The 115,343-nt window shown below is 67.2% G+C and carries 97 protein-coding genes, 4 pseudogenes and 2 CRISPR repeat arrays; of the genes and pseudogenes, 45 read left to right on the top strand and 56 right to left on the bottom strand.

Features of this window, described 5'->3' with window-relative positions:
- The first annotated feature begins 55 nt into the window (after positions 1–55).
- From AB0B57_RS03215 to phnD (AB0B57_RS03195), 5 genes are all read left to right on the top strand, one after another.
- Positions 56–1,030, top strand: coding sequence for a hypothetical protein (locus AB0B57_RS03215; RefSeq protein ID WP_357064670.1), 975 nt, complete (start codon positions 56–58; stop codon positions 1,028–1,030).
- Between the two features lie 165 nt (positions 1,031–1,195).
- Entirely contained in the window at positions 1,196–2,245 is a 1,050-nt protein-coding gene (gene phnD / locus AB0B57_RS03210) for a phosphate/phosphite/phosphonate ABC transporter substrate-binding protein (RefSeq protein WP_357064668.1), read from the top strand.
- Positions 2,196–3,959 (top strand): phosphonate ABC transporter, permease protein PhnE, encoded by a 1,764-nt coding sequence (gene phnE / locus AB0B57_RS03205; protein WP_357064666.1) that lies wholly within the window; start codon positions 2,196–2,198, stop codon positions 3,957–3,959. Before phnD (AB0B57_RS03210) ends, phnE begins: the two co-directional genes overlap by 50 nt.
- Entirely contained in the window at positions 3,956–4,792 is an 837-nt protein-coding gene (gene phnC, locus AB0B57_RS03200; RefSeq protein WP_357064664.1) for a phosphonate ABC transporter ATP-binding protein, read from the top strand. The genes phnE and phnC overlap by 4 nt, the downstream gene beginning before the upstream one ends.
- Before the next feature lie 134 nt (positions 4,793–4,926).
- Positions 4,927–5,859, top strand: a complete 933-nt coding sequence (gene phnD, locus AB0B57_RS03195; protein ID WP_357064662.1) for a phosphate/phosphite/phosphonate ABC transporter substrate-binding protein — start codon at positions 4,927–4,929, stop codon at positions 5,857–5,859.
- Positions 5,860–5,888: 29 nt separating this feature from the next.
- Here phnD (AB0B57_RS03195) and AB0B57_RS03190 read toward each other — a convergent pair whose 3' ends face one another.
- The 5 genes from AB0B57_RS03190 to AB0B57_RS03170 form a co-directional block, all read right to left on the bottom strand.
- The gene (locus AB0B57_RS03190) at positions 5,889–7,118 is read right to left on the bottom strand and encodes a methyltransferase domain-containing protein (RefSeq protein ID WP_357064660.1); all 1,230 of its coding nucleotides are present in this window, start codon (positions 7,116–7,118) and stop codon (positions 5,889–5,891) included.
- A gap of 11 nt (positions 7,119–7,129) precedes the next feature.
- Positions 7,130–8,251, bottom strand: coding sequence for a GTP-binding protein (locus tag AB0B57_RS03185; protein ID WP_357064659.1), 1,122 nt, complete (start codon positions 8,249–8,251; stop codon positions 7,130–7,132).
- A gap of 29 nt (positions 8,252–8,280) precedes the next feature.
- Positions 8,281–9,162 carry an arsenite methyltransferase gene (gene arsM / locus AB0B57_RS03180; protein ID WP_357064657.1) on the bottom strand — a complete coding sequence of 294 codons (882 nt, stop codon included), beginning with the start codon at positions 9,160–9,162 and terminating at the stop codon, positions 8,281–8,283.
- Between the two features lie 29 nt (positions 9,163–9,191).
- Complete coding sequence (locus tag AB0B57_RS03175; RefSeq protein WP_357064656.1) at positions 9,192–10,055, bottom strand: ArsI/CadI family heavy metal resistance metalloenzyme; 864 nt, start codon at positions 10,053–10,055, stop codon at positions 9,192–9,194.
- Positions 10,056–10,121: 66 nt separating this feature from the next.
- A complete protein-coding gene (locus AB0B57_RS03170) occupies positions 10,122–11,192 on the bottom strand; it encodes an arsenic metallochaperone ArsD family protein (RefSeq protein WP_357064655.1) in 1,071 nt (356 codons plus the stop codon).
- 859 nt (positions 11,193–12,051) lie between these two features.
- Between AB0B57_RS03170 and AB0B57_RS03165 the strand changes: the two genes are divergently transcribed.
- Entirely contained in the window at positions 12,052–14,412 is a 2,361-nt protein-coding gene (locus AB0B57_RS03165) for a molybdopterin-dependent oxidoreductase (RefSeq protein WP_357064654.1), read from the top strand.
- Positions 14,413–14,541: 129 nt separating this feature from the next.
- Positions 14,542–14,898 carry a metalloregulator ArsR/SmtB family transcription factor gene (locus AB0B57_RS03160; protein ID WP_357064652.1) on the top strand — a complete coding sequence of 119 codons (357 nt, stop codon included), beginning with the start codon at positions 14,542–14,544 and terminating at the stop codon, positions 14,896–14,898.
- Positions 14,899–15,084: 186 nt separating this feature from the next.
- Here AB0B57_RS03160 and AB0B57_RS03155 read toward each other — a convergent pair whose 3' ends face one another.
- From AB0B57_RS03155 to AB0B57_RS03145, 3 genes are all read right to left on the bottom strand, one after another.
- On the bottom strand, positions 15,085–16,149 hold the full coding sequence (locus AB0B57_RS03155; protein WP_357064650.1) for an inorganic phosphate transporter: 1,065 nt from the start codon (positions 16,147–16,149) through the stop codon (positions 15,085–15,087).
- Between the two features lie 449 nt (positions 16,150–16,598).
- Positions 16,599–16,901, bottom strand: a complete 303-nt coding sequence (locus tag AB0B57_RS03150; protein WP_357064649.1) for a metalloregulator ArsR/SmtB family transcription factor — start codon at positions 16,899–16,901, stop codon at positions 16,599–16,601.
- Positions 16,902–17,206: 305 nt separating this feature from the next.
- On the bottom strand, positions 17,207–17,557 hold the full coding sequence (locus tag AB0B57_RS03145) for a metalloregulator ArsR/SmtB family transcription factor (protein WP_357064647.1): 351 nt from the start codon (positions 17,555–17,557) through the stop codon (positions 17,207–17,209).
- 121 nt (positions 17,558–17,678) lie between these two features.
- Here AB0B57_RS03145 and AB0B57_RS03140 point away from each other — a divergent pair, with 121 nt between their 5' ends.
- The 6 genes from AB0B57_RS03140 to AB0B57_RS03115 all read left to right on the top strand — a co-directional run bounded on the left by AB0B57_RS03140 (position 17,679) and on the right by AB0B57_RS03115 (position 22,516).
- Entirely contained in the window at positions 17,679–18,950 is a 1,272-nt protein-coding gene (locus AB0B57_RS03140; RefSeq protein ID WP_357064646.1) for a cysteine desulfurase, read from the top strand.
- A gap of 4 nt (positions 18,951–18,954) precedes the next feature.
- Positions 18,955–19,656, top strand: coding sequence for a hypothetical protein (locus tag AB0B57_RS03135; protein ID WP_357064644.1), 702 nt, complete (start codon positions 18,955–18,957; stop codon positions 19,654–19,656).
- A gap of 82 nt (positions 19,657–19,738) precedes the next feature.
- Positions 19,739–20,866, top strand: a complete 1,128-nt coding sequence (locus AB0B57_RS03130) for an LLM class flavin-dependent oxidoreductase (protein ID WP_357064643.1) — start codon at positions 19,739–19,741, stop codon at positions 20,864–20,866.
- Positions 20,867–20,875: 9 nt separating this feature from the next.
- Positions 20,876–21,460 (top strand): hypothetical protein, encoded by a 585-nt coding sequence (locus tag AB0B57_RS03125; protein ID WP_357064642.1) that lies wholly within the window; start codon positions 20,876–20,878, stop codon positions 21,458–21,460.
- Positions 21,461–21,502: 42 nt separating this feature from the next.
- A complete protein-coding gene (locus AB0B57_RS03120) occupies positions 21,503–21,994 on the top strand; it encodes a flavin reductase family protein (protein ID WP_357064640.1) in 492 nt (163 codons plus the stop codon).
- A gap of 207 nt (positions 21,995–22,201) precedes the next feature.
- Positions 22,202–22,516 (top strand): hypothetical protein, encoded by a 315-nt coding sequence (locus tag AB0B57_RS03115; protein ID WP_357064638.1) that lies wholly within the window; start codon positions 22,202–22,204, stop codon positions 22,514–22,516.
- 620 nt (positions 22,517–23,136) lie between these two features.
- Here AB0B57_RS03115 and AB0B57_RS03110 read toward each other — a convergent pair.
- Together AB0B57_RS03110 and AB0B57_RS03105 are read right to left on the bottom strand one after the other, a co-directional pair.
- Entirely contained in the window at positions 23,137–23,379 is a 243-nt protein-coding gene (locus AB0B57_RS03110) for a hypothetical protein (RefSeq protein WP_007075908.1), read from the bottom strand.
- A gap of 389 nt (positions 23,380–23,768) precedes the next feature.
- Positions 23,769–24,374 carry a TetR/AcrR family transcriptional regulator gene (locus AB0B57_RS03105; RefSeq protein WP_357064636.1) on the bottom strand — a complete coding sequence of 202 codons (606 nt, stop codon included), beginning with the start codon at positions 24,372–24,374 and terminating at the stop codon, positions 23,769–23,771.
- Between the two features lie 88 nt (positions 24,375–24,462).
- On the opposite strand from AB0B57_RS03105, the gene AB0B57_RS03100 reads away from it, so the two are divergent.
- From AB0B57_RS03100 to AB0B57_RS03080, 5 genes and pseudogenes are all read left to right on the top strand, one after another.
- Entirely contained in the window at positions 24,463–25,485 is a 1,023-nt protein-coding gene (locus AB0B57_RS03100) for an aldo/keto reductase (RefSeq protein WP_357064634.1), read from the top strand.
- A gap of 103 nt (positions 25,486–25,588) precedes the next feature.
- Positions 25,589–25,819, top strand: a pseudogene (locus AB0B57_RS03095) (GNAT family protein); the annotation flags it as partial.
- Between the two features lie 202 nt (positions 25,820–26,021).
- A complete protein-coding gene (locus tag AB0B57_RS03090; protein ID WP_357064632.1) occupies positions 26,022–26,255 on the top strand; it encodes a hypothetical protein in 234 nt (77 codons plus the stop codon).
- Positions 26,256–26,593: 338 nt separating this feature from the next.
- A pseudogene (locus AB0B57_RS03085) lies at positions 26,594–27,312 on the top strand (site-specific integrase); the annotation flags it as partial.
- A pseudogene (locus AB0B57_RS03080) lies at positions 27,311–27,508 on the top strand (DnaB-like helicase C-terminal domain-containing protein); the annotation flags it as partial. The pseudogenes AB0B57_RS03085 and AB0B57_RS03080, both read left to right, overlap by 2 nt.
- Before the next feature lie 773 nt (positions 27,509–28,281).
- On the opposite strand, the gene AB0B57_RS03075 reads toward AB0B57_RS03080, so the two are convergent.
- From AB0B57_RS03075 to uraD, 10 genes are all read right to left on the bottom strand, one after another.
- Positions 28,282–29,421 (bottom strand): XdhC/CoxI family protein, encoded by a 1,140-nt coding sequence (locus AB0B57_RS03075; protein WP_357064630.1) that lies wholly within the window; start codon positions 29,419–29,421, stop codon positions 28,282–28,284.
- Positions 29,414–30,004 (bottom strand): nucleotidyltransferase family protein, encoded by a 591-nt coding sequence (locus AB0B57_RS03070; protein WP_357064628.1) that lies wholly within the window; start codon positions 30,002–30,004, stop codon positions 29,414–29,416. Before AB0B57_RS03070 ends, AB0B57_RS03075 begins: the two co-directional genes overlap by 8 nt.
- Positions 30,001–31,002 (bottom strand): allantoicase, encoded by a 1,002-nt coding sequence (gene alc, locus AB0B57_RS03065; RefSeq protein ID WP_357064626.1) that lies wholly within the window; start codon positions 31,000–31,002, stop codon positions 30,001–30,003. The genes AB0B57_RS03070 and alc overlap by 4 nt, the downstream gene beginning before the upstream one ends.
- On the bottom strand, positions 30,999–32,315 hold the full coding sequence (gene allB / locus AB0B57_RS03060; RefSeq protein ID WP_357064625.1) for an allantoinase AllB: 1,317 nt from the start codon (positions 32,313–32,315) through the stop codon (positions 30,999–31,001). Before allB ends, alc begins: the two co-directional genes overlap by 4 nt.
- A complete protein-coding gene (locus AB0B57_RS03055) occupies positions 32,312–33,484 on the bottom strand; it encodes a hypothetical protein (protein WP_357064623.1) in 1,173 nt (390 codons plus the stop codon). The genes allB and AB0B57_RS03055 overlap by 4 nt, the downstream gene beginning before the upstream one ends.
- Positions 33,484–35,037 carry a malate synthase A gene (aceB, locus tag AB0B57_RS03050; protein WP_357064622.1) on the bottom strand — a complete coding sequence of 518 codons (1,554 nt, stop codon included), beginning with the start codon at positions 35,035–35,037 and terminating at the stop codon, positions 33,484–33,486. Before aceB ends, AB0B57_RS03055 begins: the two co-directional genes overlap by 1 nt.
- Positions 35,038–35,098: 61 nt before the next feature.
- Positions 35,099–36,478 (bottom strand): 8-oxoguanine deaminase, encoded by a 1,380-nt coding sequence (locus tag AB0B57_RS03045; protein ID WP_357064620.1) that lies wholly within the window; start codon positions 36,476–36,478, stop codon positions 35,099–35,101.
- The gene (pucL, locus tag AB0B57_RS03040; RefSeq protein ID WP_357064618.1) at positions 36,466–37,332 is read right to left on the bottom strand and encodes a factor-independent urate hydroxylase; all 867 of its coding nucleotides are present in this window, start codon (positions 37,330–37,332) and stop codon (positions 36,466–36,468) included. Before pucL ends, AB0B57_RS03045 begins: the two co-directional genes overlap by 13 nt.
- Positions 37,333–37,337: 5 nt before the next feature.
- The gene (uraH, locus tag AB0B57_RS03035) at positions 37,338–37,664 is read right to left on the bottom strand and encodes a hydroxyisourate hydrolase (protein ID WP_357064616.1); all 327 of its coding nucleotides are present in this window, start codon (positions 37,662–37,664) and stop codon (positions 37,338–37,340) included.
- The gene (gene uraD, locus AB0B57_RS03030; RefSeq protein ID WP_357064615.1) at positions 37,661–38,164 is read right to left on the bottom strand and encodes a 2-oxo-4-hydroxy-4-carboxy-5-ureidoimidazoline decarboxylase; all 504 of its coding nucleotides are present in this window, start codon (positions 38,162–38,164) and stop codon (positions 37,661–37,663) included. The genes uraH and uraD overlap by 4 nt, the downstream gene beginning before the upstream one ends.
- 135 nt (positions 38,165–38,299) lie before the next feature.
- Here uraD and AB0B57_RS03025 point away from each other — a divergent pair, with 135 nt between their 5' ends.
- The 3 genes from AB0B57_RS03025 to AB0B57_RS03015 all read left to right on the top strand — a co-directional run bounded on the left by AB0B57_RS03025 (position 38,300) and on the right by AB0B57_RS03015 (position 43,612).
- On the top strand, positions 38,300–39,859 hold the full coding sequence (locus AB0B57_RS03025; RefSeq protein WP_357064613.1) for a helix-turn-helix domain-containing protein: 1,560 nt from the start codon (positions 38,300–38,302) through the stop codon (positions 39,857–39,859).
- 154 nt (positions 39,860–40,013) lie between these two features.
- Positions 40,014–40,838 carry an FAD binding domain-containing protein gene (locus AB0B57_RS03020; protein ID WP_357064611.1) on the top strand — a complete coding sequence of 275 codons (825 nt, stop codon included), beginning with the start codon at positions 40,014–40,016 and terminating at the stop codon, positions 40,836–40,838.
- Complete coding sequence (locus tag AB0B57_RS03015) at positions 40,835–43,612, top strand: molybdopterin cofactor-binding domain-containing protein (RefSeq protein ID WP_357064610.1); 2,778 nt, start codon at positions 40,835–40,837, stop codon at positions 43,610–43,612. Before AB0B57_RS03020 ends, AB0B57_RS03015 begins: the two co-directional genes overlap by 4 nt.
- A 66-nt stretch (positions 43,613–43,678) precedes the next feature.
- Here the strand turns inward: AB0B57_RS03015 and AB0B57_RS03010 are convergent, their stop codons facing one another.
- Entirely contained in the window at positions 43,679–44,416 is a 738-nt protein-coding gene (locus tag AB0B57_RS03010; RefSeq protein ID WP_357064609.1) for a DinB family protein, read from the bottom strand.
- Between the two features lie 199 nt (positions 44,417–44,615).
- On the bottom strand, positions 44,616–44,804 hold the full coding sequence (locus AB0B57_RS03005; RefSeq protein ID WP_357064607.1) for a hypothetical protein: 189 nt from the start codon (positions 44,802–44,804) through the stop codon (positions 44,616–44,618).
- An 816-nt stretch (positions 44,805–45,620) separates the two neighbouring features.
- Between AB0B57_RS03005 and AB0B57_RS03000 the strand changes: the two are divergent.
- A pseudogene (locus tag AB0B57_RS03000) lies at positions 45,621–46,348 on the top strand (oxygenase MpaB family protein); the annotation flags it as partial.
- 164 nt (positions 46,349–46,512) lie between these two features.
- On the opposite strand, the gene AB0B57_RS02995 reads toward AB0B57_RS03000, so the two are convergent.
- Positions 46,513–50,208 carry a CHAT domain-containing tetratricopeptide repeat protein gene (locus tag AB0B57_RS02995; protein WP_357064605.1) on the bottom strand — a complete coding sequence of 1,232 codons (3,696 nt, stop codon included), beginning with the start codon at positions 50,206–50,208 and terminating at the stop codon, positions 46,513–46,515.
- Positions 50,209–50,393: 185 nt separating this feature from the next.
- Between AB0B57_RS02995 and AB0B57_RS02990 the strand changes: the two genes are divergently transcribed.
- Both AB0B57_RS02990 and AB0B57_RS02985 read left to right on the top strand, forming a co-directional pair.
- Positions 50,394–50,747, top strand: a complete 354-nt coding sequence (locus AB0B57_RS02990; RefSeq protein WP_357064603.1) for a CATRA system-associated protein — start codon at positions 50,394–50,396, stop codon at positions 50,745–50,747.
- A complete protein-coding gene (locus tag AB0B57_RS02985) occupies positions 50,725–52,581 on the top strand; it encodes a CATRA conflict system CASPASE/TPR repeat-associated protein (RefSeq protein WP_357064601.1) in 1,857 nt (618 codons plus the stop codon). Before AB0B57_RS02990 ends, AB0B57_RS02985 begins: the two co-directional genes overlap by 23 nt.
- A 93-nt stretch (positions 52,582–52,674) precedes the next feature.
- Here AB0B57_RS02985 and AB0B57_RS02980 read toward each other — a convergent pair whose 3' ends face one another.
- Positions 52,675–53,298, bottom strand: coding sequence for a macro domain-containing protein (locus AB0B57_RS02980; protein WP_357064599.1), 624 nt, complete (start codon positions 53,296–53,298; stop codon positions 52,675–52,677).
- A gap of 509 nt (positions 53,299–53,807) precedes the next feature.
- Between AB0B57_RS02980 and AB0B57_RS02975 the strand changes: the two genes are divergently transcribed.
- The 4 genes from AB0B57_RS02975 (at position 53,808) to AB0B57_RS02960 (ending at position 59,468) form a co-directional block, all read left to right on the top strand.
- Positions 53,808–54,539 carry an NUDIX domain-containing protein gene (locus tag AB0B57_RS02975; RefSeq protein ID WP_357064598.1) on the top strand — a complete coding sequence of 244 codons (732 nt, stop codon included), beginning with the start codon at positions 53,808–53,810 and terminating at the stop codon, positions 54,537–54,539.
- Between the two features lie 8 nt (positions 54,540–54,547).
- Positions 54,548–55,687 carry a 5'-methylthioadenosine/S-adenosylhomocysteine nucleosidase gene (locus AB0B57_RS02970; protein ID WP_357064596.1) on the top strand — a complete coding sequence of 380 codons (1,140 nt, stop codon included), beginning with the start codon at positions 54,548–54,550 and terminating at the stop codon, positions 55,685–55,687.
- On the top strand, positions 55,684–57,693 hold the full coding sequence (locus tag AB0B57_RS02965) for a hypothetical protein (RefSeq protein WP_357064595.1): 2,010 nt from the start codon (positions 55,684–55,686) through the stop codon (positions 57,691–57,693). The genes AB0B57_RS02970 and AB0B57_RS02965 overlap by 4 nt, the downstream gene beginning before the upstream one ends.
- A gap of 566 nt (positions 57,694–58,259) precedes the next feature.
- Entirely contained in the window at positions 58,260–59,468 is a 1,209-nt protein-coding gene (locus tag AB0B57_RS02960; RefSeq protein WP_357064593.1) for a tyrosine-type recombinase/integrase, read from the top strand.
- 877 nt (positions 59,469–60,345) lie between these two features.
- A CRISPR array of direct repeats spans positions 60,346–60,923; the repeat unit is 29 nt; unit sequence CCTGCTCCCCGCGCACGCGGGGGTGATCC.
- A gap of 303 nt (positions 60,924–61,226) precedes the next feature.
- Here AB0B57_RS02960 and AB0B57_RS02955 read toward each other — a convergent pair.
- Entirely contained in the window at positions 61,227–61,856 is a 630-nt protein-coding gene (locus AB0B57_RS02955) for an HNH endonuclease family protein (RefSeq protein ID WP_357064591.1), read from the bottom strand.
- 472 nt (positions 61,857–62,328) lie between these two features.
- Between AB0B57_RS02955 and AB0B57_RS02950 the strand changes: the two genes are divergently transcribed.
- Positions 62,329–63,231 (top strand): hypothetical protein, encoded by a 903-nt coding sequence (locus AB0B57_RS02950; RefSeq protein WP_357064590.1) that lies wholly within the window; start codon positions 62,329–62,331, stop codon positions 63,229–63,231.
- 1,666 nt (positions 63,232–64,897) lie between these two features.
- On the opposite strand, the gene cas2e is transcribed toward AB0B57_RS02950, so the two are convergent.
- From cas2e to AB0B57_RS02905, 9 genes are all read right to left on the bottom strand, one after another.
- A complete protein-coding gene (cas2e, locus tag AB0B57_RS02945) occupies positions 64,898–65,254 on the bottom strand; it encodes a type I-E CRISPR-associated endoribonuclease Cas2e (RefSeq protein ID WP_357064588.1) in 357 nt (118 codons plus the stop codon).
- Positions 65,254–66,204, bottom strand: a complete 951-nt coding sequence (cas1e, locus tag AB0B57_RS02940) for a type I-E CRISPR-associated endonuclease Cas1e (protein ID WP_357064586.1) — start codon at positions 66,202–66,204, stop codon at positions 65,254–65,256. Before cas1e ends, cas2e begins: the two co-directional genes overlap by 1 nt.
- 15 nt (positions 66,205–66,219) lie before the next feature.
- Positions 66,220–66,885 carry a type I-E CRISPR-associated protein Cas6/Cse3/CasE gene (gene cas6e / locus AB0B57_RS02935; protein WP_357064585.1) on the bottom strand — a complete coding sequence of 222 codons (666 nt, stop codon included), beginning with the start codon at positions 66,883–66,885 and terminating at the stop codon, positions 66,220–66,222.
- Positions 66,886–66,887: 2 nt separating this feature from the next.
- On the bottom strand, positions 66,888–67,589 hold the full coding sequence (gene cas5e / locus AB0B57_RS02930) for a type I-E CRISPR-associated protein Cas5/CasD (RefSeq protein ID WP_357064583.1): 702 nt from the start codon (positions 67,587–67,589) through the stop codon (positions 66,888–66,890).
- Positions 67,586–68,710: a type I-E CRISPR-associated protein Cas7/Cse4/CasC gene (gene cas7e / locus AB0B57_RS02925; RefSeq protein WP_357064581.1), complete on the bottom strand. Its 1,125-nt coding sequence runs from the start codon at positions 68,708–68,710 to the stop codon at positions 67,586–67,588. Before cas7e ends, cas5e begins: the two co-directional genes overlap by 4 nt.
- Entirely contained in the window at positions 68,707–69,381 is a 675-nt protein-coding gene (casB, locus tag AB0B57_RS02920; RefSeq protein WP_357064579.1) for a type I-E CRISPR-associated protein Cse2/CasB, read from the bottom strand. Before casB ends, cas7e begins: the two co-directional genes overlap by 4 nt.
- Positions 69,378–71,039 (bottom strand): type I-E CRISPR-associated protein Cse1/CasA, encoded by a 1,662-nt coding sequence (casA, locus tag AB0B57_RS02915; protein WP_357064578.1) that lies wholly within the window; start codon positions 71,037–71,039, stop codon positions 69,378–69,380. The genes casB and casA overlap by 4 nt, the downstream gene beginning before the upstream one ends.
- A gap of 164 nt (positions 71,040–71,203) precedes the next feature.
- Entirely contained in the window at positions 71,204–74,044 is a 2,841-nt protein-coding gene (gene cas3 / locus AB0B57_RS02910; protein ID WP_357064577.1) for a CRISPR-associated helicase Cas3', read from the bottom strand.
- Positions 74,041–76,146 (bottom strand): UvrD-helicase domain-containing protein, encoded by a 2,106-nt coding sequence (locus AB0B57_RS02905; protein WP_357064575.1) that lies wholly within the window; start codon positions 76,144–76,146, stop codon positions 74,041–74,043. The genes cas3 and AB0B57_RS02905 overlap by 4 nt, the downstream gene beginning before the upstream one ends.
- Before the next feature lie 215 nt (positions 76,147–76,361).
- Between AB0B57_RS02905 and AB0B57_RS02900 the strand changes: the two genes are divergently transcribed.
- Complete coding sequence (locus AB0B57_RS02900; protein WP_357064573.1) at positions 76,362–77,660, top strand: protein kinase; 1,299 nt, start codon at positions 76,362–76,364, stop codon at positions 77,658–77,660.
- Here the strand turns inward: AB0B57_RS02900 and AB0B57_RS02895 are convergent.
- Complete coding sequence (locus AB0B57_RS02895) at positions 77,599–78,306, bottom strand: hypothetical protein (protein WP_357064571.1); 708 nt, start codon at positions 78,304–78,306, stop codon at positions 77,599–77,601. The two genes, AB0B57_RS02900 and AB0B57_RS02895, sit on opposite strands and share 62 nt — an antisense overlap.
- A gap of 314 nt (positions 78,307–78,620) precedes the next feature.
- Between AB0B57_RS02895 and AB0B57_RS02890 the strand changes: the two genes are divergently transcribed.
- Both AB0B57_RS02890 and AB0B57_RS02885 read left to right on the top strand, forming a co-directional pair.
- Entirely contained in the window at positions 78,621–80,717 is a 2,097-nt protein-coding gene (locus tag AB0B57_RS02890) for an N-6 DNA methylase (RefSeq protein WP_357064569.1), read from the top strand.
- 291 nt (positions 80,718–81,008) lie between these two features.
- The gene (locus AB0B57_RS02885; protein WP_357064567.1) at positions 81,009–81,218 is read left to right on the top strand and encodes a hypothetical protein; all 210 of its coding nucleotides are present in this window, start codon (positions 81,009–81,011) and stop codon (positions 81,216–81,218) included.
- A gap of 2,065 nt (positions 81,219–83,283) precedes the next feature.
- Here the strand turns inward: AB0B57_RS02885 and AB0B57_RS02880 are convergent.
- The 3 genes from AB0B57_RS02880 to AB0B57_RS02870 all read right to left on the bottom strand — a co-directional run bounded on the left by AB0B57_RS02880 (position 83,284) and on the right by AB0B57_RS02870 (position 85,953).
- A complete protein-coding gene (locus AB0B57_RS02880; RefSeq protein WP_357064565.1) occupies positions 83,284–84,051 on the bottom strand; it encodes a thiopeptide-type bacteriocin biosynthesis protein in 768 nt (255 codons plus the stop codon).
- Between the two features lie 27 nt (positions 84,052–84,078).
- Positions 84,079–84,501, bottom strand: coding sequence for a lanthionine synthetase LanC family protein (locus AB0B57_RS02875; protein ID WP_357064969.1), 423 nt, complete (start codon positions 84,499–84,501; stop codon positions 84,079–84,081).
- Positions 84,502–84,909: 408 nt separating this feature from the next.
- A CRISPR array of direct repeats spans positions 84,910–85,677; the repeat unit is 22 nt; unit sequence GTGCTCCCCGCGCACGCGGGGG.
- Positions 85,678–85,707: 30 nt separating this feature from the next.
- On the bottom strand, positions 85,708–85,953 hold the full coding sequence (locus AB0B57_RS02870; RefSeq protein ID WP_357064563.1) for a helix-turn-helix domain-containing protein: 246 nt from the start codon (positions 85,951–85,953) through the stop codon (positions 85,708–85,710).
- Between the two features lie 609 nt (positions 85,954–86,562).
- On the opposite strand from AB0B57_RS02870, the gene AB0B57_RS02865 reads away from it, so the two are divergent.
- The 3 genes from AB0B57_RS02865 to AB0B57_RS02855 are packed head-to-tail and all read left to right on the top strand — an operon-like array spanning position 86,563 to position 88,333.
- Complete coding sequence (locus AB0B57_RS02865) at positions 86,563–87,216, top strand: YbaB/EbfC family nucleoid-associated protein (protein WP_357064561.1); 654 nt, start codon at positions 86,563–86,565, stop codon at positions 87,214–87,216.
- A gap of 9 nt (positions 87,217–87,225) precedes the next feature.
- Complete coding sequence (locus tag AB0B57_RS02860; RefSeq protein WP_357064560.1) at positions 87,226–87,543, top strand: hypothetical protein; 318 nt, start codon at positions 87,226–87,228, stop codon at positions 87,541–87,543.
- A gap of 40 nt (positions 87,544–87,583) precedes the next feature.
- The gene (locus AB0B57_RS02855; RefSeq protein ID WP_357064558.1) at positions 87,584–88,333 is read left to right on the top strand and encodes a hypothetical protein; all 750 of its coding nucleotides are present in this window, start codon (positions 87,584–87,586) and stop codon (positions 88,331–88,333) included.
- A 12-nt stretch (positions 88,334–88,345) separates the two neighbouring features.
- Here AB0B57_RS02855 and AB0B57_RS02850 read toward each other — a convergent pair whose 3' ends face one another.
- Positions 88,346–88,975: a hypothetical protein gene (locus AB0B57_RS02850; RefSeq protein WP_357064556.1), complete on the bottom strand. Its 630-nt coding sequence runs from the start codon at positions 88,973–88,975 to the stop codon at positions 88,346–88,348.
- 65 nt (positions 88,976–89,040) lie between these two features.
- Between AB0B57_RS02850 and AB0B57_RS02845 the strand changes: the two genes are divergently transcribed.
- The gene (locus AB0B57_RS02845) at positions 89,041–89,298 is read left to right on the top strand and encodes a transcriptional regulator (protein ID WP_357064554.1); all 258 of its coding nucleotides are present in this window, start codon (positions 89,041–89,043) and stop codon (positions 89,296–89,298) included.
- A gap of 240 nt (positions 89,299–89,538) precedes the next feature.
- Here the strand turns inward: AB0B57_RS02845 and AB0B57_RS02840 are convergent, their stop codons facing one another.
- From AB0B57_RS02840 to AB0B57_RS02830, 3 genes are read right to left on the bottom strand one after another with little or no spacing between them, the layout of a single operon-like run.
- Complete coding sequence (locus tag AB0B57_RS02840; RefSeq protein WP_357064553.1) at positions 89,539–90,897, bottom strand: hypothetical protein; 1,359 nt, start codon at positions 90,895–90,897, stop codon at positions 89,539–89,541.
- Position 90,898: 1 nt separating this feature from the next.
- A complete protein-coding gene (locus AB0B57_RS02835) occupies positions 90,899–91,492 on the bottom strand; it encodes a hypothetical protein (protein ID WP_357064551.1) in 594 nt (197 codons plus the stop codon).
- Between the two features lie 33 nt (positions 91,493–91,525).
- Positions 91,526–92,977, bottom strand: a complete 1,452-nt coding sequence (locus AB0B57_RS02830) for a S8 family serine peptidase (protein ID WP_357064550.1) — start codon at positions 92,975–92,977, stop codon at positions 91,526–91,528.
- Between the two features lie 570 nt (positions 92,978–93,547).
- Here AB0B57_RS02830 and AB0B57_RS02825 point away from each other — a divergent pair.
- The gene (locus AB0B57_RS02825) at positions 93,548–93,751 is read left to right on the top strand and encodes a hypothetical protein (RefSeq protein ID WP_357064549.1); all 204 of its coding nucleotides are present in this window, start codon (positions 93,548–93,550) and stop codon (positions 93,749–93,751) included.
- A gap of 12 nt (positions 93,752–93,763) precedes the next feature.
- Positions 93,764–94,258, top strand: a complete 495-nt coding sequence (locus tag AB0B57_RS02820; RefSeq protein ID WP_357064547.1) for a hypothetical protein — start codon at positions 93,764–93,766, stop codon at positions 94,256–94,258.
- A gap of 601 nt (positions 94,259–94,859) precedes the next feature.
- On the opposite strand, the gene AB0B57_RS02815 is transcribed toward AB0B57_RS02820, so the two are convergent.
- Positions 94,860–95,717, bottom strand: coding sequence for a DUF5753 domain-containing protein (locus AB0B57_RS02815; protein ID WP_357064545.1), 858 nt, complete (start codon positions 95,715–95,717; stop codon positions 94,860–94,862).
- Positions 95,718–96,058: 341 nt separating this feature from the next.
- On the opposite strand from AB0B57_RS02815, the gene AB0B57_RS02810 reads away from it, so the two are divergent.
- Complete coding sequence (locus AB0B57_RS02810) at positions 96,059–96,265, top strand: DUF397 domain-containing protein (RefSeq protein WP_357064543.1); 207 nt, start codon at positions 96,059–96,061, stop codon at positions 96,263–96,265.
- 667 nt (positions 96,266–96,932) lie between these two features.
- On the opposite strand, the gene AB0B57_RS02805 is transcribed toward AB0B57_RS02810, so the two are convergent.
- The 10 genes from AB0B57_RS02805 to AB0B57_RS02760 form a co-directional block, all read right to left on the bottom strand.
- Positions 96,933–97,118 (bottom strand): hypothetical protein, encoded by a 186-nt coding sequence (locus AB0B57_RS02805; RefSeq protein ID WP_357064541.1) that lies wholly within the window; start codon positions 97,116–97,118, stop codon positions 96,933–96,935.
- A gap of 102 nt (positions 97,119–97,220) precedes the next feature.
- Positions 97,221–97,919 (bottom strand): hypothetical protein, encoded by a 699-nt coding sequence (locus tag AB0B57_RS02800; protein ID WP_357064540.1) that lies wholly within the window; start codon positions 97,917–97,919, stop codon positions 97,221–97,223.
- 341 nt (positions 97,920–98,260) lie between these two features.
- Positions 98,261–98,500, bottom strand: coding sequence for a hypothetical protein (locus tag AB0B57_RS02795; RefSeq protein WP_357064538.1), 240 nt, complete (start codon positions 98,498–98,500; stop codon positions 98,261–98,263).
- Between the two features lie 37 nt (positions 98,501–98,537).
- Positions 98,538–98,792, bottom strand: a complete 255-nt coding sequence (locus AB0B57_RS02790) for a hypothetical protein (protein WP_357064536.1) — start codon at positions 98,790–98,792, stop codon at positions 98,538–98,540.
- A 41-nt stretch (positions 98,793–98,833) separates the two neighbouring features.
- Complete coding sequence (locus AB0B57_RS02785; protein WP_357064534.1) at positions 98,834–99,931, bottom strand: hypothetical protein; 1,098 nt, start codon at positions 99,929–99,931, stop codon at positions 98,834–98,836.
- A 28-nt stretch (positions 99,932–99,959) separates the two neighbouring features.
- Complete coding sequence (locus AB0B57_RS02780; RefSeq protein WP_357064532.1) at positions 99,960–100,571, bottom strand: hypothetical protein; 612 nt, start codon at positions 100,569–100,571, stop codon at positions 99,960–99,962.
- Positions 100,572–100,882: 311 nt separating this feature from the next.
- The gene (locus tag AB0B57_RS02775) at positions 100,883–101,575 is read right to left on the bottom strand and encodes an N-acetyltransferase (protein ID WP_357064530.1); all 693 of its coding nucleotides are present in this window, start codon (positions 101,573–101,575) and stop codon (positions 100,883–100,885) included.
- Positions 101,576–101,626: 51 nt separating this feature from the next.
- The gene (locus tag AB0B57_RS02770) at positions 101,627–102,313 is read right to left on the bottom strand and encodes a GPP34 family phosphoprotein (RefSeq protein WP_357064529.1); all 687 of its coding nucleotides are present in this window, start codon (positions 102,311–102,313) and stop codon (positions 101,627–101,629) included.
- 15 nt (positions 102,314–102,328) lie between these two features.
- Entirely contained in the window at positions 102,329–103,342 is a 1,014-nt protein-coding gene (locus AB0B57_RS02765; RefSeq protein ID WP_357064527.1) for an acetamidase/formamidase family protein, read from the bottom strand.
- A complete protein-coding gene (locus tag AB0B57_RS02760) occupies positions 103,339–104,766 on the bottom strand; it encodes an APC family permease (protein ID WP_357064524.1) in 1,428 nt (475 codons plus the stop codon). The genes AB0B57_RS02765 and AB0B57_RS02760 overlap by 4 nt, the downstream gene beginning before the upstream one ends.
- A 491-nt stretch (positions 104,767–105,257) precedes the next feature.
- Here AB0B57_RS02760 and AB0B57_RS02755 point away from each other — a divergent pair, with 491 nt between their 5' ends.
- Entirely contained in the window at positions 105,258–105,863 is a 606-nt protein-coding gene (locus tag AB0B57_RS02755; protein WP_357064523.1) for a hypothetical protein, read from the top strand.
- Here the strand turns inward: AB0B57_RS02755 and AB0B57_RS02750 are convergent.
- A complete protein-coding gene (locus AB0B57_RS02750; protein WP_357064521.1) occupies positions 105,853–106,299 on the bottom strand; it encodes a hypothetical protein in 447 nt (148 codons plus the stop codon). The two genes, AB0B57_RS02755 and AB0B57_RS02750, sit on opposite strands and share 11 nt — an antisense overlap.
- Positions 106,300–106,458: 159 nt before the next feature.
- Here AB0B57_RS02750 and AB0B57_RS02745 point away from each other — a divergent pair, with 159 nt between their 5' ends.
- From AB0B57_RS02745 to AB0B57_RS02725, 5 genes are read left to right on the top strand one after another with little or no spacing between them, the layout of a single operon-like run.
- Positions 106,459–106,923, top strand: coding sequence for a metal-dependent phosphohydrolase (locus tag AB0B57_RS02745; protein ID WP_357064519.1), 465 nt, complete (start codon positions 106,459–106,461; stop codon positions 106,921–106,923).
- Complete coding sequence (locus tag AB0B57_RS02740) at positions 106,920–107,900, top strand: aminoglycoside phosphotransferase (RefSeq protein ID WP_357064518.1); 981 nt, start codon at positions 106,920–106,922, stop codon at positions 107,898–107,900. The genes AB0B57_RS02745 and AB0B57_RS02740 overlap by 4 nt, the downstream gene beginning before the upstream one ends.
- Positions 107,897–109,000: a radical SAM protein gene (locus tag AB0B57_RS02735; RefSeq protein WP_357064517.1), complete on the top strand. Its 1,104-nt coding sequence runs from the start codon at positions 107,897–107,899 to the stop codon at positions 108,998–109,000. Before AB0B57_RS02740 ends, AB0B57_RS02735 begins: the two co-directional genes overlap by 4 nt.
- Complete coding sequence (tmk, locus tag AB0B57_RS02730) at positions 108,997–109,596, top strand: dTMP kinase (protein ID WP_357064515.1); 600 nt, start codon at positions 108,997–108,999, stop codon at positions 109,594–109,596. The genes AB0B57_RS02735 and tmk overlap by 4 nt, the downstream gene beginning before the upstream one ends.
- Before the next feature lie 15 nt (positions 109,597–109,611).
- A complete protein-coding gene (locus AB0B57_RS02725; RefSeq protein ID WP_357064514.1) occupies positions 109,612–110,406 on the top strand; it encodes an endonuclease/exonuclease/phosphatase family protein in 795 nt (264 codons plus the stop codon).
- A gap of 283 nt (positions 110,407–110,689) precedes the next feature.
- Here AB0B57_RS02725 and AB0B57_RS02720 read toward each other — a convergent pair whose 3' ends face one another.
- Positions 110,690–112,126: a hypothetical protein gene (locus AB0B57_RS02720; protein ID WP_357064512.1), complete on the bottom strand. Its 1,437-nt coding sequence runs from the start codon at positions 112,124–112,126 to the stop codon at positions 110,690–110,692.
- A gap of 366 nt (positions 112,127–112,492) precedes the next feature.
- Positions 112,493–114,925, bottom strand: coding sequence for a hypothetical protein (locus tag AB0B57_RS02715; RefSeq protein ID WP_357064510.1), 2,433 nt, complete (start codon positions 114,923–114,925; stop codon positions 112,493–112,495).
- Positions 114,926–115,343 lie beyond the last annotated feature (418 nt).

The raw sequence follows: 115,343 nt of genomic DNA, 5'->3' as shown, positions 1-115,343 counted from the left end.
TGACCGCGTTCGTAAATGGATCCGGTCGCAGTGGCACGGGGGAGGAACCGACGCCATGGCGTTCGACCCTGCACGCGTGGAACAGGAACTGGAATACCTGGTCGGCCGGCAGTTGCTCGCCCGTCGCGAACCCGATCAGGTGCTGTCTCTCATCGATGACGCGTACGTGTATGCCGAGGCCGTGGCCGCTGCGGATTCACTGCACATCCACGTGAAGGTCGACGACCTGGCCGACCTGCCGCATGCCGAACTCGGCGTACACGGTGAGCTTGAGCGCTGGAAGGCGCCCGGCTACGTCAAGTACCGCCTACCCGGAAGCATCAACGTCATCTTTTCCTCATTTCCAATCTCCCAGGACGATTTGATCAGGGGTGCGGTCACCCTGCCCCGACCGTTCGTGGACCACCTTGGTGTCGACCTGCGGCATGAGGACGCAGGCACCCGGAAGCGGTTTGATGGCATACCCACCCTTGGCACCCGGGACGGCTGGCGCACCGTACGCCAGGGCGGCCCGGGCCGGCCGGTCTACGGCGCGCACACCCAGGTCGCGGAGAAGCACTGGGCCTTCGGTCCGGACGGCGCGAGCGACTGGCGGCGCCCGGTCGAGTTCGCCTTCGGCCAACTCATCATCAATGAGGACTACCTGGGCTGCGACCACCGTCCGATCGATCCGACCCATCCGCTGGCCCTCCAGGCTCTTCCCTGGGAGGAAAGCCGCCGCTCGGCGCTTCCAGACGACATGGCGGGCATCGTGGTCTACGTCAAGAACGACGCCGAGGACCGTGCGGCGACCGCCGTCTTCGCCGGGCTGGCTGGCACCCCGATGCGGACCAAGCTGCTCACCGCCGAGTACCCCGAGGAATATCCGGACGTGGTGGTTGCCCTGTGGCGACTCAAGGACAGTTGCCCGCTGCCCCTAACCGTCGTCGACGGGTATCCGGTCGTCACGCAGCGGATCCCGACACCTGTGGAGGCGGCTCACCTTGCCAGCGAGCCCGTGCAAGCGCCTGCGCCGGAGGTCTTCAGCTAGCCTGCTCCGCCGCCCACCTCCCGAGTCGTTCACGTAGGAGCAGCAATGAGGTACCAGGTGAGGCGAGAGTCCCGGGCTGCGCCGGGCGCCTCCGAGGCGCCGCGACGGTGCTGAGCACCACATGCCCACGCACGGGCCACGTGTCGGATCAGCCCCACTCGCGAGTTGGCGACCCTGCGGGTCAAGCACCTCAAAGCCCAGGTGATCCGGGCTGGCCGCCAGGTCGACCGCGTCGGCACGTACCCCTGCACAACGGCTGATTGGAGCCATAACCTGATGTGGAAAACGTCCCGCGTTGCCGCCCTGATTCTTGCCTCGATAACGGCCGTGACAACCATTGGCGCTTGCTCGACCGAGGAATCCGCCGGCAACGCGGCTACTGAATGGCCTGACAAGCTCGTGTTCGCCGCCACTCCGAGCGGTGAGGCGCGTACGTTCAACGATGACTTCGGCCCATTTGTGACCGCCCTGTCGAAGGAAGTCGGCATCAAGATCGAAACCTTCCAGGCCGCCGACTACGCCGCCGTCATCGAAGGAATGATCGCCGGCAACGTGGACATCGCGCAGCTTGGCGCGTTCTCCTACGCCCTCGGCGTGCAGAACGGCGCGTCGCTGGAGCCATCCGGGGTACGCATCCATGCGAAGGGCGACAAAGCCGGCTACACCATCTACGGCCTGGTGAAGTCGTCCAGCACCATCAACGGCCTGGAAGGCTCGAAGGGTCGGACCGTGTGTCTGCCAGACCCGGCATCTACCACCACGCTGATCCCGCTCTTCGAGTTCAGCAAGGTGAACATGGAGCCAGACAAGGACTTCAAGCGGCTGACCGTGCCTGCTGGAGCGACAATCCCCCGGACGGTCCAGAAGGGCGACTGTGATCTGGGAATGGCCTCGCAGGCGCAGCTCGAAACTGCGATCAGGCAGGGCGACGTCGGCAAAGACGACCTCAAGGTCGTGTGGCAGGTGCAGGCGCCCGGATCGCCACTCGCCGCCAGGACGCAGTTGCCCCAGGACCTGCGCGACAAGCTCAAGACCGCAGTCAACAAGATCAACGCTGAGTGGCTCGAGCAAAACGGTCACTGCAGCGGCGACAAGTGCCTCATCAGCGCCAGCGCCGATTTTGGCTACATACCCGTGGAGGCAAGCTACTACCAGGTGATTTGGGATGCCTGCAAAGCCACCAGGATCGAGGCGTGCGGCCCTCTCGGCGGCTGACCGTTTTCCGGCTGAGGAAAGGACGGCGGCGTTGTCCGCACCCCCCGGCAGCGCCACCGTCGACCGGCCGCCGCCTACCAACAACACCGGTCAACCACGTCGACGGCGACTGAGCCCGCCCTGGACCCGGCGACGGATAACGGCATATGCCGCGGCGGCGATGTGCCTGGCGTTGACGGTCGTCTCGGCCAGCCAGGTCGGAGTCGAACCGACCCGGCTCGTCGAGGGCTGGACCGACATGGGCAACCTGTTGGCACGGATGACGCCCATCGAGACGCCGGACTACGCCCGGCTGGCGAAGCCCCTGTTGGACACCATCATGATGGCGGTCACCGGCACCGCCCTGGCGCTACTGCTCTCTGTGCCGCTCGCGTTCCTGGCCGCCGGCAACACCTCCCCGCACCCTGCGGTGCGGGCACTGGCCCGCGCGGTCATCCTCGGCGCCCGTTCCATACCCGATCTGATCTACGCCCTCATCTTCGTACGCGTGCTGGGAGTTGGGGTCCTGCCGGGCGTGCTGGCGATCGCCGTCTACTCGACCGGAATGATCGGCAAGCTTTTCGCCGACACCATCGAGGAGGTCGACCCTGGCGTCACCCAGGCACTGACCGCAGTCGGCGCACGGCGTCTGCACATCATTGTCACAGGCGTCCTGCCGCAGGTGATGCCATCGTTCGTATCGGTCGGCCTGTATCGACTCGACATGAACGTGGCAGCCTCCGCCATTCTGGGCTTCGTTGGTGCGGGCGGGATCGGGTTCGAGCTGTACACCACCCTGCGCACACTGCAGTACCAGAAAGGCTTGGGCGTCGCTCTGATCATCATCGTCCTGGTGATCATGGTAGAACGCCTATCCGCAGTGATCCGTGGCCGGCTAATTACCCACCGCGACAGCAGCGTCTGGGCCGTGTCGACAGACGGTGCAGGACGGCAGCGCCTCTCCCCGCCGTGGACCCGCGACCGCATCACGCGCCTGGGCGCCATCATCACGGCTTGCGGACTAACCGCAGCCAGCTTCGCCGGGCTGGGAATCAGCCCTTGGACGGTGCTACGGGCGGTGCCGGAACTCATCGCCGGCTTCGCCGACTTCTGGCCACCGGATTTCGCCTCGGTCGCCTCCTCGCTGCCCGACGCCCTACTCGAAACCTTGACCATCGCCGTCACAGCCACCGCGATCGCGACCCTGCTCAGTGTGCCCATCGCGGCTTTCGCGGCCCGCACCGTCGCACCACATCCGGCGGTCTACCACGCTGCCCGGTTCGTCATCGTCCTGTCGCGCGGGCTCCCTCCATTGCTGATGGCATTGATCTTCGTCTCGGCGTTCGGGCTCGGTCCCTTCGCCGGAGCGATCGCACTCGGTCTCGCCACCATCGGGATGACCGCCAAACTCATGGCCGACGCCATCGAGCACCTCGACCCGGGGCCTGCCGCGGCACTTCGCGCGGCCGGAGCGTCTCGTACGCAGCAGGTCTCCACCGCCGTCATCCCCCAGGTGGCTCCATCGTTCGTGTCCACCGTCCTGTTCACGCTGGACAGCACCATCCGGTCGTCGACGATCGTCGGTGTGGTCGGGGCGGGTGGGATCGGGTTCATCACCTATCAGTCTGTGCACACCCTGCAGTTCCACACCACTACTGCCGTTCTGATCGTCATCTTCGCGACTGTCTTCATCGTCGAGCGCTGCGCCGACCTGATCAGAAAGAGGATCCTGTGACACCACCCGGCACCGCACCCCAGGCGCCGGTTGTCGCCGTCGCCCACCTCAGCAAACGCTTCGGCACCCATACCGCCGTTGACGATGTCACCTTCACTCTGCCCGCGGGACAGTTCCTCGCCGTCATCGGGCTGTCCGGGTCGGGCAAATCCACACTGCTGCGGCTCCTCAACGGCCTGCACCAGCCATCGGCCGGCACAGTATCCGTGCTGGGCACCGACGTCATCACCGCCCGAGGACGCGCGCTCCAGGAGTTGCGCAGCGAGGTGGGATTCATCTTCCAGCAGTTCAACCTGGTGGGCCGGATAACGTGCATGGAGAACGTGCTCTCCGGCGCGCTGGGCCGACTGCGGTGGCCGAGGCTCGGCATAGGCACCTACCCCCGCGCCCTACGCCGGGAATCCCTCGATCACCTGGACCGGGTCGGGCTCGGTCACAAAGCCTTCCAGCGAGCCGACACGCTCTCGGGCGGGGAACAGCAACGAGTGGCGATAGCCCGCGCACTGATGCAGAAGCCCAAGCTCCTGCTCGCCGACGAACCCGTCGCGTCCCTCGACCCGGAATCGTCTCTGCAAGTTATGGAGATTCTGCAGCGCATCTGCACCGAGGAACACCTGACGGTCATCTGCAGCCTGCACCAGGTCGACATGGCGCTTGGGTGGGCACATCGCGTACTCGGCCTACGCGCCGGACGAACCGTCCTCGATCAACCCACCAGCGAGCTGGACACCGCCGCCGTCATGCAGATCTACCAGCGTGAACCGGGCGAAACCAACTACACCGCCGACAGTCCTCAGGGCCCAGCAGTGCCCGTCGAGGCGCATCTGCCGTAGCGCCCGCTCAGGGACAGCACAGCGAGATCATCACCGCCAAGGGAAGCCGGGGACGACCAGCGCCACCGAGACATCGCTGCCTCCTCGACCAGCTGGCGCACCATCACGTCGTTTCCACAAGCTGAGGAGCAGCGATGACCAGAAGACGCCGTTTCACAACCTGGGCGGTAGCCGCCACCCTCGTTGCCACGACTACCGCCTGCGGCGGAGACGACGCGGGCGCGCCGCAGACAAGCTGGCCCGACAAGATCACATTCGCTGCGGTGCCCGCCGGCGAGGCGAGCACCTTCGACGCCCACTACGGCCTGTTCATCCGGGCACTGTCCGAGGAGGTGGGCATCAAGATCGAGACCATGCAGGCCGCCGACTACGCGGGTGTCATCGAGGCACTCATCGCCGGCACCGTCGACATGGCCCAACTCGGCGCGTTCTCATACGCCCTCGCCGTGCAGAACGGCGCGAAGATTGAGCCGACAGGCCTCCTTCAGCACCGGAAAGGTGACCAGCCCGGATACGTGGTCCTCGGCGTGACAAAAGCATCGGATCAGGCATCGTCGCTCGAGGACTTTCGCGGCAAGACCGTGTGCTTCCCTGACCCCGCCTCGACGTCCACCTTGCTGCCGCTGTTCGAGTTCGCCAAGGCTGGACTGATACCGGACAAGGACTTCAAACGACTTGTCGTGCCAGCCGGGAACACCATCCCGCGCGCTGTCAAGCGAGGCGACTGCACCATCGGGCTGGTGGCCGACGCCCAACTGGAGAACGCCATTCGCACAGGTGACGTCACCCAGGGAGAACTGAAGTCGATCTGGGAGGTGCGTGCTCCGCACTCACCGGTGGTCACGCGTTCCGAGTTGCCCGACGACCTCCGGGACAAGATCCGCGCCGCCACTTTGAAGATCAACGCCGAGTACCTCGAACAACGCGGTTGGTGCGCCGCGGAGGCGTGCCTCGTGAGCTCGAACCGTGACTTCGGCTATCTGCCGGTCGAGCACTCCTACTACCAGGTTATCTGGGACGCGTGCAAAGCCACCCGCGTGGATGCATGTGGGCCGATCGGCAACTGACCAGTCACCGAGGAGCTCAAACGGCCTGCTCAGCAGTCACACTGGCCGTTGACCCGTTCGCACGCAGCTGATTCGGATACAAGGCGATAACGGGTCCGGGGAGCCTCCGGCCGCACCCCAGATGCCTGGTCTACGGGTACCGCGTACACCGGCGGCTCAGTGGCCGTCCCGTGCTGCAGCGCGTCGTCGGTGGAATCCGCGGCAGCTTCGAGAATGAACGTGTGCTCCGAGTAGGGGCCGGCGAGGATCGATCGGAGATCGTCCGGTCCGATTGGTACGACCCGGCCCCGTACCATCTCCAGGCCCGTATCGATGGTGACGGTCGCGAACGGCCCTCGGTAGACCACCGCGTGCGGGGACGGTCGCACGCTTCTCTCCGGGGGCTTGTATGCGGCGACGGTGACGCTACGGAACTCCACGTCCCCCACCGTCTCCCAGGGCCGCGCCTCGCGCTTCAGGATCGTCAGCCCGGTGAGCCCCACACGTGTGAAGCCGTCCAGGAATCGTTCCTCTTGCAGGGCCCCGCTGTAGCAGCCTGACCACAGGTGCGGGTCGGCCTGCATCGCGGTCGGCACATCGATGTCGCTGACGATGTCGCTGATGACCGCTCGGCCCCCCGGGCGAAGGACGCGAGCGATCTCGCCGAACATGTCCTGCTTGCGCTGTGGAGCCACCAGGTTGAGAACGCAGTTGGATATGACCACGTCCACGCTACCGTCGGGCACCAGAGGCGAGTCGCGTCGCAGCCGGTCCGACAGTTCCTCCAACTGTCGGACGTCATCATAGGAGCGCACCGGATGACGGCCCAGGTGCCCATCGAGAAACTCAAGGTCCAGAGCGAGGTCTTCGATTTGCGCCTTCGCGAAGGTGACGTTGCCGTAGCCGAGCCGCCGCGCCACCTCCGCCTGGGCTCCGCGTGCCACGCCCAGCATGTCGTCGTTGAGGTCGACGCCCAGGACCGAGCCGGAGGATCCCACTATCTGCGCGGCGATGAAGCAGACCTTTCCGGCCCCGCTGCCCAGATCGAGCACGTGCTCGCCGGGCTGCACGTAACTCACCGGGTCACCGCAGCCGTAGTCCCTCTCCAGCACCTCCGACGGGATGACCTTGAGGTACTGCGGGTCATAGTCGACCGGGCAGCAGAGGCCCGCCTCTGCCACCTGGGAGGCAGCGCTGTATCGCTGCTGGACGGCGCGATCGATGCTCACAGTGCTACCCGACTTTCCCCGGCCTGCTAGGGCCGATGCCAACGATGTCATGAGCGGGTGACTTACTGGCCGGAGAACGCGTTCCCCACCAACATGCGGTGTGTCGGCTCTGGCTGGCCCGGCTTGAACGAGCGCTGGCTGATGAGCCGTGATTGGACACCCCATGCCTGGTCGGCCTCTGCGACCGTGTCCGAAGCCAGGTGTTCGAGCTGAGCCGGCTCGCAGGCCACGCGAGCGTTGAGCACCGCCCGACCGCCGAGTGAGGTGGCGGCGCCGGCCAGATCGACGGCCGAAGGCCGGTCGTAGTCGATGAGGCTGGCCTTGGTGAGTGTGCCCGAGGCCGCGTCCTGGAACATCAGCTTCACGTGGCCGATCATGTGCTCTTCGGCGCGGCAGCCGCGGGCTAGTGCCTGCAATACGGTGCGCATCCACGCCGCCGGCTCGAACGGGCTGCTCGGCGTCTTCAGATCGAGCGTCTGGTCGAGCCAGGCCAGCCGGGCCTCGGCCGCGCCGTAGCGCTGGTAGTCGACGTCGAGATCGTCGCTGTCCGCGGTATGGTCGCGGGTCCAACAGTCGAGCAATGGAGCGACCTGTTGGGTGGACGCCGAGTAGGTCACCACCTCGGCTTGGGGGAATCGGCGGGTCAGTGAGGTCACGACCGTGTCCACCTCGTCGGCCGCGAGCAGGTCGATCTTGTTGACGCCGATCACGGCCGCGTCCTCGAGCTGCTTGCGATACAGGTACGTAAGGTCGCTTCCGCTGTCGCCCCGATCGAGGTCGGGCAGCAGGCGCAGGTATCGAATGGGGTCGACGACGGTCGTCATCGGGGCGATGGAGAAGTCGTCGCCGTGCAGGGCGGCCAGGGGTCGGACGACAGTAGCCGTCAGATCGGTGCAACTGCCGACCGACTCAGCGATGATGACATCGGCGTCCTGACGGCGGATTAGCTGTGACATCACGGCGAGCAGGTCTTCGAAGCGGCAGCAGAAGCATCCGCCGGTGACCTCGCCTACGCCGGCCAGGCCTTCAGCTGCCACGGCGGTGTCGACGAGTTCGACGCCCTGGTCGTTCGTGATCACGGCGACACGGTGACCTGCGGCGCGTAGCTGTTGGGCTGCCGTGGTCATCGTCGTTGTCTTGCCGGCGCCGAGGAATCCACTCAGCACAATGAACCGCGTGCTCATCAACCCTCCCCATCGGTGACGAAATGCGCTCAGGGCCTCTCGGCGCGTACGACCGCGCTGGCGAAGCGGGCCAGAATGGCCTCGACGACGTCCACGGGTTCCAGTTGGGCGTAGTCCGGGAGGCCAGCGGGAAAGAGATCCGTGGCATCGTGTTCTCGCAGGATGTCCATCCGCGGGTCGGCGAAGCCCTGCTCGCTCAGCAGTCGCAGATAGTCGATGTCGCTGAGGGCTCCGGCGACACAACTGCCCCATGCGTAGAGATCCGTGCGGAGCGCGTCGGCGAATGCCGAGCCGGCCGGCAAACCTCCCCGGATCACCACGTCGGCTACGGCCAGCCGTCCACCCGGTCGCAGCACCCGCCATGTCTCAGCGACGACCTGTCGTTTGTCGACGGCGAGGTTGATGACGCAGTTGGAGATGACAACGTCGACGCATGCGTCGGGCATCGGAATTTGCTCGATGTCGCCCTTGAGGAACGAGACGTTGCCAACGCCCGCCTCGGCCGCGTTCTGCCACGCCAGACCAAGCATCTCGTCGGTCATGTCGATGCCGTACACGTGCCCGGCGGGCCCGACGCGGCGGGCGGCGAGAAGAGCGTCCAGCCCGCCGCCCGAACCCAGATCGAGGACGACATCGCCGGGGCGCAGCGCCGCTACGGCGGTCGGGTTCGCACAGCCAAGCCGGGCGAGCGCGGCTCGCAGCGGTACCTCCTCCATGTCGTTGAGTTCGTAGATGTCGGCGGAGAAGTCGTTTACTCCGGTGGTCGGGCGTTCGCCGCAGCAGCTGGAGTCGGTGCTGCAGCAGGATCCGGCGCTGGTGGCCTGACTCGCCTGCGCGGCGGCCCGGCTGCCGTACCGGAGTTTGATCGTCTCTCTGATGGTGTCTGCGGCGTCCGGTGTTGTATTGATCATCGATTGTCCTCTGGTCACGCCTGCCGGTGTCACGCGGACACGGGCATCTTCGATGAGGATTCGCTGCTGACCCGGCTTGGGGCGATCTCGGCGTAACAGGCGCAATCGGGGCCGCAGCCCTCGTCTGCGTCGGCCTCGGTAACGACGTAGACCTCCCAGCGGTTGCCGTCGGGGTCACCCACCCAGACCTTGGTCTGCACGGCGTAGCAGCACGGGGTGGCGACCTCCTCGTCAGTGAGGAATCCAGCGGCGGCGAACCGCTCCTTCATCGCCATGACGATGTCGGTGCTTTTGACCTGAACTCCGAGGTGGTTGACGGCGCCGCCAAGGGTCGGCTTGCGATCCGGGTTGAATGAGATCACCAGCGGCGGCTCGGAGACCTCGAACTTGGCGTAGTCGGCCAGGTACTTGGTCGGAGGCTGTCCGAAGAACACCTCGTAGAATTTGACCGTCTCCTCAAGGCTGTTGACGAACATGCTGATGTGCATGCGACTGGCGGTGGCGAACTGGACCGCCGAGTCGGCGCGGTCGACGAGTCCGGCCGCGGTCTGGACACCGTTGGCGAGGTAGTCGGTGAGCTGTGCGACCGTGGGGAGTTCGCCGGAGATCACCGGCTTGTCGTCCACCACGGTCAGCGGCATGGTGCCCGACCGCTTGATCCGCATCACCTGCAACACGACAGCCGGGATCCCCTCCAGCGTCGATCCGTAGAGGTTGGTCGCGGTCAGCGTCACGGTCTCGGGCACACCCGGTACCGCGTCCAGCACCCGCTGGGCTGCTACCTGGTCGTCGTCACTGCTGACAAAGACATCGATCTTCATGGCTGCTCCTGTCGTCACTGCGGTCGGGGGCGCGGGCGAGGTCATCACCCGGGTAGGGGTCGCGGCGCTCACCGGAGCGGCTGCCGTTGCGGGTACGCCGGCGTCGCCCTGGTGGTCAGATCGGACGGAGCCGCTCAGTCAGCAGCACGACGAGTCGGTGGCACAGCACGCGTCCGTGGTAGCGGTTGGGCGCTTGGCCGGTGACTGCGTCTCGTCGGGATGGTCGATGAGCTGTACTGCCTGGGTCGCCGTGGGCAGCCAACCCTGGGTGCGCAAGGCGCCGTCCACCACCAGCGCGGGCAGGCAACGCGACCCCTCTGCTTCGAGGGCGAAGAAGAGCGCAGGTGGCAGCGGGAGCAAGCCGACGGGCTTGGCCATGTCGAACGCCTGGATCTCCGCCGTGTCGTACCGCTCCCGTAGTGCGTTGAGCAGCGGCTGTGAGGGTGCCGTATTACACGAGCACTCCTCGAAGACGTAGATCTTTGCGGGGCTCACCGCCTGCCGTTGCTCTGACGCGTTGGCCGCACCGCTGACCACTCCGTCGCTCGGGGTACCGCAGCCGGGAACCATCGCGCTCACCTGGGCGGCCAGGGGGTGTGCCGGATCGATCGGCCGGTAGTCGCATCCCAGGTGTTCGTCGGACGACCGCAGGTCACCGAACGCGAATTCGATCGGCCGCCGGGTGCCGTCGGATCCTTCCGGGGGATAGACCCAGTGCTTCGGGCCCATCTCGGTGTAACAACACCGTACCGGGCCATCCTGATACACGTGCCGCCAGCCGGCGCGGGCAGCGGTTCCTGGGATTGCCTCGAACACCAATTTCGTCGCGTCGCTTTCCTCGCGGAGGTCGACGCCCAGGTGGTCGACGTAGGGCTTCACCCGATTGACCGCACCTGGAATGAATTCGTCCTGAGCAGTCGGTTCGGTGGCAAAAATGACATTGAGGCCGCTAGCGAAGGAGAATTTGCGCTCGTACTCCGAGTTCGAGGTCTCCTGGCAGGCACGAGCCAGGGCCTCTTCGTTCGGCAGTCGGGTCAGGTCGTCGGCGTTGACATGGACGTGGATGGACTCGGCGTTGCCCATCGCGTCGACGAACGGGAATACCTCACTGATCACCTCGACGACCTGCTCGGCCTCCTGCGTGGCCAGCAGGCCGACCTCGGTGAACAGGCGCAGGTCCTGCTCGATCGTAGGGACGTGAAAGGCCATAATTCCTACCTCCTAGGCGGGCTTATTTTGCGCAGAACGACATGTCCAGTCTCGCCTGAGATGGCTGGCGCCGAGAAGCTGGGCGCGGAGCTGATTAGATCCTCATTAACTTTCGTCATCGTCTAACCAGCGGTGCCCGATGTCAAGGAGGCAGCCGACCTCGCGCAGCCTCCCCGGGGGGACCAAAAGCTCACCCGATCCGGCCCCCACCTGCACGGAACGGGGCGGGCAACATCATTAACAGTGATCAATTTAAGTCAATGTCGGATTTCAGTATGCGCTGAAACGAACACACCGACGCATCTGGCTCAACCCATTGACCAAAATGATTAGGATTGGCAACACTGGACGCGCAGACCGCTTGATCACCTGCGCCCAGCTCATGTCCCTTACCAATCCAGCCGTGCCGGACGCGGACACTTGCCGTTCCACACTCCGGCCGGCGGCGCCGTCACCGCCGGCCGGTCCACGCTGTCTTCGACCACAGCAGGCCCAACCATCCCGCAACGACGGACCACGTGCGAGGCCATCGCAGGAATCGCCCCCGGCGAAGTGATGGTGTCGATGTTGCGTCCGCCGGTGCAGGCAGCGTGCCGCTCTCACCAAGAACTGGAGCTGCCTCATGTCGCAGTCCGATCCTGGATCATCGAGTTCCTACCATCACCCGGATCCGACACCACTGCCGCTTGAGGTCTCACGGCGGACCCTCATGGCGGGCGTAGCGTTCGGTGCCGCGAACGTGGCCGCAGGCACCGTACCCGGGCTGATGCCCACCGCCGCCCAGGCGTCGCCTGGCGGTGCGGGGCCGAGCGGTGAAGCAGCAGCCGGCACCGCAGCGGGGAACTCGAGCTGTTCATCGATGCCGGACTTCACTCGCGGGTCGGCGGCGCTCGAGCCTGACCGCATAGTCGTCACCGCCTGCCAGTTCTGCAACAGCAACTGTCGTCTACGGGTGGGGCTCAAGGCTGGCCGGATTATCGAGGTGCGGGGCGAGCCGGCCGATCCGGTCCAGGACGGCAACCTTTGTGTCAAGGCTCCGGCAATGACCGAACTCGTCTACAACAGGCTTCGGCTGACGACACCTCTGCGTCGGGTGTCCGGCGTCAAGGGCAGTCCATCGTCGCGTTTCGAGCCGGTGTCCTGGGACGAGGCGTTGGACACCATCGCTGTTCGCTTTCTGCGACTGCGCGACGAGGGCGCCGCGCACACCATCGCCAACCGCACCAGCGGCCGACTCCCCAGGGGCACCGGATCCCTGGTCAGCCGCATGTTTGCGATGCTGGGCAGCCCCAACGACACCGATGTCGGGCCGGTCTGCAACGACGCCGGCGGGGACGCTCTGGCGATGACCTTCGGGCTTCCCAACTTCACCAACGGATACGGGGTCGATCCCACAACGGGCCAGGAGGACCTCGGCTCCGCTCGCTATCTGCTGATGCTCGGTACCAACCAGGCGGAAACTCATCCCGTCACGTTCGCCTACCTCCTGCGTAGTCGACAACGGAGCGGCGCCCGCCTGGTCGTGGTCGACCCACGCCGCACACCGACCGCGGCGCTCGCGGATACCTGGATCTCACCGAAGCCGCACACCGACCTCGCACTGGTCCTCGGCATGCTGGGCCACATCATCCAGACCGAGCGCTACGACCAGGACTTCGTCGCGCAGTGGACGACGGGCTTCGACGAGCTTCGACGCCATCTCGCCAGTCGCGCCTACAGCCCGGCCTGGGCAGCCGGTGTCACCGGCGTACCAGAGGCCACGATCCGGCAGCTCGCGGAGGACTATGCCACCTCCCGGCCCGCGGCGATCTTTTGCAATGCCGGCATCTCCCATCAGCTGGGCGCCTTCGACACGTACCGCGTGATCGCGATGCTCGCCGCGATCACCGGCAACGTCGGCGTCCCGGGAGGCGGCTGCAACTTCATGCACAACACCTGGCCTGGACGGCTGGACCTGCCGCCCCTGCCCGCGCCGGCGCCGCAGCGCGGGCCTGCTCTACCGGTCGGCCCGGACGCCTTCGCCGAGTCGATCCTCGCCGGTCGCCCCTATCGCCTGCAGGCGCTCGTTACCGAAGGGAATCCCCTGGTCAGCTCCGCGAACACCGCGAAGGTCCGTGAGGCATACAAGCGGCTCGACTTCTACGTGTACACGGGCTTGTTCATGGAGGAGGCGGCGTACTACGCGGACCTGATCCTCCCCGTGCGTAGCGGGTTGGAATTCGAGGGGGTGTACATGCGCCGCGACGATCGCGCGATCCGATGGCAGGACGCTGCTGTGGCCCCGGTCGGTCAGTCTCGCACCGACATCGAGATCTGGGTCGACCTCGCCCAAGCTCTCGCTCGCAAGGAACGTCGTCACCCGAGCTCCTACTGGACAGACGCCTTCCCCCGCCGCTGGCGTGACTACCGGAACCTGTGGTCCGAGTTCGTCAGGCATACCCCAGGGATGGCGGGTATGACACGTGATCGGCTGCGCACGCGCGCCGAACCGCTACGCTGGCCCTGCCCCGATCTGGACCATCCCGGTGTCAGCACCTTGTATCTCGACCATCCATCCTGGTACCAGGCTGCGGAGTCGTTGGACGCCGGGAACCAGGGGAAGCGGTTCCTCACACCGAGCGGAAAGGTCGAATTCACCACGCCGGCCCTTGAGCAGCTACTTGCGCCCAGTGGTCATAGCGCCCTGCCCTTCTTCTACACCCACCCAGAGGTGACCGGAGCTCATCCGACCGTCGCCTACGATCCGAAATTCATCGCCAACCCGCTCAAACCCCAGGCCCTTACGCACCCGGTCCGCCTGGCGGTCCCCGGGTCCGGCACGGTCCATCGTCGGTACCCGCTCATGGGCATGACCGGCCGGCCCAGTGTCGCGCACTTCGCGACCGTGACGCACTGGACGCACACCGGGAAGAGGCTCAACGGTGTACGTCTGATCCAGGTGCACCCGGATACCGCGCGGCCGCTGGGGATCGAGCAGGGAGACGACATTATGGTCGAAAGCCCCCGTGGTGCCATAACCGGCACTGCGCTACTCGACGCGGGGATCCGCCCCGACACAGTGTTCGTGCCGAACACGTTCGGCCCAGCACAGCAGGTCGGCGACGAGTTCGGCGACCCACGCTATCAAGCCGCGAACCACCTGGTCGACGACGCATTCTATGACAATCTATCTGGACAGCAGGCGTATAAGTGTTTCGCTTGTCGCATTCGCAAGGTATGACAGTCGATCTAGCATCGTCAAGCTACCTGCACGACCAACAATGGACAGCGCGGCCAGCCTCACCCTCCTTCCGCAGTCAACTTCCAGCAACCATCTTGCGCTTTGTTAGAAGAGTGTCAAAATAGATGAATGACTAAGTTAGCCGGCTCAGGCAGCGTGGGGCCGAGCAAGCCTTCATCCCCGCCGATTCCACTGGACGACATTCAGGCGCCGATGATCGCGTCAATGTTCAAGGCCCTGGGCGAACCGGTCCGATTGCGTCTACTGACAATGATCGCAGCAGGCGGCGAGACGTGCGTCTGCGATCTTTCCCAGGCCTTCCATCTCACCGGGCCCACTATCTCGTATCACCTGAAGGTATTACGAGATGCCGGGCTGGTCGGTTGCCAACGTCGCGGTACCTGGGTGTACTACTGGGTAGTCCCGACCGCGATGCACCGCCTCGCCGGATGCCTCGTCTCCGCCGTACCGGACTCCGGGAAATAGCACCCGGACTCCCGCCAAGGTCCGACGTTGCCGCGGAGGCGGCACCTGCGGATTGATGGTCCCGACTCGGGCCGAGTCCCCGGTCGAGCAGGGCCCGGCCATGAGCCTGGGAGTACGGGTCATACGCACGCCGGCGCCCTCCTCCTTGTCCGGGGTCGGGTGTTGGGGGCCAGTGGGAGCGGAATCTCAGCCAGCGGCGGCGAAGACGATGGCAGCCACCACGCCGGCGCAGATGGGGGTGGCGGTCCAAGCGATGGCGAAGTCGCGCAGGGTCCTACCGGAGATACGGCTCAACTGCCCACCAGCAGATCCGACGATCGCCCCGGTGGAAACCTGAGTGGTGGACATGGGCAGCGCGAGAAACGCACCGGCGCCGACGAGACAGGCGGTGGTGGCGTTGGCGGTGAAGCCCTCGGTGTGGCTCATCCGCACGACCTTCTCGCCCAGCGTCCGAGCGACACGGACACCGAAGAGCGAGCCCGCGGCCATCGCTACGGCGACTATCACGCTGATCACCGTCGCCGAGTATCCGGCGGGCAATAGGGCGAATCCACCGATCGCGGCTATCTTCGGGGTGTCGTTGAGTCCTCGCGCGCAGCCCGTGGCACCACTGGACGCCCAATGCAGGAACGTGACGGCTAGATCGCGTCGCGCCGGCCCCGGTACCGCGTAATCTGCGGCAGTGACAGGCCGCCCGTCCGGGGCCGGGACGGCCGCGCCCGTTCCGGTGGGTGCCACGCCAACGGTCGCGAGTTCGGTCTGCGGGGTGCGGCGGAGCCGACGGCCGACCTGTACCGCCATGACAAGCGCCACCGAGATGCCGTAGGCCACAACGATGCTCAGCAGCAATGGCAGGACAACCTTTTGGAGTACGCCCGACCATTGCACACTCGATGGAGCCAGGACCAGCCCCGCGCCGACGAGTGAGCCCACAATCGCCTGCGTGGTGGAGACCGGAAGCCTGGCCACGGTGGCCAGCGCGACCCAACTGCTGGTGCCCAGCAGGACGGCCAGGGCAAATGCCGCAGTCGGTGCACCACTCACGATCCCCTGGGAAAACAGCTTTCCCATGCTCCGTCCAATCTGGATGGACAGCAGGGCGCCAATCAAGGTAGTTGCCGCACCCCAGAGAATCGCGGTTCGATAGGCAGTGACCCCTGCCCCAGCAAGGGTTGCGACGCCTTTCGAGACGTCGTTTGCCCCGTTAGCCGCAGCAAGGAAAAGCAGTACGACAAGGATCGCAACGGTCATATTCGCCCCTCACTCTCGAAGTTGATCCTCGAACGAGTGTGTACCAGCATTTACCGTACGTCAACATTGAATTCACTCAATGTTCAGGGGGGAGTTGCCCACAACCGAATAGACCTGCCTATATAGAAAATACTCTAGACTGCGGCACCTGCGCGTAGGCAATCACGGCATAGGGTGTTGTCGCAGTGATTCCGCTTCTGGGAGAATTATCCAGGAAATCCGTATCATTCCATGTGTTCCTGCCCGTGCCTGGGATCCCAGCCGTCCGACCCCGCCCCTGAGGTGACCCCGCGATGACCACAGGCCCGAGCGATGTAGGCACCGGGACAGCCGCCGTCCGGCGTTGGACGTGCCCGAAGAGCTGACCGGGTGGGGACGACGACCGCCACCGGTCGTCCGTTCCAGCACGAGGGGGCCCGGCTCCGCGTGGTGATCATGACAAGGCAACACTAAGAGGGTGCGAAGAACTCACTGAGTCGCGCGAGCATTTGGGGGTGCACCCAGTAGTAAACCCACGTGGCGCGTCGCTCCGACCCGACCAGGCCGGCTTCCCGCAGAACCTTCAGGTGGTGCGAGATGGTTGGGCCGGTGACATCGAACTCGCCGGTCAGTTCACACACGCACACTTCTCCGCCCGCCCGCGAGGCGATCAGTGAGAACAGGCGCAGCCGCACCGGATCACTCAGAGCCTTGAATACCTGCGAGTACTCCGCAGCCCCAGAGGAATTGAGCGGCGCTGACAGTAGTGGCACCCAGCGCTGGGTTGGGATCGTCGGTGAAGGGATACTACTTTTGGCCACAACCCATCGTCGCCCGCCACCAGGTTCATCCGCAAGGACCGATCGAGGCACAAGCTCGCGTGCTCCCCTGAGCAGGAGTGGGCAAGGCGATCGGACGGCGGCGGAAGCCGCACAATCAGGGCTTGCGGGTCAGCGACATGGGTCGGGCTACGGACGCCCTGGCGACTCTGGTGGCCGAACACCCACCCGTGCGGCGGTCGGGATTCCGACAGCACGCAGACCGGCTACCGACACGACGGACCTCAGTCGCGGGACGGCTACTCCCCCGTGGGGGGACAGGCGCAGTCCGGGTCAGCGGGATGGACCATCAGGGACAGGCATTGCGCCAGGCACGCCAGCGGGTCGATCTGGATCTCGTAGACGTTGCTGCGACCTCGCGGGCTGCACGTCACGATCCCCTGGTCACGCAACATCCGCAGATGATGACTGACCAGGGCCTGGTTGTGCCCGAGCGCCTCCTGAAGTTCCTTGACACTGCGCGGCCGTCCGGCCAGCAACAGGGTGATCTCCAGCCGCACCGGGTCGCCCAGGGCTTTGAACACCGGAGCCCACTGCTCGGCCGTCTTCGAGGGCGACTCCAAGGGTGTTACCTGCAGCGACTGCGTCATGGGACCATTCAACCAGATCAAGCCGGCAGCTAACAACAGCGCTTGTTGATAAAAGCTGTGTCAGATGCTGCCATCGAGGTTGGCTATTGAAAGCAGGCCCTGTCGGTGCCAGGATGAGGACATGGGCACCCCGCAGAAGCTCGCCTCGACCTTCGATGTCAGCGCCGTCCGCCGGGACTTCCCGACGCTGTCGGGCCCGCTGGCCTACTTCGACAGCGTGGCCTCGTCGTTGACCCCTCGACCGGTCATCGACGCGATGACCGACTACTACGTCAACTACCGGGCCAACGTGCACCGCGGCTCGTACGACCTCTCCATGCGCGCTTCGCAGCGCTTCGACGACGCCTTGACCACGATCGCCCGGTTCCTCCACGCGTCCACCGAGGAGATCGTGCTCACGTCCAACACGACCACCGCGATCAACCTGGTCGCCGCCACCCTGGACTTCGAGCCCGGTGACGAGATCGTGCTGTCCAACCTTGAGCACACCTCGAACATGGCGCCATGGATGCGGATCGCCAACAAGCAGGGCGTCAACGTGCGGTGGTACAACGCCGATCGCGACGGCGGCTTCGACCTCGACGCGTTCCGGGCACTGCTCAGCGAACGTACGAAGCTGGTCACGCTGGCGCACGTGACCAACATCCTCGGGAACCGGTTGCCTGTTGAGGAGATCGGCGCGATCTGCCGGGAACGCGGGATCCTGTTCCTGATCGACGCGGCCCAGTCGGCGCCACACCTGCCACTGGATGTCAACAAGCTCAACTGTGACTTCCTCGCGTTCTCCGGGCACAAGATGCTCGGACCGACCGGCATCGGAGTGCTCTACATCCGCCGGCAGTACGCGGTATCGCTCGTACCCGGTGTCCTGGGCGGCGGAAGCATCGACACGACGGCGTGTGCCGCGCCAACGCTGGACGGATGTGTGCTGTCGGACTGCTCATTCACGTCCCTGCCCGACAAGTGGCAGGCCGGTACTCCGCCGATCGCCGAGGCACTGGGACTGGCGGCGGCCATCGACTACCTCACCGAAGTGGGCCTGGACAACCTCGCCGTCCACGAACAGGAGCTCATGCACCAGCTGTGCGACGGCCTCTCCGCCATCGACGGCGTCGAACTCTATGGTCCCCCGGATCCCGCGGACCGGGTTGCCGTGGTCTCGTTCAACATCGCCGGCCGCGACTTCACGGAGGTCGGGCAACTACTCAACGACCGCTACGGCGTCGCGGTGCGGGCTGGTCAGCACTGCGCCCTCAACTACTTCTTCAACGAGCTGCACGAGGAGGACAGCCGCGCCGGCAACGTGCGCGCCAGCCTCTACCTCTACAACACGGCCGACGAGGTCGACCAACTGATCGCTGCCGTAGCCGACATCGCTGCTCAAGGAGCGTGACCCCATGCCTGACCAGGCCGCAGCTGCCGCGACCCTGAAGTTTTTCGCCGAACGACGCCTGATCACAGCCGACGAGGCCGGGCTCGTCTCCGAACTCTTCGATCCGCGCTTCCCGTTTGCCGCCGCCATAGGCATCGCTGATTCCGTCCACGTCCAGGTGAAGGTCGCCGACATCGCCGCGTTGCCACACGAGGACATCCTCAGCCAGGGCGTGACGGCACAACGTGACGCCACCAACTTCCGTAAGTACGGCTTCCCCGACGGCTTGGCTGTCATCTTCACCAGCGGTGCGATCGCCGAGGAGGATCTGATTCCCGGCGCCGTTACCCGCAGTCTGCCGTACGTCGACCATCTCGGCATCGACCTCCGCGAGGACAGCGCGGACAGCAGAGCCGTCTACGACGACATCGCCGCGCGAGCCGTCGCCGCCGGTTGGCGTCACGTGCGCCAGGGCGGCCCGCAGACCCCGGTCCGCGGCTGCCAGTGCGAGGTGCCCGAGAAGAGCTGGGTCTACCCGCCCAACGGGCCAGACGGGCGGAACAGGCCAATTGAGTTCGCCTTCGGTGAACTGGAGCTCATCGCCGGCGCGGACAACAGCTGCGACTACCGGCCCATCGACCCCGCCCACCCGCTCGCCCGCCTCGTACCGAAGATCAGCCAGACCCGCGCACCTCAGGTCGTCACGCTGGAGGGCCGCCCTCGGTAGTTGTTCACCCCACACATCCGCTCGGCCATCACCGGTGGCACAAGTACGCGCCGCCGGCATCAGCCCCGACCTGGAGCACCCTGTGCGATTCAGCGTTTACGACATCACTTCCTCCACATCAGACGGCGCGTCGGCATGGCGGCCGGTCGCTGGCAAAATCCCCCACGCCGCCGCGTACCAGCACACCCTTGAGCAGGCCCGTATCGCCGACGAGGTCGGCATCGACGCCTACTTCCTCACCGAGCACCACTCCAATGCCGGGTTCCAGATCCTCCCCTCCCCCCATCTGATGATCGCCGCTCTGTCGCAGACAACCTCACGCATTCGACTCGGCGCCATGACACTCAACCTGCCCCTATACCATCCGGTGCGGGCAGCCGAGGAAATTCGTATGCTCGACCTGCTCACCAACGGGCGCTTGGAGATCGGGCTAGGCCGAGGGCTCGCCGGCCACGAACAAGCCGGCTTCGGTGTCCGACGCGAGGACAGCGAGCAGCTCTTCGACGCGAGCTTTCCGCTGATCCGTCAACTTCTGCGTGACGGCGGTGTGGAGTCCTACGCCACGGGGCCGTGGCACGGCGAGGGCGTTTCCGTCGTCCCCGAGGCCACCCAGACGCCACACCCGCCGATCTGGATGGCCGGCATCAGCGAAAAGTCGATCCGCAAGGCAGCGCGCCTCGGTGTCAACCTGTGCACAGCCTTCCTCGATGCCGATGACACCGCACGCACTGCGGCGATCTACCGTGACGAGTGGCAGGCCGCCCATCCTGGCACCCCGGTCGGTAGTTACGGAACCATGCAACACATCTTCGTTGCCGAAACCGAAGCCGAAGCCCGCGCGCTCGCCCAACCTCACCTACAGGCGTGGTTGGGCGCTGGCCATGAAGCCTCCGTCATGATCAGTCAGAGCCCGACGGTGGACAAGGGCTACGAAGACCACAAGGCCTGGTTCGACAAGATTACGAAGCTACCCTTCGAAGAGGCGGTCGAGCATCGCCGGATCATCTTCGGCACCCCGGAACAATGCGTGGCGCAACTGCTGGACAAGGCTCAGGCCGGCGTCGACATGTTCCAAGGCTGGTTCCAGTTCGGTGGCCTCGACTTTGAGGCAAGCAACCGATCGATGCGCCTCTTCGGCGAGCACGTCGCCCCCGTCGTCAAAGCCGCGCTGGCAACCGCCCCCACCCCTGCACAACCGGCCATCAGCTGAGGAGCACCCATGACGTCGGTAAAATTCTGGTCCGATCCGGCCTGCTACTGGTCATGGCGCGCCGGCCAATGGTTGACCTCCGCAGCCGAACAGCGCACGTTCGACATCGACTGGCAACCGTTCAGCCTCAAGGTCCTCTACGGCGAAGGCATGGACCCCAGTTGGGCCACCATGCTGGGCAACTCCCACGGAGCGCTGCGCATCGGCGAAGCGCTCCGACACGCCGGCCGTGCGACCGACGCGGTTCGCTTCTACGTCGCAGTCGGGACCGCCACCCACGACAACGGCGAACCACTCACCGAGGATCTGCTACGCCAAGCCGCTAAATCCACAGGTGTTGATGACACCTTCGACGCGTTCCAGGACACGGACTGGGACGATGCGATCACCGCCGGGACCAACGCCGCCATCGCTTCGGCCGGCCCTGATGTCGGCAGCCCTGTCATCGAGCTTCCCGACACCCCCCGCGGCATCCACGGCCCGGTGTTCGAACGAATCCCGCCGTCGGAGGAAGCAGGGGAGTTGTACGACGCCATCCTACGGCTCGCCCGGGCTCCCTACTTCTACGAGATCAAACGCGGTCGCTCCAGCTGAGCGGAGGAAGCGCGAGCTGTGAAACGTGATGGAGGACCGGCGATGACGGACGACTTCCGCCTGTTGCTCGGGCACTTCCCAACCGGCGTCGTGGCGGTCACCGCAACCCGTGCTGCCGGCCCCGTCGGCCTCGTCGTCGGTTCCTTCTTCTCTATCTCGCTACGGCCGCCTCTCATCGGGTTTGGCGTCAACCGCACCTCCACCAGTTGGCCGCTCATCAACGAAGGTCACACCTTCTGCGTGAACGTCCTCGCCGCCGACCAGGACCACGTCAGTAGGACACTCGCCACACCCGGCCCGGACAAGTTCGCCGACCTGCGCTGGCACACATCCGAATCCGGGTCCCCCGTCATCGACGGCTGCCTCGCGTACCTCGACTGCGAACTGCAGGCCAACCACGCCGCAGGCGACCATGAATTGATCATCGGCCGCGTACAACGGTTCCGTCATCTACGCACCGCGGCTCCGCTGGTCTTCTACCAACGTGGATACTGGTCCTTGAGCAACACGCCGGTCAACAATAGGAACACATGATCGAATCGGCATACAGGTGGGGCGGCAGATCAGGGCTTCGCACCGAGGCATGAGTCCTGGTTGTTCAAACAGCGGAGCCACTTCCTGTTCGAAGACGTGGCGTCCAGCCAACCGCTCATGTCCTGAATGGTTGGCTGGACGCCCTTGCCACACCCAGATCGGCACTCGGACGTTTCTCGGCTCCCCACTGGAGCTAGGTGTCACCACGTGACGCCTCGGCTCCGTCTACCCAGTCCCACTCTGACGTTCAGGCCATTTTCCTGCCTGCCTGCGCACGTCGCCGGCGACGTTGTCGAGCTCCGCTCCGCCGGATCCGAACCCGCCAACCAGATCATCCCCATCTCCGTACAGGCGATGCATGAGGTCGACATCGACACCACCGCCAACGCTTTCCGCAAACTGGAATACGACCTCGCCAAACCTCCGACACGATCATCACCGTGGGCCGTGAAGGCGCCTGCCCCGTTTCCGGGCAGGCGCGACGAGGACTGGCAACTCACCGACTCCGGCACGCCTGCCTGACAGGACCCTTCGCTCCCGAAACTGCGCAGCGATCAAGGCCTGGACCAGCCAAGCATCCTGCCGCGCCACGGGCTCGAACCGCCCGACGCAGCGGCGGCAACATCTGCAGCGCCTGACGCGGGATCCAGAGACCACCATGCCGCTCCGCCCAGGACGCAGACGAAGCGGCAGTTCGGAGCGTTCCGAGTTCAGCGGGCTGGCGGCCAGTGAGCACCGCCGTCACCGCCAACAAAGATCATCCGTTACCGGATGTTACCGCCGTCACCGGAGAAGATCTTCATCTCCCCAGGTAAACCGGTCGGGACGGCCGGATTCGAACCGAGGACCCCTTGACCCCCAGGACGCTTCGCCACGCGTCCACGCACGTCACACACGCAATCCCAAGATCAGGTCGTGCGGTCGACGTCGTGCCGCGCACCATCGCGCAGGCCGTATGGTCCCCACTTGGTTCCTGGGACGCTGACCCGGGTGGGCGGCAGCGCACGGTTCAGGAAGTGTGGACACGGCGGGAAGTCTCATCGCCATGACCTGGTTTGACCTGCACCGCCATGCCGGGGGCGACGTCCAGGCGGTGACCGCCGCCGACCCTCGGCTCCTGTCCCGACGGGCACGCGGCACGGTCATGAACCCTCATCCCGCAACCGGGCTCGTGCCTGCTCGACCAGCTCGGCGTACTGCGGCGAGAACGGCTCGACCAGCTCCCGTTCCAGTAGGCAGGTGAGATTCCACAGCGCCCGTTGCTCCGCCTGATCCTCGACCAGGTCAGCGAAGTCGTTGGTGGTCTCGTCGGTGCGATACAGCCACTCGAACAAAACCAGCGCTTCGTCGCGGTTGAGCCGCAAGACCACCTCGTCCTCTGCCACGCCAAGCAGCGTACGGACACCTTCAGTTTGGAAGAACGCGCTCAACGGGCCGTGATGCCCGAAACGCCTGCCGGCGGCGGCAGAGCCCCATGCCGCTCGTGCCCGCTCAGGACCGCTGCGCGCCACGGTTACTGGCCCGTGGCTGGCCCGCGTCGGTACGAGCGGGTTAGCTGCCCATCGGATACTTGCCCTATGCCCGCCATCGATCTGAGTGCACCGGCCCGCGCGCTCATGCCGAGTTGAGGGCGATTGCGACCGCCTGCGGGAGTGAACGCACAACACTGCACGCAATGCCGGTCGGTAAGCGGCTCAACCATCGGGAGTTGGGTGGGCGGCTGCACTGTGTCCGGCCGCGGCTCCGGATCCGCCATGCCTTATGACGAGTTAGGTCAGCGCTGGGTGTCGATGGACCGTAGCCCATTGACGAGGAGCGCGACCATGCGGCGGCCGTAGTCCGGCTCCTCGTCCGGTAGGGGTGCGCACAGTTTCGCGACCGCGTAGAGAAGGTCCTGCGAGCTAACCACGGCCCGGATTTCGTCGGCCGCAGTCGCGGCATCGAGCAACGACCCCAGCGCTGGTCCCAGCTTCTCCATCAGGTAGCCGGAGAGGCCGTCGAACGCCGGATCGCCGGAATGCAGCGCCGCGGCGAACCCGCGTTTGGTCACGACGAACGCGGCGAGCCGTTCGAGCCACCTCGCGAGGGCGATGCCCGGCGGGTGCTCGGCGGCCAGTGCAGGCGCCGCATCGGCGCAGGCGTCGATCTCGCGCTCGATCACTGCCTTGATTAGGTCGGAGCGTTGCGGGAAATGCCGGTAGAGGGTGCCGACGCCGACACCGGCCAGATCGGTGATCTCCTTCGCAGGCGCGTCGACGCCCGACGTGCCGAAGACCGTCTTCGCTGCATCCAGCAGCGCCTCGACGTTGCGGCGCGCGTCGGTGCGAATCCGGCGCGGTGCGCTCGCGCCCGTTCTCGAACCGGTGGTGTCGTTGGACACGGTAGTCCTCCTTGCCTTTCCGGAAAGGCTTTCCGTATAGTTCCGGAAAGAGATTCCACTTCACTCACCATACCGCTAGGAGACGCTCATGCAGTACCGCACCCTGGGCCGGACCGGCATCAAGGTCAGCCCGTACGCACTCGGCGCGCTGATGTTCGCCACGTCGGTAGGCAACTCCGATCCGGAGGACTCGATCCAAGTGATCCACAAGGCGCTCGACTCCGGCATCAACCTCATCGACACCTCCGACGTCTACGGCGACTCGGAGGAGGTCGTGGGCCGGGCGCTCAAAGGGCGGCGGGACACCGTCGTGCTCGCCACCAAGTTCGGCAGGCCGACCGGCACCGACCCCAACCAGCAGGGCACCTCCCGACGCTGGATCATGACCGCGGTCGAGAACTCGCTGCGTCGCCTACAGACCGACCACATCGACCTCTACCAGGTGCACAAGCTGGACCCGGACACGGACATCGAGGAAACGCTCTCCGCGCTCACCGACCTGATCCGCACCGGCAAGGTGCGGGCGATCGGATCGTCCAACACGCCGGCCATCGACATCGTCAATACCCAGTGGCTTTCCCAACGGCACGGGCTGGCACGCTTCCGCACCGAGCAGCTACCGTACTCGATCCTCAACCGCGGCATCGAGAACGACGTACTGCCCGCAGCGCAGCGCTACGGCCTCGGCACCCTGGTGTGGGGCCCGCTCGGGCAGGGGATGCTCACCGGCCGCGTCCGCAAAGGTCAGCAGAACGACCTGAGCCGCGCGCGCTACTTCAAACACCTCAGCGACGAGCGCCGCATCGACATCGTCGAACAACTCATCCCGCTCGCCGACGAGGCCGGCCTGCCGCTGACCCACCTCGCCATGGCCTTCACCATCGCGCACCCGGGCGTCACCAGCACACTGCTCGGCGCGCGCACCATGGAACACCTCGACGACCTGCTCAGGGGCACCGGCGTCGCGCTCACCGACGACATCCTCGACCGGATCGACGAGATCGTTCCGCCCGGCACCGACGTCACCCGCCTCGACCAGGCCTACGTGCCCCCGCCAGTCCTGGACCCGGCCCTACGTCGCCGACCGGCCGGCGCACGCAGCGCTGCCTGAAAAAGGGACACCACCGCTACTGGACCAGCAAACATCCGGATCAGCCACGATCCGGGCGCCGGCGTCTCGACCGCAAGGTCACGTGCGAACATCTGCCGCGGATGCCACCGATGCCGTACGCACCCTGACAGGGTTCGGGTTTCGGGACCTGGGGTTGCACCGCATCTCGGCAGCCATCGGACCCGACAACGCCGCGTCCGTCGCCGTCGCGGAGCGACTGGGCATGCAGTACGAGGGCCGCATTCGCGACCACGTCTTCACCAACGGGGCCTGGCGCGACTCGCTTCTCTACTCCGTGCTCGCGGACGAGTGGAACACCATCCGGAGCGCGTGAACCGTGCTGAACGGTCCGTCATCGGGCCGGCTGCCGGCGTGTGATCCGACACGAGATGCACGACAGATCTCCGTCAGTTGAAGTGCGACATGTGCCAGGGAACTAGGCAGCAGGCCGTCGGCGCCCCATTCCGTGACGTCGGGGGGTGGGGCGGGCGCCCGGCCGATGAGCGTATGTTGGGAGCAGCGAAGGGCGGATCGCCGTGATCCCGACACTGATCTTGTTCGGCCTTGTATTCGGACGCTGGTGGCGGTTGTCGCTCATCGCCGCCGCTCTGGGGTGGCCAGTCCTGCTCGCCGCCGACGACGTGATGAGTGTCGGGCCGGGGTTGCTCGGCGCGTCTGGGCTCGCCCTAGCCAACACCGGCGTCGGCGTGTTGATTCATCAGGGCATCCTGCGAATGATGCGCGTGCTGAGAACCGAGCAGGACCGTTAACGAGGCGGTCCGGTCGGTGATGCGGCTGTCTGGGCCGCCAGAGGTCAGCCGGTCGGTGCGGCACCGGTCCGGTCCGGTCCCGCAGAACGCTTCCACGGGCAACGACCCCGAGAACGCAGGCATCTGCCGCTTGCCGCGCGCTTCCAACTATTACGACAGCCGGATGAAGCGAGTGCCAGTCCTGTCGACCTGCTCTTGCTTGGTCAGGTCCAGGCGTGGTCGAGGGCCAGTGCGAGCCGTCTGGCCCACTGCTCGGCGGTGCCTGTGATTCCGGAGTACTCGTCGGTGAAGTTGGACCAGTCGACCTCCCAGGACAGTGCGGTCTCGGCCCTGAAGGTATGACCGAAGCCCGCACCAAGCTGCGGGAGAAGATCCGCGACTACGAAGACGGCCTCGCCCTGGTCCAAGACGGACACAGCGTGGCCGACGCTCTCACCGACTGGCTCACCTACGGCCTGAGCAACCAGTCCGAGAGCACGAAGGCCAACTACACCACCCTTGTGCGCTCCCACATCATCCGTGACCTCGGCGCGAGGAAGCTGCGGGATCTCAGCGCGACCGACATCGACCGCTGGCTCATGGGCGAAGCCAACACCTGAGCACCCGCACCCTGCGGCTCCTCCACTCGCTGCGCATCCGCGCCGTCAACCGAGCCGTGGCGCGAGACAGGGTCAAACGCAACGTTGTGGCACTCTGCGAAGTACCCACAGGTCGCGGCGGCCGTCGCTCGAAGTCGCTGACGCTCGACCATGCCAAGGCGCTTCTCATCGCTGCCGAGAGCAGCTCGTTGCACGCCTACATCGTCGTCTCACTGCTGACCGGCGCTCGCACCGAGGAACTGCGAGCCCTCACCTGGTCACACGTCGACCTCGCCGGCAAGCCGGACAACGATCCTCCGGTGCCACCATCCATTCAGGTCTGGCGCTCCGTCCGCGCCGACGGAGACACCAACACCAAGAAGTCGCGTCGCACCCTGGCTCTGCCGGCCCGGTGCGTCACCGCGCTCACCACCCATCACGAGCGCCAGGGCCAGGGCCAGCCTGCCGCTGACCGCCTCTGGGCAGCTTGAGCAGGAGGCGGACATCGTCGTGCTGATCAGCCGGGACGACTACTACGACCCGGAGTCGCCTCGATCGGGGGAGGCGGACCTCATTGTCGCCAAGCATCGAGGCGGCCCGAAGGACACGATCACTGTCGCCGCGCAGCTCCACCTGGCTCGGTTCGTCGACATCGCCATCGACGCGGTGTCATGACACCCACCGCCCCGGATCGGTTGTCCGATCGCTGGTCCGATCGGACAACCGATGGCACTTGCCAAGCAAGCGCCAAGCAAAGCGATGGCAAGTTGCTACAGGTGCTCACGCCAGCAACCGCGGTGATGTCGATCGTTCATGCCGCCCAGCGGCACAGGGGTACGCGGAGCGTGCGTACCCCTCCGGCTGCCAGGGGTACCCACACCATGGGGAGCCTTCTTGCCGCCGCTGGCGACAAGCCAGCCCAGGCCGGGCGAAGGGTGTTGCTGCCGGCCCCACCCTTTCCGCCGCGCCCCGAAAAAGCCGGGCCGTCCGCCCGCTGGACACCTTTGCTCCCGCTGCCGGGGAAAAGCCGCGCGAAGCTTCCCGGCACCGGGAACCTTCCGATGACCTCAGCAGCGGTTAGCCCATCCCAATGCCTATCCGATAGACATTGCACCAGGAAGGACACCTCGATGGGCCACACCGTCGCGGTCAGCCGTAGGCCCTTCGACGACGCCCCCGGCGCTGGCCGCGCCAAGGCAGGTGAGCCCCGAAGCTTCACGATTCGCGGGAGCGGCATCGATGAGGGACGCGACCGGCGACTCCATAGCTGTCAGCCAGCCGGAGGGCAATCGTGCCGAGCCTCTGTATGGCCAGGCTCGTCACGTCGGGCGGCGACACCGGCCGCGACAACCGCCGCGGCCGCGCCACGACCGATCCGGAACAGTCGACCAGCCCGCACGTTTGACGACGACGCCACGCGTCTGCAACGAGATCCGCGACTCGTCGGTTCACCGACGGTCGGCAGCGGGTCGGTGGATCGGGCCATGCAGCGTGTGCAGAGGTCGGCCGGTGCCTCCCCACCGTCGTGCCACCAGCTCGGCGGCGATGCTCACCGCGGTCTCCTCCGGGCTGCGGGCACCCAGGTCCAGCCCCATCGGTGCGGCGAGTCCGCCAAGGTCGACGTGGGCGACCCCGGCGTCCCTGAGCTGTGTGATCCGATCGTCGCGTGTCCGTCGGGAGCCCAGCACGCCCAGGTAGGCGACGGGCAGGCTCAGAGCCACCTCCAGCAGCGGGATGTCGAACTTGGGATCGTGGGTCAGGACGCAGAGAGCCGTCCGGTCGTCGACACGTCCGGCCTGGGCCTCGGCGCGTAGGTAGCGGTGAGGCCAGTCGAGCACGACCTCGTCCGCGTCCGGGAACCTGCTCGCGTCCGCGAAGAGGGGACGGGCGTCGACGATCGTCGAACGGAATCCGAGGAACGACGCCATCCGGGTCATCGCCCTCCCGAAGTCGGTCGCACCAAAGATGATCATGCGGGGCGGCGGCAGGACACTGCTGACGAAGAAGGTGAGGTCCTCCCGGTGGCGCTGGCCGTCGTGGCCGTACCGGAGGATGGCGGTTCGCCCGGCCGGGAGCAGGCCCCGCACGTCCTGGACGACGGCCGCCTGGAGGCCGACATCACCCAACGTGCCGATGGTCCGGTCGGGCAGCAGGACGAGTCGCTGACCGAGTCGCCCCTCCGGGTCGCCCCCGTTGGCGTCCACGCACGTCGCCACGGCCACCGGTGTGCCGGACCGGATCGCCGCGGCCACCTCGGGCAGGGCGGGGAAGCTGTGCCTGTCGATCCGCTCGACGTAGACGTCGATGGTGCCACCGCAGATCAGGCCGACAGCGAACGCGTCCTCCCCGCTGACGCCGTACCGCTGTAGCACCGGCCTGCCGGTGTCGATGACGTCGCAGGCCAGCTCGTACACCGCGCTCTCGACGCAGCCACCGGAGACGTTGCCGGTGACCGTCCCGTCGGGGCCGACGAGCATGGTGGCACCGGGCGGCAGCGGCGCCGAGCGCCACGTGGCGACGACCGTGGCGAGCCCGACCGGCCGGCCCTCCCGCCACCATCGACCGAGGTCGTCGAGCACGTCACGCATCACGCCCCACCTGCCGGTCGGCTGGTTCGTCGACGTCGACACCGTCGGCCAGGTCGTCGCACGCCACGCCGACCAGTGTGGTCGCGTGGGTGGTGAGGTACGGGCGGGCACCGACGTCGGCGACCGCCATCCTCGCCACGCCGTCCCAGTGGCCGCGACCGAGAAGGACCGGATGCCCCCGTCTCCCGTGGTAGGTGGCGACCGCGATGACCTGTTCGTGGGCATGGGTCGACAGCCGGGCGACGGCCGCCGCGGTGATGCCGGGAGTGTCGACGAGCAGCACCATCGCGGCGCTGACGCTGCTCTGCCGGAGCGCGTCGAGCCCGCGCCGAAGGGACGACCCCATCCCGGTCCGCCAGTCCTGGTTGACCACCAGGACCGCCGTGCCGAGGTCGGCGGTGGCACGTACCTCGTCGATGGCGGCACCCAGGACGACCACGACCGGGTCGCAGCCGCCATCCGTCAACGTGCGGTGGGCGATCTCCACGAAGAGGCGGCCGTCAGCGACCGCGAGCGCCTTGGGCAGCCCGTAGCGCCGGCCGGCGCCGGCGGCCAGCAGCACTCCCCCGACACCACCGGTCACGGTGCCGACCAACGCCGGCGGACGGTGTCGAGGCCGGTGGGGGTGATCTCCCCGAGCAGGCGCAGCCGGGCCATCCCGCCGTCCGGGTACGCGTCGAGCCGCACCCAGCTCACCGCGCCCACGTCCTCGACGAGGAAGCGGTGCCGGGTGTCGGGTTGCAGTCGAGTCACCGGTAGCAGGTCGAACCATCCGTCCGGGTCGTCCGGGTCGCCCGCGCTCCCGCGCACCGCGGCGGCACCGGGCGCGTTTCCCTTGAAGTGGCTGGTGTCCAACTCCGCGACGCGGACGACGCCGGGAGCGGCCAGACGTACGAGGACCCAGTCGTTGCCGTCGTCGCGACGACGGGCGGTCTCCCAGCCCTCCCCCATCGTGCGTGCCCGGCCCGGCGCGATCAGATTGTTCGGCGTGCCGTAGAACATGTCACTGCACCCGACGACGAGACCCCCGTGCTCCAGTGCCGCGAGGTCGACCAGGCCACCCGTGAGGAACCGCGGGTCGGGGGTCACCTCGCCGTGCACCCGCAACCGGGCCACTCCGCCGTCCGGGAAGATCGACAGTCGCACGTGGGTGATGCGGTGTCCCGGGTCGACGGGAAAGACGTTACGGGTGTCGCCGGCAAGCGCCGCTCGTGGCACCAGCGGCACCCAGGCCGCGTCGGCAAGGTGCTCCGGCGAGGGATGCCCGTCCACCCGACAGCCGTCGATGGCCGCGTACGGCGGGTAGTTGCCGGTGAAGTGGCTGGTGTCGACGACGATCGTGCGGACGATCCCCGGGACACCGAGGCGCACGATGGCGTGGTCGTGGCCAGGCGTGCGGCGTCGACGGGTCTCCCAGCCCTCGTAGATCTGCCCCTTGGGGCCGAAGGTACGTGGGGTGAACGTCGGTGGGTTCGGGTCGACGAGGTGGTCGCTCGGGGCGAAGAACTCATCGTTCGCGTGGACGACCCCACCCGACAGGGCACGGGAGGCGAGGTCCGGCAACGTGATCGGTGTGGTCATCGTGCGCTCCGGGAGAGTAGACGCCCACGTGGCGGGCCGTCCGGCGACACCGGTTGGCCGCGAAGCCACACGGCGTGCACGACGCCGTGCATCGTCCGGCCGGCGTACGGGGAGACGGGATGACGGTGGCGGAGCGTGGCGGGGTCGACCACGAAGGACTCGTTCGGTGCGAAGGCGACGAGGTCGGCGTCGAAGCCGACGGCGATGCGACCTTTGGTGTCCAGGCCCGCGACCTCGGCGGGACGCTGCGCCATCCACCGGACGACGTCCGCGAGCCGGTGCCCGCGGTCGCGGGCGCTGCTCCAAATGGCGGGCAGGCCGATCTGTAGCGAGGAGATGCCACCCCAGGCGGCGGCGAAGTCACCGCTCGGCGGTCTCTTCAGCGCCGGCGTGCTGGGTGAGTGGTCGGAGACGACGCAGTCGATGACGCCCGCGTCGAGGGCGGCCCAGAGCCGGTCGGAGTTGCCGTGGTCGCGGATGGGCGGGCAGCACTTGTACTCCGTCGCCCCGTCCGGCACGTCCTCGGCGGCCAGACAGAGGTAGTGCGGGCAGGTCTCCACGGTGACGCTGACTCCCACGCCCTTCGCCGCGGCGATCAGTGGCACGGCGTCCGCCGACGACAGGTGCAGGATGTGGACCCGGGCGCCGGTGCGCAGCGCGGCGTCAAGCACCCAGCCGATGGCCTCCGCCTCGGCGGCCGGTGGCCGGGACGCGACGAAGTCCGCGTAGCGACGCGAGGAGGGGGCGACGGTGATCGCACCCGGGCTCTCGGCATGCACCAGGAACAGGGCATCGACCGCGCCGAGGGCGGTGTCGAGCGCGTCCGGGGCCAGTGGTGGGAACTCGGGGACACCAGAGTCGACGAGGAAGCACTTGAACCCGAAGACGCCGGCGTCGTGCAGCGCCTGGAGGTCGGCGACGTTGTCGGGTACGGCGCCGCCCCAGAACCCGACGTCCGCGTGGATCGCGCCCTCGGCGGCGCGGCGCTTGGCGGCCAACGCCGGCACCGTCACGGTCGGCGGGACCGAGTTGAGCGGCATGTCGACGAGGGTGGTGACCCCACCGGCGATCGCGGCCCGGGTCGCCGAGGTGAATCCCTCCCACTCCGTACGTCCGGGTTCGTTGACGTGCACGTGCGTGTCGACGATGCCGGGCAGCAGCGCCAGGTCGCCGAGGTCGGTGACGGGCCCGGCGGGCACGTCGTCGTACCCCGTCACCGCCGCTATCCGGCCGTCGGCGAGGCAGACCATGGCTGGTCGCTCCCCCTGCGCGGTGACGACGCGTCGGGAGCGCAGGATGACGTCGTAGGTCACAGCACCTCCAGGGTGGCTCGATCGACGCTGACCTCGTCGGGGTCGAACGCGCCGCAGTCCAGGCCCCGACGCAGATGACCAGCGAGCGCACGAGCGGTCGCCGGTTCCTCCAGCACACCGTCGCTGCGACGCGTCAGGTACGCGGAGAGCCGCGCCACAGTGGCGTCCAGGCTCTCCCGGAAGAATGCGTAGGTGGCGGCGTACCGGGTGGGCAGGTGCGCAGGGTGCAGATCCCAGCCCTGGTAGAAGCCGCGTTCGAGGGAACGTCGTACCAGGCGTGTGTGCAGCCGCCAGGCCGCGTGCACGGCGTCCAGGTCGCCGACCGGAAGCACATTTGTCGAGCCGTCGGAGAGGCGCACGCCGGTGCCGGCCGCCGCCACCTGCATGACGGCCTTGGCATGGTCGGCGACGGGATGATCCAGCGACTGGTGGGCGGCGGCGATTCCGCACGCGGCGCTGTAGTCGTAGGTGCCATAGTGCAGCCCGACGCACCGTCCCCCGGCCGCCGTGATCATGCGGGAGACGGTGGCCGTGCCGTCGGCGCCCAGCACCGCCTCGGTGGTCTCGATCTGCAGCTCGAAGCGCAGGCTCGCGCCCGGCAGCGCGTACGCGGACTCCAACTCCTCGCACAGCAGGGCCATGGCCGCCACCTGTTCCACGGCTCGGACCTTGGGCAGGGTGATGACGAAACCGGGCGGGGGTGGGCCGAGTGCGTCGAAGAAGACGTCGAGGGTGCGGACGGCGCGGTCCCGGTCGGCGCGGTCCAGGCTCTTGCAGCGCAGCCCGACGAACACCGGCCTCGGGCCGTCGCGGAGCGCCGTTGCCGCGGCACGCGCCGTCTCGTCCTCCTCCGCGTCGTCGCGGACGCCGTACCCGTCCTCGAAGTCCAGCCGAAGGTCCTCGATCGGTTCGGTCGACAGCTTCGCCAGCACGCGGTCGCGCAGGCCGGTGGGGAACGGCAGCGGTGGGAACCGGTCGAGGGTATCGACCGCCTGCTCACCCCACTGTCGACACAGGTCGGTGGTGAACCGGTCGGCCGGCACGTACACGGTGTGCACCGGTTGCCGGCCGGGACCGTCACCCGGGTAGCGCCTCTGCAACACGGCGTCGACGGGGGTGAGCCGGCGGTCCAGTTCGGCCGTCACCCGCGCGGTCAGTCGGCGCGCCATCAGTCGATGACCTCGTAGGCGGGCACGGTGAGGAAGTCGACGAATTCGTCAGCCAAGGCACCCCGCTCGAAGAGCGTCCGGGCCTGCGGCCACCGCCCCGCCTGGTAGGCGTCCGCGCCGACGGCGTCGCGGATCGCCGCCAGTTCCTCGTCCTCGATCCGCTGGACGAGCGCCGCGGTCACCGCCTCGCCGCTGTCGGCCAGCCGGACCCCCTGGTGCACCCACTGCCAGGTCTGGGCGCGGGAGATCTCGGCGGTGGCCGCGTCCTCCATGAGGTCGTTGATGGCGACGGCGCCGACGCCCCGTAGCCATGCCTCCAGGTACCGCAGCGCGACCGAGACGTTGGTCCGCAGCCCCGCCGAGGTGACCTCGCCGCCGACGACGGTGAAGTCGAGCAGTTGCGCGGCCCGCACGGTCACGTCGTCGCGCGTCCGGTCCAGCTGGTTGTCCCGCGGCCCGAGGACGCCGTCGAAGACCTCCTGGCAGACCGGCACCAGCTTGGGGTGGGCGACCCACGAGCCGTCGAAGCCGTCGTTCGCCTCGCGCTCCTTGTCCGCGCGCACCCGCCCGAAGGCTGCCGCGTTCTGCGCGGCGTCACCGCTGGGAATGAACGCCGACATGCCGCCGATCGCCGCTGCGCCGCGGCGGTGACAGGTCGCGACGAGCAATTCGGTGTACGCCCGGAGGAACGGCGCGGTCATCGTGATCGCCGCGCGGTCGGGCAGGACGGCGCGCTCCCGGAAGGTCTTGATGATGGAGAACAGGTAGTCCCAGCGACCCGCGTTGAGCCCGGCGGCGTGCGATCCCAGCTCGTACAGGATCTCGTCCATCTCGAACGCGGCCGTGATGGTCTCGATGAGCACGGTTGCGCGGATCGTGCCGCGGGGAATGTGGAGCGCGGCCTCGGCGTGGTCGAAGACGTCGTTCCAGAGCCCGGCCTCCCGGTGGCTCTCCAGCTTCGGCAGGTAGTAGTACGGGCCGGAGCCTCGCGCGATCGACTCATGGGCGTTGTGGAAGACGTGCAGGCCGAAGTCGACCAGGGCACCGGCGGTCGGCGACCCGTCGACGGTCAGGTGACGCTCGTCGAGGTGCCAGCCGCGGGGGCGGACGACGATGGTGGCGAGCCGCCGGTCGGTGCGCAACGCGTACCGCCGCCCGTCCGGCGCGTCGTAGGTGATCGAGCCTCGGACCGCGTCGTACAGGTTGACCTGCCCGGTCACCACGTTCGCCCAGTGGGGTGTGTTGGCGTCCTCCAGGTCGGCGAGCCAGACCTTCGCTGTCGAGTTGAGCGCGTTGATGGCCATCTTGCGATCGGTGGGTCCGGTGATCTCCACCCGGCGGTCGGACAGACCGGGCGGTGGCGGGGGTACCGTCCACTCCGACTCGCGGACGTCCCTCGTCTCGGGCAGGAAGTCGAGCAGGCCGGTCCGGGCGATCTCCGCGCGCCGCTGCCGCCGACGGGCGAGCAGCTCCGCGCGGCGGGCACCGAAACGCCGCTGGAGATCCGTGACGAACTCGATCGCCTCCCGGCACAGCACTCCCTCTTCGGTCATGTCCGGCACATCCGCTCCTGTCTCCGCTGTGCGCTGTCATCCGGCGTTCGTCGTCAGGGCTTCAGATCCGCAGGCGATCAGCCGCGCGCCGGGCGCGGACCAGCAGATCCCGTTCGTCGACAGTGGCCAGGCGGCCCCTCTCAACGACCGGCCGACCGCCGACGAGGAGCAACTCCACCGGCGCCGGTGCGCCGAACACGAGTGCCGCCACCGGATCGGCGATGTCGGCGTGGCCCAGCCCGTCGATACGCCAGAGCGCGATGTCGGCGAGCTTGCCCACCTCGATCGCGCCCAACTCGTCCTCGCGCCCCAGGCAGCGCGCACCCCCACGGGTAGCGAGAGCGAGTGCCTCCCGCGCCGTCAACGCGGTCGGCCCACCCCGCAGCCGCGCCACCAGCAGCGCCTGGCGAAGCTCCGCGACGAGTTGACCGGCCTCCTGGGAGGCGGCGCCGTCGACGCCGAGCCCGACGGGCACACCGGCGTCGAGCAGGTCCCGGACGGGGGCCAGGCCGGCGCCGAGGCGGGCGTTGGAGCTGGGACAGTGGGCCAGGCCGGTGCCGGTCTCGGCGATCCGCTTGATGGCCTCGGCATCGAGGTGGACGCCGTGCGCGAGCCAGACGTCGGGGCCGAGCCAGCCGAGCCGTTCGGCGTACTCGGCGGGTGTGCACCCGTGCGTGGCCCGGCAGTAATCCTCCTCGTCGACCGTCTCGGCCAGATGGGTGTGCAGCCGTACTCCCCTGTCCCGCGCCAACGCGGCGGCCTCCCGCATCAGCCGTTCACTCGCGGAGAACGGGGAGCAGGGGCCGACCGCGACGCGGACCATCGCGCCCGGTGACGGGTCGGAGAAACGGTCGATCGCGTCGGCGGTCGCCGCGAGCGCGGCGTCGGTGTCCTCCACGAGATCGTCCGGCGGGAGGCCCCCGGCCGAGGCGCCCAGGTCCATCGAGCCGCGGACGGGATGGAAACGCAGACCCACCCGGCCCGCCTCCGCCACCTCGGCGGCGAACAGGTCACCGGCGGCGGCGGGAAAGACGTAGTGGTGGTCTGTGGTCGTGGTGCAACCGGACAGCGCGAGCCAGCTCAGCCCGGCGCCGACGGCCGCCGACACGTCCTCCTCCCGGATGCGCGCCCACATCGGGTACAGCTCGGTGAGCCAACCGAACAGGTCGGCCTGCTGGGCGAGGCCCCGGGTCACCCACTGGTAGAGGTGATGATGGGTGTTGACCAGTCCCGGCGTGGCGAGGCAGCCGGTGCCGTCGACACGCCGGACGGGCGCGCCGTCGTCGATCCGGTCCGCGGAGCCGGCCCCGACAGCGGCGATGCGACCGTCCTCGACAAGGATGTGGCCCCGCTCGTGTTCGCGGCCGACGCCGTCGACCGTCGCGATCGCGCAGCCCTCGATGAGGAGGCGGCCCGACGAGGCCGAGGTCAGGAGTTCCACCACGACTCCTCCCACCGTGGGGCGTCGTCGCGGCGCACCGCACCCTCGATCAGCCCGTACGGGCGGTCGGCGGCGTAGAAGACCTCGTTCGGGTTGTCGAGCCCGAACGGTGTGAGGTCGACGAGGAAGTGGTGTTTGTTGGGCAGGGACATCCGCACCTCGGTGATCTCCGGGCGGTGTTCGAGGACCCGCTGCCCCATCGCGTACAGCGTCTGCTGCAGGGACAGGCTGTACGTGTCGACAAATGCCTCGACCAGGTGCCGCCGTGCCTCCCTGAACGAGGCCGCCCAGTCGTCGCTCTCGCTGGAGGTATGCCGCCAACGGCCGTCCACCGCCGTGGCCAGGATTCGGTCGTGCGCCTCGGGGAGCGTCGTGTACTCGTCCCGGACGAAGCCGAAGAACTCCGAGCCGGTCGTGTTCATCAGCACCATGCCGGTCAGCCCGGAGACGACGACCGTGTCCGGTCCGTCCACCGTGACCGTCGCCGTCCGTGTCTCGGCTCCGGACCGGGTGAACGAGTGCTCACCCACGCGGTTCCAGGCGTGCTGTTGGAGGTGGACGATCGCCCGGGTGATGACGGGCTGCGAGTCGACGAAGTGTCGCGCCAGGCGCAGCCCGAACTCCTCGATCTCGCCGATCCCGTGCCGCCGCGCGAACGCGTACACCGTGTTCTTCTGACTGTCGGTCGGCAGGACCTTGGCGTTGTCGCCGGTGAGGTGCGTGTCTGCCAGGTCGCCGGCGAGCGCGACGCTGACGGTGAGGTCGGTCAGCCGATGGCGCTCGCCGTCGCGGACGACGTGGACCAGCCGCACCTCGGCCTTTCCGTACTGGTGGGTGCCGAGAACAATGTCCATCGGGGTCAGCTCCCTCGATATGTCGAATAGCCGTACGGGCTCAGCAGCAGGGGCACGTGCAGGTGACGCCAGGCGTCGGTGACCACGAACACCACCGACACCTCCGGAAAGAACGCCCCGAGGCCGAGATAGCCACCGGTGTCGAAGCAGAGCCGGTACGTCCCTCGCGCCCAGCGCCGCTTCGGCACCCAGTTCCGCAAGCGCCCGTCCGCGTCGGTGCGTCCCGCCGCGACGTCGATCCACTCGTCGCCAGCCCACCGGTACAGGTGGACCAGCACTCCGTCGGCCGGTTCGCCCCGGGCGGTGTCGAGGACGTGCGTGGACAGACTCATTCGTTGGTCAGCTCCGTCAGTCGCAGCACGGCTATGCACGTCAACTCCGCCCGAACCACCTCCCGCTCGACCGCTGTCTCGTTGGCGAGCCGGGTTTGGGCTGCGGCGAGGATCTCCGCGGCTGTTCGCCCATTCGCGAAGATCAGGAAGAGGTGACCGAAGCGGTCCTCGTACGCCTGGTTGGCCGCACGCAGAGCGACCCGGGTCGCCTCGTCGCTGTCGGCGACGCCGGCCTGCTCTCGCCGGGACCAGGCCGCGTCACGTCCGTCGCCGTCGGCCCGTTGTCCGATCCGGGGGTGCGCCGCCAGCGCCTGGGCGATGTCCGGCCAGGAAAGCTCGGCGAGCACATCCGCCGCTGTGGTGAGAAGCGCTTGCTGGTCGGGATGGGGGCGGGCGGCGGTCACGGCACGCGCCCAGGCGGGCGATGCGCAGCAGGCCAGCAACTCCCGTTCGGCATCGCGCGCCGACAACTCGTTGAACCGTGTCAGACGCTGACTCACCGGGACCTCCCCTCCGTGCTGCGGCGGCGGTAGTCAAACAGCGCTGTGGGCGGCCGAGCATTGGGCAGGGAAACCGAATTTGAAACATTTCCGCCCTAGGGTCTCTGGAGCTTCCTCCAAGGCATGGAGGTGTCGATGCGCCTCAATGACGTCCTGGCCCAGCGCAATCTCCGATTGACCATGCTCAGCGGCCACCATCAGGGCGACCGGGTTGTCCAGCAGTTCTTCACCACGGATCTGCTCGACCCGAGCCGATATCTCTCCGGCGGCGAGGTGGTGCTCACCGGGCTGATGTGGCGACGCACCCCAGAGGACTCCGAGGTGTTCGCCGCGGCGGTGGCCCGAGCCGGCGTCAGCGCGGTCGGCGCGGGGGCGGCCGCGTACGGGACCGTCCCGGTCGACCTCGTCGAGGCGTGCGCCCGCCACGACGTCCCCGTGTTCGAGGTGCCCGTCGAGGTCTCCTTCACCACCATCAGTGACGCCATCGGGGCGACCCTGCGCATCGAGCAGGCCACCGGGCTCGCGGCGGTCGTGAACCGGCACCAGGGCCTGATCGCCGCCCTGACCGAGGACGCCCAACTCGCCGACCTGCTGCCCTCCGCCGCCGCCGACATCCCCTGCTGGGCGCTGTCCGCGACCGGCCGGCTCATCGCGGGGACGTCTCCGCTGGCCGACGACCTGCGTGCCCGCCTGGCGCGCACGTTCCTGACCGCACCTCGCCTGCCACACGTGCTCAGCGTCGCCCGAAACCGGCGATATTCCCTCTTTGCCGCAGGCACCCACCCCGGCCGGCGCCTCGACGCCTGGTTCCTGGCCTGTGCCGGCGACGTGACCACCTGGGACCACGACCGGCGACAGGCCGTCGAGGGCCTGACCACCCTGCTCGCCCTCGAACGGGCCCACCTCGACCGACATCTTCGCGTCGAACGACGCCTCGCCGCGCACCTCCTCCAGCCCCTCCTCGACGGTGCCGCGCCCGCCGAGATCGCGCCCCGCCTCGAGTCGTGCCGCCTCGACCCGGACGCCACATTCCTGGCACTCACCGCAGGGACCGCCGGGGGGTCACCCACCACCGACCTGGCGCTCACCATCGTCGAGGAGGTCGCGCGGCCGCTGGCACCCTCCGCCGCGATCGCGGAGATCGGCAGCGAGGTCCACGCGATCATCCAGCTCGCTCCCACACCCGACGGCTCAGCCCCGGCCGACGTCGTCGCGCGGATCCGCGACGCGGCGCGGGCGCTGACACCGGGCCTCAACGGTGCCCGGATCGCCATCGGGACTAGCGCCCCCGCGATCGGGGTCGCCGCGCTGGACGGCGCTGTCGAGGAGGCACGCCACGCCCACCGCTACGCCCTGACCGGCCCGGAGCAGGTCGCGGTGGTCGCCAGCGGTGACCTGTCCTCCCACGCGCTGCTGCTCGCCGCCGTCCCGGCCGAAGCCCGGCGAGCCTTCCACCGTCGACTGCTGCGCCCCCTGGCCGAGTACGACCGCTCCCACGACGCGCGCCTTGTGCACACACTCGACACGTTCCTTCGCTGCGACGGGTCGTGGACCCGCACCGCGAAACTGCTGCACGTCCACGTCAACACACTGCGCTACCGCATCCAGCGCATCGAACAACTCACCGGTCGTCAGCTGCGCCGCTTCGACGACCGCGTCGACCTGTATCTCGCACTCGAACTACAACGCCACTGAGCCGGACGTGTCAACGGCTCCGCTGTGCGAAAGCCCAACTTCCGGCGGCGCCCGTACGCCAGCGTTCGTGGCCTGAGCCAATGGGATGCGACGAGCCGCGCTGCTGAGATGGCTGGCAGGTGAGCCGACCAGGTTCGCGGGACGGGGTGTGGTGGTGGATCTGAACACGGTGCAGGCGGTAGTGGCGGCCACGGCCGCCGGTGCGTGGCGGCCGGGAGACGCGTGGCTGGCCGGTGGCACGTACCTGTTCTCCGAGCCGCAGCAGCACCTGCGTCGGCTCCGCGATCTGACCGACGAGGGTTGGTCGCCGCTGACCCTGACACCGCACGGGCTGGAGATCGCCGCGACCTGCACAATCTCCGAGCTGGCGACGTTCACCACGGCACCGCGCCCGATGATCCAGCGGGAGTTGATCCGGCAGTGCTGCGCGGCGTTCCTCGCCTCGTTCAAGATCTGGAGCGTGGCGACCGTGGGCGGCAACCTGTGCACGGCACTGCCCGCCGGTCCGATGATCTCGCTCGGCGCCGCCCTGGACGGTATCTGCCTGCTGCTAACCCCCGACGGTGGCCGGCGTGAGCTTCCGGTCGCCGAGTTCGTCACCGGCATCGGCACGACCGCCCTGGTCCCCGGGGAGTTCCTCCGTTCGATGACCCTGCCGGCCCCGGCGCTGCGCTGCCGTGCCGCGTTCCGAAAGGGATCGTTGTTTCCGTTCGGCCGGTCCGCCGTGTTGCTCATCGGTCGCACCGACCCGGTCGACGGGTCGTTCGTGCTCACTGTGACCGCGTCGACGGTGCGGCCGGTGCAGCTGCGGTTCGACACCGTACCGTCGGCGACCGTACTGCGGCAGGCGGTCATGGATGGCATTCCCGCCCAGCAGTACGTCGACGACGTGCACGGGATGCCTGCGTGGCGACGACATCTCACTCTCGTCTTCGCCGAACAGATCCGCACCGAACTCGCCGAGTGGAACGCGTCGTGAACGATCGCGCCGTCGTGGTCGACGGCGAAATCTGCGCCGAGGCACCGCGACCCGGGCAGTGCCTGCGCACCTACCTGCGCGAACGAGGCCGTTTCGGGGTCAAGAAGGGTTGCGACGCCGGCGACTGCGGCGCCTGCACCGTGCACCTGGACGGCCTGCCCGTGCACAGCTGCGTGTACCCGGCGGTCCGCGCCCAGGGCCGCAGGGTGGCCACGATCGAGGGTCTCGCCACGGCCGCCGGGCTACACCCGGTGCAGCAGCGTTTCCTGGACGCGCAGGGCTTCCAATGCGGCTTCTGTACCGCCGGGTTCATCATGACCACCGCCGCGCTCGACGACGACCAACTCGACTCGCTGCCCGAGACGTTGAAGGGCAACCTGTGTCGCTGCACCGGCTACCGGGCGATCGAGGACGCGATCCGCGGCGTCCGTCATGTCGAGGAGCCGGGTCCGGGCGCGTCGGTGGGGGTGAATCTTCCGGCACCGGCCGGGCCACAGGTGGTCACCGGCACCGCCCGGTACACCTTCGACGTCGAGGTGCCCGGCCTGCTGCATCTCAAGGTGCTGCGCTCGCCTCATCCGCACGCGCGGATCCTGTCGGTCGACGCTCGCGACGCCCTCGCGCTGCCGGGCGTGCACGCGGTGCTGACCCACGCCGACGCTCCCGATCGGCGCTACTCGACGGCGCAGCATGAGCACGCGAGTGACGACCCGGCCGACACCAGGGTCCTCGACGACGTGGTGCGTTACGTGGGGCAGCGGGTCGCGGTGGTGGTCGCCGACTCCGAGGCCGCCGCCGAGGAGGGGTGTCGGCATGTCACGGTCCGGTACCAGGTGCTACCGGCGGTCACCGATCCCGAGGAGGCGATGACCCCGGGCGCACCGGCCCTGCACGGCGACAAGGGCACCGAGGCGGGCATCGCCCGTCCGGCCGACAACGTGGCCGGCGAGGTGCACGCCGAGGTTGGTGACGTCGACGCCGGCCTCGCTGCCGCCGACCTGTTGTATGAGCAGACGTTCCGCACCCAGCGGGTGCAGCATGCCAGCCTGGAGACCCACGGGGCCCTGGCGTACGTCGACGACGACGGCCGGCTGACCGTACGATCCAGCACCCAGACCCCGTTCCTGACCCGCCGCGCGCTGTGCCGGCTGTTCGATCTGCCGGAGGAGCAGGTCCGGGTGGTCGCCGGGCGGGTCGGCGGGGGGTTCGGCGGCAAGCAGGAGATGCTCGTCGAGGACCTCGTCGTCCTCGCCGCGCTGCGTACCGGCCGCCCGGTGAAGCTGGAGTACACCCGTGCGGAGCAGTTCACCGCCGCCACCACCCGCCACCCCTTCACCGTCCGTGTGACAGCCGGCGCACGCCGCGACGGCACCCTCACCGGCATCCGTCTCCGGGTCGTCTCCAACACCGGCGCCTACGGCAATCACGGCCCCGGCGTACTGTTCCACAGCTGCCACGAATCACTCTCGGTGTACCGGTGCCCGAACAAGAGAGTGGACGGTTACGCCGTCTACACGAACACGGTGCCCGCCGGGGCGTTCCGCGGATATGGTCTCGGGCAGGTCAGCTTCGCCGTCGAGTCAGCACTCGACGAGGTGGCCCGGCGTCTCGACATCGACCCGGTCACCGTGCGCGCCCGCAACATCGTCCGGCCCGGTGATCCCCTTGTCGCTCCCGCCGGTCACGACAGCGACCTGAGCCTGGGCAGCTACGGGCTGGACCAGTGCCTGGAAATCGTCGACGCCGCGGCACGGGAGGACACCGGCCCCCCCGCCCCCTCGGGTTGGCTCACCGGGCAGGGCATGGCGATGTCGATGATCGCCACCGCACCACCCGGGGGACACTACGCGGACGCACGTGTCACCCTGCTCTCCGACGGGCGCTACGAGGTGACGGTCGGTACCGCCGAGTTCGGCAACGGCAGCACCACCGTGCACCAGCAACTCGCCGCCGAGACGCTGGGCACGACACCCGACCGGGTCGGCATCCGCCAGTCGGACACCAACCTGGTCCGCCACGACACCGGCGCTTTCGGCTCGACCGGCACGATCGTCGGGGGTACCGCGGTCCTGCGCGCCTGCCAGGCGCTCCGCGAGCGGCTGCTCACCCTCGCATCCGAGCACAGCGGCGTACCGGTCACCGACTGCCGGCTCGGCACCGACGCCCTCGACTGCGCCGGCAGCCGCCTGCCCCTGCGGGACCTGTGGGAACACACCCACGCGACCGGCCAGCAGGTGGCTGCCGACGGACACTGCGCAGGCAGCCCACGCTCGGTCGCGTTCAACGCGCAGTGGTTCCGCATCGCGGTCGATCCCGTAACGGGGGAGATCCGGATTCTGCGCAGCGTCCACGCGGCCGACGCCGGCACGGTGATGAACCCGATGCAGTGTCGTGGCCAGGTCGAGGGCGGCGTCGCCCAGGCCATCGGCGCCACCCTCCACGAGGAGGTACGTGTCGACGCCTACGGAGTGGTGACCACGGCCGCGTTCCGCCAGTATCACCTTCCGACATTTGCCGACATACCCCGGACCGAGGTCCACTTTGCCCAGACCAACGACGCCACCGGACCGCTCGGGGCGAAATCGATGAGCGAGAGCCCGTTCAACCCGGTCGCTCCCGCGCTGGCCAACGCGCTGCGCGACGCTACCGGCTTCCGCTTCACCGACCTGCCACTCACCGCCGACCGGGTCTGGCTCGCCCTCGCCGAGCGTCGTCCCACAGCGGACAGGGATGACCTCGGGCACGATGATCGGCCCACCCGTCCGGCACGATGAAGCGAAGATCCTCCCATCTGTACAAATAGGAGTCCGGTTCTGGTTCTCCGAGCGCGGGGCGTCTGGTCATCCCATCGCGTCAAGGTCGCGGACGGCGAAGCTGTGGTGCGCCCATTCCTCGTTGAAGATGACCCGCAGGCACGCCGAGGCGGCGCGAAGGCCGAGCGACGGCCAGCCGGGCGGGGCGTTCGGCTCGCGTACCCGGTCCAGGTCCTCCTGGGTGACGGTGGCGAGGAACTCCCGTACCTCGGTCATGCGGCCGGCCCGGACCGCCACCACCTCGGCGAAGCTCGGATCGGCACCCATGTCGATGCCGAGGTCCGCACCGTTCGTGATGAACGTCGCCGGCAACCCGAGCGGGTGGTACGGCCGTTCCCGGCCCAGTACCGCCTGACCGAACCACAGGTCGGTCGCCATCACCAGATGCCGCAGTGTCTGGACGAACGACCACTCCCCGTCGACCGACCGGTGCAGATCCTCCTCCGGCAGCGACTCCGCCCGCGCCATCGTCGGCGCCCAGAACGCCTCCACGGTTTCCCACGCGGCACGCATATCGTCCGGTGTGGACGGACGCAACTTCGTGCGCTCCGGGTACATCCGGTCCAACTCGGCCTCGACCAGCGGTGCCACCTCGACGCCGTTGACCCGAAGCCCGTCAATGACCCCGTCGATGTCGGCGCCGTTGAGCAGGGCACCCCTGATCCGGGTACCGCTCAGATCCACCTCGCGGAACACGCTGCCCGCGAAGTTCGTCTCGATGAACTCGGTGCCGCTCAGGTCGTCGGGTCCCGTGTAGGTGGCCATCGCCGGATCGTAGTACCCGGGACCGACAGCGATCGGCGTACCGCGTCAACGGAGATGGTCCGTACGGGCACACCCATGCACCTGCGCCCGCCGAATGGCCGAGATCTCCGAGCGGGAAGGACTCGACGCCCAAGCCGCCGACTGGTGGGCTGCGCCGCCCACCTCGGCGACCCCGACGCCCTGGAGTACGTCCCAGTCTTCATCGACCCCGCCGACGAGAGCTGATCACCGAACGCGACGAATCAGCCCCGGACGTGGAGAACTCGCACCAGTCGAATAACCCCTGCCGCTTGTGCTGGCGGCGCCGCCCGTTCGCGTCGGGCGGGAGGTCGATGATGAAGAACCAGCGGGTCTGGTCGTTGGCGAGGCGGTAGTTGTAGACAGCCATGAGGCTGCACCTCCGCAGTAACGGGATCGAGGGATGCAACCCACGTTAAGCGATCTCCGTTACCGCCAGCGTTACCGCAAGATCACACGTGATCTTCTACATCCGCTGGTGAATACCAGTCGGGACGGCCGGATTCGAACCGACGACCCCTTGACCCCCAGTGAACTAGCAGGTCTACCGGCGGCTGCCGGACGATACCGCCTCCTGCCGATTATCAAGGTCAGCGGCCGGCGGCGGTCCGAGGCAGGTCGGGCTCTACCGGTCCCTCCCGGGCCGTCCGTGAGACGGTTGTGAGATCTCACGGGCGGCCCGGCCGCGGAGGAGAAGCGCTAGAGAACGGCACCAGCGCCTCCGCCACCGAACGCTCGAGGCACAGACCTCTAAACAGCTGGTACCACTTCCTCCCGCGCCCGTACTCCGACGCACGTGACTGGCGTCGGCGTCAGCGACCAAGCTGTCGATTCGGCTCCTCAAGCATGTCGCTTATCTCGAGTCGGCTGGCGGCCGCTGGCATGATCCGCGTAGTGCCGTGGGCGAGCTCCACCAACGCCGACCGCGCGCGGCCTGGGCCGAAGCAACTACGCGGCCGCCGAGGAACGCGAAGCGGAAATGATCGGTCACTCCTCCTTCGACGAGCCCGAGCTGGCCGCGACAGCGGGGAGGACTCGCCGTTGGACACCGGCAAGCAGACGTGGCTGACCCGGGTCACCGCCGCCTATGCCCAATCCCCCATGGTAGCCCGGACGCTCGTTGCCGCCCGGCTCGGGGCGGCCCAGGATGCCCCGCAACTATGGATTGGAGATGCCCAACGATGAGAAGCTGGGGTTGAACCTCGCCTTCAACCGATCCTTCTCCATCCCGGCCATCGCCGCGGTGCACACCGCCACCGGGGAGCTGACCGAGCGCACCCAGAAGCGCATCGACGACACCGGCCTGCTGATGTACGAGATGGTGCTCAACGGGTTCGACCAGCCACGCGGCCGGGACACGCTGCGCCGGGTCAACCAGATCCACCGCACGTACAACATTCCCAAGGACGACTATCCCCACGTGCTCGGCTGCCTAAAGGTCATCCCGACCCGGTGGCTGTAGCAGTACGGCTGGCGCCAACTCTGCTGCCAAGAAACGCAGGCCACGTACCTTTTCTACCGGGAGCTGGGTCGGCGGATGGGCATCACCGAGATCCCCGGCTCCTACGAGGAGTTCGAGGTCTGGTTCCACGCCCACGATGCGACCCACCTGCAGCCCAACGACGACGCCGCTGCGATCGAGCGAGCCACGAGGAGCTGATGCTCACCCGCATCCCCAAGCCCCTCGCTCCGCTAGGTGACGCGCGGGTCAGCGCCATGTACGACGCGCCGCTCCGGCGCGCGATGCGAGCCGATGCGCAGGCTTGGCCGGTCCGGGCCGGCCTGCACGCGGCGCTGAAGCTTCGGTCGCGGCTGCAGCGGTAATTCGCCGGGCCGCGGACAACGGCGATGTTCGCCGATGGAATTAGGGGCAAGAGCTATCCCAACGGGTATGAGATCAGCCAGCTCGGTCCGCCGGGCCGGGAAATTGTTGACTCAGCGCATGATCAGCGGGCCTGCGCGGATTTCGGTACCATAGCGCTTTGGGTTGCCCGCCCGCCCAGCGGCTGCCAAAGCCGCACCGGCCTGATAGTCCTGAATCGGGACCTCAGATCAGGAGGCATGGTCTAAGCAGAAGGTTAGCCGTCGCCTACGACGACGAACGGCGCCCAATGCTCTGGGTGGCGCGAGAACCGCTGCATTGTGCCGTCACGGCGGGCAACTGGGGGCAACCCGGCAGCGGCTGCGAAACTGTTCAGCTCCGTATCGGTCGCGTCGCGCATCCAGCGCTGGGCGCGGCTCATCGCCCTGCCGGGCCGCATAGGGCCTTCGGTCGAGTCCGGATCTCCGGTGTGCAGATAGGTGTAGAAGCGAGCCATGAGCACGGGCGCCGACACGTCTTGCACCGGCCACAGCGAGCCGACGGCCGTAGTTGCCCCGGCGAGGAGTAGACCAGCCGGCATGCCCAACGCCTCTTCGGGAGTGTGAACGATGTCGGTGATGGCGGTCTCGCAGGCTGAGGCGACGACTAGACGAACGCCAGCGAGCACCGGCGCGTCAAACAGCTCTCGAAGGGTCAGCGCCGTCCCCTGAGCGAGCAGCAGCCGGGAGTCGAGAGGGTTCTCCGGTTCGTAGACTCCGTGGCACGCAAGGTGCAGATGTGTGACCCCAGGAAGCGCCGCGACGAGCGCCTCCTTCGTCGCGTCTTGGCCAGCCATGACTGGCGGGCCCGGAAACGTCAGGGAGATGGCCGCCACTTCCGCGATGGTGCCGGGCAGCGGCGCGTCTGTGGGCAACGGCTCCGCGACACACAGCAGGCGTGCATCTGTGGCCACGGAGGCGGCACCACGTACGGCTTGCAGTGCACGCGCCGATGGGGTGTACGACACATCGATATCGTCAATCAAACATCGCTGGCCGCCTCCCTGGCGGAACCGCGCAGCGTGCAGCGGCAGCGCAGCAAGAAGCCCACAAGGAACCAGCACTGCCTCGGTGTCCCCGCGTTCCGCCAGCCGGGCGGCAACTGGCGCGGCCACCCCGTCGCCGACGAGATCTAAAAGGGGTTCTGTGGACGGCGAGCTGGCATTCAGCATGGCCCTTAGCAGCTGTGGCTCCGTCAGCTCGCCGGGCACGGCGTCGATGTTCCCGGACTCCCCAACCAGTAGGGCGACGCTGCCGTGCTGCGCGGTGACCAGATAGACCACCGGCGCGGCACCTCCAGCCACCCTCAGAGCTGCACTCGCATCGGTGAAACCAAACTCAGCGAAGCCTGGCGTGGCGCGGATGTCCACCAGGACGGCCCGCAACTGAGCGTCCGCGTCAGTGACCGCACCGTACAACCGGCTTCGATCCGGGGCCCCGTGGTCTCCGGCGCGCTGCTGAGCATCCAGTGTGGTGAGGCGTGCAGCGGCGACCCGGTAGGCGACAGCAAGGTGCGGCACTACCTGCTCCAGCCGCGCCAGATCGGCACGGTCCCGATTCAAGAGCCGGCTCACTTCTCGAGCACGCGCGGTTTCCAACAGGAGTGCTGCACCCTGGACGTCCCCTGCACGAAACATGGCATAGGCCGCTTCTCGGTGCAGATTGCCGATTCGGCGAAGTTCAGCGTTACGCCCAGTAGTAAGCGTCGCTGACGCATAAGCGGTCTCTGCGGCAGCCACCGCGCCGCGCCATGCTTCGGCGGCGGCCGGCCAGTCCCCGTTGTCGCTATCCAGCCCGCCAAGCAGCGACAGCGCGGACATGACGAGATCGGATGCGCCGGTCTTGGATGCAGCCCGGGCGGCCCCGGCTAAGAGAGCATGGGCGCGAGGGAGGTCGTCACGCTGTGCACGTTTGAGCAGCGCGCGGGATAGGCCGATCGCCGACTCCGACCAGTGTCCCGGCACTTCGTCGATCGGTCTTGCCGCGAGTGCTTCCTCATGAAGCCGCACGATCTCGTCAGGACTGGTTGCACCTAGCCGTTCCAAAAGTTCCGCACGGTTGTTGCGAGCGGCCGAACCGTCGTGTCGCAGCTGGTCACGGTCATAGATTTCCAACGCAGCGCCATTGTGACCGACGGCTTCCCGAAGGTCGTCCTCGGTCGCGTCGACCTGGTTTAACAGCGACCTGGCGAAGTTATCACTGATGTGGGCGTACTGGATCGGATCGTCCTCTACGGATGCGAGCCGCAGAGCCTCGCGGAAGATCGCCACAGACCGGGCGATATCGACCTGCCCGGTGCGCGCACCGCTGAGCGCAAGGGTCGTCGCCATGGCGTCCAGCGCGGCGACGACGTCCCGCCGGTCACCGACGTCCGAATAGAGATCGCGGGCCGTAGTAGCGAAGCGCAGTGACTGTGCGAGGTTGGCGTCCGGATCACCCCGGAGCCGCCCTCGGTAGACCAAGCTCAAGTTAAGGGAGGCATGGGCTCGCGCGCGAAGATCTGTAAGCGTCCGCAGCGCCGTTGTTAGGTGACGCCGCGCCTCCTCTAGGTTCGCCGGATCGTCGGACATGATGTGATCGGACATCATTAGGCCTAAATTGCACCTAGCCGTAGCCCATCCCTCGGGATCACGCGCGCACGTGAGGACTGTCAGCGCCGCCCGTTGGCGAGCCACCGCCCGACCGACGTTGCGGCGACGATCGTCGGGATGCTGCCAGTAGACAACTGCCAGCGTGCCAAGTGCGCGGGCCCACTCGAGCGGGTAAGCCGTTCGCGGCAGAAGTCCAAGTGCGCGGCGCAGTGCGGCGATCGCCAAATCGATGTTTCGGCGTAGATCTCCGGAACTGACATGGCGCCGCGCAATCGCGGACGTGATGAGCGCCTCGCCCGCCAGATATCCGGCGCCTGCCCGCTCCAGCTGTATCGCCGCATCGGTTGCCTTGCCCGCCGCCGTCTCGTAGTCGCCCGCCGCCAGCTCACCGTATGCGGCTGCCAGCAGGTCCAGGCCTGGCGCCTTGGCGAGCTCTGGGCGGTCAGGCCGGTTAGGAGCCGCTGCACTGTCCTCTGGACCGGTGAGAAAGTCGCGAGCCGCAGCGGCCAGTTCGTGGCCAAGCGGCGTCAGCCACTGCAGCGCCGCTGCGGCGAACTCGACCGCCTCGGCCTCCAGACCGGCGGCACGGCACATCCGGGCCAGCTGAAACGCTGCGGCAGCTGCTCGGGCTGGCTCGTCAGCTCGGGCATACTCGTCGATCGCCTCGCGGAGCAGCGACCTCGCGTTGTCGAGTTCGCCCCATTCGGCGTGGTAGTCAGCGAGCGCTTGTATGCAGCGCGCCTCACCCGCATGATCGCCGAGGGCGCGGAAGAGGTCCAGCGCCCGCTGGGAGTAGTCAAGCGCGAGGTCAGTGTCGCCCAGCTCGGCAACGACGCCCTCGAGGTTGCCGTACGTCCGGGCCTCGCCTTGTCGATCGCCCAATGCCCGGTAGATTGAGGCCGCACGCTGCAGGCGGTCGACCGCCTGTTCGGGCTCGTGCAGTCCGCATAGCGCTAGGCCGAGGTGGGCTAATGCTTTAGCGCGGATAAGATCCTCCCCCACGGCCGCTGCGTGCTGCTCGACGGTGGTGAATACCTGCGCGGCGCGCTCGTTGTCTCCCATCTGCTGCACCGCGATGCCGTAGTTGTGCAGCATCCGCAACGCCGAACGGCCACGCTGCTGGCCGGCGAACGCCACTCCGGCGAGCGATACCTCCGCCAGTTCTGGCCAGCGCTCAAGCTGGACCAGCAACGGCGCTATCGCATCCACAGCAGCTAGCAGCTCAGCGTTTGGTTCCTGGGGGGCTGCCCGAACGGCAGCCAGCAGATCGGCAACCGCGATTGTGAAGCGCTCCTGCTCCAGGTCCCTGCCCGGTAGGTGCACTCTCCGCTCCTTCCGAACGGCGGCTGCGTACATGCCCGGGCGTCACAGTCCATCCGAGCTCCCCGACGCCGACGGCAGGTGCTCGCAGGCTAGTACAGACCTGACGATTCTGGTACGCCGGCCGACTTCACTCATTGGGGCGAGTGCAGGGCCAGCCAGCGAAGAGGTGCGACTAAGCTCGACGTATGGCGACCGACCAAGCGCGCGCACCTCAGGCACTGTCGGCTGAGGACGCTGAGGTGGCTGTCGACATCCTCCGCGCTCTTCTCGCACAAGAGTTTGCAGAGACGCGCTGGGATGAGGTCGAGCGGCTAATCAACGCGCTGAAAGACGCCGTCGCAGCGGGGAATTTTGACGCCTTCGACGCCGCTGTGGTCGAACTGGAGCTCGTCGGGCCGATCCGGGTCACCCGGTTGGGCTCCATCCCGGTGGTGCCACCGCCTTCACGGGTCCGGGAACGAGTCAACAGACTTATCCACGAACTCGTGAAGCCGTCGTCCTCACCGCAGGAGCCCAATGACCGGCCTGCCCGTCATTGACCAAGAGCTAGTCGTCCACCTCTTTGCCCCAACTGACGGTCCACACGCCGCGGCAGCGTACAACGAGCTGCAGCAGCTCTGGCTGCGATGCCGAACCCTGCTCGGCATGGTGGAGGCAGTGCCCGGAGTAGGACTGCCCAACTACCTGCCGGCCGCTCTATCGGACCTGCCACGAGCGGCGGAGGTGGGACTCGCCGCTCAGGGGCGGACCGACCTGGCGGTACAGGCCATCGTGCGCCTTCACCATGATGTGTTGAACCTGTCTGTCGTACTGTCGCCTAGCGGGGCGCCGCCCCTCAATGGCGGGGACCTAGCAAAGGCTCTGAGGACCGGCTGGGCGAGCTTAGACCAAACGTGGGATCGCGTGGCGGGTCGTTGGACGGGTGCGTTGCTCGGTGCCTCCAGGGTGTACCAAGCCAAGCTCACCTCGGTTGACCCTGTGAGAGCCGATCCCGATCTCGGCGAGCGGGTCCGGTCCTTGCTACCTCCCGCAGCAGAGGAGGAAAGTTGGTGGCGCGACGGCGTCGAACTCCTCGGCGGCATTGCGCTGTGGGAATGTGGCAGACAGCTGGACGACCGCTCGGAGCGGCGCCTCGTCGTGATCGCTCCTTTGGATCGTGACCCACAGCTCAGCGCTTGGACGTGGTCGCGCGGTGATGAATACATCCCGCCGCTCGCTCGCCATCTATTGCACGCCGCCAAGATTCGTTACGGGCTTCGAGTCTGGATGGCAGCGAACGAGCACCGCCGTGTCGATGGGGTGGTCGCTGCGCTGGAAGAGGCAGTGGAACAAGTACGCCTGGGCGACCGAGCGGTGGAGGGAGCCGCACATCCCGAGTACCTCATGGTCCTGGCCGATCACGAAATGGAGGCGACGAGGGTCGCATCCAGGGTGCGCCGGCTGCGCCGGTCGGTGGAGATCGCCCTGGCAAACATACGGCAGGCGCTTGGTCCCGACGCCGATGCCCTGCTTGGTAGTTCCGGGCCGCTGGCTGACGACCGCAAGCTCGGGGAGTGGCTGATCGCCCGGCTTGACGATGACCTGTTCCACCTCGATGAGGCCGCCACTCAGGCCCGATACATCGCTAACCTGCTCGACCGGCCGAGTCCCCGAGCGCCGCAGGCCCTCGCTGTCGCAGTCGAGCCGCCAACGGCACCGTCGAGCATCGGCGGCGCGCAGCCGATGGCCGGGGACAGGACTGTAGTGGCAGACGGCGACCACCGCCTACCCGACCGCGTAGAGGACGACGCCGCCGAACTAGTAACTCACCACCACCCTCTGGAGGTTCGAGTGCCCGACGCACGTTCCGTCTTCGTCATTCACGGCCGCGACGCAGCGGCCCTCAAAGCGGTTCGAGGCCTCCTGCAGGGTCTGGATCTCAAGCCACTGGACTGGGAGCAGGTGGTCGCACGAACTGAAAGCGCGGCACCGAACCTCATTGACGTACTCGATAAGGCATTTGAGGACATCCAAGCAGCCGTGGTGCTGCTGACCCCCGATGATGCGGCGGCCCTGCACCCGAACCTGCACGGACCGAACGAGCCGGCGTACGAGACCAAACCGACCGGCCAGGCGCGTCCCAACGTTCTCTTCGAGGCGGGCATGGCGCTGGCCCGATACAGGACCCGGACAGTAATAATTGAGATCGGGGAGCTGCGGCCGTTCTCAGACCTTGGGGGCGTGAACGTGATCAAGTTCGACGGTACGGCCGAGAAGCTGAACAAGATTGCCCAACGGTTAGCGGGAGCCGGTTGCGCGGTGGACATGTCTGGGTCGGACTGGCTGGATACTGATCGCTTCACCGGTCTAGACGCCTACACGCGACGCCCCTGACGTCCTGATGAGAAGAGCGGTGTGGGGCAACTGGGCGTCCGTCCATCCTGGCTGGCAGAGTTTGACGACCGCGCCGCCGCGCCACACGGACGGTCACAATGAGTCTAGGAAATCCTGTAACTCCAGCCGGTCCAGTTCGGCGAACTCCTCGGGAGGAACAACGATCGAGAACTTGCCCGCGATCACATGCGGCCGTGACGCGGCGACGAACGACAACAAGATCAACTTGATCAGGGCCGATCGTTGTAGCGCATCGACCCTGGCCAGCCCGGCGCCGATCACAGGCATTGCAATCCGGCCGCGTTGCCCCCGCCGGTGTGCCACCGACCAGAGTTGACCCAGGCTACGCCACAGTTCATCAGGGCCGGACTGCGCGACCAGGTCCGAGGCCATAACGCTGTACGCGACACAGAGAAAGAGTCGTTGCGGGGTGCCCAGTACAGCGACCGTACCCACCGGGTAGCGCGTCCGTTTGCCGTGCGGCTTCACCTGGGGCGCAATGGCGGCTACGGGAGGGACGCCCGCGACGGCCATCTCCAGCTCCGCGTCGAGCCGGGCCAGATCGTTGCCATAAATCCGGCCAAGGAACTGGCCCTGCACGCTGTCGTGCCTGATAATCCGGTCTTCCCTGGTATCCGTGTCGAACACGTCCGTGAACCCAATGACGAGGTGAGCCTCTGTCTGGTCGAACAGGTCGCCTGGGACGATCTCGATCAAGCAATCTGGGTGCCTCAGGCGCCGCTGCACCCGGCTCGGCGGCCACGCTCGTACAGCGCCGTACGCCACTGAGGCGACGACCACAACGAGTGCGACCACGAGTTCACGTCGAGGATAAATGGACCGATTCCAGATCGCCTGATAGGTCTGCAAGAGTAACGCCACGGAGGCAAAGCCGGTGAATGCGTACGCCGCAAGTCTGCGCAAACCTCGACGAGTCAGTAGCCACTGCACCGCCCGATGGTGCCGAGTCTTGTCAAGTACGGACGCGGTGCGACCCAAGTGGCTACCAAGCCATGCGCGGCACTCAGCCGGCTTTATCCCACTACCCCCCCACTTCATCGATCGCTTAGCCTAGACACCGTCTTTCCCGGCATCACCGCCACCACGTATGGCGGCGCCACCGCACTCGGGGTCACCTCTTGGTGATCTAGAAGCTACTCAAAGTGTCGGCCTTGCGACAGCGCCGATCCCTTTTTGTCGTATCGACAAAAAGCTATGGTCGAGCAGTGCCCGATGACACCTGGGAACCACCCCTGATCATGCTCGCTGTCGATCTCGTGATCCTCACTCTGCGCAGTGGTCGTCTGAACCTGCTTCTCGTGCGGCGCGGTGTTGAGCCGTTCGTCGGGCGGGCCGCGCTGCCTGGCGGGTTCCTCGCCGATGAGCGCGAGGACATCCTGAGCGCCGCCCGCCGGGAGCTGCGGGAGGAGGCGGGGCTCACCGACATCCCGCACCTGGAGCAGCTCGGTACATACGGCGACCCCGACCGTGACCCTCGTGGACGCGTGGTCTCCGTCGCCCACCTCGCCGTCGTGCCGCGCCTCCCCGAGCCCATCGCCGGAACCGACGCCGCGGCCGCCGAGTGGACGCCAGTCGACGATGTACTGGCCGCGCGGGTACCGCTCGCCTTCGACCACTTGCGCATCGTCGTCGACGGGGTGGAGCGTGCTCGCTCCAAACTGGAGCACACGGACCTGGCGACGGCCTTCTGCCCGGAGGTCTTCACCCTCACGGAGCTGCAGCAGGTCTACGAGGCCGTCTGGGGCACACCGCTCGACCCCCGCAACTTCTACCGCAAGGTCCAGGGCACGAAGGGCTTCGTGGTCCCCGCCGGTCCGCCCCGCGCCACGGGCACCGGCCGCCCGGCCCGCGTCTACCGCGCTGGTCCGCGCCGGAACCTCTACCCACCCATGATCCGCACGGTTCCGACCGTCGCAGCCGGAGGAGACGACAGATGATCAGACCTGTGGTCGTGCTCACCGCACTGGACCTCGAGTACAACGCGGTGCGCGAACGTCTCACGAACGTCGAGCCGCACGTACATCCGATGGGCACGCGCTTCGAGCGGGGCACCGTGACCCGAGGCTCCTGTGAAATCGTTCTCGGCCTCGTCGGCAAGGGCAACCACCCCTCCGCCGTCATCGCCGAGCGCGCTATGACCGAGTTCGATCCGGAAGCGGTCATCTTCGCCGGCGTGGCCGGGGCGCTCTGGCCCTCCATCGGCCTCGGCGACGTCGTCGTGGCCACCCACGTGTACGCCTATCACGGCGGCACCAGCGAGAGCGACGCGTTCCGCACCCGCCCTCGCGTGTGGGAGATCCCCCATGCCTGTGATCAGCTCGCCCGGCATCTTGAGCGGGAGCGGGGCTGGGCGCGGGGACTCACCGGAGTAGTGCCCCAGGTGCGGTTCGGCCCAATCGCCGCTGGGGAGGTCGTTCTCGACTCGGCGTCCTCGCCCGAGGCGACGCGCATTCGTGATCACTACAACGACGCGTTGGCGGTGGAGATGGAGTCGGCCGGGGTCGCCCAGGCCGCCCACCTGAACCGCTCCCTGCCAGCCGTCGTCGTCCGCGGCATCAGCGACCGTGCCGACGGGACCAAGGTCCACACCGACGGCGAGAACTGGCAGCCGCGTGCCGCCGCCAACGCCGCGGCCTTCGCCCTCGCGCTCGCTCAGGAGCTCGGGGCGCAGCAGGGCTCCTCTCCTCGCCGTCCTCGGAAAGAAGCAGGTGATGCGTCGATGTCCGGTTCCGTCAGAAACGTCGCCAAGGGCAACGCTCACGTCGGATTTCAAGCGCACACCGTTCACCACGCGACCGTCTACGGCGGGCCGGGCGGTGCGGGCGGGGAGACATTCCACGACCAGCTCGCAGACTTGCGCGCCTCGCTCCGTAAGTTCCATGAGGCGGGTGACGTGGACGCGGTCACCTACCGCGCAGCGGAGCAGGAGATGGACGCCGCCGCCGCCGACGTGCCTCCGGCCGACGACGAGGCACGGAGTCGTGCGACCACGGCCCTGCGGAAGCTGCGCGGCCTGCTGCTGGACTGGACGGACCTCGCCACGCGGGTCGTGGGGCTCATGGCGGCTCTGCGGGATCTGTCATGAGCGCCGGACCGCAGGAGAAGACGTTCACCAACGTCGCGGACGGCAATGCCTGGGTGGGTTTCCAGGCCCAGGAGGTCCACATCGAGGGCGGATACCACGTCAGCGACGACGACCCGCCTGAGCGGCAGTTCGAGGTCGGCCTCCGCTACCTGGAGATCAGCGCCCCGCCCGAGGCGAGAGAGCTGATCAGGAAAGCCATTGCCCGGGGCTACCAGAACTCCCGCGCCTACTTCTATCTGTCGCTCGCACTGTTGAGCGGCCGTACCCTGCAGAGCCTGACGGACCAGGAACTCGCGCAGCTGGCACACGTCCGCCGCTGGGCGGCGCAGCGCTCCGAAGATCCCTGGGCCCGGGGCATCAATGTCGTCGGCTCGCTGCTGGACTCACTGCCGCAGACCACGGCGGAGACTCCCGACCCGGCCGCGATCGGTGCGGTGGTCAAGGAATTCGAATCGCTCAACCCGCCCCTACAGGAAAGCATCCTCAACCACCTCGAGGTCTTCTTGGCCGGCCCGCACCAGGACTGGACCTGGCAGAAGACGTTCGCGACCGCCCGGCGGGACAAGACGGCCAACGACCGGGTGGAGCGGGTCTGGAAGTTCTTCCAGCCCAAGCCGATCCCTCCCCGGCCGGTTCCGCCGCACCCGATCCGCACCGACGCGGCGGACTATCTACGCACCCTCGGCGGCTCGGCACTGCTCCTCGTCACGGGCCTTGCGGTGGTCCAGCACGCCTGGGCCCACTCGTGGCTTCGCTCGGCCGGCTATCTGATGGTGGCTCTTGGAGCCGCCGTCGTCGCAGTCCGGGCCGGATTCACGATCAGGCTGGCTCGGCATCGACGCCAGGCAGCCCGCCAGCGTCTCACCTTCACACCCCGGCGTGCTCCCACACAGTCCGACCGGTTCGCCTCAGCGATGGACTCCCTGTTCGACCGCTACTTCGGACGTTACCTGCCGCCGGACATAGCCCGGGAGACGTGGCTGGCAGAGACGGCGGGCATCCGGCAGACCCTCCGTAACGAGCTGGTCGAGGTGTACCGGGAGCAACCGGTCGACGCCAAGCGGGTCGCCTGGTTAGTGAGATTCCTCGCCAGCGACGTCAAGCGGCAGTGGCTCAGCGGTGAGCTGACCGCGGATCCCGAGGACTCCCGAGTCCCATCCTCGACGCGGACCGCTTTTGGCATCTCAGTATTCGCCCTGGTGGTTACCGGGCCGCTGCTGCTGTGGCAGGCCCTCGTCGAGGCGCCGTTCACGACGGTGATCGCGACGGCCGGAATCGTGGCCGGGACTCGGCTCGCCATCCAGGGCTGGCTCGCGATCCTCCTCAAGGGCCACCGCTACCGGGACGACCTAGACCGGGTCCGGCGCGACTACGAGGACCGGCGCGCGGCGTACGACCGGTGGGTGCGCAAGTTGGAATCGAAGCCGACCGACGCGGAGATGGCGCACTGGCTCGATTGCGACCGCAAGATCCTGGTCGAGGACACGCTGCGGCACTACCGCGTGGCCGCGCAGGACGTCATAGCGCACGCCTTCATCGAGGCGCCCGTGCCCGGGTGCAAGCGGGCCCGGGTCAGCAAGGGACCCTGGCGCTACTCACGATACAAACTTCTCCTCTTCCTGCTCACCAAGGACGGCGTCCGCCAGGTCACGGTCACCCTAGACTTCGAAACCATGGAACTCGGCGATCAGCAGCGCCTCACCTACCAGTACAACTCGGTCGTGGCGGCGCACGTCGTCGATGCCCGCAGCGGCGAGAAGAAACTCTCCCTCACCCTGACGAACAATCCCCGGGACGAGCTGACGATCACCGGTGAGTGGCCAGGCATGCCGGAACTCGGCGACGACGACCGCATCGCCTCCCAGGTCTCGCTCGACGCCTCGGGCCTCGAACGCACCCTGCACGTGCTAGAGGGCATCGCTGCCGAAGGCAAGGAATGGATCACCCACGAGAACCGCCGAGAACGCGCCGGCCTCCGGCGGCTCGTCGCAGCGATGGAGGGCTGACAATCGCGATACTGCTCGGCGCGGGGGTCAGGGTCGGGCAGCACCGCGGTTTGGGATGCTGCAGGGTGGTGCTCGGCGACACGGACGTCATCGATCCAGCCTCGCTCAGAGGTCAGCCGGCTGGTACCTGCGGACCTGCGGACCTGCGGACCTGCGGACCTGCTACGGACGTTAGTGCCGACACCTGCCGAAGGGTTGGTGATGTCGGCTAGCTGACGGCCCGGCACCTAGCGCTGACCCAGGGTCCGGGCGCGAAGAGGCCGCCACCCCACTGCCCCGACCGGGTTGCCCTCGGAACAGTAGAAGCGCGTCGAACTCCGGTCCTTCGTCCCTGCTGGCCATAACACCTCGCCTGCCGCTCATACGGCGGCGGCCCGCGGGACCATCGCCCACCACTTCCCCCGCCCCCGCCACCCGTGCACGCCGGGGGGAGTGTGAATCCTTGACGGATCGACAAGTAGGGCCGTCACATGCAGGCAGGACATGCGGGGTTGTCGCGATGCTGTCGCAGCCGAACGGGGCAACGGTAGAGGTGGCAGAAGCTCACCTCTACTGAGGAGGACGTCATGAGACAGAACCCGAACCGGGGCCGCGTCTACCGCTGCTGCGCCTGTCGTGACAGCACCGGCAGACTACTCGGCCCCCGGTGCCCCAAGCTGTCCAAGGCGCGGCACGGCGGCTGGGCGTTCGCCGTCGACCTGCCGAGCCTGAACAAGCGCAGCACCATGCGCCGTACCGGTTTCGCCACCAAGGCGGCGGCCTCGGCGGCCCACTCACATGTGCTTGAGTGCGAGCGCGCCGGTGTCAGCCTCGACGACAGCGAAACGGTCGCCAGCTACCTCACCTGCTGGCTTGAGACCAAGTCCCCGGCCCTAAAGACGAACACCGTGAACCGCTACACCGCCTACATCCACAACGACCTCATCCCCGCGCTCGGTGCCGTGCCCTTGGAGCGGCTCACTCACGACCACGTCACCCAGTTCATCCAGCGTGAGCTCGCCGCCGGCCGCGGCCCGGTCACCCTGCGCCGCTGCGTGACGACCCTGTCGAGCGCGCTCAACGACGCCCGCCGCAACCACCGGCTGCCCCACAACGCCGCCCGCTTCGCCATGATCCCCCGACCGCCGGAAACCGAGCTCACCTGCTGGAGCACCAGCCAGACAAGCGCGTTCCTGCGGCACTGCCACGCCGTTGAGGATCCGCTCGCGGACCTCTTCGAGTTGATGGTCTGCACCGGGATGCGCAAAGGCGAGACTCTGGGCCTGCACTGGGCCGATGTGGACCTTGATGCACGAGCACTATTCGTGCGCTGGACGTTGGTCAGCGTCGACAACAGCCGCAGCATGTTGAACGCGCCCAAGACCCACGGCAGCCGGGCCTGGGTCGCCCTGTCCACCCGCGCCGTCGACGCGTTGCAGCGGCAACGCCGCCGCCAATGCCGGCAACAGGTGACCGCCCGCCATCACGACAATCTCGACCTCGTGTTCGCCAGACCCGATGGCCAACCCCTACGGCCGCAGTACGTGCTCGACCACCTGCGCCACCTCACCGCCGACGCCGGGCTTCCGGCAATTCGGGTGCACGACCTGCGACACATCGCCGCCACGATCATGATCAACCAAGGGGTGCCGATCGCCGTGGTGTCCAAGACGTTGCGCCACAAGAACGTGGCCACCACCGTCGACATCTACGGCCACCTCACCCGCGACGCCGCCGCCGACGGCGTGAGCGCCACCTGCGCGGCCCTCGACGCGGCCGACGCCCGGGCCGCCTGAGCGCCACTGCAAGATCCGTGCGTGGATGCGACAGCAGCGCGACAACACAGCCCTGAAACAACCACAGGGGATATGCCTCCGTCGGCATATCCCCTGGTCAGATGCGTCGGGACGGCCGGATTCGAACCGACGACCCCTTGACCCCCAGGCCGGACGATACCGGCTCGTGCCGGACATGCAGGTTAACGGCCAGGTGCGGTCCGAAGCAGATCGAGCCCTATCAGGACCTACCGGACCGTCCGTGAGACGGTTGTGAGATATCACGGACGGTCCGGCCTGGGAGAAGCGCTGAAGATTGCAGCAGCGCCTCTCCGTTGACCCAGGGCTCGGTTCACAGGCTCTTCAGCAGCTCGTACAACTCATTTCTGCCGCAGGCGCCTTCGACACACGATGACCGGCATCGGCGTTAGTGGCCAAGTGGTCGATCGACCTCCTCGAGCACATCGATTAACTCGAGTCGGCCATGCCGGCCGGCATGACGCCCGTGGTGCCGTAGGCGAGCTCCCTCCGCAACTAATCAACGAAGCCTGCGGCGACAAATGACCCTCTGCCCTGGAAGCGGGGCGCCGGGGTGCCGTAACCGCTATCCCGAGCGATACCTAACGCTCGCGCAGCAATGCATCCCTCACGTCGTGCTCTTTCGCAGATCAGTTGGTAGGTCGCCGGCACATGACCTCACTTCTTCCAACCGGTCAATGCAGCCTCAGGGGTCGGCCCGTCGCTCCGCTTGGGCCTCACCAAGTAAGCTGCAGCAAGCTTGCTTGCCCCGGCTACGAACTCCCAACGCCAACCGGAGCTGAGACCCGCTGGGAACGATCTTGCGAACCCTGGTGAATGAAAACCACGAAGTTGATCTATAACGCCGCAGGTCAAGAAGCCTGCTCCCCGCGCACGCTGGGGTGATCCCCCACCTCGGGCGGGGCGGGCGCTACTGCGACCCTGCTCCCCGCGCACGCGGGGGTGATCCGTTCAGCGCGTGCTGGGCGCAGGCGTTCGGGTCCTGCTCCCCGCGCACGCGGGGGTGATCCGTGCTCGGCGTGCGCCTTGGCGAGGTCCCGGCACTGCACTGCTCCCCGCGTACGCGGGGGTGATCCCGGTCTGCTCGGCGTCCCGCAGGACCCGGTGCCCTGCTGCCCGCGCACGCGGGGTGATCCGACGGTGAAGTGATCCGGTGGCCTCGGGGTGGCCTGGTCCCCGCGCATGCGGGGCGATCCGCAGTGCATCAACCCGAAGGCACCCAGCGAACCCTGCTTCCGCGCATGCGGGGTGATCCCCCGTGCAAGGACTTCCCAGGGGTGTTGCAACAGCCGCTCCCCGCGCATGCGGGGGTGATCCCTGGTCGACGTCGTAGTGCACTCCGGCGAGACGCTGCTCCCACGCATGCGGGGGTGACCCCTCGGGCCGGACGGGCACGCTGACTGACGTTCCCTGCTCCCCGTGCATGGGAGGTGATCCTACCTGCACAATTGCCCGCCGGACATCGATGTCGAATGCTTCCCGCGCATGCGGGGCTGATCCCTCCTTGCGGCACAGTTCGACCTTGCGCAGCAGCTGCTCCCCGCGGACGCGGGGGTAGTCCGTGGTTTGAGTACGACCAGCACTACAACGACCACTGCTCCCCGCGGGTGCGGGGGCGACCCCTTAGTCTGGGAGAGCGGGAACGCGCGGAACGTCTGCCCCGCGCAGGTGGGGCAATCCTCTGACCGAGGCACTCCGGGTGGTGGAAGTCGCCTGCTCCCCGCGCACGCGGGGGTCTGGTCACGAGCTGCAGGTGCTGAGCGTGCTTTGAAGTGCGGACTTCTCCGACGCCTGCAAGGTCAGGCCCCAGCTGTACTTCACAGTGATCCACATTTTGGCGTAGGTGCACCGGTACGACGACAGGGACGGCTGCCAGGTGGAGGGGTCCTGGTCGCCCTTGGACTGGTTCACGTTGTCCGTCACTGCAATCAGCTGCGGACGGGTGAGGTCGTTGGCGAAGCTCTGCCGGCGACTGGTCGTCCAGGAGTTGGCCCCGGAGCGCCACGCCTCGGCAAGGGGCACGACGTGGTCGATGTCAACGTCAGAGGCAGCCGTCCAGGTGGCCCCATCGTAGGGGCTGTACCAGCGGCCGGAGGTGGCCGCGCAGGAACTGTCGACGACGACGGCCGTGCCGTCGCGCTTGAGAACCTGTTCGCGGGTGTTGCAGCTACCGCTGACCGTGATCCAGTGCGGGAACAGGTCCCGCGAGTAGCCACTCGTCGAGCCCTGCGCCGCCACGGTCAGGGCGTTGAGCTGCGACTGCGCCGTCGCCTTCGACGGGATCCAGGGAGGCGTGGCCGACGCCGGCTGCGCGCTGACCCCGACCAGGCCCGCGACGACGGTGAGGACGGCTACGGCTCTGTGGCGCATGACGCGTGGGATACGGGCGGAGAGTCGAGCTACCCGCATGAGGGCCTCCTCGGCAGTGGATGGAGAGCAACCATCTCCGACGATCATGTACATCCATGCCCTTGCTTGTGAAGGGGCAGGGAAGCAGCTACGAAACTTCGACGAGCTTGAGCGTCACTGGTTCGCGGGCGTGGACTGGGGAGTCCCAGGGATCCCAGACCACGCCTGCCATTGCGCATGCTCCCGCCCGGCGGTCGGCGTGTTCTGGCCCCCGCCGTACGGATGCCATTTCCGGCGCTGCTCAATTCGACGATCAGGTCGGACCGAAGCCCGGGTAGAAGGGCCGGGAACCTCATCCCCGCCAACATCGTCTCAGAGGTGCCCGAATGCCTACATTCGTCCACCAGGGATTAATATGCGAATATTCGTCAAAGGGCTCGTCGTAATGATGACCGTGGCAGGCCTTACCGCATGTGCTCGGGGTACGTCCACGGTGGCCAACGGACCGGTCGGCGGACCGGAGGCGAAGCCATCGACATCGCTCACCGGCACACCAACCGTCCAGACCGGGTGGACCTCCTGCGCGGTCAATGCCCCGGTCGGCGCCGACGGGCGTCCGCCCCACGCCCTCACCCTGCCGCGCCTGGGCAACGAATTCACGGTCGCGTCCGCGATCCACTGCCAGCTCGGTCCAAAGCAGCGCGCTGACGGCGGCGAGGACCTAGTCCTCACCGAGGACCGCGCCACCGATCTGACGGCGCTACTTGCCGCGCTACGCCTGCCCGATGACACAACTGCCATCGAGGCCTGCACCACAGAGATGCCCTGGGAACCGAACCTGCTGCTATTTGACGCCCACGGCTACTGGATCCGGCCGGGGTTGCCGGTGGACACCTGCGGAAATCCCCTCGCCAAGGTATCGGAGGCGGTGCGCGCTCTGCGGTTGACCACGGTGTCGGAAACGGTCGTACGGGAAATCGTGTCGGCCGGAGCTGCCGCCTCCGGATGCAGCCAGGACTGGTCGACAATGGCGGCCGCCGAGGCACGGTCAGGCCCGGTGTCGATCCCGTCAGCCGCGACGCTGCGCCTGTGCGTGTTCCGAGTGCCCGCGCAACAGCAGGGCACACCCCAGACCGCCGGAACCTTCGAATACGGATTCCTCCTGCCTCAACAGCGGCGCGCGGCCATCGAACGAACGTTGGCGCTGCTACGCCCGGCCAAGAAATGCTCGGGTACCGCAGACCGGTTCGCCGTGTTGCAAGACGCCACCGTCATGGGCGGTGACGCGATCCACGTCGAACTCGATCATTGCCGGCGGGTGCTGGCCACACCGGTCTACGGCCCGTCGATCTTGGCCCAAGCCGACAACACGCTCATCGAACTGTTCAAGCGGTAGGCGCCAGAGCTAGGCCAACTCGCCATCCTTACCAACGCGACGAGCAGCGTCCGCCCGATCTCGGCCTCAGACACGATCCCGGACTAACCCGCTCGGCTGTAGCCGAGCTTGCCTGCCCAGATGGCCCCATACCGACCGAGACCGAGTGGACGATCTTGCGGAGCCTAGTGAATAAAAACCGCAAAGTTGATCTATAACGCCGCAGGTCAAGAAGTCTGCTCCCCGCGCACGCGGGGGTGATCCCACGGCCGGCATCGCCTTGCCGTCGAGGGTCAGACTGCTCCCCGCGCACGCGGGGGTGATCCCCGTACTTCATCGACCGGGCCGCCACCTACGGTCTGCTCCCCGCGCACGCGGGGGTGATCCCATCGACCACCGCTGCCACAACGTTGACCCGACCTGCTCCCCGCGCACGCGGGGTGATCCTTGGGCGCCGGCGCGCTGCTGGTAGCAGGTGGCCTGCTCCCCGCGCACGCGGGGGTGATCCACTCGGGCGCACCGCCGGACCCATATATTCAGTCTGCTCCCCGCGCACGCGGGGGTGATCCGTATGCGGAGTCGGGGCGCGCCGTGCTCAACCCCTGCTCCCCGCGCACGCGGGGTGATCCCCGAACCCAACCCATCCCATCGCACGAGAGAGACTGCTCCCCGCGCACGCGGGGGTAATCCAAGCACCCGAGCCGCCGAACCGCGCCGGCCGCCCTGCTCCCCGCGCACGCGGGGGTGATCCGATGAGGTTCCGCAGCGGGTAGCCGATCGCGTTCTGCTCCCCGCGCACGCGGGGGTGATCCCCAACTAACCAACCAACCGGAGTAACCAGCTCCCTGCTCCCCGCGCACTCGGGGGTGATCCCCAAGCCCAGACATGCTCGCTCAGGGTGTCGCCGTGCTCCCCGCGCACGCGGGGGTGGTCCCAAGATGTGGGCGCAGCTCCAGGCGGGGGAGGGGTGCTCCCCGCGCACGGGGGGATCCGGCGTCGCAGGTCTTTGTCGACGCGAACGAGCACTGCTCCCCGCGCATGCGGGGGTGATCCCGCCGCCGCCCGCTCCGGCGGTGTGACCGGGGGTCTGCTCCCCGCGCACGCGGGGGTGATCCCCGATCCAGGTCTTCCTCGTTTCGCTCTAGCGCCGGCTCCCCGCGCAGGCGGGGGTAATCCCGAGGACGACACCTCGGGTAGCAAGGCGGCTCACTGCTCCCCGCGCACCGGGGGTGATCCCAGCCACCGCGCCCGGCGGGGCCCCTCCGGGACCTACTGCTCCCTGCCCAGAGGGGGATGATCCTTCTCTCCGCCTCGAGAACCACCCCTTCGCTGCTCCCCACGCATGAGGAAGGTGATCCGAACTCCCAGGCGCTGCACAAGGGCGGAAGTCCGCTACTCGCGCACTCAGGTATCCCAGAACGATGCCGAGCAACACCACCGCCGATGCCTGCTCCACGCACGGCGATTATCCTCCTCGGCAGCCACGCCGAGCCCCACAAAGATCACTCAGCAGCATAGGGATGGCCCTTACTTGCGGCTGGCTGGGCTGATAGCGAAATACTCACCGTGCGATCGAGGATCCCATCGATCGGTTGATGCCATGCCCGACCATTGACCCTCGACCGTAATCATCAGCATCAGCTCCGCCGCCAGTACGGCGCCAATCGCCCTTGCCAGTCCAGCGTCTCTACGCCGGACGCCCACGCTTCCCAAAACGGCGGCGCCTTGCCGCTTTGCTCCAACCGCCGGGTATCGCAGGGTTGACGATCGGGTCGACAGGGCGACGCATCAGGGTGACCCCGTCGAGATCCACGGGCACCCAATGATGGTCGTGGGCCACGAACGAAAGCCGCTGCTCACCAGGAGCCTGATAGACCATCAGGGCGCGCCCTACGCCTGCCATCTCGATCACCCGAGCCCACAACCTGTCGCGCACTCGGGTGCTGATTTGTCCTACGTATACACCTGCTGACAGCTCCAACAGCCATTGCGTCAAATGCCCACGCAGCCCGGGCGGGCACGCGGTGAGGATGATGACGGTCATTAGAAATCAACCTCACTGATGTCGGCGTAGTTGCGGCCAGCGGTGAGTTCGATGCCGCTGTCGTCCCAGAGGCGGAGGGGATCCTCGTCCTCCATCTCACCGCCCGGTTGCGGCTGGAGGAGCAGCATACGGATGTCGCGGACACAACGCGCGAGGATCGCGCCGTCATGAACACGGTCACGTACGGCGCGCCGGGTGTCGGCGCCGATGTCAGTCGATCCGCTGGCCACCACATCGAACGCAACGGGGATGGTGATCTCCGCCTTGTATAGGTCCGCGATGTCGTAAACGAAGGCACGTTCATGCCCGGTGTGCACGAATCCGAGACCGGGCGCGGCCCCAAGCGCGACGATGACGGCGTGCACGATGCCGTACAGGCAGGCGTGCGCGGCTGACAACGCCTGGTTGATGGGGTCGCCACCGGCGAAGTCGGCCTGGTCATAGTCACGGTGACTCCATGCGACGCCACTTCGCTGGGAGTGTTCCCGGTAGGTCCGGCGGACTCGTGCGCCCTCCTTGCCACGTAGTTGCTGCATCGTGAGATTGGCGGTGCTTTCGCCCGGGAAGCGCATCGCGTACATGGTGCGGGCAACGGCAAGCCGGCGGTCACGGTTGCTGACGGCAGCAGCCTGCGCCAGAAGCAGCCGGCTGGAGGCGGCCAACGAGCGACCGTGGGCGTAGTAGCGCACTCCCCGCTCGCCGACCCAGATGGCAGTCGCACCGTGGTCGGCGAGCAGGGCGATGGCCTGGTGGGTGATGCTGGTTCCAGGGCCGAGCAGCAATACGCCCACTGAGGCCGCCGGGATGTGCACCACTCCTCGGTCATCGGTGGCGGTGATCGCGTTGCTGTCTCTGTGGATCACGCTACGTTCGAGATAGAGGAAGCTGATTCGGTCCTCGGCGCGGGTCAGATCGGCGAGTTCGGCTGGTGGTACGCCAGGGATCTTCATCCCATCAGACCGGTATCACCTGGCGGGGGCGAGCGTGAGCAGGCCGCAGCCGTACGCCTTTGCGTGCCCGATTCCGCAGGTCAGCGTCCGGCGGAAGGCATCCGCGTCGGTTATCTGGAGGATGCCGTCGTAGGTGACGGTGGTCAGGGTGACGGTCGCCAGGCCGCGCTTGAAGGTTTGCGTCTGACGGCGATGCAGCCGTAGGTTCGGGCGTCCGTCCTGCTGATCAGCCAGCGCGAATCCATTTCGGGCGGCGCGGCTTGTCAGCCAATCCATCTGCGCATCTTCACGTTGGAAGCCGAAGCGTTGCGTCTCCTTTGAGTCACTGGTCTTGCGCCCGCTGTGAGTCGGGTTGGCGGTCAGCCGAAACGCCCAGTCCTGTCCGGTGTTCAGCGAGCCGAGCAGTCCGTCGTAGTCGCGTGTCACCCACGCCTCGGTGGTGGGCCAGCCTGCCTGCTCGACGAGATGGGTGAGGTCGGGTCGGCCCGGGCTGACGACGTAGAGGTGAACGGTCGCGGGCGCCGACGCGTCGAGCCGCCACAACGTCCGGGCGCCGTCCCGTTCGTGATCGTCTGGATTGGCGAAGGCCGAGCGGACCGCGGCGTGCATGGCATGCGGCGACGAGAGCAGCTTCCGTGCGCCTCGGCGCGCCGGGTTGATCTGAAATCGGGTGAGGAACAACTTCAGCCTCCCAGCAGGCTTAACGGGTCATGCTCGGTAACGCCCGTCTGATCCGCGCGATCGTTGGTGATGTCTACGTGCCGACGCAGAATCGACCGCCAGGTGTGCTGCCGGTGCGCCGGATCAAAGCTGACCGGCTCGTCGGGCACGGTCTCGGTAATCGGCTCGCCGGGTCGGGCGTCCCTGATGATCTCCAGTCGGATCGTGCGGCCCGCCTTGCGGCGATACCAGTCCGCGGCGAGCCAGGGCCACGAGGTCAGGGCGTTGTCGAGGCTCTCATCGTGGACGCCAAGGCTGATCGGCCCGACCGGCGGGCATGAGCGGCGTCCGAGGTAGAGCGGGAACTGCGGCCGGCCCAGCGCGTCCGCCAGGCCGTGTAGCAGCTCGCTCTCGCCGCTGACGGCGGCGAGGAAGGCTGCGTCTGACAGGTAGAAGCGGTAGGTCAGTGGTGCGCTGAGACGGCCGTCGAGAGAACGAGCGGTCTGGAAGTCTCGCAGGATTTGCCCCGGCTGGTCGAGGCGTACCCCGAACTCCAGACCGAGTAGGTCGGTGAGCGGCTCAGTGCGTCGTACACCTTTGGCTGCGGCAAGCAGCCCGATGACACCGCTCTTGGTCGGCGCGACCTCGGTGCCCCGGCGGGCGAAGCGGCTGGACGACCCCCACGATTGCAGTGGGCCGGCCAGCCTGAGCAGCAGGACGCTCATGCCGGCTGGCCGAGCGCTACGGCGACGTGCTCTCCCACCCCGGTGACGAGTTCGCCAAAGCTGACCGCCTTACCGAGGTCGGCGAGCACCGCGGTCTTCTCGCCGACCTGGGTGACCCAGCTGGCGACCGGCCGCTCGCCGAAGGCATTCTCGACCGCCGCGGTGTGCTTGGCCAGGGCAACGGCGGCCAGTTCGACGCGGCCGGCGGCGTTCGTCTCGCGGATGGGCGTCTCGAACGCACCGACGAGATTGATCGGCTGCGAATCGCGGAGCCTCACCAGCACGGCGTCGGGCAGCGTCCGGTGGGCGAACGTGTTCTGCTTCCCCGACGGCATGCTGCGGGCGAAGGCGACCAGGAACGCTTCGACGGCTGCACGGGTGGCTTCCGCGTCGCCGAGGGTACGGTGCAGCGCGTCGACGTCGACCGTGGCGTATCGGTACAGGGTGGACGAGTTGAACTCGATGGTGCCGATCATTCCGGCGCCGGTCTCAGCGACATCGGCCTTCCGGTCGTCGACCGCGGTGAAGTAGTCAAACTCGTTGTCGACGGCGTGCACGCTGATGGCGTGGGAGACCTGGCAGGCGGCGTCGACGTTGATGTCCGTCATGTCCGCCATCATTCGCCCGAACATCGCGATGTCGACCGAGTGGTCCGTGTTGGCCAACGCCTTGAACCGGGCCTTGTCCAGCGGAGTGCCGGTGCGCGCGGTTTCCAGCGCGGCGGCGGCAAGGTTGTCCAACTGCTGGTGGCTGAGGAAGAGCAGGTAACCGGATTCGACGTCCTTGACCTCGCCCTTCTTCTTCTCAGCCTTGGCAAGGCCGGAAGCGACGAACACCTCAGCGGCCAGTGCGGACGCGCTCTCGTCGGACTGGCTCGGGTCGAGGGCCTTGATCCGTGTCGCGAGTGACTCGCCCACACGCTTGGTTCGCTCGCCGAGCTGAGAGCGGTCGAGCAGGTCAGCGAACGCGAGCCGGACGGCTCGCTTCCATGCCTGGCTGGATACACGTGCGCGCCGTACGCCGCCGTAGACGGCAGTCTTGGGCGAGCCGGTGTCGTCGCGATTGAGGTTGCTCGGCGGCACCGTCTGCAGGGCGTAGACGTCAATGATGGTGCGGCTCATGATGGGTACTCCTCAGAGGGCTCGGCGGTGAGGGCCTGAACGTCGATGCTCGGCTGGCTGCGGAACGACTCCCGGCCCCAGATGGCCTGGATCTGGACACGACCGCCGGGTCGGCGAAGGGTGTGTAGGTCGTCGGCGAGCAGGCCATAGTCGACGGGGACCTGGTGTTCTCGCAGCATGGTCGTGAGGCTGCGGAGGTGGTAAATGCTCTCTTGGTAGGTGCTGGCGGTGCCGAGGGCCGCGAAGCGGCGGCGCACCCCCTCCGGACCGTTGGACTTGCGGACGAGGTCAGCCAGGGCGAGGCCCAGCCCGCGTCCGTTCACGTGCATCCGCTCCCGGCGTGACTGCTGGTGCAGCGCGTACAGGGTCACTGCGTCGTGTACCGCGTGCTCGGTGTCGGCCGCCTCGGCATCATCGGCCGGCCGATAGCCCAGCAGGTGCTCCGGCACCTGCAGGTACCTCTCCAACGTGAAATCGAAGCCCGGAGCTCGGCCGATCCCGCGCCTTAGCCTGGCCAGGGCGCTCACCGCCTCCGGTTGCGATGCGTCGCTTAGCAGTCGCGCCTGCAGGCTCCCCACCGTACGGGCGACGTGCTCACCAAGGTCCTTGCGGCGCCGGACCCACGGCTTGCGCGCCGGCGCAGGTGGGGGGTCAATCTCCACCACGGTCATGCTGGTTTCTCCTGCCGTTGTTGCGGAGTCTCGGCTGCCATTGGCAGCGCCTTGGCCAGGCCGCGGCGGAACCACGCCTCAGCCTGGGAGCTGGAGTAATGAACTTCTCGGCCGTTTCGGTCGACGCCCGCGCGGCCGATCCAGGCCGCTGGGCCGGTTGCAGCGACCAGCTCGTCACCGAGCCGAAGGATGGCCCGGCGCACCAACCGCTGCCACGAGGCGCGCTCGGTCACCGGGTCACTGTCCGGACCAAGGCGCGCCAGCCAGTCGCGAAAGTCCTGGTCGAGCCGGGCGTACGCCTGCTCAGCGGCCCGCTCGGCGTCACCGCTGTCGATGTCCCGGCTACCCGCGGCGCGGGCCAAGTTGTCAGCGAGCCGACGCAGCACCTTCACCGCACTCTCGGCGTCAGCTGCGGCGTCGACGGCTGCCGTGCGCAGCTCAGAGTGTTCGACCAGCAGCAGCACATTCATGGTCAACGCGTCGCTGAACACCTCATCGACGACTGCCTGCTGGGTGCCGTAGGTAACGCTGGTGGCGCGCGGACGAACCCGAAAGTCCGGCCCGACCACCCCGGTGACAGTCAGCCGGGCCAGCCACTGCACCACCATCGGCGAAAGCCGCTGTGGCGGTTCGGCGCCGGGTGGTGGCGGCGCCGGCAGCAAGGTCTGCAGACCACGCCACAGTGCCCGGCTGTGGTCATGTGGCCGCGGTAGGTAGATCGGGGTCCGCCTCTGTTCGCGCTCGCGCGGCCCGCTGCGTCCCCACACACTCATCGGTTCCAACAGGTGTCGATCCTGCCAATCGAGTCGGTCACCGATGGCGATCATGGCACCGGTGATGCCGCCGGCATCACCGAAGAGCCGGACGCGGCGCGCCTGCCAGGTATACAGACTGAGCAATCCGTAGGGGCCGCGGGTCGCATCGCTCTCTTCGTAGGCCGCCTGTGGCTCGCGTTCCCACACCGGCAGGTCTCGATCGTCGCCGTTCTGCCAGCCGGGCGCGACCGGCACCAGGTTGAGCAGCAGCGTTTCCCGCAGAGTCGCACCCTCAAGGTGGACACCACCCAACGCCCCGAGAGATCCCACGCCGATCGGATAGCCTCGCCCGCCCTTGACCCGTGGGTCTCCGACGGCACCCGTCTTGATGCCGGATGGGTCGTACGCCTGGCAGTGCACCAACCAGCGGGCCGCCTCTGCAGGCGAGATCGACTTCATCCCTTCCCCAGCACGCGTGGTCAGGAACGGAATGCCATTGGGCACGTCAGCGATCAGCCGCTCCAGCCCGAACGTGTTGTTCTTGGCCGCCCGCAGGTCCGCGACCTGGTAGAACGGCTTTTCCGGGTGCAGCAGATCGAAGCGGTCACGGAACGCTCCGAGATAGTCGGCGACATCCGCGACCGGGAGTTGCGGGGCATGCCACAGTGCCCGCCAAGCGCCGTCGCCGGGCGGGCCGCCTGTCGTTCGGTGCAGGACGGCGAGCGCGAGTCGCAGGATCGCGAACGACTGGGTGGGCAGCTCGCAGGCGATCATGCGGATGTCGCTGGCCTGTTCGAAGAGGCCGAGCAGCGACACTTCGCGACACTGTCCCGCCGCGTCCAGCACCGGGATCCAGGCTTCATCTACGAGCACGAAACCGGTTTCTTGGTTGGTACTTGTCAAGGCTGCTCACCACCGTCTAATCTCGACCAGGTTCCACGAACAAAGTAAGCACACTGAGTGCCGCAAGCAAGCGTCAAGATGTCGGCTGCAACTGCCCTCGCCTTGGAGGGGTGATCCGTAAGCTCACTGGGTCGCAGCCATGCTCCCCGCGTAGGCGGGGATTTTCACCCAGCGCGGACGACATGGAGACCCCTGTGAAGGTCGTAGTGGAGATCGAAGGGGCCCACGCGGGCACAGCCGTCACCATCAACTTCAAGGACGAGTTCCCCCGCGAGCCAGGGGTTGTGTTGCCAGGCGCTCAAGTCGATCCGGCCCTCCAGGTCGGCGATGACCTCGTCGATGACGTCGGGTGCGGTCATGGCCCTTGGCATCGGGAGGGTACAGGCGGCGACGGAGCGACCCAGCCGCCAACTGGGGGTGGAAGCGGTCGGGATGACTACCCCACCGCCGTCGATCCATGGGGCGAGTCTTAGCCCGTCCGGTGTCCGTACCAGCAGCAGGACCTCAAGGGTTTCGCCGTCGGTGTCGCGGACGTAGCCCTGCGCTGCGCGGTCGTCGGCACCTGCGACGCCTCCGGAGAGCCAGCTGATCAGGGGCACCCCCGCCTCGGCCACACTGGCGAGGCGGAAGCCATCCGCCTTCATCTCCTTGGCTGCGATTTCGTCTCGCTGCTTCGCCTCTGCCTCAGCCATTGCCGGTTGCCACGACGGTGGCCCGACTGGTTCGCCGCCGTAGGCGGACTGGGTGAGTGGCGCGATGTCGGACGGGATTCGTAGCGGGGCGCCGTCCAGGTGTGGCAGCAGCACCGCGGCGCTGCGCAGGAGCATGGCCAGTTGGTAGACGCGACGCGAGCCGGCGACCGGTTGCGGCGGTTCGGTGCTCCAATCCGCACCAGTGACCCAGCACTCCGGTGTCCCGAGCCGAGCAGGGCGGCCGTCTCGGTGGTGGCGGTGTAGCCGGCCGATGCGCTGCAGCACCAGGTCGATCGGGGCCAGGTCGGTGACGAGCAGGTCGAAGTCGATGTCAAGGGACTGCTCGGCGACCTGGCTGGCAACCACGACGTGACGGTGAGGGCGGTTGCCGCTGCCCGGCGGCCCGAAGGTGTCCCGCAGCCAGCGATCTTTTGCGGCGCGGTCGACGGCCATGAACCGGGAATGCGCGACCGATACCGGAGTGTCTGGCCCGAGCACCGCCCGGAGCACGGTCGCGGTCTCCTGGACTCGTGCCACGGTGTTACGGACCACGAGCACGCAACCCCCGTCGGTCAGCCGTTCGCGCAACAGCTCCCCCAACGCAGGCAGATCGTCGTCCAGACGACGCAGTTTCACTTCGACGTTGCGCCCGGAGTCCGAGCAGCTGGTGGCTGCGGCACCCCGATCGCTCGTGGAAATAGTGACCAGGGGGTATCGCAGGTCGGCTCGGAGGTGGGCGTACGGGTCGACCCTCGCTTTGCCGCGGTCGCGCCAGGTGAGTGCGGGCAAGGGTCCGAGGCGGCCGTTGTCGTACGCCGCCATGAGCTCGGCCCGTCGGTGGGCCGGCAGTGTCGCGGAGAGGACGACGACCGGGACGCCGTACGCGCCCAGCCACTCCAACGCCCGGTCCAGGAACCGCCCCATGAAGACGTCGTATGCGTGTGCCTCGTCAATGACCACTACCTTGCCGGCGAGACCAAGGTGGCGCAGCACCAGGTGCTTGCTGCGCAGCGCTGCGAACAGCAGTTGGTCGATGGTGCCCACCACGAAGCTGGACAGCAGCGTCCGCTTGGAGCCGGCAAGCCAGCGGTGTACGCCGATGGCCGCGCCGCCGGTGTCCTCGGCGATGCCACTCGGGAGCGACGTCATGCGCAGCTGGTCGTACTCGGGGTTGAGTGCCGCCTTGCCGTGCGCCAGCCGTACGTCACGGTCACCTCGACCGACCCGGGCATCGGGTAGCCGGCGCAGCCAGGAGAGCATGCGGGCGAACATTGCGTCGCTGGTTGCGCGGGTAGGTAGCGCGAGGTAGCAACCGGATGCTCCGGTGCGCCGCGCCAAGATCTCGACCGCCGCCAGCGCTGCCTCTGTCTTGCCCTCCCCCATCGCCGCCTCGACGATCATCATCCCGGGCGCAGGCATGGACGCAGCGAGTTCAGCAACCGTGCGCTGGACCGGGCGTGCCGCCGCGCCGGCAGGTAGCTCGAACCGCGCGTTGAACAGTTCGTCAACGCTCACCGGTGGCGCAGCCGGCAGCCATGGTATGGGCAGGTCCAACAACTCCCAACCGGTCGTCAGCCGGTCATCGTCTGCACTGTCCAGGACGTATGGAAAGAGTTCCTCGTTGCTCGCGATCCAGTCGGCGACGATGACCAGGCCGGTGAGGGCAGCCTGCACGGGCTGCGACAACGGCACGCTTCTCCAGTCGAGAAGGCGTTCTGCTGCGCCAGACCGGTCGGCCATCCAGGTCAGGATCTCGTGCTGCACATGCAGCCACGCCTGGTCGCCGAGCAGGTACGGGCGCACCTGCGCGTCACGGAGGCCCTCATCGGTCGGCGGGGTGCCGTGGTGGCCACCGACGATGACTGCGTACTGGTGTGGATCGATCCACTCGTGCTGCTGGAGCCAGTCAGCCAGAATGAGGTGTCCAGCGGTGGCATGGGGGGCGTACTTGCGGTCGGCGCGGACCAGGTCCCGGTCGTATCCGAGCCCATGGTCACGCATCCGCTCGGCCAACCCGTATGCCTGGCAGGCGAAGGCAGGGGTGGCCTTGCCGATGTCGTGCACTCCCGCAATCCAGACAGTCAAGGTCCGGGCGTCTGCGTCGCCGCCGGGCATTTCGTCTGCGATACGTCGACGAACCGCAGGGCTCAGCCAGTAATCCCACAGCCGTCCGGCCACATCGGCAGTGTCAGCCAAGTGGCGCCACAGCGGCAGCCACCCGACCGGTGAGGTGCCCGTCCGGTCAGTCTTACCCCAGGCTGACCGGGCCGCGTCCCCAAGCTTCGGAGTTGCGGCAGCGATGGGGGTGTTCATGGGGCCGCCGGCAGCAGCGCGCTGGGTGTGCCGCTGTGCGACAGGTAGAGCACGTCACGGGCGCGGGTCAACGCGACGAACAGGAGGCACCGCTCTCGCTGCAGATCCTGCTTGTGCCCGTGCGGATCCTCCGTCGCCGCTGTCAACGCGTGTGGCGCCGGCAGCACCCCTGCATCCAGCCCGACAACTGCAAGGCATTGGAATTCCAAGCCTTTCATGCGATGCATGGTGGCGATGTGCACTCCGTCGACGCCTCGTTGGTCGTCGGCGACGGGAATATGGGCGTCGCTCAGGGTCTTGCTGATGGCCTTGACGAGCTGCCCAGTACGGACGGCCACGCCGATTGCATGCGGCTCTACGTCCTGCTCCAGCCAGGTCCCGATACGCTCGATGAGCGCTTCGAACTCGCTGTCGCGGTCGTCGCAGGCTACGACCTTGGGTACGCCACCACGCGTGAGCGAGCGGTAGCCCCGCAGCGTGTCACCCTCGCCGTCCAGGCCGACGGCGGCGTCTCCGTTCAGGACCTTCACTGAGAGATCCAAAATCTCATGGGTTGTGCGGTAATTGACGGTGAGCCGGCGGGTTCGGCCACGGACCTCAATGCCGAGCTGCGCCAGCGACACGTGGTTGTCGTAGATGCGCTGGTACGGATCGGCGAGCAGGAACATGTCGTTCGGGCCGGACGCGACCAGTGCGCGCAACAGGCGCCACTGCGCCGGGTGGAGATCCTGCCCCTCGTCAACGATGACGTGTCGGTACGGGGGCGGTGACTGCCGCGCGATCCTGGCCGCATCGTCAGCGAGCTGGGTGTGCGTGCTCATCCGCCGTTTCGTCAGGTCCCGCCTGACAGCTTCGATCGCGTTCCACACCTGCTCGCGTTGGGTTGCGCGGAGCCCTTCGCCGCGTCCCTTGCGTGGGGCGTCGCGGTAGGCCTCAAGGGTGGTCAACTGCTGGGCCAGCACCACTTGCTCCCACTCTCGCCTGAGGAAGGCCGCGCTGAAGGTCCTGACTTGGCCGGTCCGACTCAGATACGTGGGTCCTGCCTTGGCTGTCGCTTCCCACAGTCGATCCGTGACTTCGCCATCGGCGACCGTGATCTTCCGGCCGCTTCGAGCAGCAATCTCGTAAGCCAGCTTGTCGACGCTGACCACATCGATACGAGCCCGGACGGCCGGGTCCGCAGTGAGTCGATAGAGCTGCCTGCCCAAGGAGTCCGCGAGCGCGCGGGTGAATGTGGTCAGCAGCACCTTGCCGCCGCCCTCTGGCAGCCGCTCGGCGAGAAAGACCGCCCGATGCAGACCGGTGACTGTCTTGCCGGTCCCAGCACTGCCAGTGACCAGCGCGGGACCGCTGTAGGTCTCCCGGTAGGCCACGTCGCGTTGCGTCGGGTGCAGGAACGTCCGCCAGACATCGAAGGGGTGGGCGAGAATGGCAGCCAGCTCCACCGGACCAGAGACGAAGGCGATCCGCTCCGGAGTGCGGTGCGCTGCGGCCAAGAGATCCTCAGTGTCCACGCCCGATACGATCCGGTCAGCGAGTTCTGCCCACACCTCTGTCACGGACAGGCCACTGGCCAGCCCACGCAGAACGTCGAGCTGCACGTCAGGCAGGCGCGCGCCAAGACTCTCTAGCTGCTGGTCGGTGGCGATGATGCGCAGCAGTGGTACCAAATCCTCGTCCACGCCGAGTCGGAGGAAATCCGCGGGGGAGACGCGGTCGAACAGTCCGCCAGCGGGCGATGCCGACGGTTCAGCCCGACTGAACTCCTCAATACCTACCTGGTCGCGCATCTCCAACACGCCGAGTGCCTGGTTGACGGTGAATCGGCGACTCACCGCGAAGGCGATGGCATCGTCGTGCGGCAGGACGTTGAGCAGAGCGTACTTCTGCTCTCCGAGGGCAAGCACAACACCGCGGTAGAACTGGTCGATGCGGATGGTGCGGATATTCGGGTCTCGTGCGCCGGCCAGCTTCTCCAAGTGCAGGCCAGCATGGGTGTGCTCGGCGAACCTACTGATGGCCGAGACCACGGCGTGTTGCACCCGGCGCTGCAGCCTGGCATAGGCGGGAAGGAACCCCCGCTCGATGGCCAACTCAGCCACACCACTCACCTTCCTCGTTGCCCCGGTTCGACCCGAGCGGCACCAACCACGGCATCACCGTGTGCGTCCAGGACCGGTGCCGGCGCAGGACCCAGTAGAGCACCTTGTGAACACAGCTTGCAAGAGTATTGTCGTTCTAAATATTCACCAGATCGGCCCGCGACTGGCCGCGTTGGTGCCCAAGGGAGGACGCCAGGCCCGTTATGCTGGGCCTCGTGGCGGCGGGCGCGATCCTCAGGGACCGGTACAAGCTGGGCCGTTTTCCGATGGCGCACAAGGGAATGGGCGAGGTTTGGGTAGGGCAGGACACCCTGCTCGATCGTCCGGTGATCGTGAAGTTCGTCAACGCTGCCACGCCGAACATCGACGTGGTACGACGATTCCGCCGTGAGGTCCTGCTAACCGCCCGCCTCGATCATCCCGGCGTGCCCGCCATCTACGACGTTGGTGAGCAAGACGGCCGCCCGTACGCCGTCCTGCAGCGGATCCACGGAATCTCTCTGAGTGATCTCGTTGCAGAGCAAGGTCCACTCCCGATCGGCTGGGTGGCCGCCATCGGAGCTCAGATCAGCTGCGTCCTGCTCGCTGCTCGACAGATCGGCCTGGTGCACAGGGACATCAAGCCGAGCAACGTCATGCTGGACAAGAGTGGGGCCGTAAAGGTGCTCGACTTCGGACTGGCTGCCGTGCCTGATGACGACCGCTACTCGCGGATCACCCAGAGCGATCAGAGTCTCGGCACGGTGGGCTACATGGCTCCCGAACAGATCCTCGGCGAGCCCACCGATCACCGCACCGACCTGTACGGCCTCGGAGCCACCCTCTTCGACCTGCTCACCGCACACCCACCATTCGAGGGGGTCACCACCACAACCACGCTGCGACATCAGCTGGACGACCTGCCTCCTCGCCCGACCCACATGCGGCCGGAGACCCCGGCCGTACTCGATGACCTGGTCTACGCGTTGCTGGCGCCCCGCCCGCAGGACCGACCAGCCACGGCCACCGAGGTCTACGCGGTACTGGCTCCACTCGCCCAGGACCTGGTGCCGATTCCGGGGTTGCTTGACGACCCCGCCGGGGCCGTACGGGCCTACGCCGCGATAGTCGGGCGAGTACCAGTCCAGTCTCGACTCTTGGCGGCGGCCCCCTCCGAGCAGACCGAGCTCGACGTAGAACGGACCGCCGAGCAGGCGGACCAGTTGCACGCCGCTGGCGAATTCCGTGCTGCCGCGCGACAGTGGCGGCGGCTCGCCGAACATCAGACAGAGCGGCGGGGCGCCGACGATCCGCTGGTCTTCGAGTTCCGACTGCGTGCGGCCCGCGCGCACGTACCACTTGGCGAGCACGACCGCGCCCTGCGCCAGCTCAACCTGCTGCTTCGGGACCGCATCCACGCGGACGGATCCAGGCACGCCGCCGTGCTGGACCTCCAGCAGGAGATCGAGCAGCTCAGCAAGCAACGGTCCGCTCCCCGACAGCCCTCGCGACACGAGGCAAAGTCGGATCGCTAAACCACCGAGGTAGTAGTGCCGCCTTCTGCTCGGGAAAGCGGGCACCGCGGTAGTGGAAGTTCAAGGCGCAGTTTTGCCCACGCGTTTCGGTCGTCAAGGCGCGTCGAGCCAGGCGCGAGTACATGTTGCTGTGCTTCAACCATGCCGCCTCTTCGCCGTGCCGGTCGAAGCCGCGACCGCTTGCGGCATGACCGAAGACATCGTGGACCGCCCGGAACATGTCGTTTTCGCTGTCACTGAGATACGGGTGCGGGTTGCTACTGGCTGCGCTGGCCCAGACCTTCAACCGGCGTTGCCATACGTCTTCGACCATGGAACCGACGTCCGTGTACGGGTCCTCGTCAACGATTCGCACCGACAGACCGAGACCACCGAAATCAGCCCTGCCCACTAGGAAATGGTACTGCTGCACGGTCTCCCGACAGAACGCGGCGTACGAAGCGTAGGCGCGCACATCCCGGACGGGCGCGGCCATGTACGCCTCCGCAATGGCGGCGCCGACGACCGGGTCAAGGCGCACTCGCTCGTACGCGTTCGGAGGGGTGGCGTCCGCATCGACGGAGCAATACCGCCGTGCACCGCCATGCACGTAGGTGACCGGCGGAAAGCTCGGGGACGGAGCAGCGAGCAGCGCGGTTGCGAGCAAGGGTGTTCATGGTCCTCCTTCGATAGTCGGGGCGGCGGATCAGATCAGGTCAGCGAGCTTCGACACCTACTCGCGCTTCACGCACCTCTGGGCTCTCGTTGGGCTTCGTGTGCTGCTCGCGGCGCAGCATCTCGCCGAGCACACGGATCTCCGACGCTCGACGGTTCTGGTACAGCTTTGCGAACTTTCCGACGGTGGTGCTGTGCCCACGACGCGGCATGGGGCCCTCCAGGGTGAGTCGTGAATCGAACCATTGACAAGGTAGCGCCTGTGAACACCGCGCACAAGACTCCTTTAGATGGTACCGTTCACACGTGACTCAAGAGCCAAGGACGGCCCCCAGCGACGCCACTCTCACCGCCAGCGGCATCGCACGTCTGGCCAACGTCGGCCGGGCTGCGGTGAGTAACTGGCGTCGCCGCTACGCCGACTTCCCAGCACCCGTCGGCGGCACCCCGACCAGCCCATCCTTTGACGCAGGTGAGGTTGAGAGCTGGCTCCGTCGACACGGCCGCCTACACGAGGCCAGCGCTGAGCAGTGGGCCTGGCGACACATCGAGAGCTACCAGCCCGGGGCGCGGATCAGTGACGCGCTCAGCATCGCCGGCGCCTACCTGCTCATCCGCTCCGATCGACCCGAGGCCCCGGCCGAAAGTATGCCTACCCCACGAAAGCTCCTCACGCACCTCCGCGCAATCGACTCCGACCTGGCCGACCTAGTCGACGAACTGCTGCCAAAGCAATGGACACCGCAGCTCACCACTCTGTTGAGCGCGGTCGACCAACTTGGCCGGGAACGGGAGCCGGAGGCGGCCTTCGAGTACCTGCACAGCCAGTACGTCGCTTCGGCTCACTCGCTCTCCGGTCTTGCCGGCACACCTGATGGTGTCGCGGAAGTGCTGCTGAACCTCGCGGGCACCGGAGCCAGTACGTTCGACTTCACCAGCGGCACCGGATCAATCCTGCGGATGGCCGCCGACCGGGCACTCCAAAACGCTAGCGTCACCCGGTGCTACGCACAGGAGATCAACCCTCAGTACGCCCTGATCACGCTGCTGCGACTCTGGTTCGTACACCTACGCGCGAAGCGTTCCGGGCATGCAGCGCAGCCACCCGTCGTCCACATCGGCGACAGCCTTCTCGCCGACGCCACGCCCGACCTACGGGCCGACGTGGTTGTGGCCAACTTTCCGTTCGGCATCCACGACTGGGGCCACGATCGCCTGGCCTACGACCCCCGCTGGACCTACGGGCTGCCACCGCGCACCGAGCCCGAACTCGCCTGGATACAGCACGCCCTGGCTCACCTCTCCCCCAGCGGAACCGCCGTTGTTCTCATGCCCCCGGCTGCCGCTCTACGCCCAGCAGGCCGTCGCGTCCGCGCTGAACTAGTCCGCCACGGAGCGCTCCGAGCTGTCATCGCCCTACCCGCCGGCCTGATGCCGCCGACAGGCATCGGACTGCACATTTGGGTGCTCAGGCTGCCCGACCTGGGTCAGCCACACGCCGGAACCCTACTGGTTGTCGATACCACTACCGCGCCAACCACCGGCGCCATCGCCGACGTCGCGGGAGCCGCCTGGCGCGCCTACCTGTCCGACCACTACGCCCAAGAGCCCGGCGTCCACCGTGCCGTACCCGCAATCGAAGTACTCGATGACCAGGTCGACCTCACACCGCAGCGCTACCTGCCACGAGCAGACGAACTCGCCACCAATCCGTCACAGATCATTGCCAGGATCAGCGACTTCGACAAACTCCTTGATGGGCTACGACGCAGCCTTCCAGCGGTGGAAGAGGTAGAGACAGCAGCCCTTCGGCTAGCTCCCCAGGCCGACATCGCTGACTTGGTCCGGTCGGGCGGCATGTCCATACACCGGGCGGTGTCCCGTAGCAGACCAGCCCACACCGTGGCTGATGGCTTGGTGCTAACTGGAGCCGACGTCCTAGCCGGCACCCCGGCCACCGGCACTGCGACCCGCGCCCCGGACGACGATGCCGGACCGGAAGTACAAGCCGGCGACGTCCTCATCCCAGTCATCGGCCGCAGAATCAGTGCCCGAGTAGCCACTCCGGAGCAAGTTGGGGCCGAGCTGGGAGCCGGGCTCCAACTACTTCGCGTCGATCCGGCCCGATTCGATCCGTGGTTCGTCGCCGGCGTTATCTCCCGTACAGACAACCTGCGCGTCGCTGGTCGCGCCTCCAGCACCGGCAGCGGCGCCCTGCGCATCGATGTCAAGCGGCTCGCCATCCCCGTGCTGCAGCTAGACCAGCAGCAAGCCTACGGACGAGCCTTCTGCCAGCTTGTTGAGTTTCGCATCGGACTTGACCGGGCCGCAGCAACCGGGGCCGCATTGGCTCGCGAGATCGGCGACAGCCTAACCGCCGGCGCTCTCGGCCCCCGGTCCTGAGGAAATCGGCTACCAAGCAGCGTTCGTTTCTAGCGCGCCAGCCGCTGGATCCTAAGGGACCGTAGGGCAGCAGCATACGAAGCACTGTCTTGAAGAAATTGAACGAAATGCCCTAATTTGATATAAAACCTGCAGGTAAATAAGACTACTTTCCGCGCACGTGAGGGCGATCCTTCCGGTCCCCTCCGATTGCCGGAATGTTGTCGGGGTGGATCCCGACAACGGCGTCGCCCATCCATGCCCCCACCCTGGCAGCTCCACCGCCCAGCCGACTGTGTCAGGGTCGCCAACGTGGACCAGCACGGGTTGAGCAGCAACGGCGAGTACGCCGAGCAACAAATCAGCATCATCGGCGAGCTGTGGGCGGCCACAACGTCAGCGATCATGCGCCCAGGTCCGCGCCGCGCCGCCGGCGCCCTGGACCTACTGGGCAACGCTCAACGCAGCGACGACACGGGCCGCTGGCTGCCGCGGCGGCCGCCACCTCACCTCCGGTCCTGACCATCGATGGCAGTCTCAAAGCGTTCACTAATCACTGCAATAGAGCCTCATCAACTATGCTGCAGCAGGGCTAGCTGACCCCTCGAGATACCCCTGCACAGAACAGAACGATCTTGCAGACCCTAGTGAATAAAACGGCGAAGTCGATCTATAAAGCCGCAGGTCAAGAAGCCTGCTCCCCGCGCACGCGGGGGTGATCCCCCTGTCGAAAGCACCGCCGCCAACGCGGTCGGCTGCTCCCCGCGCACGCGGGGGTGATCCTTCTTATCCCATGACACCGCAGGATCCCTCCTGCTGCTCCCCGCGCACGCGGGGGTGATCCGGCCTTGCCGTAGGTCTGGAACATCAGGGCTCCCTGCTCCCCGCGCACGCGGGGGTGATCCCGTTCGGTGCTGGCACGCGGGATCGCAGAACGGCTGGCTCCCCGCGCACGCGGGGGTGGTCCGACGTCGATCTCGACCGTGGCGTAGTCGTGGAAGTGCTCCCCGCGCACGCGGGGGGGTCCGTGCACGATGCTCTCAGCGTCAACGTCCAGGTGGTGCTCCCCGCGCACGCGGGGGTGGTCCGGTCACCAGCTCCACCGTGGCGGTGGCACATCCGTGCTCCCCGCGCACGCGGGGGTGGTCCAGCACCCCGACCGGTCACATTCAGTGAAACCCCGTGCTCCCGCGCACGCGGGGGTAGTCCGAAGATCGGCAAGGCTGCCGGGTCGAATATGGCGTGCTCCCCGCACGCGGGGGTGGTCCGGGACGGCCGCGGCCCCCTCCACGCCGCTCTGGTGCTCCCCGCGCACGCGGGGGTGGTCCCCAATCCAAAATCACCCGGACCTTCTGGCCCTCGTGCTCCCCGCGCACGCGGGGGTGGTCCGGCGTCGGACGGTTTCCTCACTACCGTACGCACGTGCCCCCCGCGCACGCGGGGCTGGTCCCTTCCGCGGGGAGCCGATGGCCGAGTGGGACGGGTGCTCCCCGCGCACGCGGGGTAGTCCATAAGCAATCCTCTGTGAGCCGACCGGTGCCAGCACCTCCCCGCGCACGCCAGAGTGACTGGCTGACCGACCACCGGCAAGGAAGGCTCCCGCTCCCCGCGCATTCGGGGGCGGTCCGGTCTACTGGGTAGCGAAAACTGCACTCGGCGGCCTGCTCCCCGCGCAGGCGGGGGTGGTCCGTTGAGCACGAAGCCGAGGTGCTCATCGCAGGCCTGCTCCCCGGGCACGCGGGGGTGTCCTGACGAGCCCAAGCCGAGCCGGAGGGGCGGGAACTGCTCCCCCGCAAGCGCGGGGGCAATCCCACGTTTGCTCAGCCGGGGCTCGATTGCGGTATGCCTGCTCCCCGCGCACGTAGCGATCCACTTCCTCTGCGACATTGCCTGGACAGTGAGCTGTGCCCGGCTGATGGGGGTGATTCGCGGGAGCAGGTCCTTGCAGTTCGAGCCATCGTCCGCGTCACCCGTTGACTGACGAAGGTTGCGCGAGACAGCCAGTCCGTGCAGACCAAGCCAGAAGCACCCAGCATCCTGTCTGCCATCGACCCGCCCTCTGGGAGCAGGCCGCCGCCCGGCCCGCCACGGCCCTCGGACCCCAACGCCTCGCTCGTACGCTGGCGGGCCGGGCGGCGGTCTGCTCGGCTTGCCCGGGTCGATGGCAGACAGGATGTGTTCACCGCAGCCACCCACTGAGCCGGCAGCCGCATACGGCCCTCGGGCATCCTGGAGCCGGAGCGCCCCCGCCGGAGGCGCGGTAGCCAAAGCCCGGGCGGCGGCAAAACCCGCAGTACGAACGCGTGGTGGTCCTGGTTCGCGGGAACCTTTCGGTGGTTCAACCGTATGTCGCGGATAAGAACCTTGCCGCCGAGTGTTCGCGCTACGACCGGCGCGGCCATCGGTGATGCCTGACCTCCGTAGGACGGGCCGAGCACGGTGCATCAGGCGAGTAGGTCAGTGACGCCCTCTACGGCCGATGGACATGGGACGCGGACGGGCCCGCAAGCCCGCAGCAGAGTCGCCGTCGCTAAGGTTTGAGGCTCGAACGTGGCGAGTAGGGCGTTCGCCAGCAGGCGCTCTCGTGTTAGGCAGAGGCATCGTCGAAGGTTGCCTCTTTGGCGGCGCGGGCGAGGGTGGCTTGGGTGCTCGCGGGGACTCCAAGACGGTTCATGTGGAAGATCACGTGCAACGCGATGATTCCGCGAATTCCGCGTGTGAGCTTGCCCGATTCACGGAGGGCGCGCAGTGCCTCCCCGGTGTCCTCGAAGGCGCTCAGCCAGTCGCTGGCGATGCCGCCGGCGCGAGGTGAGCCGAGCAGGAGGCGGCGGACGTCGGCGGTGATGTCAGTCCATGCTCGAAGGTCCTGAGTGGGTGCTTGGCTTGCCAACGGGCCGCGCTGATCAGCGATCCTGGCCCAGACGTCGCCTTGCTCGTTGATGTCGAGGCCGGCGGCGCGCATGAGCGCGGTACACAGGATGAGCGCGTGTTCCCGCCGGTCATCGGGGTCGTCGCCGAGGTAGTCCAGGAGGTGTCGGCTGTCCTGGTGGAACAGGGCGTGGGCGGCGCTCATGCCGGCAGCGCCGCCGAAAGCATGGATCTCTGGCTCGTAGATGTCGCTGGTCCAGCTCACGGTGTCGGTGAGCAGTAGGTGCACCGGATCGCCGGTGGACGTGGCAGGGAGGTAGCGAATCCGCCACGGGCCCTTGCGGATGAACCACCACGAGGTGATCAGGCCCTCGGCCTCGGCGGCCGGTAGTACGGGGGCGAGGTGTTCGACAGCTTGCATTTCCCGTTTTCTGGAGTCTGGGCCGGGATAGGCGACGTTCACCTGCTTCCAGGAGTTCTGTTCCATGAGTGCCGTCCGGTCGATGTTGGCGGTTTAGCAGAGGAGTAGGCAGGCGTCCCACGAGGTCTCCGTGGTTTCGAAGGTGGCCAGAGCGGCGCCGGATGTCCCGTCGAGGAAGCCTGCTGGTTCGCCGGCAGCACCTGGGGCCTGCTGGTGGAGACGCTGTAGTGGCGCGAGGGGTATGGGTGTGAGGGCATCAACGGCGATACGGCGGGCTGTTGTGAGGAGTCCGGCGGTTCCGTGGCACAGGCTGCGATCGGCGAGTTGGCCGATCTGGGTCGGGTCGTTCAGGCAGGCGACGATTGCGCTCTCGGCGAGGCGTTGGCGTGTGGTGTCGCCGAGGGCGAGCGCGGTGAGTTGCTGGGCGCGGGTGAGGCCGGGGGTGCCGTAGCACCAGGACGGCCGGAGCGGTCCGCGTTGGCTTGGGTCGCCACGGTCAAGGTCGTCGAGCGTAATGGTCTGGGGCCACCATGGTCCGATGTTGGTGTGGCGTTACCAGGTGTCGAGCCAGTCGCAGATGCGGTTGATTGCCTGGGTGTGTTTGTCGACGGATGTGCCGTCCCGGAGGGTCAGCGCCAGGAGTGCGAATGGACAGGTGATGCCGTGAGCGATGCCGTGGTTGCTGGGCCGCACGTGACCTCGCAGCACGCCATCCTGCTCAGGGCTGGGTAGACCTCGGCGCACGTCCTGCAGTACTGCTTGTTCGCTGGTCGATTCACCTGACCCTTATCAACTACCCTTAGCAGGATTCTCTTTCTTGCATGCCGACTGCGCCAACCTGAACGAAGACCAAGCGGGACGATCTTGCAAAACCTAGTGAATGAAAACCACGAAGTCGATCTCTAACGCCCCAGGTCAAGAAGTGTGCTCCCCGCGCACGCGGGGGTGATCCCGAAACCACGACGGAAACCGTCGGGGTTGTTGTGTGCTCCCCGCGCACGCGGGGGTGATCCGTCTTCGACCTCGACGCGTACGTCGACGAGCACGTGCTCGTGCTCCCCGCGCACGCGGGGGTGATCCCTGATCGCACATGAGTACCACCGCACCAAGGCCGTGCTCCCCACGCACGCGGGGGGTGATCCGGCGTCCACACTGGCCGGCACCGTGACGGGCCTGTGCTCCCCGCGCACGCGGGGGTGATCCGGACATCTACACCCTCCGTGCCGCGCCGATCCAGTGCTCCCCGCGCACGCGGGGGTGATCCCTTCAGTCGCCTCTCCGGCGACAACTACCTGCCGTGCTCCCCGCGCACGCGGGGGTGATCCCTGACCCCATCCAACGAGGATGATCGAACCTTCGTGCTCCCCGCGCACGCGGGGGTGATCCCCAGCACCAGGACAACCACAGCGGCCAGAGCAAGTGCTCCCCGCGCACGCGGGGGGTGATCCCACGCTGCTGCTGCGGGCCGGGGGTGGCAGCAAGTGCTCCCCGCGCACGCGGGGGTGATCCCCGTCCTGGGCGGTCGGCTCCCAGTAGGAAACCGTGCTCCCCGCGCACGCGGGGGTGATCCGGCGTACTCCGACAAGACCGGCCGATTCGGTGGGTGCTCCCCGCGCACGCGGGGGTGATCCTTCGACCGCGTGTCCACCGCCGAATATGCTGGCGTGCTCCCCGCGCACGCGGGGGTGATCCTGGGCGACGTGGAAGTTGCTCACAAATCGACTACTCGGCGGCGAGCAGCTTGAGGATCGCCGGTACAGGTACCAGGTACCGCCGGCCGATACGCAGGAGGCGCACCGGGAACTCGTTGGTTTTGGCCAGCTCGTAGGCCTTGGTCCGCCCGATGCCCGAGATCGCCGCAGCGGTCTCCACATCGGTGGTGACGCCGAGGTCCCGTACCGCATCGATCGTCCACACCTGCCCCTGTATCCCGCCCCGGGTGTAATCGTCGCTTGTGGTGGTTGACATCGTCGGTGCCCTACCCTGACGTCGTAACGACGCCGGTATCGACGTCAGCCCTCACGATGCAATCGACCGGTTGCCTGGGACGCTGCCAAGGCAACCATCCGGAACAGGTAACGGCATCAGCCACCTGCGGCTTAAGCCTTGGAGGCGTGAGGGCCGCCGGGCCAGGAGGCCCGCCTCGACGATCGTGTGGAGGGCGAGCGCGGCGGCATGCACTCAAGGTGCGATCAACCCACCCGAGCACGTCCGGGCCTGGTCACGATGGCGCCGACGACGCCAACACCAAGCCCAAACCTGCCATTACCGACGAGACGGCTGCCCCTGACCAACCGCCGCTGGAGTACTAACAGCAACGGCTGGCCTGGGTGCTCCCGCGCCTCGCCTACGGCCGCCCAGTCTGGTCCGCTACCAGCCGAGTTCAAGAACCGAGCGGATCGATGTGCTCTGGCGAAAGCCCTCTGGCCCCTCTGCCACGACACGTCCTCGCCGGACTGCGAATTGCATCCCTGCGCCCCGGGTCGCACGGATCTTGGTCATTCACGTACCGTGGTCCTACCTCGCCGTGGCGGGCGCATCACGGAAAGCGTTGACCGAGCAGGAAGCCGGGGGCGAATGCAGCAGGGCAGCAGGCATGAACGCCTCAGACTGGCGAGCCTGGACTTCCTGGGCGACGATTCCGTCTTACGCAAGCAGGCCGACCGTGCGCTGCGCGAGACGGGACGTGAACTGCGACCCGAGGAGTGCTCCGGGGCGGACCAATCCGGCTCCGTTCGCGTGGTGATCAACGCACAGCGAGAGGTCTCGGCTGTCACGATCGCTCGCGACTGGCGCAGCCGGCTCGGCCCCAGCGGGTTCGCCGATGCGCTCTTCGAGGCGTACGCCGCCGCCGTGCAGGCTGCCGTCGAACTAGCGGCGCTCCTTCATCTGCAGGCGGAAGAACGTGGTCCTGCAGCGCCGGAACGGAGACCGCTGGACAGGAGCCCCGAGCGGGACGTCGACGAGCACACCTGGCTGCGCGCCACCTGGCGGACGCTGGACGACCTTGACGCAGAGTTGGACGCGGCTCGCTTGCCCAGGCGGACGGATGAGTCGAGCATGTCGAGCCCCAACGGCTGCCTGACGTTGCACATCAGCGGCGGCGGCATCACCGGCATCACCGGCGACGCCAGGCGGATCGCACGGGCAGACGCGGGTCAGCTGCAGTTCGAAGCCCGTTCCGTCTTCCGCGCGTTCGAGCTGGCCAGCGCCAGACGGACTGGATCGTGAGGTAGTGAGATGGCTGAACTGAACGTCATCACTGATTCGCTACGCGATGAGGGAGGTAAGTGGCTGACGCTGTCGGACCGGGTCGCCGCCATCAAGATCGCTGCTGAACAGCTCCACCTCGACACGTCGGCCTTCTTCATCGGCGACGCGAACGTCCTCATCCACTCGTTGGCATACAACGACTTCCACAACTTCATGGTCGCCGTTCTGAATGGGGCGGTGACCGAATTCGAACAGGTGGGCAAGGCCCTGCGGCACATCGCCGACGAGTACGACCGGGCCGACGAGATCGTCTCGCTGGACCTCAACAAGATCTACAAGGCCTAGCGACCCGCCGCGCGACGTTCGGAGAGGCACGGAGCACCCCATGCAGCCAGGCACCACTGATCTCGAATACGGGGAACCGTTCAACAAGGCGTTCGACCATATCCGCTCCGGCATCGACGAGGCGATCGCCACGTTCAACGAGATCGTCGAGCAGGTACAGCAGTGGAAGTGGCTCCTCGGACCCGCAGCACTCCTGTGGATCAAGCACAGCCTGGATACCACCCGAGCAGGGCTGAACGCCATCCTCGACCGCGTCGAGCAGGCCCTGGAGCATCAACTGCCGGTGCTCTCGCTCATCGACGTCAGCTTCCGCTGGGTCAACGACGTGAAGACCCCGGTCTCCGAGCTTTCCTCCGCCACCACCGACCCGGCGAACGAGAACCTGCCCAAGTGGACCGGCGACGCCGCGAGTGCCTACAACGCCAAGGCACTCAAGCAGAAAGCCGCGGTCGACGAGTCCGTCGTCAAGTCGGAGTTCATCAGCCAGTGGCTGTTCACGATCGCCAAGGCGAACGTCGACTACGCCGTCGAACTCGCGAAGATCGTCACGGGACTGGTCGGCAAACTGGCGCAGGCGGCGTCCGAAGGGGCAACCGTCATCGACCTACCGTGGGCCATCTCCACGCTCGCCGAGTCGGTCGGAGACCTGGTCACCGCCGGCCTGGACGTCCTGCTCACCATCGGCCAGCGCTTCGTCGACGCGCTGGGCAACGTCCGGGACATCGCCACGCAGGTCGGCGACCACTCGAAGCTACCCGGGGGGCGGTGGCCCGAGGCCGTGCGAGGATGACCGACGGGCGCATCACACCGTGGGTACGGCCGCCTGAGTCGCCTTGAGCAACGTCAACGCCTTCGATGCGAGCGTTTCGGTGGCGGCATACGAAGTGCCGCCGACGGCCAACCAGACCTTCACCACCAGGTTGCCCGTGCGCGCCCGGACCATGTACTCGGCGTACTTGAAGCCGGGCTCGGAGCGCCTGGTGAAGGCTTCGGCCTCGTCGCCCACACCGGCGATGACGCCGGCTGGAGTCATCACCGTCACCTGCGCCGTGGCCCGGTAGAGCAGCCGAGCCTCCTGCTCACTGACTGGCGTGGACGCCTCCACCCGCAGATTCGCCTGATGCCCGTCCTTCATCCGCATCTCGAAAAGACACGCCGCACCCGGCTGCCCCAGCGGTGGCTTCGGATCGGTGCGGGCCACCGTCAGGGACAACTCCGCCAACGGCCGAAGATCAGTACGCTTACACAGGTCCAAATCTTGAGCGCGGTAGACAGGGCCGACCGAGGCTGTAGGTGCGGTGGAGGCAACGCTGCTCGTGGCCGGCCCGGCGGTCGGCGCAGCCACCGGAGCAGAGGCACCGTCACAGGCGGCGGTGGCGAGTACCGCAACGAGCGCCATGACAAGACGAGAAACACCGGCCGACGCAGACACGTCTCGAACATACCGGCTGCGAAGCTGGCAGACTGCCCGAGCGACGAGCCACTATGGTGCCGGGTATGACCGCCGCAGAGACCCCGGAGCACATCGCCCGGACCCGCATGGTCACCGCCCGGGCGGTCCTGCAGGGCCACGCCGATCTTCGGACGTACCCCCATCGTCTCTTGGCCGTCGTCTCCCATCACGGCGTCAGCGGCGACAAGGTCAGCGAGGCGGTCGCCGCCGCCGAGGTCTTGGGCCAGTTCGGCTGGGACCTCGTCAACATCTCGGAATTCGCCTCCAACAAGATCGTCTACGCCTTCCTGCGGAGACGATGACGATGGTTCTCTGACCATGCCGTGCCTGACGCAGGTGCCCCGCCATCGGGCCGAAGCGTTCGGTGAGCGCGTCAGCGGCCGTTGGGTCGGAACTCGCCGTCGTTGGGTGACGGCGCCCCGCTGTTGGGCTGGCACGAGGTGTCCCGGTTTCCCGGAAGGTCTGCCGCAATCATTGTCCGGCTCGACCCAGCGACGACCGCGTGCCGTCACCGTGCGGATAACGCTGGTCGATGCTGAGATTCAGCGCAACACGCCGTCCGTGCCGTCGTCGTCCGCGCCCCATACGTCGTCGTCTTCCCTGAGCCATGTGCCGTGTTGGGACTCTTCGTTGCCGTCGTCGGCCCCGCTGTTCGTCCCAGTCAGGCCGCCCCGGACGCCACCGCCGGCAGGACGCGCGCCCGTGCTGCCGGACCCACCCCGGCCGCCCGCGCCGATCATGCCAGGCGCCATCGCCGCACCGCCCCTGCTGGACGGACCATTGGCACCGCGCCCGGCACCACTGGTACCAGCCGCGCCACCCACCATTGGCGACATGCCGAGGCTAACCGGGCGGCCCAGGGAACCACCGCCCGGGATGTGGGCACCGGCCCCGCCCAGGCCTGCCGTGCCACCAAGGCCGCCGCCCCCGGCGCCCAGGCCGGTCGCGCTGGGCACGCCACCGCCGGCACCAAACCCGGAGTTCACGCCGGTAAGGGTTCCCGTACCTGCGCCTGCGCCGGCCAGGCCGCTGCTGTACTCGCCGGCCAGAGCGCCGTCACCGAGGTCGCTGCCGGCGCCCGGGGGCTTGCCGCTGCCGCTTGGGGCGTTGCCGTCGTAGCCGCCAGTGCCGGAGGAGAGCTCCGGGTGGGTGCCCGAGCCGAAACCTGCCCCGCCGGAGCTGATGTGACCGGTTCCCAGAGAAGGTTCGCCGCCGAGACCGCCGGTTGAAGGCCCTCCACCGAGGCTGGCTGCCTGGCCGGTGCCGCCGGTGCCCGTTGGACCTTCCAGGTCTACCCCGCTCGGGCCGCTTCCTGTGCGCTTCTCCGACTGAGTGCCTCCGGGGGTCTCCCGCTCCCGGGCTGCGTAGTCGTTGCTGACCTGGTCGTAGGCTTTGCGCGCGTCCTCGGTGTTGTTGTGGAAGAATTCGCCGATCCGGTCGTTGAGCTGGCCGAGCTTCTCCATCGGCCAACTACCCGCGAAGTCGGCCCGGACGCTCGCCTCGAACAGCCCCGTCTCGATGACTATGGCACCGTTGCGGGCCGCCGCCAGGTCGCCCACGCACCCCTGTGGGACCGGCATCGCGTTCTGCGCACGCTCCAGATCCTGCGCGGCGGTCTGCAGGACGGTCACGATGCTGTGCTGACCGCTGCCCGACTCTCGGGCACCGTCCACAATCGTCTCCGCTTGCCTGGTCAGCCCTTCCATGTGCGTGCGAAACGCGTCGTATGCCGGGCCCTTCCAGCTCTCACCCAGGTCGAGGACGTCGGCGTCCACCAGCCGTTTCACCTCCTCGACGTTGCCCAGCAGCGCCTGCCAGCCCAACGCAGCGCTGGTAACGTCGGCCGGCCGGCCTGCTACCAGCACCTGGCGCGCCATGTCCTCCCAGCTCAAAGCGCTCACATCAAACTCCTTCCGCGCCGGGGCGCGGACCGAGGCCGCCGGCCTTCAAGGCCCGCTGCATCTCCTGCGCTGACATCTTGTTCGCGTCCTCGGCGGTGTCGTACTTACGCTTGACCTCGCGCAGCGCATCGGCCGCCCGGTACATGTCGTTGGAGAGATTCGTCAGCGACTCCGAGGTCGTCCTGTGCAGACCATGGTGAGCGGCGGCCAGGCTCAACCCCTTGGGAAAACCGCCCAGCGCGCCGCCGGGGCTGGCCAGCGCCGCTTCGCCGCCGAGCAGGTCCTTGATCTCCTCCATGTCGACGGCGAGCCGACGCAGGTAACTTGCGTGCCGCTCGATGTTGTCGGCGGCCGCTTCCAGACGGTCCGCCTCCCACTCGGTGACGTCGCGCTGACCGGGCCCGCCCACGATCTGCAACGGCGCCGATCCTGCGCCGGCGCGGACGTCATCCTGACGGAACCCCACCGCCGGCCCGTGCGCAGCCACCGTGGCAATCGGCCGCAACGGGCTGCCCGCCGGCATCGCGTCGGCAACGCCGGGCGGCACCCGCATCCAGCCCTCCACCTGCGGTTGACTGTTACCCTCGTCGCTCATCTCCATCCTCCCCGGTGATCGGTCGGTGGTGTGTCAGCGCTGGTGCGGGCCGCCCAAGCCCTGGGGCGGCGAGGTCCCGGGCTGCCCCGGTAGCGCCGCGGGTGGAGGGAATGGGGGTACGGGCTGCGGCCTGGGCTGATGAGGATGCTGCGCAGCATCCGACCGCAGGGGCGGCGAACCTCCCGGCGGGCCGTACCCGGACGGCGGGACGGCCGGGTGCCCGTACCCAGGCGGCGGGAAGCCTGGCCCACCCCCCAGCGCACTGCCCGGTTCGGGTCCGACCGGCGGCGCGGTACGGCGGCGCCGGCGGCGGGCGACGACTACGGCCAGCACCACCGCGCCGATGACGACGGCCAGGCACAGCAAGCCCGCGACGATGATGCCGGTCTTGTTCTTAACCTTGATGGCGACAGCCGGCCGCTCGGTCTGCTCCCCCGTCGGGGCGGCCGTCACTCCACCCGGCTGCGCGCCGGCGGCCAAGAGCGGGTTGACGTCTACGGCTGGTACCGGCCGCTGCAGCGCGGCAAGCGCGTCCACCGCGCCGAAGCCGAACTCTGGATCCCGACCCGGCACCCCCACGTCGCGGGCCGTCCGAATCAAACGATTGATCACGTTCGCCGCGTCCAGGTCCGGGTAGCGTGACCGCACCAGCGCGACCACCCCGGCGAGGATGGCGGTCGCCTGACTCGTGCCCGAGGCAACCGCGTAACCGTTATCCTGCACCGCCGTCGGCACGGGAGCGATGATGTCGTCGCCCGGAGCCGCGAGGACCACCTCAGGGCCAGCGACCGAGGCGCGGGCGATGCCTTCCGATCGGGTTGTCGCATTGACCGCAATCACACCAGGCGCATTCGCCGGAGAGTCGACCGTCCGACCGCCCGCGCCGGTCGCCGCGACGAGCACGACGTTCTTGCTCAGGGCGTACTGGACCGCCTCGACGATCCGGATGCTGGCGGGCTGCTCGAAGCCGATGGACAGGCTGATCACGTCAGCTCCGGCGTCGGCAGCCCAACGGACGCCCCGCGCCACCTCACCGTCGTTGCCGTCGCCCTCGCTGCCGCCCAGCGCGATCGGCAGGACCTTCGCCTCCGGCGCGATCCCGAGCTGCCGGTTCTGGTCGCCGCCCCGCCCGACGATCAGGCCGGCCATCGACGTGCCGTGCCCCTCCTCCGTGTCCCGGTCGACCCAGCCTTGCGGAGATCCCGCCGGGGCGGCACCGGGGCGGCCAGCCAGTTGGCCAGCGAGCGCCGGATGCGTCGCGTCGACACCGCTGTCGATGACGGCGATCGTCACCCCACGCCCCTTGGTGATCTCGTGGGCCTGCGGGATCTGCAGCGCGTCGAGATACCACTGCAGGCCGCGTACCGTGTCGGCCGCCGACGCTGGAGCTGGCACGCCCACCACCCCTGACCCGACCACCACGCCGACTATCGACACGGCGACGGCGAACGTCAGCACCGATCGGCGACCCTTACCCGTACGCACGGCACTCCCCGAACCTCGACGACTCGCTACGCGTACAGCTTCGGTCCGGCTCAAGGCGGACCGAAGCTGTACGTCTGATTTTCTCAGCCCCGCACCTTGATTGGCGTTGCTCATCTCAGTGCAGACATTGTTCGCACGGGTAACGCCGACGGCGCCGACGAGCTCGTTCAGAATCTTGCCGACGTCCCGGACGGAGGTGTAGTCGCTGCTCCGACCTCAAACACCAGCTCACGCCCTTCCGTCTCTTGTGGCGGCGGCCCGCGACGCGATCCCCCGCGCATTGCCGCCAACCCACCGGCCGCCGGTGCAGGTGAGACGGTAGCGCAACGCGTCAAGATCCCGCCACCCTGTGTGACCAGCTGAGCCGGCCCCACGCCTCGTGCAGGTGATTCGACGATTGCCATCCACGCCAGACTCGTCGGCAACCCGCCGCGCGGTTCGCCATCACCGCCGGGTCGGAAGTTGGCCAACGGTTGGGTAGCCAACGCACTGCTCCCCCAGCAAACCCACCGTCACGACCGCTCTTGGTGGTCGTGAGCACGGGCCAGCCAGTGTGGCAGCCACCCACCGATGACCAGATCTTCCGCGACACCCGAGAATCCCAACGGGCCGAACCCATCGTCCCGAGACGGCAGACCCGACCCATACGTCCACACCTCCACCTTCGACCACCACCGCGACATCCTTCACGTCGACGTCATCGTCGGTGGCTCGCCGATCTGGATCTCGGTGTGGCGCAGCGGCCCCCTTGGCGAGATCAGCGAGTCCACGTAACGCCACCTGCTGATGCGTCGAATCATCGCCGTCTACAGCCGGCGCGGCGCAGCCGTGGTCGACTTCGACGGCGACCCGACCGTTCGTAACGAGAGCATTGCGGCGGGCCGTACCTACCGCCCGGTCACTCATGCTGCGGACCTGGCCGGTCTCGACACCGTGGAGCAGATCGACCTGGTCGTACTGCGCTGGCCGCGACCCCAGCCGCCCGCGCGACCCAGGCCGGTCGACGGTGCGGTGGCCGATCTCTTCCGTACCCTCCGGCGGGTCATCACCCCGGACGGCTTCGCGGTCCTCCTCGTCGAGCAGCGTCCGGCCCGACCGACGCCCACCGAGGTCGTGCATCTGGCCGGGCTTGTCCCCAGGGGCTCAGCGGGTCCGCCGACGCCACCCGACCCGGCGACAACACCCGCCGGATCATCCGAACGACAGGGGCAGGAAGTCATACCGGGCCGGGCGACCGAGGGTCCCCGGCTGAGGACGATCCAAAAAGGTAAGGGGGGGTAACGGGGCGACGGTCGCTGACTCCGGGCAGCCGTATCCGAGCAGGCCCGGGTTCGTTACTTAGACGACAGTGGAAAACGGCCTGTGGTTGATGGCTATACGCAGATTTAGTGAGGGGCGACGGAGCGTGGCGAGAGAAGACCGGTGTCCCTATCGTTGCAGGCAGGAGCAAGACGCTTCAGGGGTGGCGTGCTGCAGGCCCGCTGATGAGCTGCCCTCACCATCGGTTGGTACAGGTGCAGGTCACGCCCACTCAGGAGTGGGCGGGGACACCGCCCTGCGGCTGGCTGGGGTCGGCAATGGCAGCTGCGGAAGGTTACGGCAGCCGGTCGACGTGCGGCATGCGGGCGCCCTACCACCGGCTGCGGTCTTTGAACTGCTGGCGGCATCTGTGCACGACGGCTGGATGTCATTGACGCATCTGGCCATCGCACTGATGGGGCTTGTGCTGCTGCTCGCTTATTGCCGAGCGGCTGTTGCAGGGTTTCAGGAAGGCTGTGAGACCTGTGCGGTCGATTCGGCACCCTTAGGGCAGGCCAGGACCAGGGAAGAACCCCGGCGTCGGCGTGGTCGGCATCGAGCGAGAGGCCCTCGGAGGACCCTCTCACGAGGCGAAACTTCGTAGGCGCGCTCGCGAATCATCTTCGTCAAGACAACTTTCGAGGAGCTCTTCAAGGACAGCCTTGTAGTCGTTGACTCGGTCGTCTTCCACAAGCGCGACGTCGAGCGCCGGAATGGAGCCGAGGTATACGATATCCGGATCGACATCGGACTCGAACTCGTGCAGAGAGAAAGAGCCGAGGAGTTTCCTTGTAATTTCAGCGTGACTGGGAAGAATCCGCATCTCGACATGCGGCTTGTCGGCCAACGCTTTAAGGCGTTTGCGCTGTTCTGCAACTATCCCGGGCTCCATGGGAGGAGTTAGCACGGGTTCGGGAAGGATAAAGCGGGCACGACGATTGCGACCATCTTCGAAGAAGCGTTGTTGTCGCGCCATGCGCAATTTCACGAGCCGCTCTATCACGCCGCCCTCATTAGGACCGATAGTGGTCGCGGTGACAATTTCCGTCGCATAATCCTCAGTTTGCAGGAGGCCTGGCACGACGAGCGGGTGATACTGGGTGACGCGCACCGCGTCATCTTCGTAGCCGAGAAAGTCCATGTAGGAGGCGCTGGAAATATCGCGATACTCACCGGCCCAGTGATGCTGACGGGACCGGCGTGCGACTTCGAGCAGGCCCGCCACCTTTTGGGGATCACGTACGCCGTAGAGATGCAGCAGCAGCTTCAAGTCACTGAGCGATATGCTGACCACGCCACTCTCAATGCGGATCAGTTTCGAGACCGACCATTCCATCTTCTTGCGGACGTCATCGAGTGTCAGCTCTCGACTTTCCCTAAGGCGGCGCAACTCGACACGAAGGCGTCGGCGATTGGTCATCGGCCCTTGACCAAACGTCATACTTTAAGCACCTTCCTTGGAAAACTTGCGCACGGCAACCTGCGCAAGGAAAGTTGCCGATGGCTGTCAACCAACAGCCGACCGGGTGTCGCAGTCCGCCACAACCTATCAGATAGCGCATCCTCGCATAACCTCAAGCCATCCCGGGTAAATCCTCTACCTTTAAGCACATTTCCCCTGCTACTCTGAACACGGAGCGCAGTCGCAAGCCACACAAGACGCGAAGCACGCAGGCCGTCAGACATTAGCGACTGGCGCTCATCCGCTTCACCCGCCGACACGCCAAGCGTTGTGGGCATTCGACAAATTCCTTTCAGCCACCTTGCACCAGTGGAGAAAATGTGGATGCGAGCAGATTCGAGCGACCCTTGTGGGCGCGACGCAGCTCAGCATGCAGGGAGGACAACTGCGTCCTGATCACCTGCTATCCCGGCGCTGTCCAAATAGGAGACACAAAGGCTACGAAGGATATCCTTGAGTTCTCACCTCGCTCCTGGCAGGCGTTCCTCACCGGACTGAGTCGCGGCGTCCCTGGACGCGCTAGCTAGGCCACTCGACCAGATGCGTTCAAGAACCATCGGCACTTGGCGCCATGCAACGCAGACCAGGCCCTTGCGCAGTACGCTGCGGCCTCTGCTAGAGCAACGCCGACGTGGCTGGTCGGATACGGGCAAGACAACGATCCGGCCAGCCCGTCACCATTCATCCAACGATGCCATTGCATGGCCGTAAGGTCACCTCTCTCACGTTTCGACCGAGAAGGGCAGCGCCCTTGATCAGCGTTCCCAGTCGCGAGCGCCGCGCCCGGCAGCCCGCCGCTCCACTACGATCACCCTAAGTGGATAGTCGCCTGAAATCGGTCCGACAGGCCGGGATGCCCAAGTTTGTCTAACTAGCCATATTTACGCTACAACATGGCAATCACAGTGCCCGGATTCCCCCTCGGCTAGCGCTGCGACTGGGTCGAAGTTGCTTCGGACGATCCGGACGGCTGCAGCCTCATCGAGATCAGCTTTGATATCCGCGCCATCGGGCATTGGTACCTCCATGCGACGTGTGGGCCAACCACGCCTGGGTGCCGGACGAGGTGCGCGCCGTACGGTCGGTGGTGTTGGCCCAGGAGGCGTGTGCGGCGATGCGGGCACGGCGGCGACGCTGCTCCGGGGTCATGCCCGCACTGTCCCGCACTGCCCTGGGCGCAGTTCCTTCTCGGGGTCAGACACGTTCACCGATCCCCATTCGGGCTTGCACCTCCTGGGCGCGCTCGGCGGCAGCACTGGCGCCGTAGTGTCGCGGCATGTCGTCGGATGTCCAGCCGAGCACGAGCATCAGGTCCCCGGTGTCTCCTCCGGCCAGCTTCCACTCATGCGCGTAGGTATGCCGCCAGCGGTGGGCGTGCACGCCCTCGACCCCAGCGGCACACTGAGGAAGGAACCTGCGACCTGAGCGCTACCTCGAGTCCGATCGATGTTGCTCGGTGAGCAGGGACCCGTCAGTAGCTGACTACCTCAGGTTTTGGGTGGAAGGTGATTGGGTGTCGTTGGCTGCGTAGCCGCGGGCGAGGATCAGCACGCAGGAGAACAGGCCCGACCGTGCGCCGGCCACTTGCTCGTGCACCGAGAGGATTTCTCCGGTGCCAGGGTTGATGATGAGCTGCGTCGTGGAGCCGTCCGCGGTCGCCGTGAAGCCGAGCCCGGTCCGTCCAGCGAAGTCTGTTTGCTCGCCTTGATAGGCGATGTGCGGCACGGCGGCGAGGACGCGCAGGGTGGTCCGGCGCTGATCCTGGTTCAGGTACTGATGGGTAGCGAGGCCGGTGACACCGTGGACGAGGATTCGCGGGTAGGCCGGTTCCCCGGCCAGCTCGCGTGGGGCCAGCACGCTGGCGAGCACGGTGGCTTCGGTGGGCAGAGGCTCCGCAATGTACGCCTTGAGGTCGCCCGCTAGGTATGGGGTGATCGTCTTTCGGGCTGATGCGAAGCGGTCGCGCTCGGCCTGGGTCGGGCGGTGGGCTAGGCCAGGCACGTCGGGGAGCCGGCGGGTCACCTCGCGGCCGGAGTCGTCGGCGTCGCGGCGCCAGCGCTGGAGGTCGATGCGGGCGATCTTCTTCGTGACGCGGGTCCACGACTGGGTGTGCACGTAGGTGTAGGGCAGGCCGGTGGCGGCGTCGGCGGGTGTACTGCCGACGATCCCCGCGAGGGTCATCAGGCGTTCGTGCGGGGTGAGGCCGGGATCGGTGGCGGCCGTCGGAGGTGTTGTGGTGCTCTGCTGCCGTGGTGTTCCGGACGCAGACTGCGGGTGGGTCTGCCCAGCGGGGGTACTTGATTGGCAGGCAGTGAGCAGGACTCCGAGAGCGGTCGCTGTCACCAGGTGGGCAAGACTAGTCCGTCGGGTCATGGGCATCGTGGTGATGATTCCTCGCTGGAGGCAAGTGGTCAGAGGACTGGCGCGGGCCCGCTTCGGCGTTGACGCGGCCCCGCGTTGGTGTGGTCGGTCGGACGCGAGGGCGCGGAGGTCGCTCGGTCTGTTTCGTTGGCCTGTAGGGGCTAGGTGGCACTGCGGAGCAGGTTTGTCAGTGCCTGTTGGCCCCGGTCGGTGAGCATGGCCGTCAGTGAACGCTGGCGCGTCACTTGCCGCAGATGTCCGTTGGCGAGTAGCACGTTGAAGGTGTCGCGGACGGTGCCTTCGGAAAGGCTGTTCACCGTGGCGGCTAGCTCCCGCACGGTCCACGTCCGCGTTGGGTCGTCGAGCAGTGTCGTGTAGATGCGGCGCCGCCTGTCCGCCATCGGCCCGCCACCGGAATGACTGCCTCTCACCATCCGGTCAGATCTGCTCGCCGCGTAGGACCGGATAGCGGTCACCGGGCGACGGCCTGGACCTGACGGGTGTGTCGCGGGTCGGCAGGGCGGCGGCTCGGGTGAGGTCCAGGACCCGCTGCCCGGCGCTGACCTGGACTCGGTCGAGTTGGTCGCTCAACAGCCGGGTGCGCGCTCTATGTGCTGCCTTGCGCCGTTGCTGTCCCCCGACCGACGGGTCAGTGCCGTTGGTCGCAGCGGTGTGGCTGGTGTCGTCGGTCATGCTGACGGGCTCCTATCGGTGAGTGCGGTCTGGAGATCGTGTTAGGGGTCGTCGGTTCCGGCCGGATGGGCGTGGCCTTGGTCAACACAACCGGCGCGCATGCGGGCGAGTTCGTGGCGCAGGCGCGGGCCGTCGCGGTGACCTGGGTGCGCGACGTGGTGGTCGGCGGCGGTGCGGGCGAGAAGTTGACGCGCTTGGGCGCAGTGCCCGTCCTGGTACAGGACGAGAGCGAGGGTCGCTTGGGCGGCGAGGGTGGGCAGCGCCCGAGGACCCTCGGCGGTGCTGTGGTGGCAGGCGAGGTCCCGGTAGCAGTTCGCGGCTTCGGCGAGGTCACCCGTGCGGCGGTGCGCGTCGGCGAGGACCTTGAGGGCGGCGCGCGCCTGCGGTGAGGTGGCACCGCGCAGGTGGTGCAGGGAGCGGTACGCCCACCGGGCCCACGGAAGCGCAGTGGCGAGGTCGTCAGCGGCGAGCGTGAGTTCCGCGAGCAGGGCTGCGGCGCTTGCGGTGGCGACGTCCAAAGGGGGATTGCGATCGGTGGGATCGACGTAGAGCAGTCCGGTGCGCAGGGCTCCGATGGCGCGCTCGTAATCGCCGCGGCCGGCGCGGCTGTGGGCGTAGTCGAGGCGCTGTGCCATGGCCATCCGGGGTCCGACGAGCTGCCACGGGCTGGACCGCCACATGATGTGCAGGTCAGTGGGCTCGGCACCGACAGCGACGCGAAGGATGCCACCGGGGGCGTAGGCGGCAGCATGATTGATCATGCCGCGCGGCACGAGGTGCGGCAGGAGGTGCAGCACTGCCTGGGCGACCGCGTTACCCAGCGGTTGCGCCGGGACGGGTGCGCGCCCGCAGGTGGGCATGCAGAGGTAGACCGGTGAGCTCTCGGGGAGCTGCACCAGGATCATCGGATGGTCACAGGTGTGGCAGGCCGCCAGACCTGGCGGGACCGGGGCGCCTGGCACCGCTCGTGCCCGCGCCACCCACTCTCCGATCGTTGCGGATGACACGCCCAGCTCGCTGGCCACCGCGCTGATCGCCCTTAACAGGCCGTGCTCGGCGGCACGATCGAGCGTGGCTGCCACCGCGTCGACGACGAGCGCCGGCGTCCATGAGGCCACCGGCACGGACCGCGTCGGCATAGTGCGCTCCCCCTTTCTGATCTGATCGCTATGCGGCCAATGAGGTGGCCGGCACCTGCCATGACGGCGTGAGCTGCGTGCAGACGGCGCGGTGGTTTTCGCTGGCCGGAGTTCGCGCGATGTCGCTGATGTGGGTGCGAAGAGGGTCGCCGGCCGTCAGGTAGCGGGCGGCGATGGTCGCGGCGACCCTGAGGCAGCGCTTCGAGATGTCGGGTGATCCGCAGTCGCGGTAGAGGCACGCGAGCTGGGTGAGCGCTTTCAGGGTGACGGGTGCTTCGGGTCCGTGGCGGCGTTCGGCGGTGGTGTAGACGTCGGCGAAGTCCCGGATTGCCTTCTCACAGCAGCCGATGCGATGGCGTGCGTCGGCCAGGCCGGCGCGGGCGTGCAGGGTCCGCTCGTGGCTGGCGCCGAGTTCGGCGGTGGCGAGGTCGACCAGGTCGCGGTAGGCGGTGACGGCCTGGTTGGCGTGTCCGGTCAACGCGGACAGGGGTGCCAGCAGCGCCGCCGCGTCGAGGCGTTCCTCGGGGTCATCCGTGTGGTGGGCGAGCGTGTGGGCGTAGACGGCCCACTGGTAGGCGTCCGTGAGGTCGCCGAGCGTCTGCCGCGCTGCGGCGTGGTCGATTGCCGCCCGAACGGGCATCTGGTGGAGTCCGCGCGCCGGTTGCGGTGCCCGGGGCATCGTGAGGTGCATGGTTGTTCCCTTGCATCGTCGAAGGGCTGGCGGTAACTGTCGGGCTACGTCTGCGCCGCCAGCCAGGTGCCGTAGGGGCAGGCCGTTGCGGTGATTGGGGTACGCGGCGACGGTGTGAGCGAGGGCAGGTCAGCTGAGTTTGGTGTGGCCGGCGGCGGGTGTATCGGAGGAAGCCCGCCGTCGGCCACGTCGGTTACCGCTGCCGTCCCCTTCGCAGGCGGGCGACGGGCTTTGTGCGCCCGGCGCGGGCTCACCGCTCGTTAGCGGGTCATGGTGCTGTCATCTGAGCGTGCGGTGTCGGATTCCGCGCGCGTCGGGGCCGCGGCGGCGGTGGGGTTGGCGGCGGCGATCGGCCGCGATTCGCGGGCCGTGCGTGGGGCGCGGTACATCAGGGTCACCGTTGGCCCGTCGGGGAGGGTGAGCGTCGCTCGGGGGAGGTATTTGTGTCGGAGGTACAGGTCCTGGGTGTCGGGAAGGGTTTCGGTCCAGGCGGGCAGGTTGATGTGGTCGAGGCGGGTTTCGTGGTGGGTGAGTATCGCCGCGCCGAGGCCACGCCGCTGGGCGTCGGGGCGCGCGGCGAGGATCGCTAGGTGGTGGTGCGGGTCGAAGGGCCGCTGGTTGGTGAGCAGTTGGTCGAGGACGGCGAAGCGCGGCGCGTGGGTGCCAGCGACGGTGTCGAGGCGGCTGCGGAAGTTCGCTGGTGGCGCGATGGGCCGGTAGCGGTGAAAGGCGACGGTGGTAGCGCTCAGGTCGTCGGTGATCTGGATGTCGCCGTGGAACATGGCGTGCTCTACCCAGATCGCCGCGACGCCGGCCAGGACGCGGCGGCGCGCGGCCGGGTCGGGCACCAACCATTCGCCAAGCGAGCTGGGGTGCATGGCGTCGGCAATGAGGGCGGCGACCGGGTCTTTGTCCACCCAGCGGGCGGTACGGATGCGCGGAATGACGTCCATCGAATTCTCCAAGCACGGCGGGGCAGATGGACTGCCGGTGTGTCCGGAAGGTCAGCGGTATGCGGCGGTGGCGAGATCCCCCACGGCGGCGTCGACCGCCGCGGTGATGTCGCGTACCGGCTGGTAGTGGCGTTCGGCGATGGCGTGTAGCTGTGCGGCGAGCACGGCGATGTCGTCAGCGAGGTAGAGATGGTTGAGCAGCCCGAGGGTCGTGACCAGCCCGGCGAGAGCGGCGGTGTGGTTGTCAGGCTGGTCGCGGCCAGTGGCGATGTAGTGCAACCGGGCCCGAGCGACAATCGGCCACTTGACGTCCACGAGCAGGTAGCGGTCGCTGCGGGCAAGCCCACCGAAGCGGCGGCGCTGCTGGTGGCGCAGGATCCCACCAGCGACCAGGCCCGCGCGGGTGCGCTCGTACAGATCGCCGGCGAACCCTCGCACCCAGCCGCGCAGGGATGGGGCCGGGCGCGCGTATTGGATCGACGAGAGCGCGCTGTCGGCGATCAGGTCGCCGAACGGCTCGTGCAGGCGAAGCCACAACCGCCGCTCTGCGCCCGGCTGGTCATCACCATCGGCGGGATCGAACGCGACGCGACCGGCGAGGACCAGGTCGATCAGGACCGCGCCGGCGAGGCCGAGGGCAAGGGCCTGGCGGTGGATCTGCGGCTGGCCGGAGTCATCGTCGTGTCCGAGCAGGAACAACTCATCGCGCAACGGCAGTCGGGGAGGCAGCGCGGTCATCAGGTCACCCCGGCTCTACCGCAGCCCGGCGGCCCGTTGCCGCAGCCGGGCATGCACGCCCTCATGGACGGGCCGCGGCTGCGGAAGCAGCTCCTTGTCCACCGCGGCGAGGACCGTGTAGTTGGGATCGCAGACGTTCCCGATCGGGGCCCGGCCTGCCTGCGACACCAACTGGTAGGCATCGAGGTCGTCGAGGCCGGTGAGCTGACTCGTCCAGGCGACGAGGTCGCGGTGGGCGATGCGGTAGGCGTCCTCCAACGGCCGGGCGCAGCCGATCGACATGATCTCCCGGTCGGTCTCCAGGCGGGGCCACACCGCCGGAACGCCCTTGATGACCTCGATAACCAGGGTGGTGGTCGTGGCAATCTCCACCCCGACACCGCACGCCTCGCCCTCACCTTGGCGTGCATGCCCATCACCGAGGGCGAGCATCGCCCCATGCACATTCACCCCCAGGTACAGGGTCGATCCGGCGCGCAGCTCAGCGGTGTCCAGGTTCCCACCGTGGATGTCGGGGACGATCGTGGAGCGGGCCTCAAACCCGCCGGGCGCCACCCCGATGGTGCCGATCATCGGGTCAAGCGGCAGGTCGACCGAGTGGCCGCTGGCCGTGGCCTGGAAGCTGACCGTGCCCGCCTGCCGGTCGATGTCGTACACCCACACCCGCTCCTGCAGCGGCGGCTGCAGGGTGGCGGTCTGGGACGTACCGGTCAGCGCCCCGAAATGCGGGAACGTCGAGGAGACACCCCAGTCACGGGCGGGGGTGATGGCGGCGAGGTGGATGGCGAGGGTGTCACCGGGTTCGGCGTCCTCGACGAAGAACGGCCCGGACACCGGATTTAGGTACGGCATCCGGCACACCTGCGACGGCAGGTCCGCCGGACCGCGCACGAGGCCACCGAAGCAGTCCTCGGTGTGCACCTGCAGGATGTCGCCGGAGCAGACGTGGGCCACCGGCATCCGCCCGCCGAAGGTGTAGGCCAGTTCGTCGCGGGCGGGACGGTAAATGATCGTGTCCATGGCGGTCACACCCGTTCCACGTGCCGGGACTGCGGCTGGACGGGCGCCAGACCCGACAGCGCGGGTCGGCGGCCGGATACGTACAGGCCAGCGAGAACGACCATGCCCAGAGCGAGCCAGGCCAGACCGAGGCGCTGCGCGGCGATGTTGGCGTTGACCACCACGTAGGCGAGGATCGCGAACCCGATACCGGGCATGACCAGGTGCGCCCACCAGTTCCCACTGCGCTGGCGGATGAGGTGATGCACGACCACGGAGACATGCAGGACCAGGAACGCCACCATCGCCCCGAAGTTGATCAGCGACGACAGCAGCGTGATCCCGTCCGCGCGGGTCGCCATGTACAGGCCCAGCACCAAGGACACGACGCCGGTGAGCAGGGTCGCGTTGATCGGCACGTTTCGGCGGATCGACACCTTCGCCAGGAACGCCGGCAGTTGCCGGTCCCGGGCCATCGCGTACAGCAGCCGAGAGGTGGCGACCTGCGCGACCATCGAGTTCGGCAAACCCCACGCGATTGCCGTCGCTACCGCGCACAGGGTCGCCAACCAGCCGCCACCGGCCACCTGCGCGGCGTCGTAGAAGGCAGTGCCGTTCGGATCCCCCTCCGCAAGAAGACCAGCGGGGTCGGGGACGAGCATCGCGGCCAGCCACGTCTGGGCGACGAACAGCACCCCGGCCAGGACGAGAACCGCGGCCATCGCGCGACCGATCTGCCGGGAGCCACCCTTGGACTCCTCGGCCAACATGCTGATCCCGTCGAAGCCCAGGAACGACAGCACCGCGATCGACACCGCCCCCGCCACCACCGGCCAGGTGAACGTGTCGGCGTTGTAGAACGCCTCCCAGCTGAACCGGCCCTTCCCGGTCGCGAGGGCCCAGCCGGCGACGGCCAGGAAAATCGCCAGGACGATCAGCTCACCGACGAGCATCACCCGAGTCACCACCGCCGTCATCCGGATCCCCACCGAGTTGACGACCGTGTTGACCGCGACGAAACCGAGCAGCCACAACCACACCGGCACCGCCGGCACGGTGGAGTGCATCGCCACCGACGCCACCAGATACAACAGCCCCGGTACGAGCACGTAGTCGAGAAGGATCACCCACCCGGCGAGGAACCCGACCGGTGCGCTGATCCCTCGCCCGGCGTAGTTGTAGACGCTGCCCGACATCGGGAACGCCCGCACCATCTGCGCATACGAGAACGCCGTGAACACCAACGCCACCACGCCGATCCCGTACGCCAGAGCCACCATGCCGCCGGAGCCGGCATACACACTGCCGAAGATCGCCATCGGCGCGATCGGCACCATGTACACCAACCCGTACGCGATCAGATCCCGAAACCGCAGTTGCCGGCTCAGCTCTTGGCGGTAGCCATAGCGGGCCAAATCCTGCTCGTGCACAACATCCTCCGCGGGTTCAGGCATCAGTGGGATGGAAATTTGCGCTTGCTAAACACGCCGGCCGGGCGAAGGAGCCTCCGCGGCTCTGCCCGCTCGACGCCAGCAGCTGTGGCGCGATGACCGAATGCGCCGCCAGCGGCGTGATCAGCAGTGGCAGGGAACTCCTGGCGACAGGCACGGCGACTCTTCTTCGGTGAGCGGTTTCGCTGGCTGGTGAGTACGCGGCAGCGGCGATGACGCCGACATAGAGCGACCTAAGACGAGATCGATCGATGTCGGCCAGCCCCGTCAGACGGTTCTGACATTCCGTTGACATTCACGGCACCACCAACATCCGCCGTAGATGAATGTCAGCGGATTGTCGGAGATGGACGGCAGCCCTTATCGACACGACCAGCGACAACTTCTGATGTGTAAGTCATCGCCCGCGTCGACGTCGCAGGCGATGAGGGACCGCAGCCGCGATGCGGCGCGACGGTCTGCCGTGTCCACGACCGCTTGGGAGGGCATGCACCATGACCAGTTCATCCATGCCGGAGGTCGGAGAGGTTGGCCGTCGGGCTGCCGAGATCCTCGACAAGATGCAGGCGCACCCGGCCTACGGCCGGCTGCAGAGCTCGTCGATGAAGTACTCCACCTGCTGGGCCACGTTCACCGGCTACCCGGCTATCAGCCGTTGGTCGCTGGAGCGCGATGCCGCTCCGCTGCTGGACGAAGCGCTGCGCGTGCTGGCGCTCAAAGCTGCCGTGTTCGAGCTTTCCGGCGGGGACGAGCACGCCGCTGAACTGCTGGTGCCGGCGCCGGTGGACGAGATGATCCACGCCGTGCTGGCCCAGTTCACGCTGATGACGCGCCTGCAGAGCGACCTGGACGTCACCTTCCCCCATGCCACCGAGTTGGAGGAGTTCACCTACACCCGCGGCGGCATCACCGACGCCTACTACGCCGCCGCCGGGTGGGGAGAGCAACCACTGCGGTACTGGCTGGACTCAGCCGAGGTGAATCGACGTCTCGGCCTGCTCAACGAGCGCTACCAGGCGGCCGGCCTCGGCCGGGACGGACGCAGTCACGACTTCGACTTCGACCGAAACGAGCCGGTCGCCGCCGGGGTCAGCGGTTAGCCAACTCCACCGACAGCACCCGCCGCAGGGCCGTCACCGCTTCCTTCGCTCCGAACCGTTCGGCGGCCAGCCGCTCGGCGCGGGCAACAGCGGCGAAGATCCCTTCGGCGGGCGCCTCCCGCAAGACGGCTACGAGCCAACCTTCCAGGTCCACCAGGTCGTCGGGCAACTGCAGCGCCGCCGCCGTCGGCGCCGGTCGGGGCGCCTGATCGGGGACCAGTTCCCCGGCCGAGGCGTACCGGCCGGTGGGAAGGCCCACCCGGAACGGATGAACGCAGACGGCGACACCGTCCGCGGTTGCCCGCCACCCGAGGTCAGGTCGGTACGCGAATTCGGGTCCCGGCCGGTCGATGACATCGAACTGGCCCGGCCCGAGCTGCTGAGCCGGACACACCACGCAGGTCTGTTCACACCACTGCGGAAGGGGCCCCGACATGCCGCCGATCGTACGGCAATCAGGAGGTATCAGGGTATGACGGTCTTATCGCCTCCCCGGCCCGCCGCCATCGACCGCGCCCTCCGCGACGCTCGAACGTGGTGCGCGGGGCACACGATTGATGACCGACCAGCCCTGGTCCACGCGCTGCGCGTCGCAGTGACCATCGGGCAGCACGTCCCCGCCCCATCGCAGGACGTCATCGTCGCCGCGCTCCTACACGACGCACCGGAATTTGCCCCGGCGGAGCCCGACGTCTACCAGGCCCTCACCGCCGCATACGGGATCGAGGTCGCCCGGATCATCGCCGTCCTTCAGGCCGAACATCGTTCCCTTGATGAACCCAACCCGCCCATCCACGTCGACGACCAGCCGGTCCTGCTGGCCTCGACCGCCGACAAGATCGTCGCCCTGACCTCGCTGCTACGGCGGGCCCAGAGCACCGGCAATGCAGCAGACTTCTTCGACCGGCGCCCTGTGTTACGCGGACTACTGCCATACTTCCGGGCCTTCCAACGCGCCGCACATCCTCGGGTGCCCGCCAGCATGTCGGCGCACCTCGACGCCGCCCTCACACCGCTCGAACGCGCCAGCGCATATCCGCAGCGAGTGGGTGCGCGGTGAACAGCACCATGCTCGACGAGCAGCTCCTCACGCAGCTACGAGTCGACCTGCTCGCCGCATCACGACGAGTACCGACGCGGCGACACATCATCCAGACATGGGAGCTGTCCTCGGTCGAGCGCTGGTTCTTCCCCGATGGCAGCAGCTTGGTCTGCAAGATCGCCACCGCACCGTTCACCGGCGAAGCGACCGTCCTTCGCGCGCTCAACAACCGGCAAGCCCCGGTCCCGCTGCTGGACGGCTACACAATGCGCCCCGACGGGGTGGGCATGCTGATGGAAGACCTTGGCGAGCCTCGCCGGCCCGCGACGTCCGCAGAGGTTGCCGCCACGGCCCGATGGGTTCACGCCACTGCCGGCATCCCCAACCTCCCGACCTTCGACGAAGCGGGACTGGCGCGGCTGCCAGAGCAAGGACTCGACGCGTTAGACGAGCTCCGTCGACAAGGGCGCTTCATCCACGACGCGAAAGGGATCGAAGCGGTGCTGCAGCGACTCGCTGCCACCGCACAACACAGGGCCGACGGTGCCGAGCGACCACCGTTCGGGCTGTGCCACGGAGAGTTCCACCGCACGTCGCTGCACGTCAGCCGCACCGGCTGCCGCCTCGTCGATTGGGCCAAGGCATTCACCGGACCGGGCCTACTCGACCTGGCCACCTGGTTCGGCACCCGCACATCCACCGAACCCCGACTCCTCGCCAGACTTATCAAGGCCTACGTCGCCGCGGGCGGGCATCCCGACGCCGAAGTCGACCGGGGCGGGCTTCCCGCTGTCCGATGGGCGCTGGGCTGGCATCGGGTGTGGGCAGCCTGGTGGCTGCTGACTACCGCCGCCGCTGGCCACTACCAAGCTTCTGCCGATCGGCGCCATACCGATGTCGTCCTCCGGCAACTCCGAGCCGCAGTGGACCTACTCGGAGCACCGCCGCTCCTCAACACCAGCCGCCCATCACCTACTGCAGGAAGATCCTCGTGAAGCGCCTCGTCGTCGACACCCACGCCTCGTCCTGCTATTTCCGCACCTCCGTCGGTGGCGACGGGCGCAAGGCGTTGGTGCAGGTCACCGAACGGTGCAACCTGCACTGCGCCCACTGCTTCGTTTCGTCAACTGCCGCCGGGTCCGACCTGTCCCTGGCAGATTTCACCACCCGCGTGCTGCCGCGGCTGCTGGACGCCCGCGTCGAACGCCTCACGCTCACCGGGGGCGAGCCGTTCGTGCACCCCGACCTGATCGCCATGTGCCAGGCAGTAGCCGACCGAGGACTACCGGTGGGCCTCTGCACCAACGCGACGCTGACCCGCGACGCGGACATCGACGCCCTGGCCGCCCTCGGCAACGTACACATCAACGTGTCCTTCGACGGATTCCGGCCCGAAAGCCACGGCAAATTCCGCGGCGACCGGTCGTCGTTCGACACCACCGTCGCGACCACCCGCAAGTTCGCCGACGCCGGCTTACTCAAGGGCCTACTGTCCACGCCCAACGCGCTGACCACGCCGGAAGAGTTCGCCGATCTGTGCGCGTTCGCCGTCGATGTCGGCGCCGAATACGTGCTGATGAACCCGCTCTCCTCCTTCGGGCGAGGAGTGAAGAGCCGCGGCAAGCTCGCCGCGACCGCAGCTGCCATGGACGCGATCCGGGCGGTGACCGACCGTTTCGCTGACCAGCTTGACCTCGTACGCATCCGCTTCCCCAACGACAACCTTCCGCTGGGTGGCTGCGACGCTGGCAAGCTGATCTACGTCTTCGTCAACGGGCAGGTCGCCGTCTGCCCCTACCTGGTCTTCGCCGCCCGCACGCCCGCCTCAGCGCACCGCGACACCGAGTTCCTGACTGGCAACATCCTCGACGGGGAGGCCGCCCCCAGCCTCGACGCCTACGACTTCCACACCCGCTACCAACTCGGCGCCAACCCGACCTGCGGCTCCTGCGACATCGCCGGGCAGTGCGGCAAGGGCTGCCCAGCCGCGGTCGTCGCCGCAGGTGGCCGCATCGGCGACGTCGACACCGAGCAGTGCCCCATCACGGCACCCAACGGTCGTCGCCTGCTGCCGCTGTCCCCGTCGAACGGGTGAGCAGTCTGTTCATCGCCGTCGAGGGCCCGAATGGCGTTGGCAAAACCACTATTGCCCGCCTCCTGGCCGACCGTCTCGCCGAACTCGGATCGGCCGGGGTCCACCTGACCGGCGAGCCCACCCGCACACCCCTGGGCCAACTCCTGCGCAGGCAGGAATCCTTCCTCCACGGCAAGGCCCTGGCCCTCGCCCTGGCCGCCGACCGTGCAGCGCACATCGAAACAGAGATCATCCCCCGCCTCGACGACGGACTGCACGTCGTCACCGACCGGTACGTTGCCTCATCGCTGGTGCTGCAACGCATCGACGGGCTCGACCTCGGCGAGATCTGGTCCTACAACCGCTATGTCCTGCCCGCCACCGTCGTCTACCTCGAAGACCACCCTGAGGTCATCCGCACCCGCCTGGCAGCTCGGCCACACCTGACCAGGCTGGAGCTCGCCGGCTCACCCGAGAAGGAACTCGCCCTCTACCGCGAGGCCGCGGCTCACTTACACCGGCAGCAGTGGCGCCAACACGTCGTCGTCTGCCACGGCCTCACCCCCGAGCGGGTCGTGGACACTATCCTCGGCCTGCTACCCGCCGACGGCCCCTGACCAGCGAGGCTCACCGTGCTGTCCATCCTGACGATCAACGTGCAGGCCGCCGCGCTCGTACGCGCGCAGAATTTGCTGACCTGGCTACTCCAGCGCGACGACCACCTGGTCATCCTGACCGAAACCAGCAATGGACCCGGCACCCGGCATCTGCTCACCGGCCTTCGCGCGGCCGGGATGGTCGTCACCCACCAGCCCTCACTCGACGGCGACCGAGGCTGCGCTATCGCCAGCCGCATCCCGACCCGGCCCGCCCCAGACCTCACCGCCGGAATCAGCCTGCCGGGCCGCGCCCCCGCCGTCACCCTCGACACCCACCCCGACGTCACAATCCTCGGCCTTTATGTCCCCTCCAGCGACCGGGCACCAGCCAAACTCGCCAAGAAACGGGCATTCCTTACCACCGTCACCGACGCACTCACCCGACTATCCGCCGCCGACCGCGCACACCTGGTCGTCGGCGGGGACTACAACGTCATCAGCCGCGACCACCAACCCCGCTACCCCGGCTTCCAATCCTTCGAGTACGAGTTCCTCGACGCACTCGACGCACTCGGGCTCATCGACGTTCACCGCGCTCTACACCCCGGAGTGCAGGCGCACAGCTGGATTGGTAGAAACGGCAACGGATACCGCTTCGACTACCTCCACGCCGGCGCCAGGCTGGTGCCTCAGGTGTTGTCCAGCAGCTACCTACACCAGCCCCGTCAGGTCAGACTCAGCGACCACTCAGCACTCGCCGCGTGCTTCAACGTCATCCCGCGCGCAGTTGCGAAGCAGTCAGTCGCCGCCATACCGGCACTGTTCTGAACAGCATCGCCATCGATTCTGTGTCTGCTCGCCGCCGAACCTCCTTTCCGCGAGGCTGAGGTATAAAAACGAGCAGAGCAGGACGACGGACTGAGCTCCAAGAGCAGATCAACCGGAGCGGCCTGGGTCTCCCTACGCAATCAGACTAGATTAACTACGGCAGGTCATCCACAATTCTGCCGTGCACGGATCGCGACCATGAGTACATTCAACCGGTGGCAAGCTAGTTTGCCACCGTTGACAGCACCGGGTCTTCTTAGGTCGCGACTGATGAAGGAGACGCCTATCCTGACGCTCTGTCGAGCTTGGAGAGAATGAATTTCTCGTCGAATTGCTGGAGGTTCAGCTGAGGCCGATCGGAGAAAAACCTGATCGTTTCCCGAAGCAGCCATGCGGACATATGCCAGACCTTCATTTTCTTACCATTTGGAAACTCAACCTCTTCTTTCTTCGGGATGTCGCCGTGGGCCACAGATGATCGATAATCGTAGACCCTTTTGGCGATGCTTGCGAAGGTAGCCGCACTGAAACCTGGTCGCTGTTCCGCCACAAGGGCGCCCAACCGTATCGACATGCGGTAGTTTATTTCCGATTTTGAATCGGAGAGAAGTGACTCCAGGCCGATACAATGGTCAATTACTTGGTCTTCGACGCGAAGCCTAGCGGAACCCATGCTAAGTCTTCGGGCCGCAAGTTGCAGCTTCTTATTAGATCCATCAAGAGCGCGGAAGATGCCGGCGAAAGCAACAAGATCTTGCTCATTCGTAACCTCGGCCGGGCGCAACCAGCCATAATTGTCAAAGTCTGGGGGGTACTGCTTAATTAAAGGGCCCTGCATTATCGGGTCGAGCGAACCCTTGAAGTGCCGGACCCAACCAAGCGGGCGCACCAATATTTGCGCATATCCGGTCCTCTGGGGCATGCAGACCGCTATTGCTTGGAAGATTTGATCAATCTCCTGAAGGATGCCACTCGGAAGCTCGTACGCTGGCGAATCCCACCAGTTCGCATTGATCACCGTCCTAGCGTGGAGGACCACTGCATGGGTAGCCGCTTCAAGAACCGGCTTTGGGATGGGGTCGAGGTAGTGCTGAGGTACGCGCTGAGCATGGAAGTCGTCCGACAGCCGCTCGATTGAAACCGCGTCAGACAGAGCGAGCGACTGAAACCCGAAGGGCCGAAGCACGATAGGAACCAGTATGTCTACAGGTACTTCGCGCTGCAATACGCCTTTTTCGACCTGGCGGTAAACGTCGAACAAGGATTCGTCTGTGACGTTAGCACCGATAACGAAACGATGGCGACTGACCACCTCCATCGCAAGGCCGAACGCATGGTGGTCAACAAAGTCGCGCATTAGCTCAACGCCACCCTCGCCCATAGGCCTCTTGTACGCGAAGAAGTCCATCAAGTCCCGATTGCTCTTCACGTATTCGACCAAAGGCGCCAATTCTTGCAGGTCCGGATAAGCGTAAAATGGATGGGCCTCGTCAACCGAAGATCGCTTGAAGAGCATCGAGTAATCCGGGGCGTCGCCGGCCAGGAAGGGATAGGTGATGCTAGGCCAGGGCGACTCCTCCCGGAAGACTACCGATGCAATGCCCGTCTCCCGGGGTATCGGTTTCCCACTTGCCAAAAAAATCGAGATCTTGTCATTTATCTCATGCGCCAGTGGTCGAACTAGCTCCCAGAGGATTTGATCCAGCGGAGATGGTGGCATCGAGATCCATTCAGAGCAGGGAATTACAAACCTCGGATAAGTGTAGCTGCAATCGCAACCCAATTCCGTTGGATCAGCGCGGATTTTCCATCAGAGAGGTGGCACGTGCCCTATAATCGCCTGAGGCGATAATGTCGAGGGACAGGAGGTATAGATAAATCTGGGCTCACGAATAATTTTAGATGCACTAAGACCCCACCGCTGACTTGGCGCAATTATTACCTGCATCAAAATCGGCATGTGCGGTTATCCGTCAGGCCCCCTCCAAGTGAACGGCGCAGCGCGTGCATCACGGAAGATGCGATGAACCAGGCGGTTCGCCAGGTAGAACACTGTCGTCGGACCGGTGGCCTTAGGGTGCAACCCTCAGCGGTGCCGCCGGTTTCTCTTTCCCCGCTTGCCGCGTAATCGCCGGGTGCTGCGTCGTGCACTCGGCGGAACCTTGTTGAAGGTGGCCGCGAGGCTTCGCAGCGGGGCGACTTCGATGGCGGCGTCTCGGTCAGCAGTCCGACGTTGAGGCTCGCCGCGGTAGCGAGACCCGATCAGCGACCCGTCGGTCTCGTACAGCAGCAGCATCGACCGGCTCGACCGGGTCTGGTACTGCTTCGCGTCGATGTAACCAGGGAGGTGGTCAATACTTGCACCTTCAGGCACGACCGCCGCCGTAAGCAGCCAGGGCCCGGCACTGGTGGTGCCGTGAGTGGTCATGCTGCGCTCGATGTCGCCGCCACGCGCCTGGTGGCACTGCTCCTCCAGCTTCTTCCCGATGTCGCGTTGAGCGCTCTCGCTGAGACCGACCAAGTCGGCGCCGAACCTAAGCCACCCGGGTAATTTGGCCGACTCGCTCGCCGCCAGGTACTGCTCAACCCACGGCTCCTCCTGCCTGGTTGGCTTAGGTGCTTGGGTGTCTGAGAGACCTTCGCAGCTATAGAACCACGCATCCAGCGGGTCAGTGAGAGTGCCGACCCGTACGCGGGACTGCTCCTCGTAGCGGCGCATGTCGGACGCCTTGATGGGCCTGTCGATTGGGAGTTGGGCCGCGACGTCTTGCGGGTCGGGCTCGAAGTACATGCCTCCGTTGACGAACCACATGAACATGTCGAGTTCGTCGACGCCGTTCACCATTGTCGCGAGCTTCCGGCCGCGGCGACGCCGCAGGTACTCGAGGAACTGGGCGGAGTGGTCGATCGTCCGGCCGATGACGATCAGGTCGTGCATGCTCACGATCCACGGCACCTCGTCGGTATCGATGATGCCCTTGCGCGCGAGCTCGTTCATCGACAACGACAGCGGACCCATATCGTCGAGCATCACAATGATCGAGTGGATCTCCCTGACCGACGCCAGTTCGATCCACTCGCCGCCGACGCTCCATACCCCCTGGTTGGTGCGGATCAGGTTGGTCAACCGGTCTGCCTGCTCGTTGCCCTCCTTGAGGGTCTTCTGCAGGTCTGAGGCCAACCGCTTGGCGTTGCCGCTGCGGGCCTTCTCGGTGACGGACCCGGCCTTGACCTCGACGCATAAGGCGATACCGTCGACGACGAACAGTAAGTCCGACTCGAAGTCCCGGGTCGGGACGCCCGTCCGGTCGGCGTCTTTGCCTAGGCTTGCCGTTTGGTCGATGGAGAGCGGGCCGATGTACTTCTGCCCCTTCCAGTGGGGCTCGACTCCGGTAAGCAGCTTGCTGAGCGCGGCAGCCGCCTTCGACTCGGAGTACACGGCCCGCCGCCCGTCGTACTTCGACCACACCTTCCCTGCACTCCCGCGCTTCCCGGCGGCGGCCGCAGCGATCCCACGCTCGATGTTGCGGCGCAGTTCGTCTTCACCCAGGAACCCGTTGAGGATGAGGTACTCGCCGTCGTCCGCGATGCACCCCCACGGCACCACACGCTCCCCCTGCGCGAACCTGATGACCGGGTTAGCGTCGTCCTCCGCTGGCCGGGAGGTGCTGAAATACTCGAGCACTGCCTTCGCCGTCGACTCCTCGACTCCGGCACGGCCTGCGGCCTCGACGGCCGACACAGCCCCAAACAGCCGGCACTCGTTCACCATGAGATTCATGTCGCGCCGGAACGCGTCAGCATCGATGTCTTCGATGCCAGCACCCGATTGGGCGACGTCCCCGACGCGGTCGCGCGCCCCGAAGAACCGCTCGTTCAACAGAGCCACCGACGCCTCGCGTACCGCCCGGATGTCGTCGAGGGTGAACCCGAGGGTATTCACCATGACGCTGGCAACGGTTGGATCAGCCAAGAGCCCGGTGTTCAGTTCCTTCGCGATCGACTCGTACTGTCGTCCGCGGACCGAGAGCTCGTACCCCATGAACTCGCCCGCGAGAGCGCCGAGCGGCTGATCCACGCACTGGCCCTGCAAGAGGGCGCGCGTCTGGGCGGCCCTCACGATGTCGGCCGCCAGACCTAGTACCTTCCCGAGGTTGGGCTGCCCCGAGTTTCCCCCAGTCAGCGGCTGTCGGGGCAACCCCATTCCTAGAAGCGTGAGTGCGATGACGTCCTGAGCGGCCTGAGAGTTCTCGACCTGGCTCTGGCTCTCTCGCACTTCGCTGAAGTCCCACGGCCCCGCCGCAAAGCGAAGGAACGCGAGCGTGTCGAACGAGTCGTACCCATGCAGGCGTTTCTCAAGCGCAAGGCGAGCGGACGCGAGTGCCTCCCCGAGGTAAGTGAGGGCATCGTCAACATTAGATGCAGTCTGGGAGAGCTGCTGGAGATAGGTCGCGGCTCGGGTGAGGCTACCCGTCACGCCGGTGCCCACGACCTCCACTCGTCCATACTCAGAGTTCACGTTCCCAAGTATGGCGGTCCCTACCGACATCGGAGCCCATCAACCGACGTCGTGGGGCTGCCCGTGGTCCAGATTGACCTACCCGGCGGCGGTCGGCGAAATGCCCTCACCGGGTTGGGGAGGACATACTGGGCCGCATGGCTCCCGCCGCAAAAGCGCCGGGTTCACAACCTGGATGTCGTCGGCTGCGCTAGAACAGCTGACGTCCCAGCCGCGCCGATGGTGCGAGGCATCTACTCATCCACAGATCAGCCCGCCAGCCGTGAATGGCGGTGGGCCGTGGCGTCCCTGGTTGAGCCGTCCGATTAACGGGGGTGTGGCTACTTAGAGCTCCTAACAAAATGATGTTGGGCGTAACCGGCTGATCGTGAAGCTCGTTCTGTCTGAACGTGAGGAGGGGTGAGCAGCCGCCGTGGAT

It is taken from the genome of Micromonospora sp. NPDC049101 (assembly GCF_040648675.1).
Taxonomy (GTDB): domain Bacteria; phylum Actinomycetota; class Actinomycetes; order Mycobacteriales; family Micromonosporaceae; genus Micromonospora.
The sequence above is the reverse complement of the archived record's forward strand: the minus strand, read 5'-3'. Positions and strand labels throughout refer to the sequence as shown.

Bases quoted from the DNA above. Each gene is read 5' to 3' on its own strand.
- AB0B57_RS02795 (WP_357064538.1), bottom strand. From the start codon at position 98,500: ATGGCGGACAGGCGGCGCCGCATCTACACGACACTGCTCGACGACCCA.
- AB0B57_RS02770 (WP_357064529.1), bottom strand. From the start codon at position 102,313: ATGACCGCGCTGCCTCCCCGACTGCCGTTGCGCGATGAGTTGTTCCTG.
- AB0B57_RS03025 (WP_357064613.1), top strand. From the start codon at position 38,300: ATGCGCCTCAATGACGTCCTGGCCCAGCGCAATCTCCGATTGACCATG.
- AB0B57_RS02775 (WP_357064530.1), bottom strand. From the start codon at position 101,575: ATGGACGTCATTCCGCGCATCCGTACCGCCCGCTGGGTGGACAAAGAC.
- AB0B57_RS03185 (WP_357064659.1), bottom strand. From the start codon at position 8,251: ATGAGCACGCGGTTCATTGTGCTGAGTGGATTCCTCGGCGCCGGCAAG.
- AB0B57_RS03120 (WP_357064640.1), top strand. From the start codon at position 21,503: ATGACGGACGACTTCCGCCTGTTGCTCGGGCACTTCCCAACCGGCGTC.
- AB0B57_RS03010 (WP_357064609.1), bottom strand. From the start codon at position 44,416: ATGGCCACCTACACGGGACCCGACGACCTGAGCGGCACCGAGTTCATC.
- AB0B57_RS02755 (WP_357064523.1), top strand. From the start codon at position 105,258: ATGACCAGTTCATCCATGCCGGAGGTCGGAGAGGTTGGCCGTCGGGCT.
- AB0B57_RS03145 (WP_357064647.1), bottom strand. From the start codon at position 17,557: ATGACGCAGTCGCTGCAGGTAACACCCTTGGAGTCGCCCTCGAAGACG.
- AB0B57_RS02820 (WP_357064547.1), top strand. From the start codon at position 93,764: ATGCGTCGAATCATCGCCGTCTACAGCCGGCGCGGCGCAGCCGTGGTC.
- AB0B57_RS02785 (WP_357064534.1), bottom strand. From the start codon at position 99,931: ATGCCGACGCGGTCCGTGCCGGTGGCCTCATGGACGCCGGCGCTCGTC.
- AB0B57_RS02865 (WP_357064561.1), top strand. From the start codon at position 86,563: ATGCAGCAGGGCAGCAGGCATGAACGCCTCAGACTGGCGAGCCTGGAC.
- AB0B57_RS02790 (WP_357064536.1), bottom strand. From the start codon at position 98,792: ATGACCGACGACACCAGCCACACCGCTGCGACCAACGGCACTGACCCG.
- AB0B57_RS02780 (WP_357064532.1), bottom strand. From the start codon at position 100,571: ATGCCCGTTCGGGCGGCAATCGACCACGCCGCAGCGCGGCAGACGCTC.
- AB0B57_RS02870 (WP_357064563.1), bottom strand. From the start codon at position 85,953: ATGTCAACCACCACAAGCGACGATTACACCCGGGGCGGGATACAGGGG.
- alc (WP_357064626.1), bottom strand. From the start codon at position 31,002: ATGACCACACCGATCACGTTGCCGGACCTCGCCTCCCGTGCCCTGTCG.
- casB (WP_357064579.1), bottom strand. From the start codon at position 69,381: ATGACCGTGGTGGAGATTGACCCCCCACCTGCGCCGGCGCGCAAGCCG.
- AB0B57_RS02835 (WP_357064551.1), bottom strand. From the start codon at position 91,492: ATGAGCGACGAGGGTAACAGTCAACCGCAGGTGGAGGGCTGGATGCGG.
- AB0B57_RS02855 (WP_357064558.1), top strand. From the start codon at position 87,584: ATGCAGCCAGGCACCACTGATCTCGAATACGGGGAACCGTTCAACAAG.
- AB0B57_RS03140 (WP_357064646.1), top strand. From the start codon at position 17,679: ATGGGCACCCCGCAGAAGCTCGCCTCGACCTTCGATGTCAGCGCCGTC.
- AB0B57_RS03215 (WP_357064670.1), top strand. From the start codon at position 56: ATGGCGTTCGACCCTGCACGCGTGGAACAGGAACTGGAATACCTGGTC.
- arsM (WP_357064657.1), bottom strand. From the start codon at position 9,162: ATGATCAATACAACACCGGACGCCGCAGACACCATCAGAGAGACGATC.
- AB0B57_RS02825 (WP_357064549.1), top strand. From the start codon at position 93,548: ATGACCAGATCTTCCGCGACACCCGAGAATCCCAACGGGCCGAACCCA.
- AB0B57_RS02985 (WP_357064601.1), top strand. From the start codon at position 50,725: ATGACCGGCCTGCCCGTCATTGACCAAGAGCTAGTCGTCCACCTCTTT.
- cas7e (WP_357064581.1), bottom strand. From the start codon at position 68,710: ATGAGCCGCACCATCATTGACGTCTACGCCCTGCAGACGGTGCCGCCG.
- AB0B57_RS02860 (WP_357064560.1), top strand. From the start codon at position 87,226: ATGGCTGAACTGAACGTCATCACTGATTCGCTACGCGATGAGGGAGGT.
- AB0B57_RS02955 (WP_357064591.1), bottom strand. From the start codon at position 61,856: ATGCGCCACAGAGCCGTAGCCGTCCTCACCGTCGTCGCGGGCCTGGTC.
- AB0B57_RS02760 (WP_357064524.1), bottom strand. From the start codon at position 104,766: ATGCCTGAACCCGCGGAGGATGTTGTGCACGAGCAGGATTTGGCCCGC.
- AB0B57_RS03055 (WP_357064623.1), bottom strand. From the start codon at position 33,484: ATGGCGCGCCGACTGACCGCGCGGGTGACGGCCGAACTGGACCGCCGG.
- uraH (WP_357064616.1), bottom strand. From the start codon at position 37,664: ATGAGTCTGTCCACGCACGTCCTCGACACCGCCCGGGGCGAACCGGCC.
- AB0B57_RS02720 (WP_357064512.1), bottom strand. From the start codon at position 112,126: ATGCCACCATCTCCGCTGGATCAAATCCTCTGGGAGCTAGTTCGACCA.
- AB0B57_RS03125 (WP_357064642.1), top strand. From the start codon at position 20,876: ATGACGTCGGTAAAATTCTGGTCCGATCCGGCCTGCTACTGGTCATGG.
- cas1e (WP_357064586.1), bottom strand. From the start codon at position 66,204: ATGAAGATCCCTGGCGTACCACCAGCCGAACTCGCCGATCTGACCCGC.
- aceB (WP_357064622.1), bottom strand. From the start codon at position 35,037: ATGACCGAAGAGGGAGTGCTGTGCCGGGAGGCGATCGAGTTCGTCACG.
- cas5e (WP_357064583.1), bottom strand. From the start codon at position 67,589: ATGAGCGTCCTGCTGCTCAGGCTGGCCGGCCCACTGCAATCGTGGGGG.
- AB0B57_RS03075 (WP_357064630.1), bottom strand. From the start codon at position 29,421: ATGCGTGACGTGCTCGACGACCTCGGTCGATGGTGGCGGGAGGGCCGG.
- cas2e (WP_357064588.1), bottom strand. From the start codon at position 65,254: ATGACCGTCATCATCCTCACCGCGTGCCCGCCCGGGCTGCGTGGGCAT.
- AB0B57_RS02960 (WP_357064593.1), top strand. From the start codon at position 58,260: ATGAGACAGAACCCGAACCGGGGCCGCGTCTACCGCTGCTGCGCCTGT.
- AB0B57_RS03100 (WP_357064634.1), top strand. From the start codon at position 24,463: ATGCAGTACCGCACCCTGGGCCGGACCGGCATCAAGGTCAGCCCGTAC.
- phnD (WP_357064662.1), top strand. From the start codon at position 4,927: ATGACCAGAAGACGCCGTTTCACAACCTGGGCGGTAGCCGCCACCCTC.
- AB0B57_RS02815 (WP_357064545.1), bottom strand. From the start codon at position 95,717: ATGACGTTTGGTCAAGGGCCGATGACCAATCGCCGACGCCTTCGTGTC.
- AB0B57_RS03005 (WP_357064607.1), bottom strand. From the start codon at position 44,804: ATGGCTGTCTACAACTACCGCCTCGCCAACGACCAGACCCGCTGGTTC.
- AB0B57_RS02880 (WP_357064565.1), bottom strand. From the start codon at position 84,051: ATGGAACAGAACTCCTGGAAGCAGGTGAACGTCGCCTATCCCGGCCCA.
- AB0B57_RS02800 (WP_357064540.1), bottom strand. From the start codon at position 97,919: ATGACCCTCGCGGGGATCGTCGGCAGTACACCCGCCGACGCCGCCACC.
- phnE (WP_357064666.1), top strand. From the start codon at position 2,196: ATGCCTGCAAAGCCACCAGGATCGAGGCGTGCGGCCCTCTCGGCGGCT.
- AB0B57_RS03190 (WP_357064660.1), bottom strand. From the start codon at position 7,118: ATGACATCGTTGGCATCGGCCCTAGCAGGCCGGGGAAAGTCGGGTAGC.
- pucL (WP_357064618.1), bottom strand. From the start codon at position 37,332: ATGGACATTGTTCTCGGCACCCACCAGTACGGAAAGGCCGAGGTGCGG.
- AB0B57_RS02990 (WP_357064603.1), top strand. From the start codon at position 50,394: ATGGCGACCGACCAAGCGCGCGCACCTCAGGCACTGTCGGCTGAGGAC.
- AB0B57_RS02845 (WP_357064554.1), top strand. From the start codon at position 89,041: ATGACCGCCGCAGAGACCCCGGAGCACATCGCCCGGACCCGCATGGTC.
- AB0B57_RS03155 (WP_357064650.1), bottom strand. From the start codon at position 16,149: ATGACCGTTGCGATCCTTGTCGTACTGCTTTTCCTTGCTGCGGCTAAC.
- AB0B57_RS03165 (WP_357064654.1), top strand. From the start codon at position 12,052: ATGCCGGACTTCACTCGCGGGTCGGCGGCGCTCGAGCCTGACCGCATA.
- AB0B57_RS03170 (WP_357064655.1), bottom strand. From the start codon at position 11,192: ATGGCCTTTCACGTCCCTACGATCGAGCAGGACCTGCGCCTGTTCACC.
- AB0B57_RS03160 (WP_357064652.1), top strand. From the start codon at position 14,542: ATGACTAAGTTAGCCGGCTCAGGCAGCGTGGGGCCGAGCAAGCCTTCA.
- AB0B57_RS02750 (WP_357064521.1), bottom strand. From the start codon at position 106,299: ATGTCGGGGCCCCTTCCGCAGTGGTGTGAACAGACCTGCGTGGTGTGT.
- AB0B57_RS03135 (WP_357064644.1), top strand. From the start codon at position 18,955: ATGCCTGACCAGGCCGCAGCTGCCGCGACCCTGAAGTTTTTCGCCGAA.
- cas3 (WP_357064577.1), bottom strand. From the start codon at position 74,044: ATGAACACCCCCATCGCTGCCGCAACTCCGAAGCTTGGGGACGCGGCC.
- AB0B57_RS02965 (WP_357064595.1), top strand. From the start codon at position 55,684: ATGAGCGCCGGACCGCAGGAGAAGACGTTCACCAACGTCGCGGACGGC.